This is a genomic window from Azospirillum brasilense (genome assembly GCF_005222205.1).
GTDB classification, from domain to species: Bacteria; Pseudomonadota; Alphaproteobacteria; order Azospirillales; family Azospirillaceae; genus Azospirillum; species Azospirillum brasilense_G.
The window spans coordinates 840,344-952,795 of sequence record NZ_CP032346.1 but is presented as its reverse complement, the minus strand read 5'-3'; the positions used below and the strand labels follow the sequence as shown (position 1 = coordinate 952,795).

Genomic DNA, 112,452 nt, shown 5'->3' with positions numbered 1-112,452 from the left:
AGCCAGCGCCAATCCGGCGCGTAGGGCAGCAGCAGCCACGCCGGCACGCCGAGCGCGCCCGCCAGATGGATGGTCGCCGTGTCGACCGCGATGACGAGGTCCAGGTTCGCCAGGATGGCCGCGCTGTCGGCGAAGTCGCGGATGCCCGCGGTCAGGTCGGGCAGGGCGTCGGGCCGGGCCGCCTTGGCGTCGCCGGTCTGCAGGCTGAACAGACGGGGCCCCGGCGTGTCGAGCAGCGGGGCCAGCCGCTCGACGGGGATGGAGCGGTTGCGGTCGTTGCGGTGATTGGGGTTGCCCGCCCAGACGAGGCCGACGCGTGGTCCGGACCCCGTCCCCGCATCAACTTCGGCGATCCTGCGTCCCCAGCGCGCCACCTCGTCCGCCTCGGCGGCGAGGTAGGCGGGAGGGGCGGGGACGCTTGCCAAGTCGGTGCCGAAGGCGCGCGGCAGGCTCATCAGCGGGCAGTGGAGGTCGTGCGGCGCCGGGGCGGGGCCGCGCACCAGCACCTCGATCTCCGGTCCCAGCGAGCGCAGCAGACGGAATTGCAGCGGGTGCACGTCCAGGATCACCCGCCCCCCGGCGCGCGCCACCAGCGGGGCGTAGCGGGCGAACTGGATGGTGTCGCCGAATCCCTGCTCGGCGTGCAGCAGGATGCGCCGGCCGTCCAGCGGCTCCCCGGCCCAGGGCGGGGCGGGCAGGCGGCGCGGGCGCCACTCGAACTCGTCCCATCCGGCGCGCAGGTCGCCTCGGACCAGCCGGCCGACGGCGCGCGCCAGATGCGCCTCGGCGTGGTCAGGCCGCGCGGCCAGCAGTGCGTCCAGGCAGGCGTCGGACTCCGCGAAGCGTCGCGCGTCGCGCAGCACGACGCCGCGGTTGAGCGCGGTGTCCGGATGGCCGGGCCGCAGCCGCTCCGCGCGTTCCAGCCACACCAGCGCGGCGGATTGGTCGGCCAGCGCGTGGCGCACCGAACCCAAATTCGTCAGGGCATCGGCCAGGGCCGGATCGAGGGCCAGGGCGCGGGCCAGCGCGGTGTCGGCCCGCTCCGCCGCGCCGAGCGCGCGCAGGGCGCCGCCGAGGTTGGCCCAGGGCGACGCCGCGTCGGGGCGAAGCCGCAAGGAGCGGGAGATCAGCGCCGCCGCCCCACCATGGGCGCCGCGCTGGGCCTCTGCCACGCCAAGCAGATGAAGGGCGTCGGGCTGCGCCGGCTCCACCGCCAGCACGACGCGATAATCCTGCGCCGCCTCGGCGAGGCGCCCGGCCATGTGGTGGTTGACGGCGGCGTCGAGAACGTCCAGGAGTGTCGCCATGCCCGTTGTCTACACCGGGACTTTGCCGAAGGCGAGCCCCCGACCCTTCCCGGAGCGAGGATTTCCATGGACGACCGTCTGCCGACTCACCTCTGGGTGATGGCGCATATCCGCGCCGCCGATGCCGAGGGCGTCACCATGATGGTTCTGCGCAAGGGGGACCCCAGCCGCGGCACGGTCATCCTGAAGCTGAACCGGCTGGACCGGACCTTCAGCGTGCTGGTCCAGGTGCGCGATGAGGAGCGGCTGCGCTGGTCGCGCGGCACCGGCGCCGAGCCGGTGGACGAGGCCACCGCCGACGCCTACATCGCCCGCCAGACCCGCTACGACCCTGATGTCTGGGTGATCGAGGTGGAGGACCGCAAGGGCCGCCACTGGTTCGAGGGCGAGGTGCGTTGACCTCCCCTTTCCAGAGCGCCGCCTGATCACACCAGTTCCGCCTTCCCTACGCTTGCCCCCGCCGTCGGCGTGACGCGCGGGAATCGCAGGGTGAAGCGGGTGCCTTCGCCGGGGATGCTCTGCACGGTGATGGTGCCACGCAGCGTGCCGGTGACGAGGTTGTAGACGATGTGCAGCCCCAGCCCGCTGCCCCCGCTGCCGCGGCGGGTGGTGAAGAAGGGATCGAAGATCTTCGGCAGGATGTCCGACGGGATGCCCAGCCCGTTGTCGGCCACCGTCAGTTCCACCTGATCCTGCGGCAGCAGGCGGGCGGCGATGGTCAGCCGGCCCCGATGGTGCGGCGTGAAGGCGTGGGTCAGCGCGTTGAGGACGAGGTTTGTCAGGATCTGCGACAGCGCGCCGGGATAGCCGTCCAGCTCCAGATCGTCGGGGCTGTCCACGCCGATGTCCAGGCCGGCCACGTCCTTGTAGGTCGGGCGCAGGCTGCGCAGCAGTTCGCCGATGTAGGTCTTCAGCTCGAACCGGCGGCGCTCGTCGCTCGACTGGTCCACCGCGACCATCTTGAAGCTCTGCACCAGATCGGCGGCGCGCATGCTGTTGGACAGGATCAGCCGGGCCATCTCCCCGCCGTCGGCCAGGAAGCGCTGGAACTCCGACTTCTTGATGGCCCCGGCGGCGATCTGGCGGGTCAGCTCCTCGAACTGCACGGCGAGCTGCGAGGCGCCGGTGATGGTGATGCCGATGGGCGTGTTGACCTCGTGCGCGACCCCGGCGACGAGCTGGCCGAGCGAGGCCATCTTCTCCGCCTGGATCAGGCTGGCCTGGGTCTCCTTCAGCTCGCGCAGCGCCTGCTCCGCCGCGTCGCGGGACCGGCGCAGCGCCGCCTCAGCCTCGACTTCGCGGGTCACGTCCACGACAATGGACTGGACGGCGGTCTCCCCCTTCCAGTCGATGCGGCGGCTGGTCAGCTCGATCCAGCGCTCCGACCCGTCCAGCCGGCGGGCGCGCAGGCGCCGCCGCTCGCTGGGCAGGCCGGTGGCGACGATGTGGCGGTAGTTGTCCTCGACCAGCGGACGGCTGTCCTCCGCGATGAAGTCGAGCACCGAGCGCACCCGCAGCGCGCGGTCCAGGCTGCTGCCAAGAATCTGCAGGAAGGCGTCGTTAGCGTAGAGCGGGCGGAAATCGCGGTGGATGATGATGCCCTGGATGGAGCCCTCGACCAGGTCGCGGAAGCGTCGCTCGTTGTCGGCCAGATCCATCTGGCGCCGGTCGATCTCGTCGATGAAGTAGCGGACGGAGGCGGCGATGTCGGTGATCTCGTCGTTGCCCTCCACCGGCACCGTCGCGTCGCTCCCCGACAGGCGGGCCAGAACCGCGCCGTTCAGCGCGACCAGCCGCGAGGTGAGGAAGCGCCGGAAGAAGAGATGGACCAGGATGGCCAGCAGGATGGAGGCGCCGCCCAGCACCATCACCATGCGCGAGCGCTCCTGGATCATCGCCGCCAGATCGCCGGTGCGGTCGGTGGACTGGTCGTGGATGGCGTCGAACAGGGCCAGGGTGAAGCGGTCCACCGTCTCCACCAGGACGCGCGACTGGCCGGACAGCGCCTGGGCGCGGTTGCGCGCCTGCAGCCGCTCGGCGGAGCTGTCGAACAGCCCGCCCGGCGCCACCAGGATCGTGGCGAGGTCGGCGCGGATGCGCTCCATCGCGGCCCCCTCCGGCTCGGGCGTGGCGGCGGCCAGCCGGCCCAGCTCGGCCAGCGTGTGCTCCGCGTTGCGCCGCTCCACCCGCAGGCGGTTCAGATGGTCGGTCTGCATCGCCCCGGCGGCCCGCGCCATCAACGCACCCGCCCGCACCGCCCAGGCGCCCAGCATCCCACCGCCGCCGGGCGCCGCCGCGGCCGCGCCGGTTCCGGGCTCCGCCCCCGGCAGCCGCTCCAGCGCGTCGGCGAGCTGGGCCAGCGCGCGGATCGCCTCCGCCTGACGGGCGCCGGCCTCGATCTGCCGGTCGACCTCCGCGTTCAGGTCGGCCACCGTCGCCGCCAGGATCAGCAGCGTGGATTGGGCCTGTTCCAGAAGCCGCAGCTCGTCGCCGTCGCCCGCCGGCTCCCCTTGCTGGTGGAGATCCCGCATGCGCTCGACCAGCTTGCTCAGGAACTCCAGCTCGCTGATGAGCTCGTCGTAGATGGACCGGCGCTGCGGGGTGGTGGCCGACCCGGCCAGGACGGGCAGGCGGGCGACCAGTTTCTGGAGCGAGCCGCGCAGTTCGGCGCTGGTGATGACCTTCGGCAGGGTGGTGGTGGAGAGGACCGACACCTCCCCCCGGAACAGCTGGAAGGAGGACAGCGACACGACGCCGACCAGAAGGACCAGCATGGTCATGATGGTCAGGCCGATGGAGATGCGCAGCACGATGCCGGCGCGCGCCCGTCGCCGCCGGGGCAGGGGCGTGGCAGCGTCGCTGCGGTCGGTGGAGGGGGGCGTGACGGTCGCGTCCATTCCGCGGCTACCGCCGGACCGTCAGGCGGCCGTCGAGCTGCGGCGCGACACCGCCGGTGCGTGCGATCCGTCCGGCGAGGATCGTCGACACGAAATCGGCGTCCCGGTCGTCGACCAGCCGCGGGGCGGTGGACAGCATCGCATAACCGTCCCCGCCATTGGCGAGGTAGCTGCCGGTGGCCAGCCGGAAGCGGGCCGCCGGCTCCACCGGCTTGCCGCCCACCGTCAGCGCCACCACCCGCTGCCCCGGCGGGCGCGACGCGTCGACGGCGACGCGGGCGTTGGACAGGTGGGGGAAACGTCCCTGCAGCTGCTCGATTCCGGAGAAGCCGAACTCCAGCGCGTCGCGCAGCTGCTGACCGGTGACCTCGATCAGCACGGCGGTGTCGTGGAAGGGGAATTCGGTCTGGATGTCCCGGCGCGTCCACACCGTGCCCGCCGGGTAGGCGCGGTCGCCGCGGAAGGAGCCGCCGTTGATCAGCGCCACGTCGGCCTCCATCGCCTCGCGCAGCGAATCGGCAACGGTGTTGGCGAAGGCGTTCTCGCTGGCGCGCACCGCCTCGCGCCGCGTGTCGATGGGGGAGTCCAGACGGCCCACCTGCATGCCCAGCATGCTGTCCAGCCGCGCGCGGTAGGCCTTGGCCTGCGCGTCGAGGGCGGGGGCGGGATCAACGGTGGCGGTGTCGATGGCGCGCACGCCCGTGCTCCACACCGTGCGCGTGGCGCCGCCCTTGGTCACCCTCTCGGCGGTGATGTCCAGGGCCAGCACCCAGGCGGCCTGCGGCTCGACCGTCGCGTTCAGGGTCTTGCCGTCGTATTCCACGGCGACCACGCGTCCGCGGTCCTGGTAGAGCACGATGTCGGCGGCGCCGGAGGCGATCACGTCGCGGTGGGTGCCGCCGGAATCGCCGGTCAGCGCCACCACCATATCGGCCCCGGCGTTGCGCAGCTCCTTCGCCTTGCGTTCCAGGACCGGACCCGGCGGCTGGAAGTCGGTGCGCGGCGAGCGGGTGATCTCCCCCGTCCGCGCCGGCGCCGCGGCCAGAACGCCGACGCGCAGCGGACCGGCGTTGAGCATCACCCGGTCTTCCAGCCCGTCCAGCGGCTTGCCGGTCTGGCGGTCCACCGCGTTGGAGACGACGATGGGGAAGTTCGCCTCGAAGGCACGGGTCATCAGCACGTCGTCGCCGTGGTGGAATTCCCGGTTCAGCGCCGCCATGGCGTCGATGCCGACCCCGTTCAGCAGGTCGATGACGTGCGCCCCCTGGTCGTAGAAGGACAGGACGGAGGGGGCGAGCGCCTGCCCGCCGTGCAGGACCAGCACGGTGCCGCCCGCCGCACGTTCCTGCCGGACCAGCGTGGCGAGCCGGGCGATGCCGCCGCGTCCCTGCACGTCCTCCAGCTCGGTCGTGCTGTGGGCGTAGAGGATGGTGAAGCGGGCGGGGTCCGCCCACGCGGTCCCGCAGGCCGCAATCCCGCCGGCCAGAAGCCCGAGAACCAGCGCGACCACCGGGCGCAGCCAGACGCCCCTGCCGAATCCCATGCCGTCGTTCCCCATCCAGCGCCCGCGCGGCCGTCGCCGCTGCGGGCCGCACCCCCAGTTCCGCGCCGGATTATGCGCGTTCGCGCGTCGGTGGTGAAGCTGTACCGAGGATGACAAATCGCCCCGTTCCGCGCCCGCACCGCTTCCGGCCTCGGGAGACGGCGGAAATGCCAAAAGGCCTTACAATTCACAGGGAATTCTCGGCCTATGCGGATGCTGCACCGCACCCATTCCGCATTGGTAATACCACTTCGAAAGGGGTGCCCCTATTCTCCGCCAGCCCATTCTCGGGGCGTTTCCTCCCTAGACTCAAGGCCGGAGCGGTTGCTCCGGCCTTTTTTTTCGTCCCCAGCGCGCCGGAGTCCGGTGGCACCGGCGTGACGTCGGGAAATCGTGACGTGGATTGCGGAAGGGCACCGTTGCGTTATCCTTCGGCCGATGCCCGCTTTGCCGCCGCCGGAAACACTGGATATCGCCCTCAGCCGAACCGCAAAGGTTCCGCTGTCCGCACAGATCCACGTCGCTTTGCGCGATGCCATCCGCGATGGCCGGTTGCCTGGAGGGGCGCGATTGCCGTCCTGGCGGGACTTGGCCGCGCAACTCGGGGTGTCCCGCGGGACGGTGCGCGACGCCTATGAGCGGCTGATCGACGAACAGCTTGCGGTCGGCTTGGGTGCTGCGGGGACGCGGGTGGTCGAAGGGGCCGTGGCGGGGCCGTCCCCCGATAAGCCGGTCCAGGTCCCGTCCTTCCCGGAGCTGTTTTCCCATGTCGAGCGGCCGCCGCTGCCCTTCCAGATGGGCGTGCCGGCGCAGGACGCCTTTCCCTTTACGCTGTGGTCCCGGATCGTCGGGCGGGCGGCGCGGGCCGCGGCGGCGGCCCCGGTGGGATATCCCGATCCTCGCGGCCACCCGGATCTGCGGCGCGAGATCGCAGCCGTGCTGGCCATCGCCCGCGGCATCCGTTGCGGGCCGGAGCAGATTTTCATCACGGCGGGCTATTCCGGCGCGCTCGGCCTGGTGGTCCGGGCCTTGCGGCTGGACGGCGCCAGCGCCTGGATGGAGGATCCCGGCTTTCCCCTGACCCGGCGCGCCCTTCACCTCGCCGGCATGACCGTGGTGCCGGTGCCGGTGGACGGCAGCGGGATCGACGTGGATGCCGGAATCGCCCGCGCGCCGGCGGCGGGTTTGGCCGTGGTGACGCCCGGCCAGCAGGCGCCGCTTGGCGTGACGATGACGTTGCCGCGCCGCCTCGCCCTGCTGGAATGGGCGTCGCGGACCGGGGCATGGATCGTCGAGGACGACTATCTCAGCGAACTGCAACTGAAGGGCCGGGCCGCCCCGGCGCTGGCCTCCCTCGACCGGGATGGGCGGGTGCTGCACGCCGGCACCTTCAGCAAGACGATCAGCCCGGCGCTGCGGCTCGGTTTCCTGATGGTGCCGCCGGGGCTGGCCGGGCTCTTCGGCGAGGTTGCCGCCTGCCTGTCCCCGGCTCCGGCGGCAGGAATGCAGCGGGCGGTCGGCGACTTCATGGCGAGCGGGCATTATTTCCGGCATCTGCGCCGGATGAAGCGGCTCTACGCCGCCCGCCAGCAGGCGCTTCTGGCGGCGCTGCGCGACGCTGCGGGAGCGGAGACGCCGATGGCGGTGGAGGCGTCGGGAAGCCTGTCGGTCCGGCTTCTCCTGCCACCCGGCAGCCCCGATGTCGGCATCGCCGCGGCGGCGCGGTCGGATGGTCTCGCTCCGGTGCCGCTGTCGCCCTGGTACGCCGATGGCCCGGAGGCCGCTCGCCCCCGGGGGCTACTGCTGGGCATCACCAATTTGCAGGAACGGCGCCTGTCCGACGACTGCCGCCGATTGATCGCCTTGGTGAAAGGGCATGGCTGAGCCGGCGGCCTTCGCTCGGCGGCCTTCGCTCAGCGGCCTTCGCTCAGTGGTCTGGGCTCAGCGGTCTGGGCTCAGCGGGCGGCGGCGGGAACCGTGCGGAAGCTGATGGCGAGGCGGTTGTAGAGGTTCATCAGGCCGATGGCGATCGTCAGGTCGGCCACCTCCTTCTCGGAGAACAGGGCCGACACCGCCTGGAACTCCGCGTCCGGGACGGCGGTCTCGGCCACCCGCGTCACCGTCTCCGCCCAGCGCAGCGCGGCGCGCTCGCGGTCGGTGAACAGCGTTTCGGCCTCATGCCAGACCGGAACCAGCACCAGCTTGTCGATGGTGACGCCGTTCTTCAGAAGATCGCGGCTGTGCAGGTCGATGCAATAGGCGCAACCGTTGATCTGCGAGACCCGCAGATACACGAGATCGATCAGCGTGACCGGCAGCCCGCATTGGCTGACGTAACCGTGCGCGCCGGCGAGCGCCTTCATGCCGGCGGGGGTGGTGGCGTGGTAGTCGAGACGCGGGGACATGGCGGTTGGTCCTCAAGAGGGGAGGCGGGAGGTTCCCGGCTGCCGCTGATCCTGCACCGCCCGCCGGTCAGCCGTAAGGACCAAGACGTGACGGAAATCCTGTACCATCCTCCGCAGGGGGGACCCGTCAGGCGCCCGACAGCTCCCGGCGGAAGGCGCGGTCCATCATGGCGGCCACCCGCTCCAGCCTTTCCCGGTCCGCGCCGTCGCGGGCCGCCGCCGACATTCCCATCATCGCGACCACCACCAGATCGGCCAGCGCGTCGGCGCGGTCGGGCGCTTCGCTGGCGATGAAGTCGCGGACCGCGGCGCGGCCTTCCCGCTTGGCCGCCTCGGCCAGGGCCTGCGCCTCCGGGTCGGCGCTGTTGCGCGCGCCGTCGAGCACGAGGCATCCCGCCGTTCCACCCTGGCCGGGATACAGCTCGGCGGCGAGCGCCAGCGTCCGCCCGATCACCGTCGCCACGTCGCCGCCCTCCGCCAGCGCCCGCGCGAAGACGTTGGCCTCGCCCGCCGCGTAGCGCCGCAGGGTCCGCTCGAACAGCCCGGCCTTGCTGCCGAAGGCGGCGTAGAAGCTTGGTGGTTTGATGCCCAGCTCGGCGCCCAGCTCGGCCACGCCGACCGCGTCGTAGCCGCGGGCGTGGAACAGCCGCATCGCCGTGTCCACCGCCTCGTCCACGTCGAAGGAACGCCGTCGACCGCGCGGCTCCGATTTTTTTGTAGCGACCACTATAAAAAATCCTTGCGCGATGCCTCTCGCTGATTTTATATAGCGATCACTACATTAAATCAAGGAACCGATCATGAGCGACTTCGCGGGCAAGAACATCCTGGTGCTGGGCGGCAGCCGGGGCATCGGCAAGGCCATCGTCCAGCGTTTCGCGGCGGGCGGCGGGCAGGTCGCCTTCACCTACGCCGGTTCGGCGGAGGCCGCCGCGGCGCTGGCAACAGAGACCGGGTCCGAGGCGATCCGCACCGACAGCGCCGACCGCGACGCGGTGATCGCCACGGTGGCCGGGCGGGGCGCGCTGGACGTGCTGGTGGTCAACGCCGGGGTCGCCATGATCGGCGATCCGCTGACCTTCGACCCCGACGAGGTTGACCGCATGATCGACATCAACGTGCGCGGTCCCTACCACGCCGCGGTCGAGGCGGCGCGTCACATGACCGGGCCGGGGCGCATCATCGTCATCGGGTCGGTGAACGGCGACCGCATGCCCTTCGCGGGCGGCGCCGCCTACGCGCTCACCAAGGCGGCGGTCCAGGGCATGGTGCGCGGACTGGCGCGCGACTTCGGGGACCGCGGGATCACCGTGAACGCCATCCAGCCGGGGCCGACCGACAGCGACATGAATCCGGCCGACGGTCCGATGGCCGCGGCCATGCACGGCTTCATGGCGATCAAGCGCCACGCCCACGCCAGCGAGGTCGCCGAGCTGACCGCCTTCGTCGCCGGCCCGTACGGCGCGATGATCACCGGCTCGTTCCAGACCATCGACGGCGGCTTCGGGGCCTGACGGCCGCGGTTCTACTCTTCCCCGCCCCAGCGGTCGCGGAAGACGAGGTCCTCCAGGGGAAGCCGGCTGCGCCAGCCGGCTTTCTCCAGTTCCGGGGTCTCGTGGAAGTGGGAAACGTAGCCGAGGCAGAGGTAGGCCACCGGGACGATCCGCTCCGGGATGCCCAGCGCCTCGCGCAGCTTGTCCTCGTGCAGGATGCTGACCCAGCCGACGCCCAGCCCCTCCGCCCGCGCGGCCAACCAGAGATTCTGCACCGCGCAGACGCAGGAGTAGAGGTCCATGGTCGGGATGTGCGTCCGCCCCAGCACCACCGGGCCGGAGCGTTCCCGGTCGCAGGTGATGCACAGGTTGACCGGCGCCTCGCGGATGCCTTCCAGCTTCAGGCGGCTGTAGAGCGCCTTGCGCTCCCCGGTGAAGAGGGCGGCGGCCTCCTCGTTGGCCTGGGAGAAGTCGGCGTGCACGCGGGCCTTCACCGCCGGGTCCTGGACGACGATGAAGTTCCAGGGCTGCATGAAGCCGACCGACGGCGCGTGATGCGCGGCGGTCAGCACGCGGGTCAGCACGTCATCCGGCACCGGGTCGGGGGCAAACTGCCCGCGCACGTCGCGGCGCGAGAAGATCGCCTTGTAGAGCGCGTCCCGCTCCTCCGGTGCGAAGGCGTGGTCGCTCATCGGTCTGCCGCAATCACATGAAAGAAGGAGGCGAAGACGCTGCCGCGCCGGCCGCCGAGCGGCCCGAGGTCCGAACCGTCCGCCGCCGTGGCGGTGACCAGCGGCTCGTCGGCCCCGCGGTCGAGGATCGAGGCATAGTGGAACTCGTGCCCGCGCAGCGCGGTGCCCGCCCCGCCCAGCGGCGTGTCGCCCAGCAGGACGGCGCGGCGGTATCCCAGATGCAGCTTGCGCTTGGCGAAGGAGGTCCGAACCCCGAGAAGCCCGAGCATCGGGTGGGTGGTGCCCGCCGCGTCCTCCAGCGACTCGCCCAGCGCCATGTAGCCGCCGCACTCGCCATAGACCGGGCGCCCGAGGCCGGCGAAGCGGTGCATGCCCGCGCGGAAACGTCCGGCGGCGGCGAGCCGTCCGGCGTGCAGTTCCGGATAGCCGCCGGGCAGATAGACGGCGTCTGCATCGTCGGGCGGCGCCTCGTCGGCGAGGGGCGAGAAGTGCGTCACCTCGGCGCCCGCCGCGCGCCAGCCCTCCAGCAGGTGCGGGTAGACGAAGGTGAAGGCGGCGTCGCGCGCGATGGCGATGCGCTGGCCCAGCGGCGGCAGGGCGGGCGCGAAGCTCCCCTCCGGCGCGCGGGAGGGGGCGGCGAGCGCCGCCACCCGGTCGAGATCGACATGCTCCGCGATGAAGCGGCCGAGCGCCGCCAGACGCTCTTGAAGGTCCGCCGTCTCCTCCGCCTGGATCAGGCCGAGATGGCGTTCGGGCAGGATCACGTCGGGGGTGCGGGGCAGGGAGCCGAGGACGGGGATGCCCAGCGCCTCGATGGCGCCGCCGGCCAAGGCGAGGTGGCGCGGGCTGGCGATGTTGTTCAGGATCACCCCGCCGATCCGCACATCGTCGCGGTAGGTGGCGAAGCCCTTGACCAGGGCGGCGGCGGACTGCGACTGGCCCTTGGCGTTGACCACCAGGATCACCGGCCAGCCGGTGCGCGCCGCCAGTTCCGACGTGGCGCCGGTGCCGGTCGCCCCGACGCCGGCCACCCCGTCGAACAGGCCCATCAGGGCCTCGCAGATCAGCAGGTCGGTGCCCTCCCCGGCGCGGCGGGCCAGCGAGTCCAGCAGGTCCGGCCCCATCGCCCAGTTGTCGAGGTTGAGGCTGGGCCGCCCGGTCGCCGCCTGATGGAAGGCCGGGTCGATGTAGTCCGGTCCCGCCTTCACCGCGCCGACGCGCAGACCGCGCGCCTTCAGGGCGACCAGCAGCCCCAGCGTGACGGTGGTCTTGCCGGTGCCCGACGCCGGCGCCCCGACGATCAGCCCGCGCGGCGCAGCCTCAGATATGGGGGCCTCAGCCATGGGGACCCTCCTTGGGCAGCCAGTCGAGCACGGGGCGCAGCCGCACCACCTCGCCGATCACGATGATGGCCGGCGGCTCCATCCCGCTCGCCTCCAGATCGGCGACGCAGGTGCCGAGCGAGGTGACCAGCACGCGCTGCCGCTCGGTCGTCGCGTCGGTCACCACGCCGACCGGCGTGTCGGCGGACCGCCCGCCCTCCATCAGCGCCGCGGCGATGCCGGGCAGGCCCTTCCAGGCCATGTAAAGGATCAGCGGCGCGCCCGTCGCGGCCAGCGCCTTCCAGTCCGGCCCGCCCGCGCAGGAATGGCCGGTCGCCAGGATCACCGCCTGGTTGGCCGTGCGGTGGGTGGCCGGGATGCCGGCGTAGGCCGGGCCGGCGATGCCCGCGGTGATGCCGGGGATGATGCGGAAGGGGATGCCCCGCTCGGCCAGCGCCTGTGCCTCCTCCCCGCCGCGCCCGAAGACGAAGGGGTCGCCGCCCTTCAGCCGCAGCACGCGGTGCCCCTCGCGCGCCAGCTCGATCAGGCGGTTGGTGATGTCGTCCTGGTGGGCGGAGGGCTTGCCGCCGCGCTTCCCGGCGAACTCCAGCCTTGCCGAGGGCGCCGCCAGCGCCATGATCCGTTCACCGACCAGCGCGTCATGGACGATCACGTCGGCTTGCCTTAGACCTTGCAGGGCCAGCAGGGTCAGCAGGCCGGGATCGCCGGGACCGGCCCCCGCCAGCCACACGCTGCCGGGCCGGAAGTCGGCCAGTTCCAAAGGAAGAGAAAGGGAGTCGGGCGACGGCTCTGCGGTCATGGACGAGCACTCAGCGACGGAAAACGGTGTGGACGGCGACGGGAAAACGTTGCGGCGGGGCTGGACGACGGGCACCTGCGCCACCGCCGCCACGCGCGCGGCCTGCGGAGCGCTGTTCTCCGGCGACTTTCCCGATCCGGTGACGGTAACCCTGCCCGGCGGCCAAACACCAGCCTTCGCGCTCGCCTGGACGGAGCGCGGCGACGGCTGGGCGGCGGCGGGGGTGGTCAAGGACGCCGGCGACGACCCGGACGTGACCCACGGCGCGCTGATCCGCGCCCGCGTCAGCCGCGCGCAGCTCGGCCAGGGCGTCGTCTTCCGCGCGGGGGAGGGGGTGGGTACGGTGACCCGCCCCGGCCTGCCGGTCCCCGTCGGCGAACCGGCCATCAACCCGGTGCCCCGCGCGATGATCCGCCAAGCGGTCGAGGAGGCCGCCGCGCTGGCCGGCGAGGCTCCCGACATTGTCGTCGAGGTTTCGGTGGAAAATGGGGAGGCACTGGCCCGCCGCACCATGAATCCGCGGCTTGGCATTCTCGGCGGGCTGTCGATCCTGGGAACGACGGGGATCGTCGTGCCCTATTCCTGCGCGGCCTGGATCGCCTCCATCCAGCGCGGCGTCGATGTGGCGCGGGCGGCGGGGCTGGACCACGTTGCGGCCTGCACCGGCGACACCTCGGAAAAGGCGGTCACCGCGCTCTACGGCCTGCCGGAGCACGCGCTGCTCGACATGGGCGATTTCGCGGGCGGTACGCTGAAGTACCTGCGCCGCCATCCGATCCCGCGCCTGACCCTGTGCGGCGGCTTCGCCAAGTTCGGCAAGCTGGCGCGCGGCCTGCTCGATCTGCATTCCAAACGCGGCAGCGTCGACCTCGATTGGCTCGCCGACCGCATGGCCGAACTGGGCGCCGCTCCGGAGGCCGTGGCCGAGGCCCGCTCCGCCAACACCGCCGCGCAGGTCCTGAGCATCGCCAGGGAGGCCGGCCTGCCGCTGGCCGACCGCGTGGCGGCGCTGGCGCAACGCACGGCGCTTGAGACGCTGGGCGGCGCCCCCGTGTCGGTCGAGGTGCTGGTCACCGACCGCCAGGGCAACATCGTCGGCGGTTCCGGCTGGGCGGGACCTTAATCCCCTCTCCCCCCCGGGGAGAGGGTTAGGGTGAGGGGGATGTCGGGGGACAGGAGAGTACGGCAACCGCCGGACCCCCTCACCCCGACCCTCTCCCCGGGGGGGAGAGGGAGAAAAGAGCCTCCTCACTCCCCCAGCCCCCGGTAGCGACGCACGTGCGACCCGTCGTAGAGCGCGCTGCACCGGAAATCCTCCACCCCCAGCGCCGGGCCGACCAGGATCAGGGCGGTGCGCTCCATCGGCGAGTCCGCCACTTGGGCGGCGATGTCGGCCAGCGTGCCGCGCAGCACGCGTTCGTCCGGCCAAGTCGCACGGTAGACCACCGCCGCCGGGCAGTCGGCGCCGTAGAGCGGGGTCAGCCGCTCCACCACCCGGTCGATGACGTGGATCGACAGGTGGATGGCCAGCGTCGCGCCCGACCGCCCCAGCACCTCCAGCGTTTCGTTCGCCGGCATGGCCGAGGCGCGGCCTTCCGTCCGTGTCAAAATCAGCGTCTGGCTGACCTCCGGCAGGGTCAGCTCCCGCCCCAGCGCGGCCGACGCCGCGGCGAAGGCCGGCACGCCGGGCGTGATGTCGTAGGGGATTCCCAGCTCCCGCAGTGCCCGTGTCTGCTCGCCGAGCGCGCTGTAGACCGACAGGTCGCCGGAATGCAGCCGCGCCACGTCCTGCCCGGCCGCGTGCGCCGCCTTGAACTCGGCGACGATCTGGTCGAGCGTCATCGGGGCGGTGTCGACGATCCGGGCGCCCGGCGGGGCGTGGGCGATGATCTCCTTCGGCACCAGCGATCCGGCGTAGAGGCAGACCGGGCAGGACGCGATCAGGTCGCGCCCGCGCAGGGTCAGCAGGTCGGGCGCGCCCGGTCCGGCGCCGATGAAATGCACGGTCATGCGGAAACTTCCCTGGAAATCGCCAGCGCGCAGGTGGCGCGCGGGGTGGAACGGCGCGGCAGCAGCAGGGTGGAGCCCGGCCCGGCGGCGGCCAGCGCCGCGGCCTCCGCGACCGAGGCGACACCCACGGCGGCCTCGACGCGGGCGGAGCGGGTCCGCACCCGGTCCTGAACCGCGGCCAACGCCGAATCGTCAACGAACCGCAGCGGCAGGGCGAGCAGGTGCGCCGCCTCCGCCACGCCGGCTTCGTTGCGCTTGCGCATCGGTGCCGCCAGTTGCACGGCGCGGCGCGCGGTCTCGTCCAGCGCAGCCTCCGCGAAGGCGGCGCGGAGCAGCCCGGCGATCTCGGCGCCGGGGCAGCCCGCCCGGCAACCGATGCCCGCCGCGATGAAGCGATCCGCCGTCACAGCGGCTTCTCCGCCAGCCACAGTGTGACCGGCATCAGCGGGCGCCAGCCGGTGAAGCCGCCGATGGGCGCGGCGCGGCTGACGGCGATCTGCGACAACTGCCCGCCCAGCCGTTTGTGGGTGGCGATCAGCATGGCCTCGCTTTCCAGCGTCACGGCGTTGGCGACGATCCGCCCGCCGGGCTTCAGCGCCGACCAGCAGGCGTCCAGCACCCCGTCGTTGGTCAGCCCGCCGCCGATGAAAACGGCGTCCGGCGCCGGCAGCCCGTCCAGCGCCTCCGGTGCCTTGCCGCGCACCAAGTCCAGCCCCGGCACGCCGAAGGCGGCGGCGTTGGCCGGGATGCGGGCGGCGCGGTCGGCCTTGTGCTCCACGGCGATGGCGCGGTTCGCCGGGTCGCTCAGCATCCATTCGACGCCGATGGAACCGGAGCCGGCGCCGATGTCCCACAGCAGCTCGCCGCGGCGCGGCGCCAGCCAGGACAGGGTGACGGCGCGGATTTCCCGCTTGGTGATCTGGCCGTCATGCTCGAACCAGTCGTCGGGCAGGCCCGGCGTGCGGGGCAAGGCACGGGCGCCGGGGGCGGCGACGCACTCCACCGCCAGCGTGTTCAGGTCGGCCACGCGCTCCACCGACCACTCTTCCGCCGTCGCAACGATGCAGCGCTCGCGCGGTCCGCCCATGGATTCCAGGGCGGTCAGGCGCGACGGTCCGAAGCCGCGCGCCGTCAGCAGCGCCGCCAGCTTGGCCGGGGTCGTTCCGTCCCAGCACAGAACCAGCAGCCGCGCGCCCGGTTGCAGATGCGGAATGACCAGCTCCAGCGGGCGGCCATGCACCGTCAGTGTGCCGCACTCCTGCAGCGGCCAGCCCAGACGGGCGGCGGCGAGGCTGAAGGATGACGGAGCCGGAACGATCGACAGTTCCTCAACCTGAACGAGTTTCGACAGGGTGGCGCCGATGCCGTACCAGGACGGATCGCCGCTTGCCAGCACGCAGACCCGTTGGCCGCGCCGCGCCAGCAGGGCGGGGTAGGCGTCCGACAGGGGGGAGGGCCAGGGTAGGCGCTCCTGTCCGCCCGTTTCCGGCACGAGCGCCAGATGGCGGGCGCCGCCGGCCAGCAGCTCCGCGCCTTCCACCAGCGCGCGGGCGGCGGGCGACAGACCGTCCCACCCGTCCTCGCCGATGCCGACGACGCTCAGCCAACGCCCTGCTGCCGTGCTATTCATGGCGCACCCCAAGGAGGACAAGCATGAAGGCGCTGATTCTGGGCGGCACCACCGAAGCGACGGCTCTGGCCCGCCTGCTCAGCGGCCACCCGCGCATCGACGCGGCGGTGTCGCTGGCCGGGCGCACCAAGCAGCCGGTCCTGCCGCCCCTGCCGACCCGCATCGGCGGCTTCGGCGGGGTGGACGGGCTGGCGACGCATCTCGTGGAGAGCGGCACCCGCGCGGTGGTGGACGCGACACATCCCTTCGCCGACCAGATTTCCGCCAACGCCGCGGCGGCCTGCGCGCGGGTGGGGGTGCCGCTGCTGGTGCTGACCCGCAAGCCGTGGGTGCCGGGCGAGGGCGATCGCTGGATCGGCGTTCCGGACATGGCTGCCGCCGCCGAGGCTCTGCGCCCGCTCGGCGAGAGCGTTTTCCTGACCATCGGCCGGCAGGAGGTCGCGGTTTTCGAGGCGGTGCCGGACAAGCGCTACCTGATCCGCGCCGTCGATCCGCCGGAGCCGGCGCCGACTCTGCCGGATTACCGCCTGATCCTCGACCGAGGACCCTTCACGTTGGAGGGGGAATGCGCCCTGCTGGAGGAGCATCGGGTGGATGTCATCGTCAGCAAGAACAGTGGCGGGAGCGCTACGGAAGCGAAGCTGGAGGCGGCGCGTCTCCGGGGGATACCCGTGGTGATGGTCGAGCGTCCAAAGGGTAATGGCGTGGCTGAAGTGCACGGTGCTGGGGCGGCACTCGGGTGGTTGGAGGAGCTGTAGAGTCGGGCCCACCTCCCGACCTCCCCCCGCTGCGCAGGGGGAGGAGATGATTCCCTCCCCTGCGCAGCGGGGGAGGGTTAGGGTGGGGGCAACGGTCGACGACAACGCCCTCACCCCCGCACCGCATAGCTGCGCGGCGTGTAGACCCACGGCTGCGCACCCTCGCGCGGCACCAGCCGGCTGTGCGAGGCGCCGATGATGACGCAGGTCCGCATGTCGGCCTGCGCCGCGTCCACCGCACCCAGCGTCGTGATCGTCAGCGCCTCGTCGGGGCGGCCGACCGCCCGGGCGAGGATCACCGGCGTCTCCGGCGAGCGGAGGTCGCGCAGCGCGTCGAAGGCGGCGCCGAGCTGCCAGGGGCGGGCGCGGCTGATCGGGTTGTAGAGTGCGATCACGAAATCCGCCTCCGCCGCCAGACGCAGGCGCTTCAGGACCACCTCCCACGGCTTCAGATTGTCGGACAGCGAAATGGCGCAGAAGTCATGGCCGAGCGGCGCGCCGGCCCGTGCCGCCGCCGCCTGCATCGCGGAAATGCCGGGATCGACGGACAGAGCCACGCGGTGCCACGCCGCGGGCGCCCCGGGATCGTCCAGCGCCTCGAACACCGCGGCGGCCATGGCGAAGATTCCCGGGTCGCCGCCCGACACCACCGCCACCCGGCGGCCCTCCGCCGCCAGTTGCAGGGCGTGGCGGGCGCGGTCCAGTTCCACCCGGTTGTCGGAGGCGTGGCGCACCTGCGGCCCCGGCGGCACGCGGTCCACATAGGGGAAGTAGCCGACGAGGTCGGTCGCCTCCGCCAGATCGCGCCGGGCCTCCGGGGTCAGCCAATCCTCGGTGCCGGGGCCGAGCCCGACGACCTTCAGCCATCCTGTCATCGCCGCAGCCCTTCGCCGGGGATGACGATCTGCGAGAAGTAGGGAGCGGTGTCCGGCGCCTCGCGGAAGGGCATGACGCGCTGGTCCGCCATGCTCGCCCGCTCGATGTACCAAGCGCGGTCGGCCAGCCCGGCGGCTTCGACGGCGCGGCGGACCTTCGGCAGGTTCTGGCCCAGCTTCATGATGACCGCGGCGTCGGCGTTGCGCAGCGCGCGCAGCAGCGCCTCCTCCCCCAGCGTGCCGGGGATGACCGACAGCACGTCGTCGCGCAGGGTCAGCGGGCGCGGCAGCAGCGAGGCGCTGCACATCATCGAGGTCACGCCCGGCACCACCTCCGTTGGAAAGCGCGAGGCCAGACGCAGGAACAGATGCATGAAGCTGCCGTAGAAGAAGGCGTCGCCTTCGTTCAGCGCGGCGATGGAACGCCCGGCGGCGAGATGCTCGGCCAGCCGCTCGGCGGATTCGTCGAAGAAGGCTTCGATCTGGCGGCCGTAGTCGGGGTGGCTGGGCGGCAGCTCGACCGTCACCGGATAGACCATCGGCAGCTCGATGTGCTCCGCCGTGATGCAGCCGTCGGCGATGCGCCGCGCCTGCCCGGAGGTGCCGCGCTTGCAGAAATAGGCGACCACCGGGCAGGCGCCGATGGTGCGCATGGCGCGGACGGTCATCAGGTCCGGATCGCCGGGGCCGACACTGACGCCGTAGAGAGTGCCGGTGGGGTTGGTTTCGTTGCTCATTCCACGTCGCTCGCCAGGGCGTTGACCGCCGCCGCCGCCATGGCGCTGCCGCCGCGCCGGCCCTTGATCGCCAGGAAGGGCAGGCCGAAGGGTGCTTCGGCCAGCGCGTCCTTGCTTTCCGCAGCGCCCACGAAGCCGACCGGGAAGCCCAGCACCGCCGCCGGCTTCGGCGCGCCGTCGCGGATCATCTCCAGCAGCTTGAACAGGGCGGTCGGCGCGTTGCCGATGGCGACGACGGAGCCGGCCAGCCAGGGCACCCACAGTTCCAGCGCGGCGGCGGAGCGGGTGTTTTCGACCTGTTTGGCAAGCTCCGGCACCGCCGGGTCGCGCAGCGTGCAGACGACGGCGTTGTCCGCCGGCAGGCGCGCCCGCGTGATGCCGTGGGCGACCATCTCGCTGTCGCAGAGGATCGCCGCGCCACTGCGGAGGGCTGTGCGCGCCGCTGTCCCGAGGTCGGGGGAGAACATCAGGTCCTGCGCCGCGTCCACCATGCCGCAGGCGTGGATGACGCGCACCGCCACCGCCTTCAGGTCGTCGGGGATGGCCGACAGGTCGGCCTCCGCCCGGATGGTGGCGAAGGACTGGCGGTAGATGGCCGCTCCATCGCGGATGTAGTCGTAAAGCGGCTCAGCGGACACGGGACAACTCCTCAACAGACAGATCGGCGCCAGACAAAGAGGCAACGGCGGCGACGGCGGCGTCGGGTGACAGGCCGGACCGCCAGGGCGTGCCGCCGGGGGCGGCGTTCAGCGCGACGTCGTAGACGCCTTCCCGCGCGGTGAGCGTGACATCCGCCGCGCCGGGATGGGCGCAGCCCTTCGCGCAGCCGGAGACATGCACCATCCGCACCGCCTCCAGCAAGCCCGCCGCGCGCTCGGCGATGGCGAGGCCATCCGCGTGGGTGTCGGTGGTGCCGACGTCGCAGCCCGTGACGCCGCTGCAGGCGGTGAGCTTCAGGCGGATGTCGCCATGGTCGAGGATGCCGCCGAGGGCGGTGGCTGTCTCCGCGGCGCCGTCCTGCGGGGCGGCCAGCAGCAGGGCGCGCCAGGGGGTGATGCGGATCTCGTGGGTGAGGGCGGCCAGCGCTTCCAGCTTGTCGCAGTCGAGGCGGCCGAAGGGGAAGGCGACGCCCAGCCAAGTGGGTTGGTGGCCGAGGAAGCGTCGGGTGGGCGACGTTTGCCCCCACCCTGACCCTCCCCCGCTCCGCAGGGGAGGGGATTGAATCTCCCTCTCCTGCGGAGCGGGGGAGGGAAGGGGCCCATGCGCAGCATGGGAAGGGTGGGGGCAAGACAGCAGTCCTTCCACCCGCTCCCGCAACGCCTCGACTCCCAGCGCCTTGACCAGCCCGGCCATGCGCCGCGGCGGCTCGGCCAGGGTCTGGCGAAGCTCCAGGAAGGCCCGCGCCAGCGCCGCCGCAAGCTCCACCAGATCGTCGGGGCGGCAGTGGCCCAGCACCACCGCACCCTCAAAAGTTCCCCCCAGCCCGACGCGGAACAGCGGCCCGTCCCCCGCCCCTGCCACCGCGTCGAAGCGCACGTCGGTGCTGCTGTCGAACAGGGGGGCCTGCCCGCCGCCGTCGACCAGCCAGCCGAACTTCGGCGGCAGCCGGTGGAGGTCGCGGTCGGCCGCCAGCCGCGCGTCGAGCGCCAGGGCGTAGGGGCGCACGTCCAGCACCGCCGTCCCGTCCAGCCCCGCGGTGGGGGAGGTCAGCACGTTGCGCACCGCCTCGCTCTCGGCATCGTCCGAGACGTAGCCGAGCAAGCGAAGCTCCGCGATCAGCGCGTCCATGTCCGCCGCGGCGACGCCGCGCAGTTGCAGGTTGCCGCGGTGGCTGAGGTCGACCAGACCATTGCCGTAACGCCGCCCCAGCGCTGCGATCCGCGTCGCCGAGGCGGCGGGAAGCACCCCGGCGGGGACGCGCACGCGGACCAGGAGCCCGTCGCCGACCTCCATCGGGGCCAGCACGCCGGGGCACATGCCGCGCCGACGGGGTGGATTGCGGAGTTGGGTGATCGCGCTCATGCGGACATCTCCTTGCGGCGGCGCAGATCGTCGCCCGTCGAATTGCGGCGTGGGTGCCAGAGACCGCGCTCCAGGGCTTCGGTCAACCGGTCCAGGATATGCCGGGCGGCGGCCGGATTGGACTGCGCCAGGAAGTCCCACACCCGCTGGTCGTCCACATAGGCGTCGTACAACTGGTCGAAATGATGGGGCCGCACCGCCGTGGTGGTCGCGGCGAAGGCGAACAGCGTGTCCACGCTCGCCGCCAGTTCCCCGGCGCCGCGGTAGCCGTGGCGCATCATGCCGTCGATCCAGCGCGGGTTGGCCGCCCGCCCGCGCAGCACGCGGGCGATCTCCTCGCCCAGCGTGCGGACGGTCAGGCTCTCCGGCTCCGAACTGTCGAGGTGGTAGAGCGCCGGGTCATTGTCGACCAAGGCCGCGGCGGCGGAGAAGCCGCCCTCATACTGCATGAAGCCGTCGGTGGAGAGGACGTCATGCTCCCGCTGGTCCTGGTGGTGGACGAGCGCGTCGGCCCCGCCGATGCGGCGGCGGAACAGGCTGGGCAGCGGAACGCCCTCCAGCCCCTTGCCGTAGGCGTGGCAGCTTCCCTCCAGATAGGCGGCGCCGAAGTCGGCCCGCGCGCTCCAGTCGCCGCGGGCGATCATGCCGGGCAGCGCCGTCCCATAGGCGCCGGGGGCCGCGCCGAAGACCCGCGCGCTGGCCCAGCGCTCGGCCTCCGCCGCCGGGGTGCCGCCGGTTTCCAGTTCGGCGCGGTCGGTGCGGAGCGCGGCGGCGACAGGGTTCACGTCCTCCGGTTCGTCCTCCGCCATCACGGCGCGGACGGCCTGGTCGAACAGGGCGATCTGCTGCGGGAAGACGTCGCGGAACAGGCCGGAGATGCGCAGCGTCACGTCCACCCGCGGCCGGCCGAGGACGGAAGCCGGCATCACCTCGAAACCGGTGACCCGGCCGGACCCGTTCTCCCACAGCGGGCGCACGCCGAGCAGGGCCATGGCCTGGGCCAGCTCGTCACCGCCGGTGCGCATGGCCGGGGTGCCCCAGCAATCGACCACCAGCCGCTTCGGCCAATCGCCGTGGTCCTGAAGATAGCGGGTGATCAGCGCGTCCGCCGCCTGCCAGCCCAGCGTCCAGGCGGTCGGCGTCGGCACGCCGCGCGGGTCGAGCGCGTAGAGGTTCCGCCCGGTGGGCAGGGTGTCGGCCCGCCCCCGCGCCGGGGAGCCGCCGGGGCCGGGCGTCACGAAGCGCCCGTCCAGCCCGGCCAGCAGGGCGGCCATCTCGGCCTCGCCGCAGGCGTCCAGCGCCGGGGCGACGTCCTCCGCCGCGCCGAAGCGCGCGACGGCGGCGAGCAGACGGGCGCGGCGCTCCGGCTCCGGCGTGGTGCCGAAGACGTGCAGCCCGTCGCGGATCTGCATCTCCTTGATGTCGCAGAGATGGGCGTCGAGGCGGCTGAGGATGGCGTCGGGATCGTCGTCGGGCCTCAGGTTGCAGTCGGCGGCGACGCCGGATGTCCAGGCGAGGTCCAGGATGGTCTGCCGCAGCGTGCCCAGCCGCCGCGGGTCCAGCCCGGTCGCCATCGAATACTCGTCGATGGCCGTTTCAAGGTCTGCGAGGTCGCCGTGCAGCCCGGCCTCGACCGGCGGCGGGGTCAGGTGGCCGATCAGGACCGCGCCCAACCGGCGGCGCGCCTGCACGCCCTCGCCGGGGTTGTTGACGATGAAGGGGTAGAGGCAGGGCAGGGGACCGGCGACGATCTCCGGCCAGCACTCGGCGGACAGGGCGACGGCCTTGCCCGGCAGCCATTCCAGCGTCCCGTGCGCCCCCACCTGCACCAGCGCGTGGATGCCCAGGACATGGCGGAGCCAGAGGTGGAAGGCGTAATAGCCGTGGCTGGGCGGCGTCTCCGGGTCGTGGTGCTGGGTGGTGGTCAGCGGGCCGTGGCCGCGGCTCGGCTGCACCGCGACGGCGACGTTGCCGCAGGTCAGCACGGTGAAGCGGAAGGCCGCGCCGTTTTCCAATTGGGCGGACCGCGGGTCGGCCTGCTCGTCGCCCCAGCATGCCGCGATGCGGGCGCGGGCCTCGGCGGGGGCCAGGCGGCGGTAGTCCTCCAGGCTCAGCGCGGCGGTGGCCCCACCGGTCAACGCCTCCATCAGGGCGGCGGGGCCGGCGGGCAGCCCGTCCAGCGCGTAGCCCTCGGCGCGCAGCCGCTCCAGGATGCCGACGACGCTCGCCGGGGTGTCGAGGCCGACCGCGTGGCCGATGCCGCCGCCCGGTCCCGGATAGTCGGACAGCACGAGCGCCAGCTTGCGCTCGGCCCGCGGGGTGGCGCCCAGCCGCACCCAGGCGGCGGCCAGATCGGCGGCGAAGGCCACCCGGTCGGGCACCGGGCGGATCAGCGTCGGGGCGAATTCCAGATCGGGGTCCGGCGCGCCTTCCGCCTTGAAGGCGATGGCGCGGGTCAGGATGCGCCCGTCCATCTCCGGCAGCACGACGTTCATGGCGAGGTCGGACGGCCCTATCCCGCGGGCGGAGCCGCGCCAGCCATCCTCCGGCGTGGTGGACAGCACGGCTTGCAGCACCGGCGTGCCGTTGGCCTCCAGCGGCGACCCCTCCTCGCGCGCCGCCGAGAAGCCGGTCAGGTTCATCACGACGGCGGCGCTGCGGGCGGTCAGGGTGGCGCGCATCCAGGCGGCGCAGTCCGGCTCCTTCAGGCTCGCCACGAACAGCGGCAGCGGGGCGAGGCCGCGCGCGGCCAGCGCGTCGCACAGCGCATGCACCGGCTCCAGATCGCCGGCCAGCAGGTGGGAGCGGTAGAAGACGACCGGCGCGCAGGGGCCGGTGACGTGGCCGGACCAGCCCTCATAGACGCCGAAGCGCGGCAACGGCGCCGGCTCGCGCCAGGGGAGCTCTTGCCCGGCCAGCGTGGCGGCGTAGGCCAGCAGGTTGGCCATGTTGTCCGGCCCGCCTTCGGTGAATCCACGCCACAGCCGCTGCGTGGCCTCGGCCGGAACGGTGCCGTAGCCCTCCAGGGCGGGGTTCGGCTGGGCGCAGCCGGGCAGCACGGCCAGCGCCACCCCGGACTCCCGGCAGGCGGCGGCGACATGGTCCAGCCCATAGCGCCAATAGCCCGCCCCGCCGAGCAGCCGCAGAACGACCAGCTTTGCCTTGCGGATCACGGATTCGACGTAGAGGTCCACCGACAGCGGGTGCCCCAGCCGCGCGAGATTCGCCAGCCGCAGCGTCGGCAACGTGTCGCGGTGGCGCTTCCAGCAGGCGGCGAGCGCCGTCAGGTCGCTGTCGGAGAAGGACAGGACGACGAGGTCCGCCGGGCTCTGCCCCAGATCCACGGCCTGGGGGCCGGCGTCGAGGTCTTCCTGGCGGGCGGCGAGTAGGTGCATGGGCCACAGCTTTGCAAACACTCCCTCTCCCGTCCCGGGAGAGGGTGCCCGCGAAGCGGGCGGGTGAGGGGGCGGGCGAGGGTCGGTGCGGTCTCCGCGTGCGACCCTCACCCTCCCGCTCTGCGAGCGGGTCCCTCCCTCTCCCGGGGCGGGAGAGGGCTTTTTAAGACAGCGCCGCGGTCACGGCGTCGCGGTCCAGGCCCGTCTCGCCGATCACCACCAGACGGCTGCGGCGCGGCTCGTCGGGCTTCCAGAAGCGGTCGAAATGGGTCTGGATGCGCGTTCCCACGCCCTGCACCAGAAGGCGCATCGGCTTGCCCGGTACGTCGATGAAGCCCTTCAGGCGCAGCACGCCATGGGCGGCGGCGACCCGCTCCAGCGTCTTCGCCAGCGCCGCCGGGTCGGGCTGCGGGCCGAGCTCCACGACGAAGCTGGTGAAGTCGTCGTGGTCGTGGCCTTCCTCCTCGTCATGGTGGCTGGGGCGGTTGGCGAGGTCGTCCTCGGCCCCGGCCCCGACGCCCAGCAGAACCACCGGATCGACCTTGCCGTTGCTGGCGCGCAGGATCTTGGCCTCGCGCCCCGTGCCACCTTCGGCCATGGCGGCGCGGATCAGGTCCTCGACCTTCGCCAGAGCGGCGGCCTCGACCAGATCGGTCTTGTTCACCACGATCAGGTCGGCGCAGAGGAGCTGGTCTTCGAACACCTCCTCCACCGGGGTCTCGTGGTCGAGCTGCCCGGCCTCGGCGGCCTGGGCGGCCAGCGCCGCCGGATCGGGGGCGAAGCGGCCTTCCGCGGCGGCGGCGGCGTCGACCACCGCGACCACCCCGTCCACCGTCACCCGCGTCTTGATCGCCGGCCAGTGGAAGGCCTGGACGAGCGGCTTCGGCAGGGCGAGGCCGCTCGTCTCGATGATGATGTGTTCCGGCGGCTGCGGGCGGGACAGCAGCTTCTCGATGGCCGGGACGAAGTCGTCGGCGACGGTGCAGCACAGGCAGCCGTTCGCCAGCTCGATCACGTCGTCCTCGCTGCAAGTGGGATCGCCGCAGGCGCGCAGGATCTCGCCGTCGATGCCGACATCGCCGAATTCGTTGATGATCAGCGCCAGACGGCGCCCGCCGGCCTGCTCCAGCAGGCTGCGGATCAGCGTCGTCTTCCCGGCGCCGAGAAAGCCGGTGATGACGGTGGCCGGGGTCTTCCCGGCGGTCAGCGGGCCGGTGTTCATCGGCCGTCTCCTGAAAATTGAAATAGGGGATGGGGTGGGCCGGTCCGCCGGTCAGCGGAGCGGGCGCCCGGCGGCCGGGGACGGAGCGGCGGCCTGGAGCGGCCATGCGGACGGACTGAGGACGGCGCGAGGCGTCATGATCTGGCTTCCCTGTCTCCGCCACACCCGGCGGATTGGATGAGTGTCGGTCCGGCGGCAGGTTTCCTGGCTCGCGGGTCGTCGCCGCGCCTCCCGCCTTCCCGGCCTGTCGGCCCGTGGCATTTCCGGAGGCGGACTCGCCGCACACAGTTGCGGGGGCAGCCGCGGCCTTGGACCCCATCCGGGTCCGCACCGCATTCCCTATTATCCCCGCGCCTTCACGGCGGACGGGGCACCGTCGGAGGCGCAGAATTGCAGGCGGACCCCCGATTTGCAAGCGGCCATTTGGTGCCCGGAAACCGCGCCGCCGAACCCGGAACGCTCCGTCCATCCCGCCGTTGGTGTGTCGGAAGATCGGTACAGTCTGTCTGGAAAGCTGACACTCCAGACCGCGTGCGATGCCCATCGCCGCCTTTCGCGAATTCAACGATATCAACGGATTAACGAATTTTCCCGCAATTGGCATGTTCTGTGCTTATATCAGCCTAACCAAAAACGCGGACCGGCAGACGACGCGGACGAACAGGGAGGGAAAAGCGGCACCCATGGCCGACGACATCATTCTGGAAGCGCGCGGACTCTCGAAGGAGTTCAAGGGCTTCATCGCGGTGAAGGAGGTGAACCTCCAGGTTCGCCGCGGCACCATCCACGCGCTGATCGGCCCCAACGGCGCCGGCAAGAGCACGGTCTTCAACCTGCTGACCAAGTTCCTGACGCCGACGCGCGGCCAGATCCTCTACAAGGGGCGCGACATCACCGCCATGAAGCCCGCCGACGTGGCGATGCTCGGCATGGTGCGCTCCTTCCAGATCTCCGCCGTCTTCCCGCATCTCAGCGTGCTGGAGAACGTCCGCGTCGCTCTGCAGCGGCCGCGCGGCACCAGCTTCCATTTCTGGAAGCCGGAGGCCAGCCTGTACGACCTGCACGCCCGCGCCGAGGAGCTGATCGAAGCGGTGAACCTGACCCCCTGGGCCGGCCACACCGCCGCCGAGCTGCCCTACGGCCGCAAGCGGGCGCTGGAGATCGCCACCACGCTGGCGCTCGACCCGGAGGTGATGCTGCTCGACGAGCCGCTGGCCGGCATGGGCCACGAGGACATCGAAGGCACCGCCGCGCTGATCAAGCGCGTGTCGGCCGACCGCACCATCCTGATGGTGGAGCACAACCTGTCGGTCGTCGCCCACCTGTCGGACACCATCACCGTGCTCCGCCGCGGCGAGATCCTGGCGGAAGGGCCGTACGACGTCGTATCGCGCAACCCGCAGGTCATGGAAGCCTACATGGGTACGGGTGAGGTGGGCCATGCCTGACGGCGCGACCGTGAAGACCGCGATGCTGGAGATCCGCGACCTCCAGGCCTTCTACGGCGAGAGCCACGTGCTGCACGGCGTCAACATCGACGTGCGGCAGGGCGAGGTGGTGACGCTGCTGGGCCGCAACGGCGCCGGCAAGACGACCACCATGCGCTCGATCATGGGCATCGTCGGCAAGCGCAACGGCTCGATCCGCTTCCAGGGCAAGGAGCTGATCGGCATGGCGCAGCACAAGATCCCCCGCCTCGGCATCGGCTACGTGCCGGAGGAGCGCGGCATCTTCTCCTCGCTCAGCGTGGACGAGAACCTGATGCTGCCGCCGGTGGTGAAGTCCGGCGGCATGACCGTGCCGCAGATCTACGAGCTGTTCCCCAACCTGCAGGGCCGCGGCACCACCCAGGGCACGCGCCTGTCGGGCGGCGAGCAGCAGATGCTGGCCATCGCGCGCATCCTGCGCACCGGCGCCGACCTGATCCTGCTCGACGAACCGACCGAGGGGCTGGCCCCCGTCATCATCGAGCAGATCGGCGTGGCGGTGCGCAAGCTGAAGCAGCGCGGCTTCACCATCGTGCTGGTGGAGCAGAATTTCCGCTTCGCCGCGACCATCGCCGACCGCCATTACGTGATGGAGGAAGGCCATGTCGTGGACATGATCCCCAACGACCAGCTCGCCCAGAACATGGACAAGCTCCACACCTATCTGGGTGTCTGACCAAATCACCCCCTCTGCCGAAAACACTCAAAACAAAGCCAATCGAAGGGAGTTCGAAATGCTCAAGACGTTGCTTTGCGGGACCGCACTGCTGGCGCTGACCGCCGGGGCCGCGCACGCCCAGGTCTCCAACAACGTGATCAAGATCGGCGTGATGAACGACCGGTCCGGCATCTACGCCGACCTCGCCGGCGAGGGCTCGGCCATCGCCGCCCGTCTGGCGGCCGAAGAGTTCGGCGGCAAGATCGCCGGCGCGCCGATCGAGATCGTCGTCGCCGACCACCAGAACAAGGCCGACATCGCCGCCAACACGGCGCGCGAGTGGATCGACGCCGGCAACGTGGACGTCATCGCCGACGTGCCGAACTCCGCCGCGGCGCTGGCCGTCCAGGGCATCACCAAGGACAAGAAGCGCATCTTCCTGATGTCCGGTCCGGGTTCGACCGACCTCAGCGGCAAGTCCTGCAGCCCCTACGGCTTCCAATGGACCTACGACAACTACGCCATGGCCGCCGGCACCGCCCGCGCGCTGGTCGAGCAGGGCAAGAAGAACTGGTACTTCATCACCGCGGACTACGCCTTCGGCCACTCGCTGGAGGATGAGACCTCGAAGATGGTCAAGCAGCTCGACGGCAAGGTCGCGGGCAACGTGCGCCATCCGCTGGGCACCGCCGACTTCTCGTCCTACCTGCTCCAGGCCCAGGCCTCCAAGGCCGACGTGATCGGCCTCGCCAACGCGGGCGGCGACGCCACCAACGCCGTCAAGCAGGCGTCGGAGTTCGGCATCACCCAGTCGGGCCAGAGCCTCGCCGGTCTGCTGCTGTTCATCAGCGACATCCACGCGCTGGGCCTCCAGGCCGCCCAGGGCCTGCTGCTGACCACCGGCTTCTATTGGGACACCGACGAGCAGACCCGCGAGTGGACCAAGAAGTTCGAGGCCAAGGCCGGCCGCAAGCCGACCATGGTCCAGGCCGGCGTCTACTCCGCCGTTCGCCATTACCTGAAGGCGGTCGAGGCGGTCGGTTCGGACGATCCGGACAAGGTCGCCGCCAAGATGCGTGAGACCCCGGTCGCCGACATGTTCACCAAGAATGGCAAGATCGCCGCGAACGGCCGCATGTTCCACGACATGTATCTGGCCCAGGTGAAGGCCCCGGCCGAGTCCAAGGCCCCCTGGGACTACTACAAGATCGTGAAGACGATCCCGGCCGAGCAGGCGTTCCTCGACCCGGCCAAGAGCGGCTGCCCGCTGGTGAAGTAAGGGTCTGAGTTTTTAGACAGGTCCCCCTCCCGGCCTCCCCCCGCTTCGCAGGGGGAGGAGAATAGCCCTCCCCTGCGTCAGCGGGGGAGGGTTGGGAGGGGGACCACCCCAAGCACCCAATCAAAAAATCAAAAGTCCGATACACAGGGAGGGACGGTCATGTTCGACTTGCTGGGGGTGCCGCCCCAGGTCCTGTTCGGCCAGCTTCTGCTCGGCCTCATCAACGGGTCCTTCTACGCGCTGCTCAGCCTTGGGCTGGCGGTCATCTTCGGCATGCTGAACGTCATCAACTTCGCCCACGGCGCGCTCTACATGATCGGCGCCTTCGTGGCGTGGCTGCTGCTGACGAAGCTCGGCCTCGGCTACTGGTGGGCGCTGGGCCTGTCGCCGCTGATCGTCGGGTTGCTGGGTGTGGTCCTGGAAAAGACCATGCTGTCGCGCCTCTACAAGCTCGACCATCTCTACGGGCTGCTGCTGACCTTCGGCCTCGCCCTGATCATGGAAGGCGCCTTCCGCCACTTCTACGGTGTGTCGGGCCAGCCCTATCCGATCCCGGACGCGCTCAAGGGCGGCCAGAACCTCGGCTTCATGTTCCTGCCCAACTACCGCGGCTGGGTCGTCGTCGCCTCCCTGATCGTCTGCTTCGGGACGTGGTTCGCCATTGAGCGGACGCGGCTCGGCGCCTACCTGCGGGCCGCCACCGAGAACCCGGTGCTGGTGCAGGCCTTCGGCATCAACGTGCCGGTGATGATCACCGCCACCTACGGCTTCGGCGTCGCGCTGGCCGGGCTGGCCGGGGTGCTGGCGGCACCCATTTATCAGGTGTCGCCCCTGATGGGCTCCAACCTGATCATCGTCGTCTTCGCGGTGGTGGTGATCGGCGGCATGGGCTCCATCCTCGGCGCCATCGTCACCGGCCTGGGGCTGGGGCTGCTGGAGGGCCTGACCAAGGTCTTCTACCCCGAAGCCTCCAACATCGTGGTGTTCGTCGTGATGGCGATCGTCCTTCTCATCAAGCCCGCGGGCCTCTTCGGACGGGAGCGCTGAGCCATGGCCGCCCAAATCAAGACGACCGACACCCAGACGACCACCATCGCGCTGCGCCGTCCGGGGCAGGACACCGCACGGAACGCCATCATCCTCGGCATCGGCCTGCTGATCGCGCTGGCCGCACCCTTCGTGCTGTACCCCGTCTTCGTGATGAAGGTGCTGTGCTTCGCGCTGTTCGCCTGCGCCTTCAACCTGCTGATCGGCTTCGCCGGGCTGCTGAGCTTCGGCCACGCCGCATTCTTCGGCGGAGCCGCCTACATCACCGCCCATTCCGCCAAGGTCTGGGGGCTGGGGCCGGAGGTCAGCATCCTGCTCGGCATGGGCTTCTCCGCGCTGCTCGGCCTCGCCTTCGGCGCGCTGGCAATCCGGCGGCAGGGCATCTATTTCGCCATGATCACGCTGGCGCTGTCGCAGATGGTCTTCTTCATGGCCCTGCAGCTCAAGTTCACGGGCGGCGAGGACGGCATCCAGGCGGTGCCGCGCGGGCATCTGTTCGGCGTGATCGACCTGAACAACTCGCTGTCCATGTACTACTTCGTGCTGGCGGTGTTCCTGGTCGGCTTCGCGGTGGTCTGGCGCGCGGTGCATTCGCCCTTCGGTCAGGTGCTGAAGGCGATCCGCGAGAACGAGCCGCGCGCCGTGTCGCTCGGCTACCGGACGGAGCGCTACAAGCTGCTGGCCTTCGTGCTGTCGGCGAGCCTCGCCGGTCTGGCCGGCGGGACCAAGGCGCTGGTCTTCCAGCTCGCCTCGCTGACCGACGTGACGTGGCAGATGTCCGGCGAGGTGGTGCTGATGACGCTGCTCGGCGGCATGGGCACGCTGCTCGGCCCGGTGGTGGGGGCGGCCATCGTCGTCACGCTGGAAAGCTATCTGGCGGCCACCAGCATGCCGGTCCCGGTGGTGATCGGTGCCATCTTCGTGGTCTGCGTGCTGGTCTTCCGCCGCGGCATCGTGGGCGAGCTTCAAGCCCGCTTCGGCCGGCGGTAAGATCGACGATACCGAACGACACAAAAAGCCAAAACCAGGATCAGCACGATGGATCAACCTTCAGATCTGCCGCTGTGGACCCCGTCGGAGGCGCGCGTCGCCGCCTCCAACCTGACGGCCTTCCGGCAGGCCGCGAGCGCCCGCTTCGGGCTGCGGCTGGACGATTACGACGCGCTCTACGACTGGTCGGTCGCCGGCAAGGAGGATTTCTGGCGCTTCCTGTGGGAGTGGGCCGGACTCAAGGGCGACCTCGGCGGCGTGGCTCTGGCCGACGGCGACAGGATGCCCGGCGCCCGCTGGTTCCCCGAGGCCAGCCTGAACTACGCCGAGAATCTGCTGGCCAATGCCCCGGAGGGCGAGGCCGTCGTCTTCTGGGCCGAGGACAAGGTCAAGCGCCGCTGGTCCGGTGCCGAGCTGAAGGCCGAGGTCTCCCGCCTCCAGCAGGCGCTGAAGGCCGCCGGCGTCGGCAAGGGCGACCGCGTCGCCGCCGTCGTGCCCAACATGCCCGAGACGCTGGCCGCCATGCTCGCCACGGCGAGCCTGGGGGCCATCTGGTCCTCCTGCTCCCCCGACTTCGGCGCCCAGGGCATCACCGACCGTTTCGGCCAGATCGAGCCGACCGTCCTCTTCGCCCCTGACGGCTACTGGTACAACGGCAAGAGCCACGACGTCCGCACCAAGATCGCCCAGGTGCTGACCGAGCTGCCCACCGTCAAGGCCGCGGTCATCATCCCCTACATCAACGCGGCGCCGGACGTCTCGGCCATCCGCGGCGGCGTCACCTGGGGCGACTTCACCGCGTCCTTCGCGGCGGCGGAACCGAACTTCGAGCGGGTGCCCTTCAACCACCCGCTGTTCATCCTCTATTCGTCGGGCACCACCGGCAAGCCCAAGTGCATCGTCCACGGCACCGGCGGCACGCTGCTCCAGCACGTCAAGGAGCACCGGCTGCACAGCGACGTGAAGCCGGGCGACCGGGTGTTCTACTACACCACCTGCGGCTGGATGATGTGGAACTGGCTGGTCTCCGGGCTGGCCGCCGGGGCGACGCTGCTGCTCTATGACGGCTCGCCCTTCGCGCCGGACGGCAACATCCTGTTCGACTACGCCGATGCCGAGGGCATGACGCTGTTCGGCACCTCGGCCAAGTTCATCCAGCAGGCCGAGAAGTCGGGGCTGGAGCCGATGCGCACGCACCGGCTCGACACGCTGCGGGCGCTCGCCTCGACCGGCTCGCCGCTGATGCCGGAGAACTTCGCGTACGTCTACCGGGCGATCAAGGCGGACATCCATCTGGCCTCGATCAGCGGCGGCACGGACATCGTGTCCTGCTTCGTGCTGGGCAACCCGACGGCCCCGGTGTGGGCGGGCGAGTTGCAGACGGCGGGGCTCGGCATGGCGGTGGCGGCCTTCGACGACGCCGGCCACGCGGTCAGCGGCGAGAAGGGCGAGCTGGTCTGCACACGGCCTTTCCCCTGCATGCCGGTGGGCTTCTGGGCGGACCCGGACGGGGCGAAATACCGGGCAGCCTATTTCGAGCGCTTCCCCAACGTGTGGACGCACGGCGACTTCATCGAGCGCACGGCGCATGGCGGCTGGGTGATCTACGGGCGCTCGGACGCGGTGCTGAACCCCGGGGGCGTGCGCATCGGCACGGCGGAGATCTACCGCCAGGTCGAGCAGCTTCCGGAAATCCTGGAGGCGGTGTGCATCGGTCAGGAGTGGGACGGCGACGTGCGCGTCATCCTGTTCGTGGTGCTGCGCGAGGGGCTGACCCTCGACAAGGCGCTTGAGGACACGATCCGCAAGCGGATCAAGGAGAACTGCTCGCCGCGGCACGTCCCGGCGCGCATCGTGGCGGTCAAGGACATCCCGCGCACGCGTTCGGGCAAGATCACCGAACTGGCGGTGCGCGACGCGGTGCACGGCCGCCCGATCAAGAACACCGAGGCGCTGGCCAACCCGATGGCGCTCGACGAGTTCCGCGAGCGCCCGGAACTGGAAGGCTGACCGCCGTTCCGCCCTCTCCCCGGACGGGGGGAGGGCACCCAAACCATCAAGACAGCAGAGGATAAGCCATGACCTTGACTCAGAAGGTCGCGGTGGTCACCGGCTCGACCAGCGGGATCGGCTTGGGCATTGCGCGGGCACTGGCCGGAGCCGGGGCGGACGTGGTGCTGAACGGCTTCGGCGAGGCGGCCGCCATCGAGGAGCTGCGCGCCGGTCTGGCGGCGGAGTTCGGCGTGCGCGTCGGCTATCACGGCGCCGACCTGTCCAAGCCGGCGGAGATCGCCGCGCTGATCGGCCACGCGGAGGAGACCTTCGGCTCCGTTGACGTGCTGGTGAACAACGCCGGCATCCAGCACGTCGCCCCGGTGGAGGACTTCCCGGCCGACCGCTGGGACGCGGTGATCGCGCTCAACCTGTCCGCCGTCTTCCACGGCACACACCACGCCCTGCCGGGCATGAAGCGGCGCGGCTGGGGGCGCATTCTCAACATCGCCTCCGTGCACGGCCATGTCGCGTCGGTCAATAAGGCCGCCTACGTCGCGGCCAAGCACGGTGTGGTCGGGCTGACCAAGACGGTGGCGCTGGAGACGGCGGGCACCGGCGTCACCTGCAACGCCATCTGCCCGGGCTGGGTGCTGACCCCGCTGGTGCAGAAGCAGATCGACGCCATCGCCTCGACCAAGAACATCCCGGAGCCGCAGGCGAAGGCGGAGTTGCTCGGCGCCAAGCAGCCGTCCGGTGCCTTCGTGACGCCGGACGAGCTGGGCGGACTGGCGGTCTTCCTGTGCTCCGACTCAGCGGCGCAGATGACCGGCGCCAGCCTGCTGATGGACGGCGGCTGGACCGCGCAGTAGGAGACGCTTGACCGCAACGATCTCTGGGGGGCGCCTTCGGGCGCCCTTCGCATGCCCGGGTCCCGTCATGCCCGGGTCCCGTCATGTTCGGGGCCGTTACTCGGCCGCTATGGCCATCTCGCAGCGAGCTTCTTCCCGCCTTGGCGTGGCCGCCCTGAAATACTCCAGCACATAGACCCGCACGGCGCTGGACAGATTGGTGGCATCCACGGACTCCAACCGCTCGGCAAGATGGTTGCACAACTCACCTAAGGTCAGGTTCTCCCTCCGCGCGATGTCTTCCAAACCTTCCCAGAAGGCGGCCTCCAGCCGCATGCTGGTGCGCTTTCCGGCGACGTAGACGTTTCTGAGCTTCTTCGATGACATGGTATGCCCGCTGCGCGACACGTTGCACTCTTATGTGTGGAGCGTCGCGGAGTTCGAGCCGAAAAACATGTGATGAACTTCACATAAAACGCAGGACTTCACGCTGTAAGGCTGGAGATCACAGGAGGGCTGCGCCGTTCCGTGGCGTCAAATTGGATCATGACCGCGCCGGGTGAGGCAACTCGACCTTTTCATGCATCACGCCGAAGCAGCCGGAGCGTGAGGTTCTGGCCCAGAGCAAGTTGATCGCCACGGTCACGCTGTTCAATTCGGAAAGCTGGATCGCGACGCCAAGTGCGACCCCAAACATTGGGGTGTCGCCTTGCGCCATCCTGATTACAAGAAATTCATGGGCAGGGTTGCTAATGCAACGAACCCCGTTGAATCACCTTCATAGCCCCCGCAACACAAAACCCCGCCGTTGGGCGGGGCTATGTCGGGAACAGCTGTAGATGCGAGGGGTCGAGGGGCGTTGGGGCAATTTGATTGGTTTAAATGCGATTAAGTAACGGCTTTTTATGAGAGCAAGCAGCTTAATGACAGAAATAAATGCGGATCACTTCGGACACGATCGAACTTGGCATTCATGCCGGACATTGCCAGTAATCCCGCTGGTTGGAAGCCTTCATCAGCCGTTGGTATCAGCCGCCCGGCGCATCGCATTGATGTGTGACCTTGCAACGCCGAGGATGCATACGGGCAGCCCCGTTAACCCTTGCGCCTGCCCAGGCGGTCACGAGAGGGCCTCCCAGGCGGCATTCATTATGGCGGAGCTGAGGTCGTCAACGACCTTGCATTTGTCCCACCGGAAGCTGGGAGCCCTGTCCGGCGCGGTCAGTACTACCATCGGCTTGTTGAGCGTAGCCGCGACGCCGGCCTCGAACTCCGTGGCCGAGCCTCCGTCGTCGGCTAGGACTAGGACGGCTGCAGAGGCTTTCATCGCCTCGATCATGTAGTCCGCCCGCCCCTCCTTGCCTAATGGAAGGTGGAGGAAGGGGGAGAACACGGTCACCCCGAGATTCGAAAGTGCCTGCCTGCACTCTTCCACCAGCCAACGCTGGCCGGTGCCCATGGTACCTGCGGCAAGATAGACGTCGCCCAGGCCGCGGTCAGTCTCAAGAATCGGCAGGCTCCTCCCGTCCAGTGAAGGGTCCACTGGGAGGGACCGTGTGGACGAGTACTCCGAGGCGGCCAGAGAGGCCAAGGCCGCCGCATCCTCCGGGCTGGCCTCTCGCTCCGCCCAATGCAAGGCGAATAGGGCAGTGAACACGTCGCCGACACCGATCCTGAAGACCTTCTCCGACCGGTATGCCGGGATGACGAAATCTTGGCCGTCCCGCAGGTGGACAGTGCCGCCCCCGATCCCCGATCTGACCACGACCACGGCGGCGTCGTCCCTGTCCATGAGGACCTGCACCGCCTCTTTCAGGTTGCCTGCCGTGCCGCTGTTCGCGAAGAGCTCCGGTTCGTTGACGACGATGGCAAGCTCGTCGGCGTGCGAGCCATTCGCCCGGAACGGCTCCGTGGCCCGTTGGGGGTCGTACACCGCCCGCTTGGCGACGACAACCGCCCCTGTCGCCAGGTCATCACGCCTCCAGGAACGGCACTCCCGGAAGCCGAAACGCACAACGGCTTCCCCACGGACGTGGAACGCGCCAGGGACGGCCTGTTCCCCGGGCAGGCAGACATCCTCCGCACCATCTGCGCCACCGTCGGCCTCCACCGTCACCGATGGTTCCGAGAATGGGTGGAACCAGTCGAACGTGATCGCCTGCGCCGATGCCTGCGGCTCAAAATGCACCTGGAAGGACCCCGCGGATGTCTGGACGTCAGGTTTCCACGCGGAGGGGCAGTAAGCGAACAGCTTTGTTCCTGGAGAGAGGCGCCCCACGGCGGCGGCCGCTCGGAGGCCGGAGCCGAACAACTGGTCCCAATGGGGCAGGACGCATCGTTCCCGGTAAATTCCGCCTGCCACGATCATGGGGACACCTTATGGAGGAAGACTTCGCAGTGGCCGCCCTGGATCAGGACCACGTCGACGGCGTAACTCTCACCGTTCTCAATGCACTTTATCAGCCGGCCGATTCCTGGGATGCCTGCAAGGGATCCCACCACCTTACCCGTCACAGGGTGCACACACGCGACCACGCGGTATCCCCCATCGTCGACTAGGAAAACCGGCAGACTTTCGCCGGGGTTGATTGTGGCAAGCTCGCTCGCCCTCGTGCTCTGAAGAGTCGTAACGACCTTAAAATCGCAATCGGCATTCGTGTCGCCGGGAGGCCTCGGGCGGCGGGGGGTGGGCAATTTGATGCCGCTCACGTACCATCTCCTCATATTGCCCGACCAGGATAAGCAAATTGTCGGAGCCGATCAAACATGGATGGTCGAGGGGCGTGCGCCTGCTGGCCAGCCGGGGTAATGATCGGACAGTGGTGGTCAGTAAAAACTTCAGGCGTGATGGGACGTTAGCATGGTTTTCCCGAAAATTTTGACACGGCACGCTGTCCCAGACCTAGCATTGGAGGCACTTAGACGCGCTCACCCGGATGCGCAATTGTTGGTTCCCGACACCAACATTTTCCTAGAATGCAGGCCCCTCGCCAGCCTCCCTTGGCATGACCTTGGTTCCCGTGAAATCTTGCTTGTCCTGACTAGGCCCGTGCAGAAGGAGCTGGACAAGCACAAGAATTCCCACAGGGCCGACAGGGTAAGGGAGCTCAACCGCATGCTGCTCGAGCTGTGGCACAACCCCGGAAAGCCACTCCCTGTTCCGAACATCCCGTCGGGTCCCACTGTCTCGCTCGCGTGCGGGCCAAGGCCATGGGGAGCTTCGCCGACCCCAGGCCTGGATCCGTCCCACCCGGATGACATGATCGCGCAATGGGTTCTCTGGCTGCGCGCCAAGCTCGGCGGGCGGGAGGTCACTCTTCTGACAGGGGATGTCGGTCTCTATGCCACTGCCGTCCATTTTGCCATCCCGCGGAAGTTTGTGGAGCAGCACTGGCTAGACCCGAAGGGTATAGAGCAGAAAAACGAGAATGGAAAGATGCGCAAAGAAATTGAGAGACTGAAGAAGCAGTCTCCCTTCATATCCGTAAAGATCGAATACCCCGAGCCCACCGGAGTAGGTGTTGTCGCCCGCGAAGTGGCTGTTTACCAACCACTCTCCCAGGAGGACATGGAGCGCTCGCTCGCAAACATCAAAGAGCGCATGCTTTCAAGGATCGGCGGGCATAGGGCGCGCAAGCCCGAGGTCCCTGGGCATGCTGGCCTCCCTTCCGCAAACCCCGAGTCGCCGAGGCCAAGCTCCGCCGCCTCTGCCGCCGTGGAGCGTGCCGTTGTCGAAGACTATATCGGCGAGCTTCGCAGGTACCTTTCCGGTCTCCACCTTGCCCTCTCAAAGGTCGGGAGGGTCATCGAACTCCGGTTTGCCGTCTCGAACAGCGGGGAGAAGCCCGCCAATGACGCATTTGTGGTCTTCGAGGCCGAGGGTACCCTGTCGCTGGACCAGGGGCGCGAGGTCATCGCCGAACCACAGCACCCGAAACCGCCGCGTCCGGGGCCGGGGCCGTTCACCGGCAGCCCGCCGCTCCGCGCGGTTCCGCCACGGCGAGCGGCGGGGGACCCAGGCGGCGTGCCGACGCAATTGGACAAGAGGCGAGCCCTGGTGTTCCTGGAAGGCTCCAGACCGCAGCTCATCGAGGGGCAGTATGCGGTCCTGCCGGCGAAGGAGCAGGTGGTGAAAGGCCGGGTCCTGGTCATGCTGCCCGAACCCGAGGGCGGCGTACCGAAGCCAGGGGGTGGGCGGGTTCAGGTGACAGTCAGGGGCGATGATTTTGTCGAGGCGTCGGCGAGCTTGGCGGTGAAATACAGCTATTTTGAAGGCAGCATAGTCGGGCGCCTGCAGGAGATCGAGGCCAGGGTCTTGGTGGAGATCGACGATCAGGGCGCATAGATGCAGTGCTGGCCACAACCGTCGCGCCACACGGCCACCTTCGAGAGACCCGGAAGGGCCAGCGAGAGCCTGTCCCAAAGCCAGACGGCGATGTTCTCCAGGGTGAGCACGGACAGGCCCTCCACCTCGTTGAGGAACCGGTGGCTTATCGCCGCGCGGGCTTTCGCGATGGTCGCATCCAGTTCCAGTCTGGGTATGCCGATGAGCTTGTGCGTTTGTAAGTTGAGCCGCCAGCGGGGGTCCCGGAGGCAGTACTCGACGTACAGCCTGACCTTCTCCCGGAGCCTGTTCCCGTCGAGCGGCTGGAGGAAGAAATGCTCGAAGTCCAACCCCAGGTACCGCTCCGAGTCCTGGCCCTTCTGAGGGTGCACGACCTACAGTTCGGAGCCGCGCCTGACGGCCAGATCGGCCCCGGCCTTCGGGCTGACGCAGACCTAGTCGATACCGTCCGGGACGGGGAGGGTCCCGTTCGTCTCTACCGCCAGGGTGAACCCGAGTTCCCGCACCGCCGCGACCGGCGGCGGGTCGAGTTGGAGGAGCGGCTAACCCCCAGTGAAACCAGCTTGCCGACTTGCTGCCCCGCCTGCCAGAACGAGTCGATATGTGCGGCGAGTTCCTCGGGATCAGGGAATCGGCCGCCACCTGGGCCATCCGTGCCGACGAAGTCCGTGTCGCAGAACCGGCACATGGCGCCAGCCCTGTCGGCTTCCGGTCCTGACCAGGGATTGCAGCCGGCGCATCTGCAGAAAACGGCTGGTCGGCCGGTGTTTGCCCCCTCGCCCTGGAGTGTGTAGAAGGCCTCTTTCGCGGCGTAAGTCATGTCGTGTTCGCCGTTGCAGGCGAGGTGGAGTGGTGCACAAAGTTATGCATTTTTATGCACCAACTTGAGCGCCGCCTGTACCATGTCGCGGAAATCCTGAGACTTGTCCAGCGCGTCCAGGACCTCAGCGGCCGTTGGCCCACTTGGCCCTGGCATGGTGGGGCGATCTGCCGTCAAGGATGCCAGCCTCGGACGCAGAAAGCGGGATAGCCGCACCTTTCCTGCCAATACCTTGGACAAGTGGCCTTGGTTGCAGCCGATCCGCCCGGCGATCGCCTGTTGCGACAATCCATGTTCCGTCCGGTAGCGCTCGACAGCTTTGATAAGTTCTGCATCGGTTGCGTTCTGCATAAAAATGCATATAATCGCATCGAATGGTTCGGTCAATGCCGGAGGCGAGGCAATGGATGGCGGTTTGATGGCGTGTCTGCGGGAGCCGGACTCCGAAGTCGTGCCGGGGGTCAGGTGGGGGAGGCCCGAGCAGGTCCCCAGTCCCGCGTTCTGGGCCGCCCTGGCCCGCGACGCGGACGAGGCCAGCCATGGCTACGTTGACAGGGACTCGACGCTCGAGGAGTCCGTGGGGTTCTGCCTCCTGGGCGGCTATGGGATCACTGCGGAGCTGAACCACGCCGCATTCGTCCGCCTGCGCGACGTCGGCGCCTTCCACCCGCCGGGTTTGGACGAGGACCAAATCCTCGGGCACCTGCGGGCGCCGCTTGATGTGGGGAGGCGCAGAGTCCGATACCGTTTTCCGGCGCAGCGCGCGCATCGACTGGCCGTCGCAATGGACATGCTTGGCGACATCGAACTGGATACCCAGTCGCCGCTGGAGGTGAGGCGTAGCCTAATGACCATCCCGGGCATCGGCCCAAAGACGGCCTCCTGGATCGTCCGCAACTGGCTCGGCAGCGACGACGTCGCGATCCTTGACATCCACATCGTTAGGGCCTGCCAAGTCATGAGGCTCTTCGGCGACAAGGTGAGCCTCCCCCGCGACTACGAGGTCCTGGAGCGCAGGTTCCTGGATTTCGCGCATGGCCTCGGCGTCAGGGCCTCACTGCTGGATGCTCTGATGTGGCGCGAGATGCGCGAGCTCAGGCCTCGCGACCTTGGCCTAGTCAACGCTTTTAGTGTATCATAGGTGGAGAGAGCCTGCGCAGATTGAGGTTACGAAATTGTCGAAGATCCGGCCGGATGTTCCATTACCAGACCCACCCCTTCCGCCTGACACCGGCAGTTGCGACTTCAGCGAGGAGATCAGCCTTTCGGGGGTTAGGAACCCGCCGTTGGCGTCCGTCCGCACGGGCGACACCCTTGATGTGGGATTGGTTGATTCGGCGGGGGTCTACTCGTCCGTCGTCTGCCGGACGGTACCGAGCCACCAGGTGCTTGGCAGCATCACCGCCTTTCCCGGGTTGACCAGGCTCATCCGTTGCCTCAAGGACGGTGTCTCCTACAAGGGACTGGTTAAGTCGGTCAGGGGCAGCGAGGTCATCGTCCTGCTGAGGAGGGTCGGGCTGTGATCGTCGCGGGCGGGTCTTACCGGGAAATCTGCCTCAGGCCAAACTGGCACAGGATTTTCGGCTCGGGAGGTAGAGCCGCAGCGGCGGTGGGCCGCCTCTCGCCCGGGAGCAGTCTCCACACCTACGCCCATGCCGGGTGGGCTGAGGACGTGCGTGCCACGGCGGCAAGTTTCGGTGTCACGGCCGACGTGACTGAGATCGCCGAGGAGATCGTTTTCGAGTATCTCCACCCGATGTCCGCCGCAAGGCAGTTTCCTGCTCAACCCACGCAGAATGCAACACTAAGCGTCTCCGGGAAGGTCGTGCTGCGATTCGGTTTCGTGGAGGGCGAGGCGGTCGTCGACGGCGAAAGGGTCGTCTTCGACCCCCAGGGTGCTGGGCGAGACGCGAGTTATCGGGCCAACGGGTCCACCGCCGGCCACCTAGCCGTCGTGCTGAACGAGCAGGAACTGCTCGCCGCGACTGGCCCAGCGGACGTGGCCGCGGCCGCGGCCACCTTCGCCGCCCGAGAGGGGGCGGAGGTGGTGGTGGTCAAGCGGGGGGGCCGCGGCGCCCTGGTGCACCACACGGGGACCGGCAACGCGGAGGTTCCTGCCTACCGCTCCGAACGGGTGTTCAAGATCGGCTCGGGTGACGTGTTCAGCGCCGCGTTCGCCCATTATTGGGCGGAACTGGGCTTGGCGCCGGCCGAGGCTGCCGACATGGCGTCCAGGTCGGTTTGCGCGTATGTCGACGACATGCACCTGCCGCTGCCAGACCGGTCGGGGCTCGCGGCGCTGGTCCCCGTGCCCATTGGGATGGGGCCTGGCCAAGTCTACTTGGCTGGGCCGTTCTTCACTACGGGGCAGCGATGGTTGGTGGAGGAGACTCGGGCGGCGCTCATGGGCTTGGGGGCCGGGGTCTTCTCGCCGCTGCACGAGGTTGGCACGAACCTTCCGGCATCGGTCGTCGCCCCCGCCGACCTTGCCGGCCTCGATCGGTGTTCCGCTGTCCTCGCCCTTGTTGACGGCCGGGATCCCGGGACGATCTTTGAGGTCGGCTATGCCAGGGCACGCGGGATTCCCGTCGTCGCACTGGCGGAGAACGTGGCGGACGGCGATCTGGCCATGTTGGAGGGAACTGGTTGCGAGGTCGTCGGGGACGTCTCCACGGCACTCTACCGTGCGGTCTGGGCGACCATGTCATGAGGGCATTGCTGCTTTCGGGCGGCGTCGAGTCGTCGTCGCTCGCCTACTGGCTGCGCCCGGACGTGTGCGTGACCGTCGACTACGGGCAGCGGCCGGCCGAGGGCGAGGTCGCGGCCGCCTCCGCCATAGCGGGCGCGCTCGGCCTTCGCCACGAGGTGGTGAGGGCGGACCTCTCCTCCCTCGGGATGGGCGAACTGGCCGGCGCGGCGGCCTCCGGCCTCGGTCAGGCGGCGGAGTTTTGGGCATACAGGAACCAGATGCTCATCACCCTCGCCGGCATGCGCCTCCTCAACGAGGGGCTCCGCGAGGTCATGCTGGGGGCCGTCTCCACGGACATGCACGCTGACGGGAAGCCTCCGTTCGTCGCTGCGATGGACCGCCTCATGACCCTCCAGGAAGGAGGCGTCCGCGTCACCGCTCCGGCGATCCACATGACCACGCAGGAACTGCTGGCTGTAAGCGCCTTCCCACGGGAACTGTTTGGCTACACCTTCTCCTGCCACGTCGCCCGCTTCGCCTGCGGCCAGTGCGGCGGGTGCGAAAAGCACCAGGTCGCCGCGGCAAGCCTCAGGAACGCACCGTAGGACTCGTCCCTAACCCGGATCATTCATCAGCGCTCTGGAAGGGCTTCGTGGGGTCCATCCGCATTCCCGGTGCAGCGGCATGGCTGGAGCGCCGCCGTTCAGGCGGCTTCCAGAACACGATGGCGCAGCAGATCGAAGCCGCCGCGCCCGTTCATGGTGCGCTTGGTCGTCTTCAGCTTGCTGATCTGTCCCTCCACCGGTCCGGTAGCTCCACGGCAAGGTCAACGCCGCGCGTACCGCGGCCAAATCGCGCTTGAGGCCCGCGGCGAAGCCGGCCAGGGCTGTTTCGTCGGTGGCCGCAAGCCAACCGTCCAAGTCGCCGGCCCGCTTTCCGCGCACCATGACTCGAAAAGCCCGCGCCGCCTCAATGGTCCCCGTCAGCTTGGGCGCGCCGGCGATCAGGGCCGCGGCGAAGGCGCGTTCGGTCGCATCGATCTCGTTGTCCTCAGCCACGACCAGCCACGGTGCCAGACGCCGTGAAGGCGTCCGCCAAGAGGCCGCTCCTCCGGATGGAGCCGTGGGGAGAGCTTGGCGCCGTGGCCGTGCCCAGTCCCGAACGACGCTTCGCTGTCCGGTGAGGCTCAGGGTGCGGATCTCCCGCCACAGCCCGGCGGCGTTGTGGCAGCCCTCGTCCCAACGCCGCGACAAGTGGCCGGTGAACGGATCGAGCACGCTGCCTGTCGCTGGTTGATCCCAGGACGGCGGTTGTCCGGCACGCAGCCAGCCCCGCACCGCCTTGCGGTCGAGTTCGAGCGTTTGGGCGACGCGCGTCTGTGACCAGCCGCGCGCGTTCAGCGCGGCGACCTCATTGTATTGGGCGAGCCGTGCGGCCCGGGTTGCCGCCCGCCGTTGCTCGCCGCGGGTTGCTGGTCGAGATGGTCGAACCGGCGGCTTCGATGCCTCGGTGGCGGCCGGAGCAACGGCTCGTTGGGCGGCGGTCCGAAAGTCCCGCTGCTGAGCGGTGAACACCTCGCCCAGCGCATCGCCGAGATTGCGCAGAAGATGCCAGCGGTCGGCCACCTGAATCGCTTTCGGCGCACCCTGGCGAATGCCATCAGCGTAGGCGCCGGCCCGGTCACGGGCGACGATCTCCACGCCGGGGTGCGCTTTGAGCCACGCTGCCACGGTGCCGGCCTGGCGGTCGGGCAGCAGATCAATGGGGCGGTTGCGCTCAAGATCGACGACGATGGTGCCGTAGCGTTTGCCCCGGCGCCACGCCCTGTCATTGATCCCGATGATTTGGGGCGTCGGGGCCGGCACCACGGGCGCCGCGCGGATCAAGCGCAGCAGCGTGTCGCCGCTGACCGGCATGGCGAGCCGGGTGGACAGCCGGGCGCCAGGATTTCCGCCGGCACTCAGTGCAATGGCGCGCTGCGCCTCGGCGAGCCGGCGGGTGCGCCGGACCCGGGGCGCCGCCACGGCGGGCAGGCATTCGGCGAAGATGCGGCGGGGACAGCCCGCCGTTGCACACCGGAAGCGGCGGACCTGCCGGTGCAGTTCACCGACCCGGCCCTGCCACGGCAGGTCGCCCAGATATCGGGAGTACCGCCTGTGGACGTGCACGGAGGAGCGATGGCATAGCGGACAGACCGCCCTTGCGGCCCGCACGTGGGCCGTGACGGCGACGCGATCCGCCTCAACGGAAACCCGGTCGACGACAAGGCCGGCCGGGAGCAACGAAAGCAGTGATTTGGACAAGGAAGCTGGTGCACTGGAGGGATAACCGTTCCCTCTATGTGCTCATCTTCGCTTCGATCCGCATCGGGGATGCAGCGAGTTTGACACTGCTGGCGAAATCAGGTGGCGCCTGCAAGCCCGACGAGTTGACCGAAGTGCGACCGCCGGGTTGGCGCGATCGGGACGCCGGCCAGCCAGTCGCCGATCCTGACCAGGTTCATGGCGGCGGCAATGGCAACGTGCTGGAGACGGGTCTTCGCGAGACCGATGTACCGAGCCCGGCGCATGCCGAAGCTGCGCACCCCTTGGGACAGAGTCGCCTCCACTCCGGCCCGCAGCGCATGCACGGCCCGGAACTCCGGGGTCCGTTCGCGCTTGCGCGCGGCCTGAAGCGCTTCGAACTCCCGTCGGTCGCGCAACGTCATCACCCGGCGCGACGCCGTCGGACCGGCACAGTCCGCGCGGTTCGGACACGGCTTGCAGTCAGCCTGGGAGAACTTCACTTTCACCGTTTCCCAGCCGAACTCGGTGCTCGCCGTCCAACCCGAGCTTTTGGCCCCTCTGGGACACGTCACGTGCTGGGCGTCCCAATCGACCTGGAAGGCGGCGGCGGCAAAGCCCGTTCCCCGGCGTGCCTGCCATTGCAGGTCGGGGCGGGTTGGCCCGACCAGGTCAACGCCGAAGTCCCGTGTGGCCTCGATCAGAAGAGCGGCGTCGAGGTAGCCGGTGTCCACCAGATGCTCGGCCGGCAGCAGCCCCTTGGCGGCCAGAGCCCGATGGGCCGGTGTCGTCACCTCGCCATCGGCGGTGGGCGCGGTTTCGGTCTGCACGTGGGTGATGATCCGCGGCCGTCCTTCGTCGCAGGCCTCGGTCAGGTGAGCCTTGTAGCCGACCCAGGTCATGGTTCGCTTGCGCCCGTAGCGGGCATCCGCATCGTACGGCGAGCTGATGAAGCGTGACGACGGCGCATAGCCTTCGCCGGGACCGCGCCAACGGATGCCGTCGTCGCACAGGTAGAACTGTTGGACCCAGATGCGGCGTAGGATCTCCACCGCGGGCAGCCGGCGCAGCCAGTCCGGAGCCTCGTCCGCCCAAATCGCTGCCAACAGATGATGGCCATCCTCGCCCAGTTCCCGAACATGGCCGTCACGGCCGGCCCGCGCTTTGGCGGCGTGCCCCCAATCACCATGCCCGCTGTAGCGATCGGCCCAGTGCGGCCGCGTCTGGCCAAGCAGCCAAGCCGGCGCGGCGACGGCGAGCACGTTCAACGCCTGCCGGAACGCTTCGGTAGCGGCGTCGATACGGCTGCGCATCTTAACGGCGGCCAGAACGTGGGTGGAGTCGGTGCGTTGGCGGCCTCGCGGGCGAACCAGGCGGCGGGCGACAGCCACGGCGAGCACCGCGTCCAGCAACTCGTGCTCGGCATGCCCGTCCACGAGCCTGGCCCGGAACTCACAGAGGACGGTGCTGTCGAAGCCCGGGTCGTCGAGCGGCAAGGCCAGCAGGTACTTCCAATCCAGGCGGGCTCGCACCGCATCGGCGGCGTCGCGATCCGACAGGTTCTCGGCGAACTGGAGCAGGGTGACCAGCGCCAGTGGCCACGGGACTTCGGCCGGGCGGCCGCGCGTCGAGAACAGCCGAGCAAAACGGGTGTCGTCGAAGACGGGCCCAAGGCTGTCGCGCACATCCATCAGCAGGCAGCCGCGGGGAAACGCCGCCCGGGCAACCTTGGCCGTTTCCTCGGGCACGGCAGTGGCCAAGCTGAGGCGAAGGGACATGGCTGGCGTCCTTCTGGAGGGGGCAAAACCCCTTCAACCCGAGCAGCGCGCCACCATCGCAAACCCCGGAGCATTTCGCCAGCAGTGTCGAGTTTGCGGATGGACCAATTTTCATCCGGCCTTTACACACCGGCGAAAGCCGCCTCTATAAGGACGTTGGGCAGGAGTTCACCAAACGCGACACCGTGAACTACTCCGCCAAGAAGCACATGCGCGATGATACGTATACGAATACTGTTGAAGGCTATTTCAGCATCTGAAAGCGCGGGATGAAGGGCGTATATCAGCACTGCGCTGAAAAGCACCTGCATCGTTACCTCGCGGTGTTTGACTTCCGATATGATGCACGGGCAATGTGCGATGCGGATCGTACTGGTAAGGCGTTTTCGGGAGCAGTTGGAAAGCGGCTGAAAGACTGCCACTCATTCGGCGCGGCGACGAAGGCGATGGATAACTAGCTGTTTTTTCTGTGTTTTCTCTTGTCTCGAGTGCACTCGAGTGATCGGAGTTGGAGGGAATTGTGGCTGAGCAGCTTTGTTTGGATTTCGACCGGATATCTCCGCCACGGATGGATCTGCTCGAGCTATGGACGCCAGATGACATCTTCGCTGCGGCAATTAGGCAAGGCGGCGAAGCACTTGTCCGCTTCGCCGAAGATAGTCGAATTGAATGGAAATCGGCAAAGTACGAGCCGAAAGACCTCGGCGACTATTTTTCGATGTGGGCCAACACTCAACCAAGCGGCGGCCTTGTTGTCGTCGGCATTGAAAAGAATGGCAAGGTTGGCGGCTGCCTCAGCGTTGGAATCGAGAGAGTCGCAGAGTTCGAAAGGACTGGCCCTGATTACTGCCCGGATGCACAGTATGACATTCGCCGCATTCCCGTAACGCGGGATGACGGAACACCTGATTTTCTTCTCGCCATCCGCGTGTATTACCGTCATGACCGATTGGTTGAAACCGTTCGCGGGGACGCTTTTGCTCGCGCCGGAAACAGGAAGCGCCGTCTCTCCGAAGAAGAGAAGCGCGAAGTTAGAATTAACAAAGGCCAAATTGAGTACGAGAAAGAAGAAGTATCTTTGTCGTATCCGGCGGAATTTGACGATTTATTAGTTGATGAGTTCTGTAAGGAATACAAAATTAAGAGGGGGCTGGTGCAGCACCACACCAAAGAGCAAATCCTATGCTTAAACCATCTCGGGCGAATGTCTGATGGGAAATTCAGGCCGAACCTTGCCTGCGCACTCTTGTTTGCGCTTGACCCTCGGACGGTTATCCCCGGAGCGCGCATCAGATTTATGCGGTTTGAGGGAACTGAGGAGAAGACCGGCCAGCAGTTCAATGCGGTAAAAGATGTCCCTGTCGACGGCCCTCTTCCGCGAATGATTCAAGAAGCTGAAGAGGTGATTACCAGCCAGATAAGGAATTTTACCAGACTTGGCCGCGATGGAAAGTTTGAGACAAAGCCTGAATATCCATACGACGTGTGGCTAGAGGCTATTGTTAATGCGTGTGTGCATAGATCTTACAACTTTCGCAATATGAACATTTACGTTAAGATGTTTGACAACAGGCTTGTTGTCGAGAGTCCAGGTGGTTTCCCTCCGCCCGTAACTCCGGACAACATCTACGAAACACACAATCCTCGTAATCCTCATTTAATGAACGCTCTATTCTATCTCGATTATGTAAAGTGCGCTCATGAGGGCACTCGTCGCATGCGAGATATGATGAAGGATGCAAATTTGCCAGCCCCAGAATTTTCTCAAAAAGAAGTTGGAACCCATCAAGTTCATGTAATCCTCAGAAACAATATCGAAGCGCGCAAAGAGTTTGTCGATGCTGGCGCTCTCAAGTTGATCGGCGAGACGGTATACGAGACGCTAGCTCAGGAGGAAAAGCAGGTCATTAATTATGTTGCTGAAAAAGGGACAATCAACGTAAGCGAAGCAAGTCGCCTGCTTCATCGCGACTGGTCAGCGGCGAAGAATTGCCTCGAGGGATTGGCGAATAAGCAAATTTTGATGCGAAAAACGAAGACCAATAAACAACGTGATCCATCTGCTCACTTTGTTTTAAGGAGGCGACCGACATGACCGCCAACCGTTCTGGTGAACAGCAAAAGCGTTTTCTTGAGACCACTCGAGCACTCCACTGCGACAAGGGCGAAGCTGCTTTTGAGGACAAGCTTCGGCGGATGGCGAAGGTCAAGTAGAAGCCTGAGGCCGGGCTAGAGAAAACACCTGAGGACGGACGCATGGGTAACGAGCGCTGGGACCTGGACGCCCTAACAGGGTGCGGAAAAAGGGCTGTGCACGGGCGGTTGGTCGTGATTCTTTTCGGTTGAGAAGAACGCGACCGACGAGGGGACGATGCGGGGTTCGGACGAACGCAGCGAGGGTCTGTTCAGCTACGTGAGCTGCGAGGCGCGGGTTCCAGCCAACCACCCGCTGCGAGCGATCCGGGCCATCGTGGACGAGGCGCTGGAGGTGATGTCGCCGGCGTTCGAGGGGCTGTACTCCAAGATCGGGCGCCCCTCGATCCCGCCGGAGAAGCTGCTGCGGGCGCTGCTGCTCCAGGCCTTCTACTCGGTGCGCTCGGAACGCCAGTTGATGGAGCAGCTCGATTACAACCTGCTGTTCCGCTGGTTCGTCGGCCTGTCCATGGACGCCCCGGTGTGGGACGTCACCGTGTTCACCAAGAACCGCGAGCGTCTTCTGGCCGGCGATGTGGCGGCCAAGTTCCTGGCGACCGTGCTGGGTCAGCCGAAGGTCAAGGCGCTGCTGTCGGACGAGCATTTCTCGGTGGACGGCACGCTGATCGAAGCCTGGGCGTCGGTGAAGAGCTTCCGGCCCAAAGACGGCAGCGGCGAGCCGCCGGGGCCGGGGCGCAACGGCGAGCGCGACTTCCATGGCGAGAAGCGGTCCAACGAGACGCATGCCTCGACCAGCGATCCCGAGGCGCGGCTCTATCGCAAGGGCAACGGCCAGCCGGCGAAGCTGGCCTTCATGGGCCACGCGCTGATGGAGAACCGCCACGCCCTGGTGGTGGACGTGCGGCTCACCGCGGCCAGCGGCCTGGCCGAACGTGCGGCGGCGGTGGCCATGATCGAGGCCATCCCCGGCCGCCACCGCATCACGGTCGGCGCTGACAAGGCCTACGACACCAAGGATTTCGTGGCGGACATGCGCGACTTGGGCGTGGCTCCGCATGTTGCCCGAAATACCAGCAACCGCCGCTCGGCGATCGACGGCCGGACCACCCGCCATCCCGGCTACGCCGTCAGCCTGCGGGTCCGCAAGCGGATCGAAGAGGTCTTTGGCTGGATCAAGGGAGCCGGCTTGCGCAAGACGCGCCATTGCGGAGCAGCCCGTGTCGGTTGGATGTTCACCCTAACCGCCACCGCTTACAACCTGATCCGCCTGCCCAAGCTGCTGGCTGCGGCATAATCACGCCCGCAATCCGCCTGAACGGCGGTTCTGGGAGCCTCGGAGCGAGGAAAAACGCTCCGTCCCGACCAAATCGCCCGCTGAAACCCGCATTCTCAGCCTCAGCGGAGGAAAAAGGCCGGAATATGTTCGTTTTTCCGCACCCTGCTAAACAAATCGTTTCATAAGCGTTTTCTCGATCTCTGGGGCTATCTCGACACCATTCCCGCCAAGAAGGAAAATGGAAAGACAGGTTACAAGACAATCGGCGACATGACATTAGCCGAAGCCAGTGTATACTCCGCACTAATCGACCGAGATGTTCTCGAGAAAAAGGATCGGTTTATCGCGGAGTTGCGCAGGATGCTGGATGGCGGCGATAGTCCTGAAGATTACATACAAGACCCAATAGACATAGAACGAGCTAGGATATATTGGCGCAAAACCGTGGAAAATCTTATCAACGAGTACAGATAATCGAGCGCCTCATCGGTGCCCGGCGAGTCGTATCGCCAGCTTTGGGTTTGGGAAGTATATAAACGCTTTTTTATAGCGGCATGCTCTCCTCATCCAAGTCTCCCTGCACGCCTCCTTTCACTCGGTGCAACCCAAGGCAACTCTTCCAGGAGTGTCGCATCAACCATCTCCCGGCCGCTGGCGATCGCGGTCTCAGCCGCCGCGGTCATCAGTTTCCAAGTCTCACCGTAAGCATCCGGTGAGCGCCGCGGTCAGGCTGGCTTCCAGTTCCAGGGCAGCAGTTCGGGCAGGCGGTTTTGCGGGAGGTCTGCGATGCGGGCCAGCACATTGGCCAGCCACGCCTGCGGGTCAACGTCGTTCAGCTTGGCTGTGGTGATCAGGCCGTACATGATGGCGGCCCGGTGGCCGCCGCGATCGGAGCCGCAGAACAGCCACGCCTTTCTGCCCAAGGCAATCCCGCGCAGGCCGCGTTCGGCGGCGTTGTTCGTCAGGCACAGCCGGCCATCGCCGAGGAAGCGGGTGAAGCCGTCCCAACGGGTCAGCATGTAGTCCATCGCCTTGGCCACGGGGGCATGGCGGGAGAGCCGGGCACGCTCCATCCGCATCCAGCCCTCCAGCGCGGCTACCAGGGCGATGCCGTGCTCCTGGCGGGCCGCCCGCCGCTCGGCCGCCGGCTTGCCGTTCAAGGCGCGCTCGAGATCGAAGAGGGCGTCGATGCGCCTCACGGCCTCCAGCGCCAGCGGTGAGATCGGCGGGGCGTCCTTGCCGCGTCTGGTGTTCGCGGCGATGTCGGCCAACTTGAAGAAGCCGCGCCGGGCATGCGCCCAGCACAGCGCGGCATGGATCGGCCCCGGCCGACGGTCGGGCTCGTACAGCCGGTTGTAGCCGGCGAACGCATCGGCCTGCAGCCAGCCGGTGAAGCCGGCCAAGTGCTGTTCGGGATGCTCGCCCTTACGGTCGCGCGAATAGTGAAACAGCGCCGCCGGTGGGGCTTGGCCGGCGAACGGCCGGTCATCGCGCACATACACCCACAGCCGCCCGGTGTCGGTCTTGCCCTTGGCCAGCACGGGCACCGGCGTGTCGTCTCCATGCAGCCGCCCGGCCGCCATCACATGCGCCGCGATCAGGTCGTGCAGCGGCTTCAGCACCGCGGCGGCGGTGCCCACCTGGTCGGCCAGGGTGGACAGGCTGAGCGGCACGCCCTCGCGCGCGAAGCGTTCGGCTTGCCGGTTCAGCGGCTGATGCTGGCCGAACTTCTCGAACAGAACGGTGGCCAGCAGGTTGGGGCCGGCCCAGCCCCGCGGGGTGGCGTGGAACGGCGCCGGCGGCTGGCTGATCGTCTCGCAGGCCCGGCAGGAGAACCGCTCCCGCACTGTCTGGATCACCTTCCACTGGCGCGGGATCACCTCCAGCGTCTCGGTGATCGTCTCGCCCAGCTTGCACAGCTTGTCCGAGCCGCAGCACGGGCAACTCGCCGGGGCCGGCACAACGACGCGCTCACGCGGCAGGTGGTCGGGAAAGGGCTGGCGCGATGGCCGTTTGCGGGTGAAGGCCGTCACCGCGGTGGTTTTGGCGGCGGCCTGCTCGGCCGCCAGTTCGTCCTCGCTGGCCGTTGCTTCCAGCTCTTCGAGCTGGAACTCCAACTGGTCCAGCAGGCGCGCCTTGCGCTCGGAGCGCGTGCCGTAGAGTTCGCGCCGGAGCTTCTCGATTTCCAGCTTCAGGCTGGCGATCAGCGCCTCGGTGTTCGACGCCATCGCCCTGGCCCGGGCCGCTTCGGCTTCCGCCGCGTCCGCCCGTGCCTCGGCCTGCGCCAAGGCGGCGCGCAAGCGGGCGATGTCGTCGGGCAGGGTGGCGGTCATGGAGCCAGTTTACCTGGGATCGCGCCGTCGAACCGCCGCAATCCCCCCTGAACCGGTCCGTCGATTCACCGTGTCGCAGTCACCCCGCGGTCTCGGGGCGCCAAGTCTTCTGCGGATTGCGCCAGTCGATGCCTTCGAGCAGATAGCCCATCTGCCCGACCGAGATCGATACCGCGCCGTCCGCCGGCGTGGGCCAGATGAAACGGCCCCGCTCCAGCCTCTTCATGAACAGGCAACTGCCCTGGCCGTCATGCCAGATGATCTTCACCAGATCGCCGCGGCGTCCGCGGAAGATGAAGAGATGGCCGCTGTGCGGGTCTTGGGCGAAGCGTTCCTGCACCAGCAACGCCAAGCTCGCCCAGCCCTTGCGCATGTCGGTGTGCCCGGTGGCCAGCCAGACCCGCACCCCGCTCGGCACCGGGATCATGCCAGGGCACCGATGACAGCCGCCGCCAAAGCCGGGTCGACCGGCCCTTCCAGACGCAGGCGTGCCCCGCTGGGCAAGATGACCTCGAGGACCGCCGGGCGCGTGGCCGGCGCGGCCGGAAGCGGCAATGGCCCAGGGGGCTCCACGACCGGCGGTTCGGTTAGGGTCGGCTCCGGCGTGATGGTCACCGCGACGAAGCTGGACGGTTCGGCCACGGCGCTCCCTGTGGCCTTCATCAGCCCCCGCCAGCGGTACAGCAGGCTTTCGTGCACGCCCAGCCGGCGGGCCGCCTCCGTCACCACCACGCCGGGGCGGAACGCCTCCTCGACCATCCGCACCTTCTCCGCCGGCGTGTAATTCCGCCGCCGCTCCGTTCCCGTCAGAACCTCGACCCGCTGATAAGCCATGACGTTTGCAACTCGTTTGCGTCCGCGCGATGACGCGCCACACAAACCTCAGACGCCACCCCCTACTTTGCCAAGGCGGCGCTCACCGGAGGCGTACGTCTCACCGGTCAGGCCTTCGCTCAAAGTGTGGAAGCGACTCACCAACTGGCGGGAGTGGAAGTTGCTTTCCTTTTGTAGCCCCATGGCATCGCACAGGCGCGCGAGGAAAAGGGCGTAGTCCTTGCCGACGGTCCAGCGGGGAATGTGGAAGGGCTCGAAGCGGTTGCCGAGTTGCTGGTCGGTCTGAAAGGTTCGCAGGGCGTCCTGAGTGCCTACGGCTACGATGGGAATGGGCAACTCGTTGCTCAGGGCCTTCACCGAGTTCAGAAAGATGCTGCGCTGGTCGACTTTGCCGGCCAGAACGTGGTGGATTTCGTCGATCACGATCATGCGCACCCCGACCTGCGGCAGCAGGCGCAGTACCTGATCGCACTTCCGGTCGGTGCGTGCCGTGGCAAGGTAGGGTGCATTCAGGCGACGTAGAAACGCGTCATAGAGGCCGCCGATGTCGGGATGTGCCGGCGCTTGAACCATTAGCACTGGAACCTCGGTACGTTCGCCGGCATCGCTTTCGGCCGTGCCGTTTATGTCGCGAGCGAACTTCAGGCAAACGGTTGTCTTACCGTTGTTGGTGTCGCTGTAGATCAGGCAGCACGGTGGCCGGTGGGTCTGGGGTCCATCGATCAGCTTGGTCAACCGCTCGACCGCCGCTGTCGCCACCGGGTAGTCAATCCAGCGGACTTTCCGGATGGAGCGTAGACGCTCATGCAGCTCCCAACTGGGATCATCCGGAGGGGGCGCCGGGACAGCGCCGTTGGGGTGGGGCTGGGGAACGCTTACCATTCTTCCACCCCTGTCTTCACGTCGTGCTCATTGAAATCAAAGTCGAAATCCGAATCGCCGCCCCGCGATTTTCCCCGGCCAGGCTTTGCGGCCGGAGTTGTGTTGTCTACGACGAGCGACAGGTGGCCGTCGTTACGACGGTCGTCTAGCGCTGGATCGGGAGAGGGCGCGGGAGGCAGGGTGATTTCGGCATGGTGCTTCTTGCGTTCACGGTTCCGCCGCTTGCGCTTGGTTTCCTTCTGGGCCTCCTCCTCGATTCGCAGCATCTCCTGGCGGGCCTCGAAGATTTCGTCCTCGTTGGCGCCCTTGATGCCGCGGTCGCTCAGGAACTTTTCAGCCGCCCGATATTCCCAGATCGAGATCGACGGCTTGGTCAGGTCGCGGTAGGGCACTTCGAAGTACTCGTTCTGGTCGGGGTCGAGCACGTAGACGCGACTGATGTCGGTGGGGTCGCGCCGCACCACGAACTTGCGCTTCTGCCGACCGTGGGAAACGTTGATCCATGGGCGGATCACGTCGCCGTAGTAGGCCACCTTGTCCCAGACGATGCCGTCGCGCTGGACGGTGCGCTCCTCGAAGGGGAGGAAGTCGATCCGCAGACGTCGCGGATCGGACACTGGCTCCGGCAGGCCGATTCCCTTTTGCCTCCCGTTGCCGAGGATGCCCTCGCGCCACCTCTCGATGGGCGGCATGCCGATGCCGCGGTGCTCGCGTTTGTGGTAGACGCCGACGATGAACTGGACCAGCCACCGCCGGATTTCCGGCAGGGTCATGATTGACCGAGCGTCCGAGTCGTACTCGCCGCGTTGCTTTGGGTTCGCAAAGGTGGTGCCGGGCAGGGCGTGAATTTCCTTCGCCACAGTACCCATCAACCGCTCGATGTGACCGCCGAAATGCGGGGTGCGCACCGGCCGCCACTGGATGTCGATACCATACTCTTCGCATGACCGCTTCAGCGTGGCGCTTCGGAAGTCCTTTCCGTTGTCGGCGTGGATCTTCGTCATGATGCCCCAGACCGGCCATTCGCCCTTGATACCGAGCCGGTCGAGTTCCGCTTCCTTGGGCAGGAAGGCGTGGCACAGGCACAAGCCGACGCCGAACGCGCTCGGAGCGTCCAACGAGATGTGATAGCCGACAACCATGCGGCTGAAGACGTCGATCGCCAGGGTTAGCCAGGGCCGGCCAATAGGCTGCCGAAACTCCTCGTCCACCAGGATCAGGTCCAGGAGGGTGTGGTCGATCTGGACAACGTCGAGTGGCCAGCGTCCCTCCGGGAACTCACCTTTCACCTCTCCGTGCTTGTCACGCGCTTCCTTGCGTCCGCGACGCTTGGCTAGGGCATCACGTGGATGGACGGCACGGAGCCGCTTTCGGATCGAGTTGGCGTGTGGTGGCTTGAGACCGGCAGTACGACAGCGGCGCTCCACCTCTTCGATCGCCTTCGTCCCACTGCGCTGCTGACGGGTCAGGTAATACTCGTCGATCACGCTCTGAATGATCGTCTCCACCTTCGCGTCGAGTCGGGACGGCATCGCCCGGCCACGACGCAGCGGCGCGAGGTAGGAGAGCTGACCGCCGTCACGGTAGAGCTTGATCCAGCGGAAGAGGGTGGCCGTGCTGATACCGGCGGACTTTGCTGCGGCCTCAACGGCCTCCGTACGGCCTTCGGGCAGGTCGAGCAGGGGCTTGATAATCTCCATCCGTCTTTTGGCTTCGGCCAGGCTTTGCTCATCCTTGGGCCTTGGTGAAGACCGCCGTGCTGCCTCGACCTTCTTCGGTTCCGGCGATTGGAGGTCGGTCACATTGACGACATCGGTCTCGCCGGTGGTAGTGTCCTCGATCAGCACCGAGGTCGGCGTGACGGCCCGCACGATGGTCCAGACGCGGTCGCGGTGGAGCACCTTCGACTTCGGGCGGTAACTGAGCTTGGCGGCCATGCGCACCCCCCTCACGCCATCTGCAGCACGGTGTTCATGGTGAGCGGACAATCGAGGTCCGCGGTGATCCTGCCCGTTGCGACCAGATGCCAGAGGCATGGCAGGCCGAGCTGCTGCTCGCTCAACGTCGTGAACGCCGACCGGAGCAGATCACCAGCCGCCGCCGTCGTGATCGCGTTCAGCGCGTCCAGCAGCCGCCGGCATCGGCCGGGATCGGCAGGCCGATGCCGGTACTGCAGGAGGAAGCGAGCGTTCTCCAGCCACGGCGTCCGGATCGCCGTCTCCGTCACCACCTCGAAGGTCCATCCCCGAGCGGCGGCATACTGACGGGCAGCCTCGAAACGCGCAGCGTAGCGCAGAGCCTTGCGGTCAAGTTCGGCTTTGTACTTCACTTCGACGAGGCGGGCGGATGGACCGCCTGATCGGTAAACCACCAGGAAATCGGGGGTGTAGTGGGTTTTGCGACCGGTCGGTGCCGTGTAGTCAATACGCACCGGCTGTTCCTCGACGCTCTCGACCGTCGGGTCGAAGAGATGGAGGATGGCGAAATCACGCTCCAGTGACGATTCGAAGGCAAGGGCCGGCTGATTCGGTCGGGACGCCAGACGCCCGGTGACGCTGCTGTGGCTCAGGGGTATAGAGCGGACAGGCATTGGACCGCGCTCCATTAACCAAATGGAATATTCTGATATGAATCACGGCTTCGGCCGTCGGTCAAGCAGCGGTTGTATTCCCGTGCGGTGATTCAAGTGCGCTCCGCAGGGCCTTTTCGACCCAGGCGGCGACACTCTCGCCGGAACGGATGGCCGCTTCGCGCGCCGCGATACGGATGTCACTCGATACCCCATCCAGCTTCCAGTAGCGGCCCTGGCCGTAAGGCGTGCGGACCGATGCGGGTTCGGCAAGCGAGCGGTGGGCTGTCGGCTTAACGCCAAAGAGGTCGACGAGCGCGCTGAATGTCGGTTGTTGGTCTTTCCCGCGCAGATAGGCCATCCCGGAGCGCACCTCATCCGCAGTGACTGCCCGCACGGTCTCGCTCAGGTTCCATTCCACAGCGTGCGCGAAGGCGAAGGGGTAATGCCGATCTCCTTTGATGACGTGACGGTTGGTGACACCAACATCCCGACAGGCATCGACGAACCGATGTGGCCATTCCTCCAGCAGTTCGGCCGTCATGTTGAGCAGCTCGTGCCGGCACCGCGTGTTCAGCAGTTCTACCTGCTTGATCCGGGGCACGTTCGGCGGAGAATCACCACGCCGAGCTGCGATCCAGTTTCGGAGCGGGTCGGCGTGGCGGCCGGTAGCGAGCAGCCGGAACACCAGCATCAGCACTCGAAAGTAGACGAACGAGTAGACCGGTCCGTATGCGCCAAGGCTCGTCCAGCCAGCTGCAGTGATGTCGAGGAGTTGCTGCTGGCGCTCCGGGTCCGAGGTGTCGGGCAAAGCATCCTGGGGCGCTCGCGCGAAATCGGCGCCGCATTTCCAGCAGCGGACGCCCTTGTCGGGGATGGTGCGAAGGATTTGCACCGGTTCGCCGCAGCCTGGGCAACGGTCAATCAGGAGCTTGCGGTGTCGGGGGCAGGCCGTCACGAAACCGAGACGCCAGGAGAGCCGAAGATAGGGGACGGTGTCTTCACTCAAGCACGCCGGGCAGACCTGTTGACCAAAGGATCGCTTGGAATCCTCGGTGCCGGCCAGCGGTAGCCAAGCCAACTTGTTGCGGCCGTCATCCTCCTCGAAGACGAGGCCAGCCCAGCGGGTGAAGGCGGCTTGCCGCAACGCTTCGGCATCAACTCCAGTACGCTCGGCCAAGGTGGTCTGGAGGTCCGGCTCCACATGGCGGTCGAGATCGCGGGGCCGTGGATGGGCGCCGGGCTTGACCAGCCGGTAAAGCTCGTCCGGGTACAAGCCGTTGCCGGCGGCGAGCCGGGCAAACCAGGAGGAGAAGGTCTCGTCCGGCAACAGCGCCGGGCGCCAAGGCCACAAACCGCTCGTCGTCCACACCATGTCCGGGCGTCTCCGTCGTCCGTCGATGCCTTACATCGGTATGCGACGGCGCGGGCTTTTGCCACGGAGCGGGAGGTCAACCGGAATGCGCGATGGAACGAGCCCTGGTCGGGTCGGCGCAGAGTGCGCGCGGTAACATCAATAGATGCGAGTATCCAGCACGCGTCTCCGAAGTGGCTGGCGACGGGACACTCGGGACGATGCTCGACCGCAAGGCGCTAAGCTATTGTTGTCGTTTTGTCTTTTGCTTTACCGAGCGAGCGCAGCTCGCACCCAACGCTGTCAACTTCTCACCTATAGCTGTTAACTCGCATCTATAGGAGGAACTGACATAGGTGCCTGAGTCTTCAGGAAATTCGGTGGCTGGGGCGCCAGGAGCCCAAGCCAAAACGCTCGAAAGCCGTTATATTCATTGAATTTACTGGTGTTCTATGGCTATCTGTACCGTAAACGTGTACCATTGCCGTGTACCACAGAGGCTATTTATGGCAGACCTTCGTTACCTAAAGCAGCGCCGGCAAGCGTGGTATTTCCGTATCGCCGTTCCTGCCGATTTGCGGGCCAAGGTTGGGAAGGTAGACATAGTTGAAAGCCTTCAAACCCGTGATCTGTCAGTTGCGCAGTTGCGCCGTTGGGAACGCGCTGCGCATTGGACCCGCACTTTCGAGGAGATGCGAGGAAATGCTGAAAGCGTGCCTTGGAAGGTTTACAGAGAGACGTTAGATCAAGCGCGAGCGGGGGTGTTTGGGGATGCCGTAAGAGCCGTATACCGAGATGAGGTTTCGTCCAGCGGCATAGACTTTGCCCTGGAGGCGATAGAAGCGGAACGGCTTAAAGCTAATCCAGACGAAGACGCGCCTTTGCCTGCGGCCATTCAGGCAAAAGTTGATGCGCTTAACGATTATGCTAAGGAAAAAAATGGAAAAACACTTAAGGTAAAGCCAGAATATGGCATGCCTTTTAGTGAATGCTGTAAAAAATATTTGGCCGAGGTAAAGGCAGAGCTAACAAATCAAACATACGGGCAGTATCAAGCTGTTTTTCGGCTGTTTGGTGATTTTGTAAAGGATAAGCCAATGCGCCTCATTGGCCCTAAGGATGCAATAAGTTTCTTAGATATTATTTCGACATTCGATCCTAACTGGGGGCGAAGCCCTAAAACCAAGAGCCGGTCGTTTCAGGAGCTTCGGGAGCTTTATAGCGGCTCTGAAGAGGGGTTGGCTGTTAGAACGCTCAACAGGTACGTCACTTCACTCAGTTGTGCGTGGAAATGGTCTAAGAAGCGCCAGGAGGCTGGAGGAGAAAACCCGTTTGATGGCCTTTTCCGTGCTGTCAATGGGAAGAACTCTGAGACGTATGTTCCTTATGAGATTGGTGATCTTAACAAGTTGTTTGATCCACTACCGAAGAATCCTGCCTTGTGGGAGGTTCCTCTAGTCGCTCTTTATACTGGGATGCGACTTAACGAAATATGTTCCCTTGCATGGGAGAATGTGCGACAGCAAGAGGGAGTCTGGTACTTCGATATTGTTGCGGCCAAGTCGGAAGCCGGTGTTCGGCCTGTACCCATTCACAGCAAACTGATGTGGCTATTAGAGAGGCGAGGGAAGAACCCGAAGGAGCTACTTTGGCCCCAATTGAAGCCTGGGGGGCCCGATCAGAAGCTTTCTTGGTACCTATCGGGAGATTTTAGCGAGTACAGGCGAAAGCGCGGAGTTGTTGGGGCAGGAAAAGCTTTCCATTCCTTCCGCAAGAACGCAACCCGCTGTTTAGAAAGGGCCAGGGTACCCCAGAACGAGGCTGCCGAAATCATAGGGCATGAAAAGGCCGGGATCACTTATCGCGTTTATAATCCTGATGGCATGACAATGCTTCAGCGTCGAGATACTATCGAAAAGATTGTTTACGAGGGTTTTGAAATGCCGGAGTTGGGTAGACAGGGATAAAGGCCGAACAACAAATATCAACGCAACCTTTAGCCATTGTTGTTAAGCGGCTTTCTCGGAACCGTGGGAGGGGGCTTGGAGTCCTAAGGGGTGTCAAGGGACTCCTATAGCCATCTCCGCTTGGCTTAGGGATGTGCTTCGATAATCCGGTAAACGCTGGCCCGACCGATCCCGAGGCGTTTAGCAATCTCCGACGCACCGATACCCTGGGCCTTCAGGGCCATTACGTCCTCAGATTTGGCCTGTGCCGTGGGCTTGCGTCCCTTGTACTTGCCTTCGGCCTTGGCCTTGGCGATGCCTTCGCGCTGGCGCTCCAACATGATGTCCCGTTCGAACTCGGCCACACCCGCGAGCATGGTCAGCATCAGCTTGCCGGTGGGGGTGGCGGTATCGATCCCCATATTGAGGATACGCAGAGACGCACCCTTGGCCTTTAGCGCGTCGAGGATCGTCATGAGGTGAGCGACGGAGCGGGCCAAGCGGTCCAGCTTCGTCACCACCAAGGCATCCCCTTCCCGGATGAAGTCGAGGGCTTGGGCAAGCTGATCCCGGTTCGCCACGTCCACTGAGGACACCTGTTCCTGAAACAGCCTCTCACACCCTGCGGCCTGTAGGTCGCGGGCCTGGGCCTCAATGCTGGCCTTCTGGTCCAGGGTGGAGGTGCGAGCGTATCCGATCAACATGGCGAGTCGTCCCAAGCGTCTCAATGAACCCTTAGACGTTATCGCCCAATCGTCCCAAAACTGTCAACTGGATTTCAGTGAGACGGCTTGGGCTTGGCGTTGGGACGACTCACAGGGGCAAGGGCTATTGAGATAGGCGCACTTTTACGAGGCAATCATGTGACGCAGTCAGATGAGCGGATTTCCTATACACAACCAAGACACTGCCCCTTGCCATAGCGGTCATCTTTTAGGAGAATGGATTACCCACAATGTGTGCGCGGTGATTGAAAATGCCATATTTGGAAGAAGTTTTTTGCTTATCTGGTGTTCCGACTCACACGTTTGTTCAGCCGGTTGAGTATGGGCAGCTAAAGGTCGCTATCCGAACGCCCGGGAGGTGCGTTGTCGTCGAAGGGCCTTCCGGTATCGGAAAAACGACAAGCGTGACGCGCATTCTTGAAGAGTTGGGTGTCGCTGATGCATCGCTCATGTTGAGTGCCAGAAAACCTAATGACGTAGAATTTATATCTGAACTCCCCAACATGAGGGACATAGGTACAGTCATAGTTGATGATTTTCATCGGCTCCCGGATGAGGTAAAGCAACGGCTTTCGGATTATATGAAGACGCTGGCAGACGCTGCCAGCCCAAGTAATAAGCTTATTCTTGTCGGCATCAACAAGGCAGGAGAGCGCCTTGTAAGGTTTGCTCATGACCTTGGCATGAGAATGGACGTCTTTCGACTGGAGGCCAATCCAGAAGACAAAATTTTAGAACTCATCGGGCTCGGAGAACAGGCGCTTAATATATCATTAAGGCACAAGGACAGCGTGATCGCCAAGGCACAAGGTAGCTTCCACATAACACAAATACTATGCCACAATATTTGCGTAAAATCAGATATTACCGAGTCGTCACATCAACATTGCGAGGTGCCAACGAGCGTAGAGGTCATTACCGAAAGTGTTATGGAAAGTTTCTCAAGAGTATTCTTCGAGCCAGCTATCTTGTTCGCTCGTGGATTCAAGCCAAGAAGAGGTGGAAGGGCGCCCTACCTTCATATACTCCGCTGGTTATCTGAAGCAAATGAATGGTCAATCGATCTAAGGTCTGAAATTACTCAGCGCCCACTTCACCGTGGTAGTGTTGGGCAGGTAGTAGAGAAGGGACACCTTCAGAATTTTCTAATTGAAAAAAGGGATAAGCTTGAGGCGTACTTCCACTATGAGCCAGAAAGCTCGGTTCTTAGCATTGAAGATCCCAAATTCGTCTTTTTCATAAAAAATCTCGTCTGGAGAAATTTCACAAAGCAGGCCGGGTTCGTCAATGACCACTTTCCATCTCGCTACGATTTTGCATTGTCCTTTGCGGGGGCGGACCGCTCCGTCGCGGAAGCTTTGTTTAAAGCGCTTGAGGATAGGGAAATACATGTATTTTATGATTTTAACGAGCAGCATTTAATAATTGGGGCGGATGTCGAGGAATACCTCGCTCCAATCTACCGGTCTGAGGCCAAATACATTGTCCCATTTCTGAGCCCACAATACCCGACACGCCTATGGACAAAGATTGAAAGCGAAAACTTCAAGCACAGATTTGGCAATCAGAGTGTTCTTCCCATTCGGTTTACCACTGTGCAAGAGGGGTTTTTCTCCGACATTCAAAAGTATGGGGGACTGGTCTATGACCCCACAGGCAACTTAGACCAACAAGTAGAGACTATAGCCAATACACTTGAGAAAAGGCTTTCATCAGATAAGCAAGAAGCTGCGGTTGCGCAAGCGCAGGCGAGAATTGAAGAAATGGAAACGGAAGAAAGCAAGGAGGGCGCCGTCGCGGCTGTGTAGGTAATGAAATAGCATGGGGAGGGCAGAAGTCCCCTCCCCTTTGTCATTTTCACGATATTCTGGAAGGAATTGATATTCGGTATCTCATATAATCACGAATGATGTTTTCCGAATTCTCCCCCCTCCTTCAATAATATGAGTCTCTAGAATAAATTCTCTGAAGTCAGGGTGATTCCGTACGTCCTTATTGAAACTATCCGGTTTCATGCCAATAGCGCGGGCTACATCTTTGAACTTAATTGTAGCGCCTGCGCTGGCGGTTTTCGCCCAATTCGTAAGGTACTCTACAGCCTTGCTTACCAAGCCAGTCAAACCCCACCCCTCTTCACGCCAAGACCGGGCCTTTACACCGGGGAAAGCCTCAGCCAGCGCCTTTTGGACACCATGGCGGCTTTCAGCGATGATATAGGCGTTACACGGGGCACAGCCTCCATCCACACACCGCCGGACGGATGCACGGCACAGGGCTTGGAGAATGTGGTGCAGGAATTCTCCTCGGCGTACCCGTACGATGGCTTCCTCAGTGATCTGCCCATCAGGTGCTCGGATTTCGGCTGCCGCTCGCTTCAGGGCCTCATACTGAGCGATGCTGTAGAAAAGCGTTCCGGCGAGGATCACATTTGGGCGGTCTACATGAGCATTGGTCGCCATGTGGTTTCCCCAAGTCAAGAAGGCTATATCCACGTCGGCCCCCTGTAGATGCTGGCGAACTAACCGCTCATAATCTCCGCCAGTGGGATGAGGTTTGTGGACGATCACCAACCACGGTTGCTTCGGTCTAGTCAGAACCATGCGAGCAACCTCCTTGCACATCGCCTCGCTGTTGTTGGCAAAGGAAGACTTGCCCCCGCCTTTGTTCCACAGATGGACGGTGAGGTTATCGTACCGCTTCACTGCCGATTTGAGCCTCACCAGTAGGCCACGGGCTTCCATGTCGTCATAGGTGGCACGGACACGCCCAGACGCATCCAGAATGAGCATGGGGGCCAGATCGGGCGGGAGGCTGTCCCGGTAATCCACCAAGGCCCAACCGTCCCTATTGCCGCACCTGACGCTCACGGTCCGCCCCGAGAGGTGCCAGAGGTCGGCTGCCGCATCCTTCAGCCTCGTGGATGCATTCCGGCCCAAGGCACGGACCACTTTCGGAAGCCTGATCCTGTAATCCGTCACGAAGTCAGGCACGGTGTAGGTGCTGTTATCGGACAGCCCTTCAATCTCATTCACCATCGCCATGATCCGGTTGCGTAGGTCGTGGTTGATGGTGGACAGAGTTTCCAGAAGGCTCGCGATAGCATCGGTGTTCAGGACCACAGCACGGGCAGGAAGGAACGACTCGTCCCAGACCCTTACCGCCCTGGGCTTTCCCTGGAAGGAGAAGGCTGCGGCCTCGGACAGCCTTCGGCCTCGCATCTGCTCCAAACGCTGGTGGGTGGTAACCAACACCTGGGCCTCTTGGGGCACGAGATGACCGAGGGCATTCCGTTTGGGATCGCTGGTCATAACGGCAACGGCTGTCGGCGGAAGTGTTCCGAAGGCGTTCATACCCTTCACAAAGCTACTGACTTCATCCAGACGACCAAGACAGATCAACACACCAACACCAGCATGGGCGGGGGAGCGGACAAGGTTGCGGACAAAGGCGTAGAGGGCCTGAGTCTTGCCTACCCCTGGGTCCAGCGATGACAAGTAGAGGCTGGGCAGGGCTGTACCGTTTGCCATGGCCTCCATAGCCCCAACCTGATCGGACAAAGCGTCCCACATGGAGGGGCTTGGACTATGGCCGACTGAGGTGAAATACCTCATCAAACAATCAATCGTGATAGTGGAAAGAGAACTATGGTAATGGGCCGTAGGGTATGACGGTGCATTGTCCGCAGCCTCAGTGGATGGGATAGTGGTCAGATTCATAGTTTTCCTATGTTGGTTGTTTGATGTAATTAAGAGGGGAGGTTCTATTCTGTCTAATAGACTTATCCCCCTTATTTGTAGGGAGGAGTTTTCAGACTGTCTTCGCTATACAGCCTTTCTCCATTGCTAAACGCCTTTGATCCGAAGATCGCGAGGATATGGAGAATGTCTTACTTGGGGGTGCTGAAGAAACTCTCTTCTAGATCGCGGTAGATGGATGCTCTTTTCTGGAAAGAAGAAGCTTCTATCTTCAGACGTTCTTCACTGCCATGAACCTTCCTTCCATGATCGGTAAGGTCGTTGCCCGGCCACAGTTCGTTTGTTCGCTTAACCACGGCTTCCGCGGTCATTCCAAACGCTTCGGCTACTTCGGTTAGATTGTTCGCCGCTACATCCCGTTCGTGTTCCATCCCGCGTTCGGAAAGGGCATGGATACGGAGAGCATGTTCGGCGTCACGATGGGCCTGAGCGTGGGCGTCGTTCACTTCATGGGCCAAGGGACGTCAGGTCCGCGGCGATGGTTGACAGCATATTCGATCCCCTGAGTTGGCGATTTTCCCTCAGGGTGGTGGAATTGGCTAGCACGGACGGTGATGGCGCATCGCACACCCAACCCTTAGTATTCTGTGGGCTTATTGTGCGCTATAGGTGGTGTTGCCATCAAAAAAGGTAGGCTGAAATCCCAATCATCGTTGCATGGCGTCCTAACGGACAGCTTCCGGTGATTCCTGCCATACGAGTGCGGTCGGGATTGAGGGGATTGCTGAAGCCACACCAACCACAACACAGCCCAAAAGTCGGTATTTTCGAAGTGACTATTGAGGAAGGGCGGGAGGGCTTTGGTTCCATGTAGGGAAGTTTGGGACTCCTACGGCAAGCGTGCCGCTCTGCATCTGCGGTTGTCTCCGCTTCCGATGAGGGCGAGGTGCTTGGCGTCTCGGCCAGCGCATGGCCCTAAGGAGGCCCATTGCGGGGCGGCTGGGCTTAGTCTGAGGATAGGGACGCTACTCGACTACCTAACGATCCGAGGGGCTATCCAGCGAGTCTACAAGGAGCAAGGTCTGCCGGGCATTGGAGTGCCAGTTCCGATAGGCAACGTGCCACAGCGGTATGTACCATCGCCGTGTACCATTGCTTACCAAAAAATCCCAGTAAAGCATTGATTTAGTTAGGAAATAGGAAGATGGCTGGGGCGCCAGGATTCGAACCTGGGAATGGCGGTACCAAAAACCGCTGCCTTACCGCTTGGCGACGCCCCAACCGAACGGCGCGATCAGCGCCGGAAGGGTCGGGACCATAAGCGGAAACCCGACCCGAATGCAACAGCTTCGTTGACCCTTACCGGCCCTCGCGACGCCACGCCATCAGCAGAGCGCCCAGCGCCAGCGCCAGCACCGCGCCCACCGGCAGCAACGGCACTTCCGACACCCCCGTCACCGTGAAATCGCCGTTGGCGCGCAGGCCGATCCAGTCGTTTCCGGTCTGCGTCCGGTCGGGGCGGGTGCGGCGCACGTCGATGCCGGGACGCACGCCGCCCTCCGTGTCGGAAATCCAATGCACGCCGCCGCCGGTCTCGTCGGCGACGCCCGACAAGCGGTCGCCGGTGGAGCGCACGTCGGCCAGCTCCGGCGGGTTGACGGCGCCCACCACGGCCAGCGCCGTGCGCTCGCCGTCGGTGATGCGGTAGATGCCCGGTTCGCCGGCGACCACGGTGGCGCTGGCGCGGCCGGTGCGGTCCTCGGTCATTTCCAGCGTTCGGGTCTCGTCGGACGGGGTGGTGAGGGTGATGCTGCGCGGGTCGGGCTCCAGGGAGCGGCGCTCCACCGTGATGCGGTTGCCGTCCACATGGGCGCGCAGGTCGTTTTCCTCCAGCTCCGGCTCCTTCATCAGCCAGTGGGCGAGGCGGCGCAGAAGCTCGGCCTGCGGGCCGCCGCCCTCGAAGCCGCGGCTCCACAGCCACATTTGGTCGGACGCCAGCTGCGCCACCCGGCCCTTGCCGACGCGGTCGAGGATCAGCAGCGGCCGGTCGTCGGCGCCGTTCATCACCACCGCGCCGTTGCCCGGCACCACCTCCACCTGATGGAACCAGCGGCCCCAACTCGGCTCGCCGTCCGGGCGGTCGCCGGGCAGGCCGGCGGTCACCGGATGGCGGCGGCCAACCTCCGTCACGGTCGGCTTGAAGGGGCGGTCGATGGCCTGACCGGTCGGCTCCGCCGGCATCACTTGGCCCAGCGGCGTGCGGAACAGCGACAGCGGCGTGGCGTAGCCCTGACCGGAGGCCTCCAGCAGGGCGCCGCCCTTTTGCACGTACTCGGCGATGTTCTCCAGATACATCTGCGGCAGCACGCCGCGCCGGCGGTAGCGGTCGAAGATGATCAGGTCGAACTCGTCCAGCTTGATTTCGAACAGCTCGCGGATCGGGAAAGCGATCAGCGACAGCTCGCGGATCGGCGTGCCGTCCTGCTTCTCCGGCGGGCGCAGGATGGTGAAGTGGACGAGATCGACCGACGGGTCGGCCTTCAGCAGGTTGCGCCACGTCCGCTCGCCGGCGTGCGGCTCGCCGGAGACCAGCAGGACACGCAGGCGGTCGCGCACCCCGTTCACCACCACGGCGGTGCGGTTGTTGGCGAGCGTCAACTCCTGCCGCGCCGCCTCGACCTCCATCTCCAAAACGTTCTGGCCGCCGTGGTTGACCGGCAGCTCCATGTGGAAGTCCTGGCCCACGGGCACGCGGATGGTGCGCGGCGGCCCGCCGTCCTGGCGCAGGGTCACCGCCGCGTCGGCCGACTGGCGGCGCGGCATGTCGTCCACCCGGATGGTCAGCTCCACCGGCTTGCCGACGAGGCCGTAGGCCGGGGCCTGGACGATGGCCAGACGGCGGTCGCCCTCGTCGCGGTTGCCGGTCAGCAGCGTGTGCACCGGGCCGATCTCGGCCAGCCGGGCGAGGTTTTCCGGAACGTCGTGGACCTGCCCGTCGGTGATCAGCACAGCCCCGGCCATGCGGCGGCGCGGCACGTCGGCCATGGCGCGGTTCAGCGCGTCGAACAGGTGCGTCTCGTTGATGGCGGAGGCGCCGGATTCCGCGTCGCCGGCGCGGACCACCCGCAGCTCCAGATCGTCGAAGGCCTTCAGCCGCTCGGTCAGCCGCTCCAGCTCGGCCTCGGCGCGGGCGCGGCGGTCGCCGATGTTCTGGCTGGGCGAGGCGTCGAGCACGACGACGGCCACGTCCTTGATCGGCTCCCGCTTCTCCTGCACCAGCGACGGGTTGATCAGCGCCAGCGCCAGCACCGCCACCGCCAGGGCGCGCAGCCAGACGCCGCGCGCCCGGCGGAAGACGGCCAGCGCCAGGATCGCCAGCGCCACCACGAACAGCGGCACCAGGAAGACCCAGGGGAGCAGCGGCGCCAGGGCGATGGAGGTTCCGTCAAGCAGGGTCACTGGCCGAGCCTCTCAAGGATCGCGGGCACATGGACCTGATCGGCCTTGTAGTTGCCGGTCAGCGCGTACATGACGAGGTTGACGCCGAAGCGGTAGGCCATCTCGCGCTGCCGCTCCCCGCCGGGGACGACGGCGTACAGAGGCTGGCCGTTGCGGTTCGCCGCCCAGGCGGCGGCCCAGTCGTTGCCGCCGATCAGCACCGGGGACACGCCGTCGTTGGCGCGACCCTCGCGCGCCTCGATCCACAGATTGCCGCCGTTGTAGCGGCCTGGGAAATCGTTCAGCAGATAGAAGGACTTGGTCAGCACATGGTCGGGCGGCACCAGGGCCAGCGGCGGGATGTCCAGCCCCTCCACCATCCCCTGGAGCGCCTGGTTGCCGCCGACGGCACCCGCCGACTGGTCGCGCGTGTCGAACAGGATGGTGCCGCCGTTGCGCATGTACTCGTTCAGCCGGGCGCGGGCGTGGTCGCTCAACGCGCGCTGGCCGCCCGACACCGGCCAGTAGAGCAGGGGGTAGAAGGCCAGCTCGTCGGTTTCCGGATCGACGCCCACCGCCCCGGCCGCCTCCACCGCGGTGCGGCGGGTCAGCACGTCCACGAGGCTTTCCAACCCGGCGCGCGAGGTGTCGTCCACCGCGCCGTTGCCGGTGCGCACATAGGCGAGGTAGGTCTCCGCCGTCACCTTGGTCGACTGCGCGTCGTCGGCGCGGGCGGAGGACCAGGGCACCGCGGCCATGGGCAGCGCCGCGCCCAGCGTCAGCAGGACCGCGGCGGCGGCCCCGGCCCGGCGACGCTTGCCACCGCCTCCCTTGCCGCCGAAGCGCCAGCCGCCGAGCAGGCCGCGCAGCATGAGGGCGATCAGCAGATCGATCATGGCGAGCGATAGCGCGATGCCGAGCAGCGCCGGCTTCAGCGCCACCTCGCCCCGCGTGCCGTAGGGGCCGCGGGCGACGCCGCCGGGCATGGCGCCCAGCGGCTCGATCCGCGTCAGCGTGGCGGTCAGGTTCAGGGCGCGGCGGGCTTCCTCAGTGCCGTAGAAGCCCGGCGGGTGGCGCGGGCCGAGCACGTCGGCCCCGGCGTCCCCGGCGATGGGGAAGGCGGCGGCCGGCGGCGGCACCAGCCGGCCGAAGCCGTCCAGCACCTCCAGCGGCTCCAGCGTGCCGCCATGGGCGCCCCCGGCGACGCCGCCGCTCAGCGTCACCAGACGGCGCAGCATGTCGACGAACAGGCCGGACATCGGCAGGTTCGACCATTCCGGGCTGGCGGTGGTGTGGACGAGCACGATGTAGCCGTCTCCGCGCTTCTCCGAGGTGACCAGGGGCGTGCCGTCCTGGAGCCGCGCCCAGGTGCGGTCGGCGAGGTCCAGCGCCGGTTCGGCCAGCACCTGCCGCGAGACGGCGACGTCGTCGGGGATGTGCAGGCCGGCGAAGGGGCTGCGGCCGTCGAAGGGCTGGAGCTTCGCCGGCTCCGACCAGGACAGGGCGCCGCCCAGCGCCCGGTCGCCCAGACGCAGGCGCACCGGCACCAGACGGTCGGGGTTCTGGGCCAGCCGCGGCCCGGCGAAGCGCAGCAGGACGCCGCCCTTGCGCACCCAGTCCTCGATGGTCTGGGCTTCCTGCCCGGTCAGGGCGCCGATGTCCGACAGCACCAGTACGGCGAGGTCGCGCTTGAGAAGCTCGTCCGGCTCGCCGCGCCGCACCTCGTTGTAGGGGGCCAGCGCCCGTTCCAGATAGTGCAGGTCGGACAGCAGCGGCTGGTTCTCGCCGCTGGCGCGGCCCGAGGCCAGCCCGACCGGGCGGCGGCGCCAGCGCTCATCAAGGAGGACGGTGGCCCCGGCGGTGGTGTCGTTCTCCACGCGCAGGCTGGCGGCGTCGTTGCGCAGCTCCGCCGGCACCTCGAAACGCACCTCGCGGGTGAGCTGCCCGGCGTCGAAGGCGACGGGCTGGCGGGTCAGCAGGCGGCCGTCGGCGCCGGACAGGCGCACGGTGACGCTTTCCGGGCGCGAGGCGTCGGCGCGCACCACGCGGGCCGACAGGCCGGCGCCCTCCGACGATGGCGGGAGCAGCAGGTGGGGCGGCTTCTCCGCGGAATCGTCGAGGATCTCCAGGGAGCCCATGCGCTGCAGCGTCTCGGCGAGGCCGCGGGCGGTGCGGTCGCCGATGCCGTCCGACAGCCAGACGGTGTGGGCGGAGCCGCGCGCGGCAAGCCCGCGCACCGCCTCGAGCGCGCCGGCGCGGTCGGTCGGCCAGGGATGTGGCTCCAGCGCCTGGATCAGGCGGCGGGCTTCCGAGGCGGGCAGGGGCGGGCTGGCCTTCACCGCCTCGCCCCCGGCGGGCCGGGCGGTCGGCAGCAGGACGACCGGGCGGTTCTGCCGCTCCGCCTGCGACACCAGCTCCTCCATGGCGGCGCGGCGGCTCGTCCAGTCGCGGCCCGACGCCCAGCCGTTGTCGACCAGAAGCAGAAGCGGCCCGCTGCCCGGCAGGGCGGCGCGCGGATTCAGCAGCGGCCCGGCCAGCGCCAGGATCAGCAGCGCGGCGACGATCAGGCGCAGGATCAGCAGCCACAGCGGGGTGCGGGCGGGAGTCTCCTCCCGCGCCGTCAGGTCGCGCAGCAGCCGGATGGCGGGGAAGCGCACCACCCGCGGGGCCGGCGGTGTGACGCGCAGCAGCCACCACAGCACCGGCAGGACGGCCAGGGCGGCCAGCACCCACGGAACGGCAAAGGCGATCGGTCCGAAACCCAGCATCGGCGTCTACGCTGTTGGAGGATGAGGAATGGAGGGCGAAGCGATTGCCCCCTCCCTAACCCTCCCCCGCTTCGCAGGGGAGGGGATTTTGCGTACTGGCCCTCCCCTGCGAAGCGGGGGAGGGAGGGACCCGCGAAGCGGGAGGGTGGGGGCAATGCGCGGCCCCACCTAAACCGCCTCCCGCGCCAGGGCGCCCCACAGCCCGAGCAGGGCCGTCTGTGGCGGCCGGTCGGTGCGGTGGACGGCGTAGGTCCAGCCGGCGGTGCGGGCGAGCGCGTCCAGACCGTCCTGATGGGCGCGCAGCCGCTCCAGGTAGGTCTCGCGCACTGCCTCGACCCGCGGGACCAGCAGTTCCTCTTCGCCTTCGAAGCCTTCGAACTCGACGCGGCCCTCGTAGGGCAGGGTCTCCTCCGCCGGGTCGAGGATCTGCAGCAGGTGGCCGCGCACGCCGCGTCCGGTGAGCGCCGCCACGGTGGCGTGGATCTCCGGCAGCGGCGACAGCAGGTCGCCGACCAGGACCACCTGGGCGTGGCGGGGCAGCGGCTCGGGCTGCGGCAGCGCGTCGGGGGAATGGGCGTTGCGCGGGTCGGTCATCTGACCGGCCATGCGGTTCAGGGCGAACTTGCCATGGTCCGGGCGCTGGCCGGAGTTCAGCAGGCCGACCCGCTCGCCGCCGCGCACCAGAAGCACCGCGGTGGCGAGGGTCAGCAGGTCGGCGCGCTCCCGCTTCGTCGGCAGGCCGTTGACCGAGCGGTAGTCCATGGAGGGCGAGCGGTCGCGCCACAGCCAGACGGTCTGGGCAGCCTCCCACTCGTTCTCGCGCACATAGACGGGCTGGGTCTTGCCGGACTGCCGCCAGTCGATCATCTGCGGCGAATCGCCGGGCTGGTAGCGGCGGAACTGCCAGAAGGTCTCGCCCAGCCCGACGCGGCGCCGCCCGTGCACGCCCTGCGCCACCGTGGAGGCGACGCGCTCCGCCGCGACCAGAAGCGGCGGCAGGGTGGCGGCCAGCCCCTCCGCGCGCTGCTGCGCCCGCAGGGTGGTGGCGCCGAGAGTGGGGCTGGCCATCGGCGGGTCCTTACGACAGCGGGGCGCAGAGGCGGTTGATGATGTCGTCCAGCGTGATCCCGTCCGCCCGAGCTGCGAAGTTCAGCGCCATGCGGTGGCGCAGCACGGGCTTCGCCAGGGCCACCACGTCGTCCAGCGACGGCGCCAGCCGCCCGTCCAGCACCGCGCGGGCGCGGGCGGCGAGCATCAGCGCCTGGCTGGCGCGCGGGCCGGGGCCCCAGGCGACGTGGCGCTGCACCTCCGGCAGGTCGGTCGCCTCCGGGCGGCCCCGCCGCACGAGGTCGAGGATGCCGTCCACCACCCCCTCGCTGACCGGCACGCGGCGGACCAGCCGTTGCGCCACCTGGAGGTCGGCGGGCGAGAGCACCGTCACCGCCTGCTCGTCCAGCGAACCGGTGGTGGCGATCATCATCCGCCGCTCGGCGTCGCGGTCCGGGTAATCGACGTCGATCTGCATCAGGAAGCGGTCGAGCTGGGCTTCCGGAAGCGGGTATGTACCCTCCTGCTCCAGCGGGTTCTGGGTGGCCAGCACGTGGAAGGGCTGGGGCAGGGCGTGGTACTGGCCGGCGACCGACACGCGCCGCTCCTGCATCGCCTGGAGCAGGGCGGACTGGGTGCGCGGGCTGGCGCGGTTGATCTCGTCCGCCATCAGGAGCTGGCTGAACACCGGCCCGGGAATGAAGCGGAAGGAGCGGCGGCCCTGCTCGTTTTCCTCCAGCACCTCCGACCCCAGGATGTCGGCGGGCATCAGGTCGGGCGTGCACTGGATGCGCTTCTCGGCGAGGCCCAGCACCGTGCCCAGCGTCTCGACCAGCCGCGTCTTGGCGAGGCCCGGCACGCCGATCAGCAGCACGTGGCCGCCGGCCAGAAGCGTGATGAGCGTGAGGTCGATGACCTCCTGCTGGCCGAAGATGATCCGGCCGATGCGGTCGCGGACATGGGTCAGCCGGCCGCCCAGCGCCTCGATCTCCGCCATGAGCTGGTGCGGGTTCTCGCCGGCGGGAAAGCTCTGGCTCGGATTAGCGGCGTCGGTTGCGCTCACGTCTCTGCTCCCGTTTAAGACCATGCACTCGGTGGGCAATCATGACCGCTCAATCATGACCGCTGGTGTCGAAACGGCCATCGTGGCAAATCCGCCAGTCCGGACCTATGTGACGAGTATGGCGAAATTACGTTGCGCGGCCAGTTCCCTCTGTGCCCCTCAGGCTCGAAAAAGACGAGAAGGCTAGCGATGAAGGTCGGCAATGACGGGGCGAATGACAAGCGCCCAAATGAAACGCGCCCCGGTGGGATGACAGGTGAGGAAAACGTCGATAGCCTGCCCCTGACCGCAAGGGAGCAGCGGTTCGACATCCGCATCGCCCGCGACGGCACCTGGTTCCACGAGGGCGACCCGATCCGGCGGATCGAGCTGGTCAAGCTGTTCGCCACCGTCCTGCGGCGCGACGAGGCCGGCGACTTCTGGCTGGTCACCCCGGTCGAGCGCGGGCGGATCGTGGTCGAGGACACGCCCTTCGTCGCCGTGGAAATGACTGCAAGCGGAGGTGGAGACGAACAGGTCCTGTCATTCCGTACAAATTTAGACGAATGGGTTGAATGCGGGCCGGATCATCCGATCAGGGTCGTCCACAATGCTGAAAATGGCGAGCCGACGCCCTATATCCTCATAAGAAACGGGCTCGAAGCGCGAATTCTCCGGCCGGTCTACTACGAATTGGTGGACCGGGCCGACACGCGCGGCCATGATGGTGAGGCTGAGGTGGGGGTATGGAGCAAGAAGGTCTTCTTCGCGCTGGGCAGGCTGCCTGGCGGGTGAGTCTCGATGAGGTCCGCAAGCGCTTTCCGGGAAGCGCCGCCGCCGGCCTGCGCCCGGCCAAGGTGCGCGGCGACCATGATCTGAATCCCGGTTTCGAGCCGTCGCAGGGCAAGCTGCGGGAGGCCGCCGTTCTGGTGCCGCTGGTCGACCGTCCGGAGGAGCTGACGGTCATTTTCACCCAGCGCACCGCCAACCTGACCGCCCACGCCGGGCAGATCAGCTTCCCCGGCGGGCGGATGGAGAGCGACGACCGCGACCCGGAGGACACCGCCCTGCGCGAGACCGAGGAGGAGATCGGGCTGGCGCGTGACCATATCGAGGTGCTGGGGCGGCTCGACACCTATGTGACGCGCACCGGCTTCCGGGTGACTCCGGTGGTCGGGCTGGTGCGCCCGCCCTTCCAGGTGACTCCCGACCCGACCGAGGTGGCGGAAGTGTTCGAGGTGCCGCTGGCCGCCATCCTCGACCCGACCAACCCGCAGCGCCACAGCCGCGAGTTCCAGGGCGCCCAGCGTTTTTTCTACGCCTTCCCGTACCAGCAGCGCTTCATCTGGGGAGCGACGGCGGGGATGCTGGTCAACCTCTGCGACGTCCTGCGCGCTGAAGGGCTGGGCTGCGACGGCCTGGGAACCGATCGCCTGGGCGACCAGCCCGCCGGCGGTCCATCGTAAGGCGGGCGGCGCGGTGCTGCGGATCTTCCTGACGGTCATCCTGCCGCTGTTCCTGCCCACGGTCGGCTATGCCCTCTATGTGCTGGTCGTCGAGCGCCGCCGCCGCGAGGCGGAGGAGGCGCACACCCCGGCCCCCTGGTGGGCGACGGCGCCCTGGCCTTGGCTGGTCTTCGCCGGGGTGGCGGCGATGGCGGTGACCTTGGGCTCCGTCGCCCTGACCAGCGGGGTGGCGCCGCACACGCCCTACACCCCGGCCCATGTCGAAGACGGGCGGGTGGTCGGCGGCGGGCCTTCCGGCAATTGAGCGTCTCTGGCAATTGAATGCCTTGCGGGCTAGCCTGCCGCCATGACCGTCAACGCCCGCATCGCTCCCCAGCCCTGGATGACCGCGCCCGAGACGCGCGCCGTGTTCGACGCCCTGGCCGCCGGAGGGGCGGACGCCCGCTTCGTCGGCGGCTGCGTGCGCGACGCGTGGCTGGGCCGCAAGGTCAAGGACATCGACATCGCCACCCACGCCCCGCCGGAGCGGGTGATGGACTTGCTGAAGGCCGCGGGCATCGGCGCCATCCCCACCGGGATCGAGCACGGCACCATCACCGCCGTGGTCGGGAAGGCCCATTACGAGATCACCACGCTGCGCCGCGACGTCGAGACCTTCGGGCGCCACGCCCGCGTCGAGTTCACCGACGACTGGCGGGAGGACGCGGCCCGGCGCGACCTGACCATGAACGCGCTGAGCTGCACGCTGGACGGCTGCGTCTATGACCCCTTCGGGGGATTGGCGGACATGGCCGCCGGGCGGGTGCGTTTCGTCGGCGACCCGCGCCAGCGCATCGAGGAGGACGTGCTGCGCCTGCTGCGCTTCTTCCGCTTCCACGCCCATTACGGGCGCGGCGCCCCGGACGCGGCGGCGCTGGCCGCCTGCGCGGAGATGGCCCCCCGCCTGCCCACCCTGTCCGGCGAGCGGGTTCGGGGCGAGCTGTCCCGCCTGTTGGCGGCGCCCGATCCGGCGTCGGCCTGGGAGTTGATGATCCGGCTCGGCGTGATGGCCCATCTGTTGCCGGAGGCGGTGCGCACCGCACGGTTGGACGGGCTGGTCCGGTTGGAGCACGATCTGGACGAGCCGCCCGACGCGGTGCGCCGCTTCGCCGCCGTGCTGGACACCGACCGGGCGGGGGCGCTGGCCGTGGCCCAGACTCTGCGCCTGTCCAACGCCGACCGCGACCGCCTCGCCGCCCTGACCGAGCCGCCGATGGCCGTGGCGCCCTCCGACGGTTGTGTGAAGCGGCGGCAGGCGCTCTACCGGCTGGGCGACGCCGAACTGTACCGCGACCTCGTGCTGGTGGCGGCGCTGGACGCCCCCGGACCGGTGGCGCTCGACGCGGTGAAGGCGGCGCTGGCGACCGCCGAGGATCTGCCGGCCCTGGTCCTTCCCATTGCCGGGCGCGACCTGCTGGCCATGGGGATGCCGCGCGGCCCGGCGGTGGGCGCGCTGCTGAAGCAGGTCGAGGCGTGGTGGATCGCCGAGGACTTCCGTCCGGGACGAGAGGCGTGTCTGGCGGAGGCGAGGCGGCGTCTCGGGTGAAGCGCCGTCGTTACGGCCACTTCACCTCGGGCGGCATGCTCATCAATATGGCCTCGGTGTTGCCGCCGGTCTTCAGGCCGAAGGTCGTCCCGCGGTCGTAGAGCAGGTTGAACTCGACGTAGCGGCCGCGGCGGATCAGCTGGTGCTCGCGCTGCTCGGGGGTCCAAGGGCGGTTCATGTGGCGGCGGACCAGGGCGGGGAAGACCTCCAGGAAGGCCAAGCCCACGTCGCGGGTGAAAGCGAAGTCGGCCTCCCAGTTCCCGGAATCCAGGTTGTCGTAGAAGATGCCGCCGACGCCGCGCGCCTCGCCCCGGTGCGGCAGGAAGAAGTAGCGGTCGCACCACTCCTTGTAACGCGCGTAGCAGGTCGGGTCGTGGCGGTCGCAGGCGCCGCGGAAGGCGGCGTGGAAGTCGGCGGTGTCCTGCTCGTCGGGCACCATCGGGGTCAGGTCGGCGCCGCCGCCGAACCAGCCGAGGCTGGTCACGATGTGGCGCGTGTTCATGTGGGTGGCCGGCACCAGGGGCGAGCGCATGTGCGCGACGAGGCTGATCCCCGATGCCCAGAACCGCCCGTCCTCCGCGGCGCCGGGGATGTTGGCGCGGAACTCCGGGCTGAAGGTGCCGTGCACCGTGGAGACGTTGACCCCCACCTTCTCGAACACGCGGCCGCGCATCACCGACATCACGCCGCCGCCGCCCTCGCCGCCGCCATGGTCGGGGCGCTGCCAGCCCTTGCGCTCGAAGCGGCCCGGCGGCAGGTCGGAATGGGTGCCGGTCAGCTCGTCCTCGATCCGTTCGAACTCGGCGCAGATGCGGTCGCGCAGCTCGGCGAACCAGGCGCTGGCCTGGGCCTGACGGGCGGCTCTGATGTCCATGGCGTCGGCGGGGGAGGTGGTCATGGGCGGGCGTCCGGCATCGGTCAGGGCGAGGGGAGGGGCGGGGGGCTCGGCAATGCGGCCGTCTGCCGCAGCGCCTCACCCAACACCATCGCGGCACTCAGCGCAACATTCAGCGACCGGGCGGGCGGCTTCAACGGAATGACCAGACGGGCGTCGGCGGCCTCGTGCACCTCGTCGGGCACCCCGGCGCTCTCGCGCCCGACCATGATCCGGTCGTCGGGCGCGAAAGCGAAATCGGTGTAGGGAACGGCGCCGCGGGTGGTCAGCAGGACCAGCCGCCCGGCCTGCGGCAACGCCCGGTAGGCGCCCCAGGAGCTGTGCCGGACCAGGGCAAGCTGGTCGATGTAGTCCATGCCGGCCCGCCGCAGCTTGCGGTCGTCCAGAACGAAGCCGCAGGGCTCGATCAGGTCCAGCGCTACCCCGAGTCCCGCCGCCAGACGCATCAGAGTCCCGGCGTTCTGGGGAATGTCCGGTTCGAAGAGAACGAGGCGCATGAAATTCCCTTTTGGTTCAGCGAAGTCTAATGGTGCACCGCAAAGCGCGACAAGTTGTCCCGATGACAAAACCTTTTCAAGGCGTTGCCGCGACTGTATACCGCACCCCGGATACCCGGGACATACAACCCCGGTCGACGCGGCGCGCACCCACCCACCCAGTGAGCGGACATGCCCGTCAAGTCGTGATAAACACTGGTCCACGTGTCATAGGGCGCTTCGGCGCGCCGCGTATGCCTTGAGGAGATTAACGCTTATGGCTCAGACCACGCATCCGCCCGGGACGGGTGGCCACGCGGCCTCCGGCGGCGAGGGGGCTTCCCGCCGTGATTTTCTCTACCTCGCCACCGGTGCCGTGGGTGCCATTGGTGTCGCGTCGGCCGTCTGGCCGTTCATCGACAGCATGAACCCGGCCGCCGACACCCTCGCGCTGGCTTCGATCGACGTGGATCTGGCCCCGGTCCAGGAAGGCCAGGCGATCACCGTCACCTGGCGCGGCAAGCCGGTCTTCGTCCGCCACCGCACGGCGAAGGAGATCGAGGAAGCCCGCACCGTCAACCTCGGCGAGTTGCGCGACCCGGCCGCCGACGACGCCCGCGTCAAGAAGCCGGAATGGCTGATCGTCGTCGGCATCTGTACGCACTTGGGCTGCGTGCCGCTGGGCCAGAAGCCGACCGATCCGCGCGGCGACTATGACGGCTGGTTCTGCCCGTGCCACGGCTCGCACTACGACACCGCAGGGCGCATCCGCAAGGGTCCCGCCCCGGCCAACCTCGTCGTTCCGCAGTACGCTTTCACGAGCGACACCGCGGTCCGGCTCGGCTAAGCGGCCCTTAAGGTTCTGGAGACCCCAAGATGGCTCAGGCTCACGCCCCCCAGTTCAAGAATCCCGTCGTGAAGTGGATCGACAGCCGCCTGCCGATCTTCACGATGCTGGACCATGAGTACAACCAGTATCCGATGCCCCGGAACGTCAACTATCTGTGGGCGTTCGGTGCCATCGCCGGCATCATGCTGGTCATCATGATCGCCACCGGCCTCGTGCTGGCGATGCAGTATGCGGCCAACACGCACATCGCCTTCGAGTCGGTGGAGCGCATCATGCGCGACGTCAACTACGGCTGGCTGCTGCGCTACGTCCACGCCAACGGCGCGTCGATGTTCTTCATCGCCGTCTACATCCACATGTTCCGCGGTCTCTACTACGGCTCCTACAAGGCGCCGCGCGAGATCCTGTGGATCCTCGGCGTGCTGATCCTGCTGGCCATGATGGCGACCGCCTTCATGGGCTACGTGCTGCCGTGGGGCCAGATGAGCTTCTGGGGCGCCACCGTCATCACGAACCTGTTCTCGGCCTTCCCGCTGGTCGGCGACCCGATCGTGACCTGGCTGTGGGGCGGCTTCTCGGTCGACAACCCGACGCTGAACCGCTTCTTCGCGCTGCACTTCCTGCTGCCGTTCGTGCTGCTGGGCCTGGTGATCCTCCACACCGCCGCCCTGCACGTCTCCGGCTCCAACAACCCGCTGGGCATCGACGCCAAGGGCCCGCAGGACACCGTGCCGTTCAACCCGTACGTCACGATCAAGGACGGCTTCGCGGTCGTCGTGTTCCTGATCTTCTACGCGGCCTTCGTCTTCTTCGCCCCGAACTACCTCGGCCACCCGGACAACTACATCCCGGCCAACCCGCTGGTCACCCCGGCGCACATCGTTCCGGAATGGTACTTCCTGCCGTTCTACGCGATCCTGCGCGCGATCCCGGACAAGCTGGGCGGCGTGCTCGCCATGTTCGGCGCCATCGCGGTGCTGGCGGCCCTGCCGTGGCTCGACACCTCCAAGGTGCGCAGCTGCAAGTTCCGTCCGATCTACCGCCAGTTCTTCTGGATCCTGGCCATCGACGCCCTGGTCCTGGGCTACGCCGGCGCGATGCCCGCGGAAGGCGTGTGGCTGCTGGTCGCCCGCATCGGCACGGCCTACTACTTCTTCCACTTCCTGATCCTGCTGCCGCTGCTGGGCAAGCTGGAGCGTCCGCTGCCGCTTCCCGCCAGCATCTGCGAACCGGTTCTGAAGGGCGGTGGCCGTGTTGCCGCCGGCGCCCACGCCAAGCCCATGGAGAAGGCATAATGCGCTCTCTGAAGTCTGCCATCCTCTCCGCGGCCGTCGCCCTGGGTCTGGCCGGCGCCGCGCAGGCGTCGGAAGCGGTGCACATTCCCAAGCAGGAGTGGTCGCACAGCGGCGTGTTCGGCACCATCGACAAGGCCTCGGCGCAGCGCGGCTTCCAGATCTACAAGGAAGTCTGCTCGACCTGCCACTCGGCCAAGCTGGTCCCGATCCGCACCCTCGCCGGCATCGGCTTCAGCGAGGACGAGCTGAAGGCGATCGCCGCCGGCTATGAGGTCCAGGCCGGTCCGAACGACGCGGGCGAGATGTTCATGCGTCCGGGCATCCCGGCCGACCGCTTCCCGTCGCCGTTCCCCAACGACAACGCCGCCCGCGCCGCCAACAACGGCGCCCTGCCGCCGGACCTGTCGCTGATGGCGAAGGCCCGCGTCGGCGGCGAGGACTATCTCTACGCCTTCCTGACCGGCTTCGAGGAGAACCCGCCGGAAGGCGTGACCCTGATGCCGGGCATGAACTACAACAAGTACTTCCCGGGCCATCAGGTGGGCATGCCCAACATCCTGATGCCGGACGGGGTGACCTACGCCGACGGCACCCCGGCGACGGTGCAGCAGCAGGCCCACGACATCAGCACCTTCCTGACCTTCATCGCCGAGCCGCACATGGACGCGCGCAAGCAGATGGGCGTGAAGGTGATCCTGTTCCTGATCGTGCTGGCCGGCCTGATGTACGCCACCAAGCGCAAGCTGTGGAGCACCCTGCACTGAGCCGCGTCCCGGCCCGGTGTGGATGATTAAGACTGGACAGGGCGCCTTCGGGCGCCCTGTTCTTTTTTTGGCCGAGGTTCTTTTAACGACGACCCATGTCCAGGCGAAGGTGGTGCAGATGACCGACAGGCTGATCGACGAGATCGTGGATTTCTGGTTCGACGAGGCGATGAAGCCCTACTGGTTCCGCCAGTCCGACAGTTTCGACCGGACGGTGCGCGACACGCTGCTTCCCCATCACGAAGCGGCGGCGGCGGGCCTCTACGATCACTGGCTGGAGGATGTGGACGGCTGCCTGGCGCTCTGCGTCCTGCTGGACCAGGTGCCGCGCAACGTCTTCCGCGGTTCGCCGCGGGCCTTCGCGACCGACGGCAAGGCGCTGGCGGTGGCCCGCCATGTGGTGGAGCAGGGCTACGACCTGGAATGCACCGAGGATGAGCGGATCTTCCTCTATCTGCCGTTCGAGCATCAGGAGGACATGGACTGCCAGGAGCTGTCCTGCACCCTGTTCCGGGAACGGGTCAGCGATCCGGAAGTCGTGGATTACGCGGAGCGCCACCGCGCGGTCATCGCGCGCTTCGGCCGCTTCCCCCACCGCAACGCCGTCCTCGGCCGCGAGACGACGCCGGAGGAGGCGGAGTTCCTCAAGGAGCCGGGCTCGTCCTTCTGACGGTCTCACCCTCCGAAGACCCGGGTTCCAGCCAGCGCCTCAGGGCCGCCAGAAGCTCGGGGCGGCGGACCGGCTTGGGCACGTAATCGTTCATCCCGGCGAACACGCAGCGGTCGCGGTCCTCGGCGAAGCCGTGGGCGGTGACCGCGATGATCGGAACCGCGGCGCGCGGGCCGGTCATCGCCCGGATCGCCAGGGTCGCGGCGATCCCGTCCACCTCGGGCATGGCGACGTCCATCAGCACGGCGTCGTAGGGAGCCTCCGCCGTGGCGACGGAGGCGACGGCCTCCGCTCCGCCGTCCGCGGTGTCGACCGTGAAGCCGACCTTGCGCATCAGCGCCGCGGTCAGCAGACGGTTGGTCGGGCTGTCGTCCACCACCAGCAGACGCCCGCCGCGGGCCATCGCCCAGGCGATCAGCCGGTCCTCCTCGCGCGACAGCGGTGTGCTCACGCCCTCCGGCCCGGCGCGTGGCACGGGCTCGGCCTGGGACGTGTCTTGCGGCTGTCGGTGCAGAATGATGTGGTTCACGACGAGCCTTTGGCATTTTGCAAATCAATTTGCGCCGAACCGCCGCAGACTCCCGGTTTCCCGAGGGGGTAGGATGGCTGGCCTGCCCGTGCTAAGCAAAGGATGGGCCAGTTGGTTTCGAGATCGAACTTTTCCCGTCCCCCACAATGGGAGTGCGGCGGGAATGCCAGCGTGGAAAGGCCAGCGTGGAGGGGAACGATGGGACTGGTTGATCGGCTGTGGGTCGCCTTCGCGGCCCTGAACGGCGCCGTCGCGGTGGGAGCCGGGGCCTATGCCAGCCACGGGTTGGCCGGCGATCCGCGCGGGCAGGAGCTGTTCCGGCTGGCCGGGCAATACCAGATGTGGCACGCGCTGGCCCTGGTCGCCCTGGTCGCGCTGCTGCGCACCGCCGACGGCCCTGCGCGTCTGGCGCTGCGCCTGTCAGGGTGGCTGTTCGTGGCGGGAATCCTGCTTTTCAGCGGCACGCTCTACGCGACCGCGACCAGCGGCCCGCTGCCCTTCGCCATGACGGCCCCCACGGGCGGCAGCGCCTTCATCCTGGGCTGGCTGGTCCTGGCCCTGGCGGTTCTTCTGTTCGGGCGGCGCTTCTTCGGACGGGCCTGAAACCGGACAGGACCGCGTCAGGCCGGGGCGCTGCTGGTTTCCTCGGCGGAGGTGGGGGACCCCTCGTCCTTCTTGCGGGCGACGGGCGCGCAGAACAGCTCATGGAGAGTCGCCATGATGGTTTGCGCCTCGTGCCCGTTCAGCGAGTAATAAATGTTCTGGGCGGCGCGCCGCGTCCGCACCAGCTTGTCGCGGCGCAGGCGGGCCAGATGCTGGGACAGCGCCGACTGGCTGAGGTCGACCAACTCCTCCAGTTCGCCGACCGATTTCTCGCCCTCGGTCAGGTAGCACAGGATGAGCAGGCGGCGCTCGTTGCTCATGGCCTTGAGCAGCGTGCTGGCCCGCCGTGCGTTGCTCTGCAAATCGGCAATGTTCATGAAACGACCGTTTCTGTCGGCGCCAAGCAACAGCGAACCGTTGCGCCCAATCCCTGCGCCGCAGCACCGCCGTTTATCGTTCGTGTTCAATCATATGGAAGAGTGTACTGCGCTGTCTACCCGTGGATGTCCCGTAGTCGAAAGAATGTTCCCCGTTTCGCGAAAGCACCGTTCAATGGGGCAGCACCGTTCAACGGGTTGATGGCGCGCGGGCCGCCGTTCTAGACTCGCCGCCTCGAATCGTTGCGGCGGTGACCGAAGGAGTTCAAGGAACGATGGCCGACCAGACGCTCGACGCCAAGGGGCTGCAATGCCCGCTGCCGGTGCTGCGCGCGCGCAAGGTGCTGAAGACGGTGCCGCCCGGATCGACGCTGACCGTCGAGGCGACCGACCCCGGCGCGCCCAAGGATTTCGCCGCCTTCTGCGAGGCCACCGGCAACCGGCTGGCCTCCAGCGTCGAGGAGGGCGGCGTCTACCGCTTCGTGATCGAGCGTTGCGCCTGACCGCGCCGAAGGGCGGGATGGCTTGCACGTCCTCCGCGCAAAAGGGGTGCCGGCGGCGGTTGGGGGATGTGACGATAAGCCCCGCAATCATCCTGTACTTTCATTAGCGATCCAGGAAGAATGGACGCAGGGAAATGCCTCGAACACGAACGAAAAAGACAGAAAAGCATGTTCACCACCCTGTTCACCCACGCCGCCTGCCTGGACCACGACACAGGGCTGGGCCATCCGGAGTGCGCCGACCGGCTTCGTGCGGTGCTGGCGTCGCTTGAGACCGAAGAATTCTATATGCTCGAACGGCAGGAGGCGCCGCTCGCCACCCTCGAACAGCTCTCCCGCGCGCACCCGCGGGAGCATGTCGAGCGCATCCTGGCCCTGGTGCCGGAGCAGGAGCACGCGGGCATCGACGCCGACACGGTGATGTCCCCCGGTTCAGGCGAGGCCGCGCTGCGCGCCGCCGGCGCGGTGGTCGCGGCGGTGGACGCGGTGGCGTCGGGCCATTCGCGCAACGCCTTCTGCGCCGTGCGCCCGCCGGGGCACCATGCCGAGCATGACAAGGCCATGGGCTTCTGCCTGTTCAACAACGCCGCGGTCGGCGCCTACCACGCGCGGGCGGCGCATGGGCTGCAGCGGGTTGCCGTGATGGATTTCGACGTGCACCACGGCAACGGAACGCAGGACATCTTCCAGCGCGACCCCGACATGCTCTATTGCTCGACCCACCAGTCGCCGCTCTATCCCGGCACGGGCGACGCGGGTGAGAAGGGCGAGTACGGCAACTGCGTCAACGCGCCGCTCGCCGCCATGTCCGGCTCGCCGGAATTCCGCCACGCGATGACCCACATCATCCTGCCGGCCATCGACCATTTCAAACCGGACCTGCTGATCATCTCCGCCGGGTTCGACGCCCATTCGCGCGACCCGCTGGCCGGGCTTCACCTGACCGACGACGACTTCGCCTGGGCCACCCGCAAGCTGGGCGATCTGGCCCGCACCCATTGCGGCGCCCGCATCGTGTCGGTGCTGGAAGGCGGATACAATCTGCGCGCCCTCGCCTCCGCCACCGCGGCGCATGTGCGCGAATTGATGTACTGCTGAGCTTTCCGAATTCTTCCGGCCGATTCTTCCGGCTAGGCCCGTGGTGGGAGCGTGATACGCCCGCCGCGGGCCTTGCGCATTTGGGGGCTGAGCCATAATTTCGGTTTTCGGTCCCATCGCGGGCACCCCATCGTATGGATCATTGGCCGGATGGATCATGGCTGACCTCGCTAACATTCCCCCCGACATCGCCGCCCTCAGCTTCGAGGACGCGCTGGCCGAGCTTGAGCGCATCGTGCGCCAGCTCGAGGACGGGCGCGGCAAGCTCGACGACGCAATCTCCTCCTACGAGCGCGGCACCGCGCTGAAGCGGCATTGCGAGGCGAAGCTGCGCGAGGCCCAGGCCAAGATCGACCGCATCACCGTTGCCGCCGACGGCACCCTCGGCACCGAACCCGCCCGGATCGACTGACGTGCAGACCGACCTCAAGACAGCCATGGCCGACATGGCCGCCGATGTGGAGCGTGCGATCCTGCACCTCCTGCCGACCACCGATCTCCCCGAATCGCGTGTGCTGGAGGCGATGCGCTACGGCTGCCTGAACGGCGGTAAGCGGCTGCGTCCCTTCCTGGTTTGCCAGTCGGCGGCGCTGTTCGGCGTCAATCCGGACTGCGCGCTGCGGGTGGCCGTGGCGGTGGAGTTCGTCCACAGCTACTCGCTGGTCCACGATGACCTGCCGGCGATGGACGACAGCGACCTGCGCCGCGGCAAGCCGACCGTGCACCACAAGTTCGACGAGGCGACCGCGATCCTGGCCGGCGACGGGCTGCTGACCTACGCCTTCGAGGTGCTGGCCGACCCGGCGACCCACGAGGACCCCAACGTGCGCTGCCAGCTCGTGGCGGCGCTCGCCAAGGCGGCCGGACCGCACGGCATGGTCGGCGGCCAGATGCTCGACCTGATCGCCGAGCATGAGAGCTTCGACCTCGGCACCACGACGCGGCTCCAGCGCATGAAGACCGGCGACATGATCGCCTTCTCCTGCGAGGCCGGCGGCATCCTGGGCAAGGCCCCGCCGCCGCAGCGCCTCGCGCTGCGCGCCTACGCCCACGACCTCGGGCTGGCCTTCCAGATCGTCGACGACCTGCTGGATGTGGAGGGCACGGAGGCGGAGACCGGCAAGTCGGTCGGGCGCGACGCCGAGGCCGGAAAGGCGACCTTCGTGTCCATCCTCGGGCGGGACCGCGCCCGCTCGCAGGCCGCCATGCTGGCCGTCCAGGCCAAGGCGCACCTGGAGATCTTCGACGGGCGCGCCGATATCCTCAAAGCGGTCGCCGACTTCGTCGTCGCGCGGCGGACCTGAACGGAGGACGTTTCCAACGTGACCCCCAACGACAAGACGCCGCTTCTCGACCTCGTCCGCACCCCCGCCGACCTGCGCGCGCTCAAGCCCGAGCAGCTCAGGCAGGTGGCCGACGAGCTGCGGACGGAGACCATCAGCGCGGTGTCGGTGACCGGCGGTCATCTGGGCGCCGGGCTGGGGGTGGTCGAACTGACCGTCGCCCTGCATTACGTGTTCCAGACCCCGGCCGACCGGCTGATCTGGGACGTCGGGCACCAGTGCTACCCGCACAAGATCCTGACCGGGCGCCGCGACCGCATCCGCACGCTGCGCACCGGCGGCGGCCTGTCGGGTTTCACCAACCGGTCGGAGAGCGAATACGACCCGTTCGGCGCCGGTCACAGCTCCACCTCGATCTCCGCCGGGCTGGGCATGGCGGTGGCGCGTGACCAGCTGGGCCGCGACAACCATGTGGTCGCCGTGATCGGCGACGGCGCGATGAGCGCCGGCATGGCCTATGAGGCGATGAACAACGCCGGCTCGGCGAACAGCAAGCTGATCGTCATCCTCAACGACAACGACATGTCCATCGCCCCGCCGGTCGGCGCGATGAGCGCGTACCTGTCGCGGCTGATTTCCTCCAAGCCCTACCTCAGCCTGCGCCATCTGGCCAAGGACATCGCGGAGCAGTTGCCGCGGCCGCTGCGCACGGCGGCGCGGCGGGCGGAGGAGTACGCCCGCGGCATGGTCACCGGCGGCACGCTGTTCGAGGAGATGGGCTTCTACTACATCGGCCCGATCGACGGGCACAATCTGGACCACCTGCTGCCGGTCCTGCAGAACGTCCGCGACGCCGAGGACGACAAGCCCGTCCTGATCCACGTCGTCACCAAGAAGGGCAAGGGCTACGGCCCCGCCGAGGCGTCGGCCGACAAGCTGCACGCGGTCGCCAAGTTCGACGTCGTCACCGGCGCCCAGTCCAAGCCCAAGTCCAACGCCCCGACCTACACCCGCGTCTTCGCCAACGCCCTGATCGCCGAGGCCGAGCGCGACTCCCGCGTTCTCGGCATCACCGCGGCCATGCCCTCGGGCACCGGGCTCGACCTGTTCGGCCAGCGCTTCCCCGACCGCTGCTTCGACGTCGGCATCGCCGAGCAGCACGCCGTGACCTTCGCCGCCGGGTTGGCGACGGAGGGCTTCAAGCCCTTCTGCGCGATCTATTCGACCTTCCTGCAGCGCGCCTATGACCAGGTGGTGCATGACGTGGTGCTGCAGCGCCTGCCGGTGCGTTTCGCGCTCGACCGCGCCGGTCTGGTCGGGGCGGACGGGGCGACCCACGCCGGGGCCTTCGACGTCGCCTATCTCGGCTGTCTGCCCGACATCGTGCTGATGGCGGCGGCGGACGAGCTGGAGCTGATGCACATGGTGGCGACCAGCGCTGCCATCGACGACCGCGCCTCGGCGCTGCGCTACCCGCGCGGCGAGGGGGTGGGGCTGGAGCTGCCGGAGCGCGGCGAGGTGCTGCCCATCGGCAAGGGCCGCATCCTTCAGGAAGGCACCAAGGTGGCGATCCTCAGCTACGGCACGCGTCTGGCCGAGGCGCGCAAGGCGGCGGCGGAGCTGGGCGCGCGCGGGCTGTCGACGACGGTGGCCGACGCGCGCTTCGCCAAGCCTCTGGACGAGGAGCTGGTGCGCCGTCTGGCGCTGGAGCATGAGGTGCTGATCACCATCGAGGAGGGTTCGGTCGGCGGCTTCGGCAGCTTCGTGCTGCAGCATCTGGCGATGGCCGGGCTGTTGGACGGCGGGTTGAAGATCCGTCCGATGGTCCTGCCCGACCGCTTCCTCGACCATGACAGCCCGGCCAAGCAGTATGAGGAGGCCGGTCTCGCCGCCCGCCACATCGTCGCCACCGCCTTGCAGGCGCTGGGGATCGAGGCGGCGGCGGTGCGGGCCTGACGGCGGAAGAAAGCGTCGCCGTCCGGTGTTGTCTCCGGCCCTGGACGAAGGAGCTAATGCCATTAGCCTAAGGTCAGGCAGGGCGCTTTCGCTGGTGCGGCTGGGACTGCTGTCTTACAATTCGCAAACAATAGATAATTAACGTATCCGGCGGGACTGGGTGTTGTCGAACATGCCTCAGGTGTTTGCAGCGGATGCTGGGCGCGCATCCGACGAAAACGGTGCTTCGGCTCAGGACGGTCCGGGGATGTTCCGGTCCATCGTTGAGTCGTCATCGATGCCCACCGCCGTGATCGACGGTGCGTCCTTTCGTTGTCTTTACGCCAACGCCACCATGCGCGCCCTCGGTCTGGAATCGGGGCATTTGCTGGCGGACCGGTTCCCGGAAGCCACCGCCGAGCGCATCGCCGGGGTGCTGGGCAGCGGCGAGGGTGTCCGTCTGCGGATCACCGGGCCGGACGAGGTGTCCTGGAGCCTGGATCTGTCCGCCCTGGACGGCGGGCCGTCGCTGCTGGTCACCCTGCGCCCCGCCGAATCCGAGTCGACCGAGACCGCCCATCACCACGCGCGGGAGGTCAGCCACAGGGTCAAGAACACCCTTCAGCTGGTCTCCAGCCTGCTCACGCTCCAGACCCTGTCGGCCAAGGACCCGGACATGCGCCGCGCCTTCCAGGAGGCGTGCAGCCGCATCGGCACGGTGACCCAGGCCCACCAGCGCGTCCACGCCGCCACCCGCGGCAGCCTTGTCGATTTCGGGGCTTATCTGAGCGACGCCTGCCGGGAGATGGAAAGCCACTTCGCGGTGGGCGGGCCGGAACGGCGCATCGCCGTGACGGTGGAACAGGCGATGCTGCCGGTGGATTCGGTGATTCCTCTGGCCCTCATCGTCAACGAACTGGTCGGCAACGCCACCAGATACGCCTACGTGGCGGGCAGCCCGGGGGACATCGAGGTCAGCCTCCTTCCGCGCGAGGAGGGTGGGCGGCGCCTGACCGTCGCCGATCATGGGCGCGGCCTGCCGCCGGGGTTCGAGGTCGCTCGGGCCGACTCGCTGGGCATGAAGGTGGCGCGGGCCTTCGCCGGTCAATTGAAGGGAAAGCTGCGCGCAGAGGTGAACAGTCCCGGCACGCGCTTCGTTCTCGACCTTCCTTTCTGATGTTCCGTCGCCGGTGACGCGTCATCGCCCCTTGCCGAACGCGGCGTCCTGGGCCATGCATCCACCCTCGTCGATGGGGGAGGTTTGAGATGGCGCGGGTGCGTGCGGATGTGGCGCTGGTGGAGCGCGGGCTGGCCGAAAGCCGGGCCAAGGCGCAGGCGCTGATCCTGGCCGGGCTGGTCTATTCCGACACCAAGCGCATCGACAAGGCCGGCGATGCGATCGCCGAGGACGCTCCCTTGTCGGTGAAGGGGCAGGACCATCCCTGGGTGTCGCGCGGCGGGCTGAAGCTGGTGAAGGGGCTCGACGTCTTCGGCGTCGATCCCACCGGCCTGACCGCCGTCGATGTCGGCGCTTCGACCGGCGGATTCACCGACGTGCTGCTGACCCGCGGCGCCGCCAAGGTCTACGCGGTGGACGTCGGACACGGCCAACTGGCTTGGAAGCTGCGCAACGACCCGCGCGTCGTGGTTCTGGAAAAAACCAACGCCCGTCATCTGACCAGCGCCGAGATTGCCGATCCCGTGGACCTCGTGGTGTGCGACGCCAGCTTCATCGGGCTGGAGGTCGTGCTTCCCGCCGCCCTCGCCCTGACCGTGCCGGGCGGGCGGCTCGTCGCCCTCATCAAGCCGCAGTTCGAGGTTGGCAAGGGCCGCGTCGGCAAGGGCGGGGTGGTGCGTGAGCCGGAGCTGCACCAAGAGGTTTGCGACCGCATCCGCGGGTGGCTCGATGCCCTGCCGGGATGGCGTGTGCTGGACATCACCGAAAGCCCGATCACCGGCCCCGAAGGGAACAAGGAGTTTCTGATCGGCGCGGTAAAGGACCTTTCGATGGAACCATAATCCGTTACGAGAGCACGCATAAGCAGCCTTCCGCGGAACCATGAAATGGTCCGCTGCAACCGCGCGCTAAGATCGGCGGTCAAGATGCCGGGCGGCTGTAAAACAGCATCCGATGGACAATTTCCCTTGTGAAACATGATGCGCTTTCTGCGTGTTGTGGCCGCTTGGCCAACGCTCGCTTTTGGATGGCTTTCATGGTTAGGAAGGGTAGGTTTCGCGATGTTTGAGAAATAATATCTATTCCTCCGATCTATAAGTAAAAAAAGGCATCGGGGCGAATATGAATTGGATCAATGTCTTCTGATGAACCCAATGGAGAGCCAAAGTAGTCAGTATTGAATGGGTTGAAATTCGATATATCAGTGAATTTTTTATATATTTCATTTATGAGTACCCGATTTTAGGGAGATGGAATTTGACTATCCTGCTGGGGAACGCTCATCGCAGGAGATTCTCCATGCTGCACGGCGTCACATTGCGCGTCTCGGGGGCCCGAGCTTGCTTTTCTCGCGCGGAGTTCAAAACCGAACGCGTTTCCTACGATGTCATTACTCCGTCCGCCGCTCGCGGCATCTTCGACAGCGTGTATTGGCGCCCCGGGCTGCGCTGGATCATCGACCGCATCCATGTCCTCAAGCCAATCCGCTTCCAGTCGCTGAGCCGCAACGAGATCGGTGACCGCATCCCGGTTGCCTCGGTGCGCCATGCCATGCGGAACGGTGCCTTTCAGGCCCTGCCGCGAATCGCCGCCGACAACCGGCAACGACGCGCCGCCACCATCCTGGTCGAGGTCGCTGGTCGAGGTCGATTATCTCATCACCGCCCGCCTCACCCTCACCGATGACGCCCCGGCTGGGGACCGGCTGGACATCCCCCTTGGTATCTTCACCCGCCGCCCCCGGCGCGGCCAATGGCCCGCGGCAAACGCCCAGGTCGGTACTCCGTCGATATGGATAAGGTCAAAGCAGCATTAAAGCGGATTTCGGCTCAGTTTAGATTCGGGTAGCCGCATAGCTTGAACCACGCTTTGGCGTCGGTGGCGGTGATTGCATTGAGGGCTGGGCCGAGTTCCTCGTTGAGGGCCTCGACGGTGCGGGCTTCCTTGGCGCGCAGGATTCCTTTGAGCTTGGCCCAGCCGGGCTCGATGGGCGAGAGGTCGGGCGAGTAGCGCGGGAGGAAGCGGACACGGATCCCTGCGGTCTCAAAGGCGGCGAGGATATCGGCCCGCTTGTGAGCGGAAAGGTTGTCCATCACGACCACGGCGCCGGGTTTGTCGCGCCGGAGCACGGGCAAGAGCACCTGCTCGACAAAGGCGAGAAACACGGCCGAGGAGGTAGACGCCTCGATGCTCATGGCGGCCAGCATGCCTTCGGCGCTCAACGCCCCGAGCACCGTGACGCGGTGCCACGACCCACAGGGCACGGACCCGAGCGCCCGCTGGCCGCGCGGCGCCCGGGCCTGGGTGGGCGTCATCTGGGTGTTGATGCCGGTTTCATCGAGGAAAACCAAACGCGCCGGTTCGTGGACCACCGCATCGTCCCGGTAGGCCGCGCGTTCCGCGGCGATATCCATGCGCTCTTGCTCGCTGGCCCTCAGCGTCTTTTTTTGCGCGCCAACCCCAGCCGCTTCAAGGTGCGGCACACCACCGCCGGGCTCAGCGCGATGCCGGTGCGTGCGGCCAACCGGTCGCGGTACTGTGCCAGTGTCGCGTCATTATCCTCCCGCACCAAGGCCCGCAGCACGCTCACGCCCTCCGCGTCCAGTTTGGCTGGTACGCCGCCGGCATGGGGCTTGGCGACCCGCCGCCCCTCAAGGCGCGCGGCCCGCACCCAGTTGTACGCGCAGGCTCGGCTGATCTGGAAGCGCCGCGCCAGCAACTCGGGGCCGCCCTCGTGGCGCTCATAAGCCAGCAGAACCCGTTCGCGCAGATCGGCGGAATATGGCTGGCCCATGGCGCGCGGTCCTTCAGCGGTGTCTTCCTCCAACCGCTCAGGCCAGCCAAAATTCCGTCTATACTCAGCGACAATCCGCTTTAAAGCTGACGGAGGCTGGCCTATCGCCAACCAAGGCTGCCAAGCAACCAAGGTTGGGGCGGTCTCCCGTTTATTGCGAAATGAATTCTGTGAGCATTCGCAGGCCGCCGCATTCCACCTGACCAGCATCAGGCTTGGTCGCCATTCATCTCTGCCCTCTCATCCTGATGAGCTCGGCCTCAAGCTGATCTCTGTTCGGCTCGGTAATCGGCCCACCGCGGCACCCGATGCCTTGGAACGGATGTCCTTCACGGAAACCCGTTGCAAACGTAATAGAACGTCGTTGCAAAAATTCAGATTGCTGATGATTCGGCTTGATGCGTCGCCTGATCGCTGATAATAGAACGGCGTTGCGAAATTAGAAGCCAAGAGGCGCTCGCGTGCCGAGCCGCATCGGCCCGCACCGTGCCCGGCCCGGCTCAGGGGAGAAAACACAATGCCGTCAGGATTCCGTGTTCTGTCGCGTCAGCGCGCCGTCAGCCGCGAAGTGGTGGAGCGGTTCGCCCAACTGCCGGTCGCCAACGTCAGTGACAGCATGGCACGCATGGTGGCCGGCGGAGCGCGCTTGCGCCCCATGCACGCTGGCGGTGGCTTGGCCGGCCCGGCGCTGACCGTGAAGACCCCCCGGGCGACAATCTGATGATGCACAAGGCCATTGCCATGGCCCAGCCGGGCGACGTCATCGTCGTGGACGCGGGGGGCGAGCTGACCAACGCGCTTATGGGAGAGATGATGCTGATGCAGATGGTCAGGCGCGGCGTGGCCGGCGTGATCATCAACGGCGCCATCCGCGACGCCGCCTACATCCGGAGCCAGGGGGTTCCGGTCTTCGCAGCCGGCGTCACCCATCGCGGCCCCTACAAGAACGGCCCGGGAGAGGTCAATGTGCCGGTTGCCATCGATGGCATGGTCATCGCGCCGGGCGATTTGATTCTTGGCGACGACGACGGCGTGCTCTGCGTGCCGTACGACGACGTTGACCCCGTCTTCGCGGCGGCGACGGCGAAGTATGAGGCGGAGCAGCGTCAGATCGCGAACATCCAGGCGGGCACGCACAGCGCGGCGTGGGTGGATGAGACCCTGCGCAGGCTGAATTGCGAAGGGGTGGAATAGGCTCCCATCCGGCTCATCCCTTGCTTGAAAGGACATCCGCTATGAACGCTTCCCCGACTGGCCGCGAAGGCCGGCCCGCCGTTCTGGTCAGCGCCGCAGCGCTCGCGCCCGAAGCCGTCGCCCTGCTGCAGCAGGCCGGTTACGCCGTGATCACCACCTCCGCCTATCCGTCCGAGAGCGAGCTTCTTGACGCGGTGCGGGAGCACCGTCCGGTCGCGCTGCTGCATCGCCAGGGCCACATCAACGGTGCCGTCCTCGACGCCGCGGGGCCGGGTCTGCGGGTCGTCGCCCGTCATGGCGCCGGCATCGACGGAATCGACGTCGCGGCCGCCAAGGCGCGCGGTGTGACCGTCACCCGGGCGGCCGGCGCCAACTCCCGCGCGGTCGCGGAGCACAGCTGGGCGCTGCTGCTGGCCGTTTTGAAGGATTTGCCATCGATCGGCGCCGGCATGGCGGGCGGTCTTTGGGAGAAGACCTCGCGTCACACGCGCGACGCCGAGGGGCGGACCATCGGCATCGTCGGCTACGGCGCGATCGGCTCCAAGGTTGCCCGCTACGCCGAGGCCTTCGGCATGCCGGTCCTGGCCTATGACCCCTATCTGCCGGGCGATGGCCTGCCGGGGCCCGGCGAGCGCGTCGGATCGCTCACGGATCTCTTGGCCCGCTCCGACGTCCTGTCGCTGCACTGCCCGCTGAGCGCGGAGACCCGTGGCATGATCGGCGCGGCAGAACTCGCCCGGCTGCCGAAAGGCGCGCTGCTGGTCAACGCCGCCCGTGGCGGCATCGTGAACGAGGCGGCGTTGCTGGAGGCCTTGGACTCGGGTCACATCGCCGGCGCCGGCATCGACGTGTTCGAGACGGAACCGTTGCCGCAAGAGAGTGCGCTGCGGCGGCACCCCAAGGTCGTCGCGACGCCGCACATCGCGGCCAACACCCCGCGCGGGGCCGTGGGCATGGCCGCCGGCGCCGCCGATTGCATCATCCAGGTGCTGGCCGGCCGCGAACCCGCGTTGAAGGGCGCGATCGTCACCCTGGGCGAGAAGACTCCGCTCGCCATCGGCCACGCCGCTTAGCCCAGGCGAGAACCGTCCAATGCTGCCCCGCCTGTCGCACACCCCCGACCCCGCGCCGCTGTATCTGGAGTTCATGACCGAACTCCGGGTGCGCGGCTTCGAGGGCGATCTGTCGCCGGACTATGCCGCGCGCACCGTGCTGGCGACCGACAACTCCATCTATCAGGTTGCGCCACAGGTGGCCGCCTTTCCACGGAGCACGGAGGATCTGGTCCGCATCGCCCGCGTTGCAGCGGAGCCGCGCTTCGCGGACGTGCGGATCGCGCCGAGGGGTGGCGGTACGGGGACGAACGGCCAATCGCTCACGGATGGGCTGGTCGTGGACGTCTCGCGGCACATGAATGCGGTTCTGGAAATCAACGTCGCCGAACGCTGGGTCCGCGTGCAGGCGGGCGTGGTCAAGGACCAGCTGAACGCCGCCCTGGAACCGCACGGCCTGTTTTTCGCGCCCGAGCTGTCCACGTCGAACCGGGCGACCATCGGCGGGATGGTCAGCACCGACGCTTGCGGCCAGGGCTCGTGCCTCTACGGCAAGACCCGCGACCATGTGCTGGAGCTGACGACCGTGCTCCTCGACGGCACGGTCTGGACCTCGCGCGCCCTGGAGCCCGCGGACCTGGCTCTGGTCCAGCGCCGCCCGGACCGCGTCGGCGCGGTGCATCGGGCGGTGGATGCCATCCAGCGCGAGCGGGCCGACCTCATCGCGCGGCATTTCCCGCCGCTCAACCGATGCCTGACCGGTTACGACCTGGCGCACATCCGGGACGAGCGCGGGCGCTTCCACCTGAACTCGGTGCTGTGCGGCTCCGAAGGCACGCTCGCTCTCCTCGCCGAAGCCAAGCTGAATGTGTTGCCGATCCCGCGCCACACCGCCCTTGTCAACCTGCGCTACGGCAGCTTCGACGCGGCGCTGCGGGACGCGCAGACGCTGATCGGCTTCAAGCCGGCGTCGATCGAGACGGTGGACTCCAAGGTCCTCGGGCTCGCCCAGGACGACATCATTTGGGACAGTGTGCGGGCCTTCTTTCCCGATGACGACGGGCAGAGGGCCAGTGGCGTGAACCTGATCGAGTTCGTGGGCGACACCGCGGACGAGGTCGAGGCCGCGCTGGAGCGCATGATCACCGCGTTGGCGGATGATGGCCAGTCCGGGGGCCAGTCCGGGGGCCGCGCCTCGGACCGACGCGGCTTTACGGTTGCCCGGGGCGAGCGGGACGTGACCGCGATCTGGGCGATGCGCAAGAAGGCGGTCGGGCTGCTTGGCAACATGCGGGGCGACAAGCGGCCGGTCCCCTTCGTGGAGGACACGGCCGTGCCGCCGGAGAGTCTGGCCGACTACATCGCGGAGTTCCGCGCCGCTCTCGACGCGCGCCATCTGGACTACGGCATGTTTGGTCACGTCGATGCCGGCGTCCTGCACGTCCGGCCCGCCATCGATTTGAAGGACCCGGAGCAGCAAGCCCTGATCCGCGAAGTGACCGAGGACGTCGTCCGCCTCACGCGCAAGTACAACGGCCTGCTCTGGGGCGAGCACGGCAAGGGCGTGCGCTCGGAGTTCTCGCCGCGCTTCTTCGGCCCGCTCTACCCCGCGCTGCAGGAGATCAAGGCCGCGTTCGATCCGCGCAACCAGCTCAATCCGGGCAAGATCGCCACTCCCGGGTCGGGCGAGTTGCTGACCATCGACGGTGTGCCCTTGCGCGGCGCCCATGACCGCGAAATTCCGCCCGACGTGCGCGCCGCGTACGACGAGTCCATGCATTGCAACGGAAACGGGGCCTGCTTCAACTGGGACCCGGATGACGCGATGTGCCCGTCTTACAAGGCGACGCGCGACCGCCGGCATTCACCGAAGGGCCGCGCCTCGCTGATGCGGGAATGGCTCCGGCAGTTGGCGGTCCTCGGTGTCGATCCGGCGGCGGAAGCGCGCCGGCTGCGTCGGGAGTCACCCTGGCGGTCGTTTCCCGAACGGCTGCGCAACACTCTGGCGCGCCGCCGCGGCGCACCGGACTTCTCCCACGCGGTCAAGGACGCCATGGATGGCTGTCTCGCCTGCAAGTCCTGCGTCGGCCAATGCCCGATCAAGGTGGACATCCCGACCACCCGCGCCAAGTTCCTTGAGCTCTACCACAGCCGCTATCTGCGCCCTTTGCGGGACCATGTCGTCGGCTCGATCGAGCATCTGACACCGCTGCTGATGCGGATGCCGCGCCTTTACAACGCCGTGGTAGGCAGCGCCATGGGGCGGGGCGGGCTGCGGGCGATCGGGCTCGCGGCGACGCCGACGCTGTCCGGGCTGGACCTGCGGCGCGAGTTGGCGTCCCGTGGCGTGCGGGTGGCGACGCCGGCCGCCCTGCGGGCCCTCGACGAGCCGGAGCGGGCGCGCAGCGTGGTTGTCGTGCAGGATGCCTTCACCAGCGCTTACGAGACCCGCCTCGTCCTCGACCTGCTCGACCTCGTTGCCGCGCTCGGCTTCCGCCCGTGGCTGGCGCCCTTCCGCCCGAACGGCAAGCCGCTGCATGTCCATGGCTTCCTCGGCCGGTTCGAGCGCGTTGCCCGCGCCAACGCGGCCATGCTGCGGACCTTGTCCGGCACGGGGGCAACCTTGGTCGGCCTCGATCCCTCGATGACGCTGACTTACCGCGCGGAATACGCGGGTGTCCTGAACCCGAGCGAGCGGCCCAGCGTGCTCCTCGTCCAGGAATGGCTTGCCCGAAATCTTGATGCTCTTCCGCGGGTGGCCGAGCGCATCGAATACCAGCTTCTTCCGCACTGCACGGAGCGTACGACGGCGGCCGCCAGTTTGCCGGCGTGGAAGGCGGCGTTCGCGCAGTGCGGCCTCGATCTGCGGATCCTGCCGTCTGGGTGCTGCGGCATGGCCGGCACCTATGGACACGAGGCGGAGCACCGCTCGACCTCCGAACGGATCTACGACCAGAGCTGGGCGAGGCACGTCGCCGACGCCGGCCCGACCGGACGGTTGCTGGCGACCGGCTATTCCTGCCGCTCTCAGGCGATGCTGATCAGTGGGGTTCGGCTGCCGCACCCCGTGCAGGCTCTGCTGCGTCACCTCGGTTCACGACGCTGAGCAGGTCTTGCCAGGGTCCAGCTCATCAGAGTTTCGCAGCGCTATTTTATTTTGCTGACAACGCCGCCTCCGCCTGCACATCCAAATGGGCGAGCTTCTGGGTGCCGGACGGCGAAGCATACCGAAAACAGCCATGGAGGAACGCACAATGCAAGGCAACCATGTCGGGCAAGACGGTCTGGAACGGGCAACGATGCGGAAGGTGATTTTTCGCCTCGTGCCGTTCCTGATGCTCTGCTATTTCTTCAATCTGCTCGATCGCTCGAACATTGGCGTGGCTTCGCTGCAGATGCGTCCGCAACTTGGCCTTTCCGCGTTCGCGTACGGCCTCGGTGGCAGCCTGTTCTTCATCGGCTACTTCCTGTTCGAGGTGCCCAGCAACCTGATGCTGCAGCGGTACGGCGCCCGGCGCTGGATTGCGCGCATCATGATCTCCTGGGGCGCCATGTGCGTCCTGATGGCCCTGACGCAAGGACCTCTCTCCTTCTACGTGCTGCGATTCCTTTTGGGCGTCGCCGAGGCGGGCTTCTACCCCGGCATCATCCTGTTCGCGACCTATTGGTTCCCAGCCCGCTACCGCGCACGGATTGTCGCCGCCTTCTCGATGTCCATCCCGCTCGCCAGCTTCATCGGTTCGCCGGTCTCGGCGGGCCTGTTGCAGGCGGACGGAGTGTTGGGGCTGCACGGCTGGCAATGGGTGTTCGTCGCGGAAGGCATTCCGACGGTGCTGCTCGGCATCACCTGCCTGTTCGTCCTCAAGGATCGGCCCCAGGATGCGCACTGGCTGTCGGCCGAGCAGCAAGGCTGGCTGACCCGGACGCTGGACGCGGAGAAGGCAACCAAGCACGCCGTCGGTCACCTCTCGCTTGCCCAGCTTGCCCGCAACCCCTACGTCTGGGGCCTGGCCCTTGCCTGCTCCGCCAGCTCGGCGGCGAGCTCCAGCCTGTCGGTCTGGCAGCCCCAGCTCATCAAGAGCTTCGGCCTGACCAACTTCCAGACCGGGCTGGTCAACTCGATCCCCTACGGCATCGCCGCGGCGCTCATGATGTTCTGGGGCATGCACTCCGACCGCACGGGGGAACGGCGGTGGCACACGGCATTGCCTCTGATGGTCATTTCCGCCGGGGTGATCGGTGTGTTCTTCGCACGCGATTCGCTGGCGCTGACGGTGGTGTTGCTGAGCTGCGTGCTGGCGAGCTACTCCTCCTTCAAGGGGCCGTTCTGGGCGTTCACCTCGACCACGCTGTCGCCCACGACGGCCGCCGCCGGCATCGCGGGCATCAACGCGGTGTCCAACCTCGTCGGCGGCGGGATGGTGTCTCTGGTGGGGGCGATCCAGGATGCGACCGGCAGCTTTGGCGCGGCCCTGCTGCCCATCGCAGTCCTGGCGATGACCGGCGCCCTGATCGTGCTGGTGATGGGCGTTCGGAAGACGCGTGCCGTCGGCGAGACCCCCGCAGCGGCTGAATAGCCGTCCAGGCGTCGCGCTGGACCACAATGGCGCGCAGCACGCGCGCCAAGGGAGCGAGACCAAGGGCGTCAACGACCTCGTGTTTGCGCCGTCGGGCAACCTCCATTTCACAGGCCAGGGCCAGACCGGAATGCACGATCCGACGGGTCGGGTCTGGCGCCTGACACCGGACGGCAGGCTGACTTGCCTCGTCAACACGGTTCCAAGCCCAAATGGAATCGTTGTGGACCCAGAGGAGGCATTCCTCCTCGTTGCCGTCACGCGGTCCAACCAGATCTGGCGGGTGCCGTTGCCTGCCAGCGGGCTGGTCACCAAGCTCGGTGTATTCGCTTATCCGCATGGTGGTCCCGGAGGCCCGGGCGGGCTCGCGCTTGATGCGGGAGGCAACCTGCTCATCTGCCATACCGGATTCGGTTCGGTGTGGCGGCTTTCGCCGGTGGCGGAGCCATTGGACCGCATTGTGTCCTGTGCCGGTGTCGGCACCACCACCCTCGCCGTCGGCGGTCCGGACCGGCGCAGCCTGTTCATCACGGCGAGTAGGACGGGCACACCGCTGCGCGCGGAACTGGATGTGTCAGGGCTCCCCATGTTCTCGCACGCCTCATAGGAGGAGGCGCTTCGCACGATTTGGAGCATTACGAACTGGAGGCTCCGTCACAAATCCTTGCGACGTTTCGGCCCAAGAGGTTTTCGACGAAGCGTAAATTTCTTGGTCGGGGGGGCGATCGGCGTCCCTCCGCACGCCAGGGTCAGCGTGGCGGCTTCATCGAGCAGCCTGCCTCGGATCTGCTGGGCGCGCTCCGCTGTCAATCGGCTCACCGGCCCCGACACAATGAGCGCGCCCATGAGCGCTTGGCCGACACCGAACACGGGGGTCGCAAGCGAGGCGGCGTGGGGGTCAGTGGCGCCCGAGGTGAACAACGGCAGCTTTGCATCGACATCCGTTCCCGTCGGACCGTTGGCGAACAACTGCAAAACCTGGGCAGAGGCCGAGCGGTCCATTGGCCGCGTGTCGCCGGGTTGCACGTGCAGGCGGATGCGGTTCGAACTCTCCACTCGGAACAGGCAAAGCCGTTCCTCCCCATGATGCACGTAAAAAGCCGCGGTCTCGCCCGTCTCGGAGGCGAGACGCTCCAGTGTGGGCATGACGTGGTCTGCAAGGTTGAAGGCCTGTTGGTAAGCTGTGCCGAGCCTCAGCGTCTCTGCATCCAATCGGTAGCTGCCGTCCGGGAGGCGTGCGATCAAGCGATAGCGTTGCAAAGAGACCGCCAACCGCATGATCGTACTCTTGACCAGACCGGTGCGTTCGGCCAGCTCGGCCAGGGTTAAAGCGCCGTCGCCGCGCCGAAACGCTGTCAGAACAGCGAGCGCTCGCTCCACCGCGGAAACACCAGCCACGGATTCCGGTTCTGTGTCCTTCGTCTTCGCCATCTGCCAGCCCTCAACGTGAGCATTCAATGCCTGAAGATGGATAGGTATGCAACGCCATTTCACTTTGAGCCAGCGGACGATGGTGACGGTGTCGGTGGGGTCCGAGTGGTCCGATTGCAGATCCGGTTTTTCCATAAATCCAATCGGCGACAGGTTTGTGGGGCAACTTGGCCCACTCTGGTACTGTCGCGAAAGGGCGGAATGTTGACCAGGGAAAGCCGTCCACCGGGCAGCAGATCACCGGAGCGACGATCCTGTGGACTCCTCAGTCGGGAGGGCTGGAATGCAACTGGACGATCCCTTCAATCTCCAACGGTTCGTGACCGCACAGGAGCCGGTGTTCGCGACGGTGCTCGACGAACTGCGGGACGGGCGCAAGCGGAGCCATTGGATGTGGTTCATTTTTCCGCAACTGCGCGGCCTCGGCCGCTCGACAACCGCTGAGTTCTACGGCATCGCTTCCCTCGACGAGGCGCACGCCTATCTGGAGCATCCGACGCTCGGCCCACGATTGAAAGCCGCGACGCGGGCCGTTCTGGCGATCCGGGGGCGATCGCTCCATGAGATCTTCGGCTCCCCGGACGACTTGAAGTTCCACTCCTGCATGACCCTGTTCGCCTTGGCTGCGAAGGAGTCCGTTCCCCTTTACCAAGAGGCGCTTGCGCTCTGCTTTGATGGCCGAATGGACAAGGCGACGCTGACTGCATTGGAACACCTCGATTAGACCGCCCCTGAGCGCGGGTTGATGCCGATGAGGGGCCACGCGGGTGGAAGAGCGGCGTTCTTCAGGGGCTGAACTCTCGGTTTTGGCCTTAATAGGGGCGCAGTTCGCCCCTCAAGCCAGATCAGCCGTCTAAAATTGTGGACGAGGTTGGCGTAGCCGATCTTCACCGTCGCGCGACCCAGGCCGATGGTGCGGATGAACAGCCCATACCCGCCTTCTGGTTGCCGCTCCTGCTCAGTTCCGCGTAGCGGTCCTGTAGATCGAACAGCCCAGCTTGACCGGCCATGTTCCGTCCTCCTTCGCCCTCAAGCAAAGGGAATCACCAGAACGTCGACAGCGCTACGGCTTTTTGAGGCGTCCAACTGCTAGGCCATCCGGATCGGCGACCTCTGCCGGTCCAGCGATGACGGCGAACCGGGGGGAACGGCGGGACGCCTGATTCTTCAGGCCATGGACGGCCAGACGCTGGATCGGGTGGCGCTGGTGGTCAGCCGCTGGTTCGGTGGCGTTCTTCCCGGTGCGTGCCTACGGTGGCACCGCAGCGGCGTGTCCTCATGCCGCTGAACGTCAGCCGATCATCCGCTTTGCAGCCTTGACCGTCACGTGCGCCTTCGCCGACGAGGCCAGGATCAGGTCGGGGTTTGGCGCCTTCCCGGCGGCCTCTTCCGAGGCCAACAGCTTCACGCCCCAAGGCGTGCAACTCCAGATCAAGGTTCCTTGCGGGCAACTGGACGATGTCGTTTGCAGGATCACGGATGCTTCTCGCGGTCAAGCCAAGGTCCAAAAGTCGCCCGGACAGCGAATGAGGATCCTTCCGGCGAGCGCCACTCCCATCATCGCGCTCCGTTGGGCAACCGGGCCGTTAAGGCTCGGATGGGCGGCAAGCCGCCTCCAGGGCCGCCTCATCGTCGCAACGCTCCTCGAAGCGGCGGATTCGGCCGTCCTGCAGCACCCACCGGTGTTCGGTCGTCACCGCCACCGGTTTCCCGGTGACTTTGCTGACGGCCTCAACGAGGTTGCGCGTGACGACTTGGTCTCCATCCCTTGCGATGTCCCGCATCTCGTGCTTGGTGATCGTCCATTCCTGGGTCAAACCCTGGAAATAGCGCTGGACACCGTCCAGGCCGTTGAAGATGCCGGAAAAGGCCGCAAGGGCCGGGGACCGGCCGCAGGATATCCACTCGACGTCGGGGGCGAGATGCTCGAACAACGGCGCCACATCGCCCACGGCGTAGCGGTCGTACAGGTTGCGAAGCAACTCGATGTCGGTCTGCGCCATGCCGCATCTCCGCCCATCATGGGATGGTCCGCCATGATAGGGCCGGGTCCCGTGCGCCATGCCGGCGCAAGGGTGGTGCCTCTGTCGGGCTGGGCTGCTCCTCACAACCGGGCGAGGGCCTGCCGCATGAACTCCGCTGTGGCGAGGTCGGCCTGGAAGAAAGCCTCGATGGCCAGCTCGGACAAGGTGACGTCCACCGCCGTTCCAAACACCGTCGTGGTGCTGAAGAAGCTGAGCGTCCCGCTTTCCGTCCTGAGCCGCAAAGGAACCACCACGCCATCATGCGACGACAGCGGCTCGCTCCGGCTGTGCGAAGGCTGCCCATCGGGCACCGGGTAGCCCTTCAACTCGCCGAACAGCGCGGCCAGCACAGGATCGGCGCTGACGTCAATCTGGCGAATCAGCCGGTGCAGGACGTGCGCCCGCCACTGAGCGAGGTTTTCGATCCGCGGCGCCAGCCCGGAGGGGTGGAGGCTGAGGCGCAGCACGTTCACCGGAGGCTGGAGAAGGTCCGGCGCGGCTCCGGTGAGCAGCGGTGCGACCGCCCGGTTGGCCGCGACCAGCGTCCAATGCCGGTCCACAGCCAGCGCCGGGTGAGGCTCGTGCCCGGTCAGCACGAGATCGACGGCCTGACGGGCGGCCTGCATCTCCGGATCGTCCAACCGGTGTTCGGAAAAGACCGGTGCGAAGCCCGCCGCGGCGAGCAGCGCGTTGCGGTCGCGCAGCGGAATGTCCATCCGTTCCGCCAGATGAAGCAGCATGGTCCGGCTGGGCTGCGAGCGTCCCGTTTCCAGGAAGCTGACATGGCGGGTCGAAACGTCGGCCTCGCAGGCAAGGTCGAGTTGGCTGAAGCCGCGCCGCTTGCGCCAGATGCGCAGCAATTCCCCGACCGGCTGGCGCGGCACGGTCCTGGGGGGCGGTTGGTGACGGGCGGCTGTTTGCGGCATCGTTCCGGCCTCCCGTCCGGCGTCTTCGGTGTTCTGCGTTCCATGATACCAGCGCCGCCGCTCATCCATCCAGAAAGGTCAGCAGGTCCCGGTTGAAGCGGTCCATATGCGTCAGGAACAGACCGTGCGGCGCCCCCTCGTAGACGATCAGCGTCGCGTTCGACATCAGTTCGGCGGTTGTCATCCCGGTGGTGCCAAGCGGGCTGGACACATCCAAATCGCCGTGGATCAGCAAGGTCGGCACGGTGATGTCCTGAAGCTCCCGCCGGAAATCCGTGGACGTCGTCGCCCGATGGCAGTCCAGAAGCGCTTTCAACGAGGCTTGCAAGGCCATCGATTTCACCCAGGCCATCATGCCGGGTGAACTGTCCGCCGTCATAAAGGGGCGGATGTTGTCCTCGAGCCATTTCGGAAAGTCCCGCAGCAGGCAATCCGAGCGGAAGGCTTCGAAGACGGTGGGATCGATTCCGTCGGGGTTGTCATCGGTGCGGGAAAGCGTTGGGGTCACCGTGCCAACCAGAACCGTACGGGAAACGCGGCGGTCGCCGTGCCGGCTCAGATAGCGGACGATTTCCCCGCAGGACATGGAATGGCCGACCAACGTGACGCCATTCAGGTCGAGCGTGTCGAGCAGGGTGGCGAGGTCGTCGGCCAGCCGGTCGAAGTCGAAGCCGGTTCCCGGGTCGCTCGACCGGCCATGGCCACGGCGATCGTAAGCGATGCAGCGGTAGCCGCGCTCGGCCAGCGCCAGCATCTGGTAGGCCCAGGAATCGGAATTCAGCGACCAGCTGGACAGGAAGACGACGGGCTTCCCCAGTCCCCAATCCCGGTAGAAGAGGGCCACACCGTCTTCGGTGCGGATGAAGCCGGGCTGATCCGATGCGGCGGGAATTGTCGAAGCCATGCTCATGGCCGGTGCTCCTGGGTTCGGGACGTTGCGGGACGGGATGGCCGGTGCGCTATGCGCCTTCCGGAACCCGGTCCAGAAAGCCGCTCACCGAGCGGATGCGTCCATCGGCGGCCAACCAGATGAAGTCGGTGCCGCCGGCAATGGGCTCTGCCCCCGCCGGAACGAGGCACCAGGAGAAGCGCACGCGGCCGTTGTGGCCGTCGGGCGTGCCCTGCAGGATGAAACGACAGTTCGGGAACCGCTGCTGCATGGCGCCGATCAGGGCGTTGACGCCGGCGTGGCCGTTCGCCTGAACCATCGGGTCAAGGTAATGCGCATCATCGCTCCAATGTTCGACGAGCAGGGCCAGCCGGCGGTCGGGGTCGGTCTCGTTCCAGACGGCGATGTAGCGCTGAGCGACGTGGGCTGCGTTCGTCATGGCGGAACTCCTTCGTGGGGTTGTCCGGATCGACCGGATCTCCACAGCAGCATCGTCGTTCCGTGATCCTCCTGCGATTACGTGGGAGGTAACGGTAAAGCCATCGATCGCGTTGGCGATCGGCGGCTGCCGATACGCCTCCGGTATGGGAAAGGGTCCATTCAGCCCCTTCCGGTCCACCCGCCGGATTTTCAGCTTATGGGGATGTTTGTGGGATCACGCATAAACTAATACCGGCGAGCGGAGGCGCTGACTCACGGATAGGGATTCCTAAAGCGGATTGTCGCTGAGTATAGACGGAATTTTGGCTGGCCTGAGCGGTTGGAGGAAGACACCGCTGAAGGACCGCGCGCCATGGGCCAGCCATATTCCGCCGATCTGCGCGAACGGGTTCTGCTGGCTTATGAGCGCCACGAGGGCGGCCCCGAGTTGCTGGCGCGGCGCTTCCAGATCAGCCGAGCCTGCGCGTACAACTGGGTGCGGGCCGCGCGCCTTGAGGGGCGGCGGGTCGCCAAGCCCCATGCCGGCGGCGTACCAGCCAAACTGGACGCGGAGGGCGTGAGCGTGCTGCGGGCCTTGGTGCGGGAGGATAATGACGCGACACTGGCACAGTACCGCGACCGGTTGGCCGCACGCACCGGCATCGCGCTGAGCCCGGCGGTGGTGTGCCGCACCTTGAAGCGGCTGGGGTTGGCGCGCAAAAAAAGACGCTGAGGGCCAGCGAGCAAGAGCGCATGGATATCGCCGCGGAACGCGCGGCCTACCGGGACGATGCGGTGGTCCACGAACCGGCGCGTTTGGTTTTCCTCGATGAAACCGGCATCAACACCCAGATGACGCCCACCCAGGCCCGGGCGCCGCGCGGCCAGCGGGCGCTCGGGTCCGTGCCCTGTGGGTCGTGGCACCGCGTCACGGTGCTCGGGGCGTTGAGCGCCGAAGGCATGCTGGCCGCCATGAGCATCGAGGCGTCTACCTCCTCGGCCGTGTTTCTCGCCTTTGTCGAGCAGGTGCTCTTGCCCGTGCTCCGGCGCGACAAACCCGGCGCCGTGGTCGTGATGGACAACCTTTCCGCTCACAAGCGGGCCGATATCCTCGCCGCCTTTGAGACCGCAGGGATCCGTGTCCGCTTCCTCCCGCGCTACTCGCCCGACCTCTCGCCCATCGAGCCCGGCTGGGCCAAGCTCAAAGGAATCCTGCGCGCCAAGGAAGCCCGCACCGTCGAGGCCCTCAACGAGGAACTCGGCCCAGCCCTCAATGCAATCACCGCCACCGACGCCAAAGCGTGGTTCAAGCTATGCGGCTACCCGAATCTAAACTGAGCCGAAATCCGCTTTAAGGCCGGCAACCCGTGATTCGGGTTTACGTGACGATACCCGTTGATATGCGGGCATCAAATTTGCGTTGACGGGCTCCCTACTAGTTGGTAGGTAAAGATATGGGGAACACATCGACCAGAGCCGACGACATCCTAAGCTGTGCGCGCTCCCTGATCGCCAGGGGCGGCTACAACAGCTTCAGCTACGCCGACATCTCCAAGGTCGTCGGCATCCGCACCGCGAGCATCCACCACCATTTCCCCGGCAAGGCGGATCTGGTCCGCGTGCTGGTTGCGCAATACCGGCAGGAGGTTGAGGCCGGGCTTGCCGAGCTGGAGCGGAACGTCGCCGATCCGCTCGAACAGCTTCGCGCCTATCTCGGCTACTGGGAGGGTTGCTTCGCCGACACGACCGACCCGTTCTGCGTTTGCGCGCTCCTGGCGGGCGAGAGTCCGGTGCTTCCCGAAGCGGTCGCTCTCGAAGTGCGGGCGCATTTCCGCAAGCTCGCAGACTGGCTCACCTCCGTCTTTGAGCGAGGCGCGGCACAAGGCCGTCTCCGGCTGGTCGGAACCGCCAGGAGCGATGCCGAACTGTTCATGGCCGGCGTGCATGGCGCGATGCTATCCGCTCGCGCCTATGGCGACGCCGCGACCTTCGGAGCGATCGCCCGTCCTTTGCTGCAGCGGATCATCGCTTGAAGCCGGCACTTCGCCGGGAGAATGAACGCATGCCGGTTTCGCCTATCGACTGATAGGTAGATATGGCGGCCTAAGACGGCGTTGCCGAATTGCCTGCTTTGCCCCCACTGGATAAGGAAGGAAATCCCTCATGTTCGGAATCTCTCCGCTTGGCTGGGCCCATACGCTCGGCAGCCTGCCGGCCATTCCCGTAGCCTTCTATATGTTTGCCCGCCATGGCCGGATCGTCCCCCGGTCCAAGGCGGGAGCCGTCTATCTCGTTTCCATGCTGATCGGCGCTTCGACGGTCTTCCTCGTGGCGCATCAGCCGGTCAGCAACGTCATCGGCGCCGTGACGATCCTCCTCCTGCTTGCGGGCTATGGGGTCAAGGGAGTTCTCGGGGCGGGGCGCTCGGCCGAATACATCGAGATCGTTTGTCTGAGCGTGAGCGCGTTTCTTCTGATGGTGCCGACCGTCAGCGAAATCCTGCGCCGTGTTCCGGACGGCCACCCTTTGGTGACCGACCTGAAGTCGCCGCTGCTCCTTGGCGCCCAGGGTGGCTTGGCGGTTATCCTGGTGGTCGGGCTGACCGCCCAGCTCCTCCACTTGGCAAGGCAGGGTAGGGCGGCCGCGAAGTAGGAAGCCGACGGAATGTCCTGCCGAGATTGTTGCGATGACGGGGCGGGGACGGGACGGGGCGGGGACGGGGCGGGTGGCGAGGCGCCGGCCGGATGTCTGTTCGGTCATGCGGGAAACCCCTGTTCGTCGTCTTGCTTGTTGTCCGTCCGCCATTGTCAGCGGTGCGTGTTTCACCTTTTGATGCTCGCATCAGGCGTGACCGAGGACCCGAGCGCGCAGCAGATCGAAGCCTGCCCGGCCACACATCGTGCGCTTGCTCGCCTTCAGCCGGTTGACCTGACTCTCGACCTGCCCGCTGCTCCACGGCTCGCTCAGGGCGGCGCGCGGGTCGGGCAACTCGGCGCCGAATTCCCTGATCCCGCACGACGCTGTACTGTCCGATCGTGCCCCGCTCAGTCCTCGTCCTGCCACCGGCGCAGATCAGTCTGGTCATGATAGGGCATACGGTCCGGCGTGGTGATGAATTCCATCGTCGTGCCCCAGGGCATGCGGCAGTAGCAGACCTTGTTTCCAGCGCCTTTCTCGGTCGCATAGGGAATAGCGCGCGGCGCGGTGAGGGGGGTGCCTCCGGCCTTCTCGAAGCGCTCGACCGATGCGTCGATGTCGTCGGTGTAGAGAGCGAAGTGCGTGATGCCGAAGTCGCTCGCCCGGATCGGCTGGGCTTGCTCGGGGCCGTGCATTTCGAAAAGCTCGATATCGGGTCCGGTTCCGATCTTGACCATCGCCTGCGCACGCACGACCGTTCCGGGGAAAGCGCCGACGGCCCGCTCGAATTCGGGTCCCTGCCGCGGTGGATCCTGCGGTCCGAAGGATTGGTAGATCACCTGGCCGCCAAAGGCTTCCACCAGGAACGCTTTTGCCGCTTCGATGTCGGGCACCGTGATGCCGATGTGATTGACGCCGCGAATGACGGGTGCGGTCATGACAGTCTCCTTGATTTTGTCGATCCATCGCGACCGCTTCGGGCGCAGTTCGCCCGCAGCGTCGCGATCCGTCCGGCCCGCGACGGCGCGGGCGCAGAGTTTCAGCTGGTCTTGTTTCAGCTGGTCTTGGTTTCAGGGTGCCTTGAGGAAATCGATCAGGGCGGCCGCGACTTCATTGGGCCGCTCATCCGCGACATAGTGGCTGCACCGCGCGATCGAGCCACCTGTCACGTTCCTGGCAAACTCTTTGAGCATCGGCACCATCTGCGCACCGAACCGCTGGTCGCCACCCAGACCGAGCACCGGTATCCCGAGGGGGTGCTTCTTGTACTCGAGAGCCGCCGCATGATCGGCGGCGAGGGTGCGATACCATTCCATGCCGCCGCGCGTGCGGCCGGGAAGAGCCATCGCCTTCGCGTAGATCTCGATGTCCGCCGGATTGAAGGTGCTGTGATCGTAGAAACGCTCCGCCATGAAGGTCGAAACATAGTCGTATTCGCGGCCATGGATCAGGCGCTCGGGCAGATCCCGGTTCATATGGAAGCTGAAGTGCCAGAGCCCCGCGGTCGTCGCCTCCCATCCGGTCCAGCCGGGAAGCGGAACGTCGAGGACCGCCAGGTGGGTGACAGCCTCCCGGTGGATGGCGGCCTGCGGCAAGGCGACCATTCCACCGATGTCATGTCCGCACACGGCGTAGCGTTCATGCCCAAGGGCAATCATGACCTCGTGCGCGTCGCGCGCCATCGTCGCCTTGTCATAGCCGTCGAGCGGGCAGTCGGAAAAGCCCGCGCCGCGCAGATCGATGGCCACCACGCTGAAATGCTCGGCCAGCAGCGGCATCACACTGTGCCATTCCCACCATGTTTCCGGCCAGCCGTGAAGCAGAAGGATCGGCGGGCCCGAGCCTCCCGTGACAGCGTTGATCTTGATGCCATTCACCGGCACCAGCTGCTGGGTAAACCCCTTCAACGTTGCGATCATGCTCGCTTCCCAGTCGATGTTGACGCTTGAACAAAGCTCGCGGCCAGCGCTCAGGGCTGATCGAAATCGGTGGCGATCGAGACGTCGCGCCAAGCGTCGATATCGCGGCGGAACGCAGCCAGCTTTCGCTCGGCGATCGCGTGCGCGATGGGGCCGAGCGGCAGATGAAGCGGGGCGTCATCGGCGTCGACCGCCTGCAGGATCACCGTGATCGCCTTGTCGGGATCGCCCGCCTGATTGCCGTTGTTGGTTTCGCGATAGTGCTTGCGGGAGCTCGCGGCGTATTCCGGCATCTCGTTGGCCGCCATCCGGATCGAACGGCCAAGGAAATCGGTGCGAAACGGCCCAGGCTCGACGATCAGCACGCGGATGCCGAACGGCTCCAGCTCGCCGGCGAGCGCTTCGGAAATCCCTTCCACGGCGAACTTGGCGGCGTTGTAATAACCTCCGCCGCCGCTGCCCGCGATGCCGGCGCCGGACGACATGGTGACGATCGTTCCGCCCGAACGTCGCAGGACGGGCAGGGCGGCTCTGGTGGTTTCGATCAGACCGAAGACGTTCACCTCGAACATCGGCCGATAGTCTTCGGGCGTGCCTTCCTCGATCGCGCCGAACAGTCCGTAGCCGGCGTTGTTCACGAGCACGTCAAACCCGCCGAATGTCTCGACCGCCTTCGCGACCGCTGTCTTGGCGGCCGCCGCATCCGTCACGTCCAGCGGCAAGGCGATCATGCGGCCGCCGAATGGCGCCGCCATGTCTTCGATCGTTTTGACATCGCGGGCCGTCGCGATGACCTGATCGCCTCGTTGTGCCGCGGCGAGCGCGAGGCGCCGTCCGAAGCCACTCGAGCAGCCGGTGATGAGCCAAGTCTTCATTGTTTCGTCTCCGCGTTGGTTTCAGACGACAGCTTGGCTGTCGCCGCCGCGAACCGTCATGTCGGCCATGATCGACCAATCCTTCTTCCCGAAGCCCGCCGAGACAGCTTTGCCGAGCCCCTCGCGGACCGCGTCGAGCATCGGGAGCGTGCGCCCGATCTCGTTGCTGGCCTCAGTCGCGAGACGCATGTCCTTGAGCGCGAGTTCGGCTTTGAAGCCCGGCTCGAATGACCGTTCCGTGATTTGCGCGCTGTAGCTCTCATAGGCGCGACCCGAGAAAAGGGTGCCCAGGATGAGTTCGAAGAAATCCGCACGGTCGAGGCCGACGCTCTCGGTCAGCACGACACCCTCGGCCATCGCCTCGATAGCCATGGCGATCATCATATTGCAGGCGAGCTTCGCCGTATTCGCCCGAGCGGGGCTCTCCCCCAACCTCCAGACCTTTTTGCTGAGTGAAGCGAGCAGCGGTTCGACCGCGGCAACGGCATCGGCCTTCCCGGCCGCCAGGATGTTGAGCTGGCCACTCGCCGCTGCGTTCGGTCGCCCGAGGACCGGTGCGGACACATAGCCAAGGCCTGCCTCTTCGTGCAGCCGCTCCAGTTCCCGCGCGAAGGCGACCGAGATCGTCGATGTGACAACATGGGTCAGCCCTGGTTGCGCGCTTGCCAGCAGGCCGGCATCGAAGATCACCTCCCGGATGGCAGGGTCGTCGGACAGCATCGTGAAGACGGCGTCAGCCTGGAATGCATCCGCCGCGCGCCTGACCAGCGTTACCCCGGGAACGCTGTCCTGAGCGACCTTGCTGCGGTTCCAGGCCCGCACGTCATGGCCCGCCTTTACGAGGTTCAGGGCCATTGCCGAGCCCATATTGCCGAGACCGACAAACCCGATCTGCATGTTCTTTCTCCTGTCGTGCGGATGAGGGCTGTGTGCATGGACGAGGGCACCGCCGATCGCTGCGACGCGCCGGGGCGCAGACCTGGAGAGATCAGCGGCCCCGGCAATCGACAGGCGCCGCTGTGCCGCTCAGAGTGGCTTCACGATGCTGCGCTGCGGTTTGACGGCGGTGACGATGTCGACGTCAGCCATGACCTGGGCGGTCTCCGGCGCATCGAGCGCCGCTTCCATGGCGGCCTCGTCGCGGAAGTTGACGACCCCAACCGCGATCAGCCCGGCACCATCACCTTGCGGGAAGAACCCACCGGCGCTGACCAGCCCATAACGTCCCCAGCTTTCCCGCACGAGCGGGAAGTGCACGTTGATCCAATGGTCGCGGTCGAACGGCGTTTCCTCATCGCCCGCATAGGTCACCAGCATCGTGATCATCGTCGAGGTCCTCATTTGCGAGTATCGAGGCAGGCCGCCGCGTTCCGCGACCCCTCAGGAAAATCCTCTCTGTTCCGTCCGGACGAGCTTTCCTTGGGTCCCACAGCCAGGGTCACGATTTCCTCACCCAAGCGACGGCCCGCATGGATCCAGCGGATCCACAGAAGGACGCGCTCCCCCAGACCATGATGGCAATCTAGGCATTTAGTTTTGTTCGGTAAGTGACATAACTGTACTCTTGGCGTTCAGTTTTGTGTGGGTGGTTGTGATGGAATGGAGCGACGTCAGAGTCTTTCTCGCGATTGCGCGATCCGGCACGCTCGGCGCCGCCGCGCGTTCTCTTCAGACAAGCCACCCGACCGTCGGCCGGCGTCTCCGCGCGCTTGAGCAGGCGATCGGTCACACGCTCTTCCAGCGCACCGCGGACGGTCTTGTTCTGACCGAAGAGGGCCACGGGATCATCGCGCTGGCGGAGCAGATGGAGGAAAGCGCGCTGGCGATGGAGCGCCGGCTTGCGGGGCAGGAGCAGAACCTCAAAGGCAGTCTGCGCATTTCATCCGCGGACTGGTTCGGGGCCTATGTCTTGCCTCCCATCCTGGCGGATTTCTGGAAAGCCTATCCCAATGTCGACGTCGAGATCCTGACCGGCACGCGCCTGTTCAATCTCGCCCAGCGGGAGGCCGACGTCGCTTTCCGTATCGTTCCGTTCGACACCGCTGACGTTGTTCAGCGACGGCTCTTCCGCCTTGAGTACGGCGTTTACATCGCGGAAGAGGCGCAGGAGCCGAAATATGGCGATGGGACCGGTTTCCGGCTGATCACCCACGACACGTCCACCGGCCATTTCCCTGACATCGCGTGGCTCATCGAGAGTTTCCCCAACGCGAGGCCGGTCCTGCGATCGAACAACCGGAACGTCCAGGGGCGCATGTGCAGGCAAGGCGTCGGAATCGCCGTCCTGCCCCGCGTGGTCGGCAATCAGATCCCGGGTATCCGCAGACTGGACCTGCCGACGCCGCCGCCGGCGCGAGACATCTGGATGGGATATCACCGGGACCTACGGCGTCTTCAGCGTCTTCGTGCGTTCATCTCGACCGTATCGGGCCATCTCGTGAATGCGACCGCATGATGTGCGGTCCGGAGATGATTCAAGGTTGCCCAAGAAACTCCACGATCGGTGCGGTCGTCTCGGTTCCGTCCGGTGTCGCGCCATACCTGGGTCGACGATGCCGAAGGTCTGGCGGCTGGCGCCGTGAACCGCGAGGCCGATCATATCGCGCAGAGCAGCGACTCTCTGGACATGGATCGCCCGTCGCTGCGCCGCAGAGACGGGCTGGCTGCGGCGTAATCACCCCCGGAATCCGTCTGAACAGCGGCTCCAGGAGCCTCGGAACGAGCAAAACCGTTCCATTCTGACCAAAACGGGTATCGGCTCCGCCATTTTCAAGCTTCAGTAGAGGAGGCGGCGCTCTGCAGGACTGTTTTTCCGCGTCCTGTTGGGGTTGGCCAGGGAACCATTTGCCCCGATCGCGGGTTGGCGAGATTGATGGCTCGTTCCGTCGGCGCTGACGGGAGTTGCCGATGTCCCCCGTTGTCCATGCGCGCGGCTGTCCAAGCTGCCTTCGTCGCGTCCAGTCACCCGGCGAGCCGGACGACGGTGGCGTGTCCGGTGTGCCGGTTTGGCTCCTCGCCCAAGGTCAACGCCCGGCGCACGCAAGCCCGCAGTTCGCCTTCCGACTGCGATGCGCAGTTCCAAGCCGCTGACGAGCCCGTCATCACGGCCGAAGTGAGAACCTTAAGTTGATCGGCAATTAGAAAAAACACCGGTCGTGCTTGGTGCCGGACGGCCGGAGACGTGCTGGTGCAAGAGTGGCCGCGGGATGCCATCGGTCCGGCGGTCCCCTATGGAACCGGCGCTCTGACGACCAATCGCGGCTTCGTGATTGGCGTCCCCCGTCCGCCCGGCGTGGAGCGACACCCGATCGCCACGAACCAACCGGGAAGATGCATGAGCAGACAGTTCCTTGAGACGCCCAGACGCTTCCACAGAGGAAATGACGCGAGCGCGGCGGACGGTTTTCACGGTGGCGGCATCATGGGCGAATGCGTGCGAACCCACGACTGGACGGCCACGCCGCTCGGGCCGGCAGAGACTTGGCCACAGTCGCTCCGCACCGCCTTGAGCATCATGCTGAACTCCGCTTTCCCCACCTACCTGGCCTGGGGGCCGGAACTGACGAGCTTCTACAACGACGCCTACATTCCGATCATGGGTGACAAACCGAACGGCCTCGGGCGGCCGTTCCCCAAGGTCTGGCCGGAGGTGTGGGACACCATCGGTCCGATCACCGAACGGGCCATGCACGGCGAGGCCAGCTACTTTGAGGACCTGCCGCTGACGCTCGTGCGCCGCGGCCATCCCGAGGCAACTTGGTTCTCGTTCTCCTACAGCCCCATTCGTGATGAGACGGGCGGGGTCGGCGGGATCCTGTGCACTGTTCTTGAAACCACGCAGCGTGTCCACGCCGAGACGGCCCTGCGCCGGAGCGAGGCGCGGCTCCAGGCCGCCATCGATCTCGTCGATGTCTCACCCTATACGTGGGATCCGGCAACCGGTGCGCTGGATTGGGATGCTCGCCTGAGGTCCATGTGGGGCCTGTCCCCGGGTACGCCGGTCTCGTTGGATGTCTGGATGTTCGGCATTCATCCTGATGACCGGGCCCAGGTCGAGGCCGCGCTGGCCCATTGTATCGATCCCGCAGGCGATGGTGTCTACCACATCGACTATCGCGTCATCGGGATCGAGGACGGGGTCGAGCGTTGGGTCTCCACCCATGGCCGGACCACCTTCGAAAATGGCCAGCCGGTGGACTTCACCGGGGCTGCGCTTGAGATCACGGAACGCAAGCGGGCCGAAGCGGCCTTGCGCGAGAGCGAGGCCCGGCTCTCGGCGATCCTGGATCAGTTGCCGGTCGGTGTGGGTCTCGCCGACCAGGAGGGCAACATCACGCTGGGGAACCGGATGCTTCAGCAGTATACCCCCCTCAACATTTCCTCCCGAACCTCGAAGCAAGCCGGGCATTGGCGAGCCTACACCCCCGATGGCCAGCCTCTCAGCCCCTCGGATTATCCAGGCGCGCGGGCGCTGCGGGGCGAAACGGTCGTTCCCGGAATCGACTTCATCTTCACCTTGCCGGACGGACGGGAGGCGTGGACGCGGGTGAGCGCCGCGCCCTTCCACAACGCCGCCCGGGAGAGGCTGGGCGCGGTCTTCGTGGTGCAGGACATCGACCGTGAGAAGCGTGCCGAAGAGCGCTTCCGCGAGTTCGCGGCGCATTCCACGAACGCGTTCTGGATCGCCAACGCGGGAGACCGAACGGTTGAATATCTCAACCCGGTCTTCGAGACGGTGTTCGGGACAGCGCACAACGGCGTTTGTCAGGACATGGGCCGGTGGATCGAGGTCGTTCATC

At 66.8% G+C, this 112,452-nt stretch carries 105 protein-coding genes, 1 tRNA gene, 5 pseudogenes and 1 riboswitch (2 of these 112 only partly in view); of the genes and pseudogenes, 54 read left to right on the top strand and 57 right to left on the bottom strand.

Translation table 11 applies throughout. The features are described from left to right. Positions 1-1,307, bottom strand: the 5' portion of a protein-coding gene (locus D3869_RS18410) for a tetratricopeptide repeat protein (protein WP_137141345.1). Its footprint begins 148 nt before the window's first position; 1,307 of the gene's 1,455 nt are visible here — the first part of the coding sequence; the start codon lies at positions 1,305-1,307; its stop codon lies beyond the left edge, outside the window. A 66-nt stretch (positions 1,308-1,373) separates the two neighbouring features. Between D3869_RS18410 and D3869_RS18405 the strand changes: the two genes are divergently transcribed. Beyond that, on the top strand, positions 1,374-1,706 hold the full coding sequence (locus D3869_RS18405) for a DUF1491 family protein (RefSeq protein WP_014197577.1): 333 nt from the start codon (positions 1,374-1,376) through the stop codon (positions 1,704-1,706). A 26-nt stretch (positions 1,707-1,732) separates the two neighbouring features. Here the strand turns inward: D3869_RS18405 and D3869_RS18400 are convergent, their stop codons facing one another. Together D3869_RS18400 and D3869_RS18395 are read right to left on the bottom strand one after the other, a co-directional pair. Further along, entirely contained in the window at positions 1,733-4,204 is a 2,472-nt protein-coding gene (locus tag D3869_RS18400; RefSeq protein WP_137141344.1) for an ATP-binding protein, read from the bottom strand. Positions 4,205-4,211: 7 nt separating this feature from the next. Then, a complete protein-coding gene (locus D3869_RS18395; RefSeq protein ID WP_137141343.1) occupies positions 4,212-5,747 on the bottom strand; it encodes a bifunctional metallophosphatase/5'-nucleotidase in 1,536 nt (511 codons plus the stop codon). A 438-nt stretch (positions 5,748-6,185) separates the two neighbouring features. Between D3869_RS18395 and D3869_RS18390 the strand changes: the two genes are divergently transcribed. After that, a complete protein-coding gene (locus D3869_RS18390) occupies positions 6,186-7,631 on the top strand; it encodes a PLP-dependent aminotransferase family protein (RefSeq protein ID WP_137141342.1) in 1,446 nt (481 codons plus the stop codon). 71 nt (positions 7,632-7,702) lie between these two features. On the opposite strand, the gene D3869_RS18385 is transcribed toward D3869_RS18390, so the two are convergent. Both D3869_RS18385 and D3869_RS18380 read right to left on the bottom strand, forming a co-directional pair. Beyond that, a complete protein-coding gene (locus tag D3869_RS18385; protein ID WP_137141341.1) occupies positions 7,703-8,152 on the bottom strand; it encodes a carboxymuconolactone decarboxylase family protein in 450 nt (149 codons plus the stop codon). 127 nt (positions 8,153-8,279) lie between these two features. Continuing rightward, positions 8,280-8,828 (bottom strand): TetR/AcrR family transcriptional regulator, encoded by a 549-nt coding sequence (locus D3869_RS18380; protein WP_137141340.1) that lies wholly within the window; start codon positions 8,826-8,828, stop codon positions 8,280-8,282. Positions 8,829-8,952: 124 nt separating this feature from the next. On the opposite strand from D3869_RS18380, the gene bdcA reads away from it, so the two are divergent. Continuing rightward, the gene (gene bdcA / locus D3869_RS18375; protein WP_137141339.1) at positions 8,953-9,666 is read left to right on the top strand and encodes an SDR family oxidoreductase; all 714 of its coding nucleotides are present in this window, start codon (positions 8,953-8,955) and stop codon (positions 9,664-9,666) included. Between the two features lie 11 nt (positions 9,667-9,677). Here bdcA and bluB read toward each other — a convergent pair whose 3' ends face one another. The 3 genes from bluB to cobA are packed head-to-tail and all read right to left on the bottom strand — an operon-like array spanning position 9,678 to position 12,479. Then, positions 9,678-10,337 carry a 5,6-dimethylbenzimidazole synthase gene (bluB, locus tag D3869_RS18370; RefSeq protein ID WP_137141338.1) on the bottom strand — a complete coding sequence of 220 codons (660 nt, stop codon included), beginning with the start codon at positions 10,335-10,337 and terminating at the stop codon, positions 9,678-9,680. Further along, complete coding sequence (locus tag D3869_RS18365) at positions 10,334-11,680, bottom strand: cobyrinate a,c-diamide synthase (protein ID WP_137141337.1); 1,347 nt, start codon at positions 11,678-11,680, stop codon at positions 10,334-10,336. The genes bluB and D3869_RS18365 overlap by 4 nt, the downstream gene beginning before the upstream one ends. Beyond that, on the bottom strand, positions 11,673-12,479 hold the full coding sequence (cobA, locus tag D3869_RS18360; RefSeq protein ID WP_137141336.1) for a uroporphyrinogen-III C-methyltransferase: 807 nt from the start codon (positions 12,477-12,479) through the stop codon (positions 11,673-11,675). The genes D3869_RS18365 and cobA overlap by 8 nt, the downstream gene beginning before the upstream one ends. Here cobA and D3869_RS18355 point away from each other — a divergent pair. Further along, entirely contained in the window at positions 12,478-13,602 is a 1,125-nt protein-coding gene (locus tag D3869_RS18355) for a cobalt-precorrin-5B (C(1))-methyltransferase (protein ID WP_137141335.1), read from the top strand. The two genes, cobA and D3869_RS18355, sit on opposite strands and share 2 nt — an antisense overlap. A 125-nt stretch (positions 13,603-13,727) precedes the next feature. Here the strand turns inward: D3869_RS18355 and cobM are convergent, their stop codons facing one another. From cobM to cbiE, 3 genes are read right to left on the bottom strand one after another with little or no spacing between them, the layout of a single operon-like run. Further along, a complete protein-coding gene (gene cobM, locus D3869_RS18350) occupies positions 13,728-14,489 on the bottom strand; it encodes a precorrin-4 C(11)-methyltransferase (RefSeq protein ID WP_137141334.1) in 762 nt (253 codons plus the stop codon). Continuing rightward, complete coding sequence (locus D3869_RS18345) at positions 14,486-14,896, bottom strand: cobalamin biosynthesis protein (RefSeq protein ID WP_137141333.1); 411 nt, start codon at positions 14,894-14,896, stop codon at positions 14,486-14,488. The genes cobM and D3869_RS18345 overlap by 4 nt, the downstream gene beginning before the upstream one ends. After that, entirely contained in the window at positions 14,893-16,119 is a 1,227-nt protein-coding gene (gene cbiE, locus D3869_RS18340) for a precorrin-6y C5,15-methyltransferase (decarboxylating) subunit CbiE (protein WP_137141332.1), read from the bottom strand. Before cbiE ends, D3869_RS18345 begins: the two co-directional genes overlap by 4 nt. Before the next feature lie 23 nt (positions 16,120-16,142). Between cbiE and D3869_RS18335 the strand changes: the two genes are divergently transcribed. Then, a complete protein-coding gene (locus D3869_RS18335) occupies positions 16,143-16,877 on the top strand; it encodes a cobalt-precorrin-6A reductase (protein WP_137141331.1) in 735 nt (244 codons plus the stop codon). A gap of 110 nt (positions 16,878-16,987) precedes the next feature. On the opposite strand, the gene cobJ is transcribed toward D3869_RS18335, so the two are convergent. The 6 genes from cobJ to cobW all read right to left on the bottom strand — a co-directional run bounded on the left by cobJ (position 16,988) and on the right by cobW (position 25,128). Then, positions 16,988-17,752, bottom strand: coding sequence for a precorrin-3B C(17)-methyltransferase (cobJ, locus tag D3869_RS18330; RefSeq protein ID WP_137141330.1), 765 nt, complete (start codon positions 17,750-17,752; stop codon positions 16,988-16,990). Then, the gene (locus D3869_RS18325) at positions 17,749-18,489 is read right to left on the bottom strand and encodes a precorrin-2 C(20)-methyltransferase (RefSeq protein WP_137141329.1); all 741 of its coding nucleotides are present in this window, start codon (positions 18,487-18,489) and stop codon (positions 17,749-17,751) included. Before D3869_RS18325 ends, cobJ begins: the two co-directional genes overlap by 4 nt. Further along, positions 18,486-19,127 (bottom strand): precorrin-8X methylmutase, encoded by a 642-nt coding sequence (locus D3869_RS18320; protein WP_137141328.1) that lies wholly within the window; start codon positions 19,125-19,127, stop codon positions 18,486-18,488. Before D3869_RS18320 ends, D3869_RS18325 begins: the two co-directional genes overlap by 4 nt. Further along, positions 19,117-20,511 (bottom strand): precorrin-3B synthase, encoded by a 1,395-nt coding sequence (cobG, locus tag D3869_RS18315; RefSeq protein ID WP_137141327.1) that lies wholly within the window; start codon positions 20,509-20,511, stop codon positions 19,117-19,119. Before cobG ends, D3869_RS18320 begins: the two co-directional genes overlap by 11 nt. Then, positions 20,508-23,906, bottom strand: a complete 3,399-nt coding sequence (gene cobN, locus D3869_RS18310) for a cobaltochelatase subunit CobN (protein WP_137141326.1) — start codon at positions 23,904-23,906, stop codon at positions 20,508-20,510. The genes cobG and cobN overlap by 4 nt, the downstream gene beginning before the upstream one ends. A gap of 163 nt (positions 23,907-24,069) precedes the next feature. Then, the gene (gene cobW, locus D3869_RS18305) at positions 24,070-25,128 is read right to left on the bottom strand and encodes a cobalamin biosynthesis protein CobW (protein ID WP_137141325.1); all 1,059 of its coding nucleotides are present in this window, start codon (positions 25,126-25,128) and stop codon (positions 24,070-24,072) included. A 177-nt stretch (positions 25,129-25,305) separates the two neighbouring features. After that, positions 25,306-25,521: riboswitch (cobalamin riboswitch) on the bottom strand. A gap of 290 nt (positions 25,522-25,811) precedes the next feature. Here cobW and D3869_RS18300 point away from each other — a divergent pair. The 7 genes from D3869_RS18300 to D3869_RS18270 all read left to right on the top strand — a co-directional run bounded on the left by D3869_RS18300 (position 25,812) and on the right by D3869_RS18270 (position 33,453). After that, positions 25,812-26,576 carry an ABC transporter ATP-binding protein gene (locus tag D3869_RS18300; protein WP_137141324.1) on the top strand — a complete coding sequence of 255 codons (765 nt, stop codon included), beginning with the start codon at positions 25,812-25,814 and terminating at the stop codon, positions 26,574-26,576. Next, complete coding sequence (locus D3869_RS18295) at positions 26,569-27,291, top strand: ABC transporter ATP-binding protein (RefSeq protein ID WP_035681427.1); 723 nt, start codon at positions 26,569-26,571, stop codon at positions 27,289-27,291. Before D3869_RS18300 ends, D3869_RS18295 begins: the two co-directional genes overlap by 8 nt. A 58-nt stretch (positions 27,292-27,349) precedes the next feature. Beyond that, positions 27,350-28,552: an ABC transporter substrate-binding protein gene (locus D3869_RS18290; protein ID WP_137141323.1), complete on the top strand. Its 1,203-nt coding sequence runs from the start codon at positions 27,350-27,352 to the stop codon at positions 28,550-28,552. A 159-nt stretch (positions 28,553-28,711) separates the two neighbouring features. Then, positions 28,712-29,599, top strand: coding sequence for a branched-chain amino acid ABC transporter permease (locus D3869_RS18285; RefSeq protein ID WP_014197554.1), 888 nt, complete (start codon positions 28,712-28,714; stop codon positions 29,597-29,599). Positions 29,600-29,602: 3 nt separating this feature from the next. Further along, positions 29,603-30,589 carry a branched-chain amino acid ABC transporter permease gene (locus D3869_RS18280; protein WP_014197553.1) on the top strand — a complete coding sequence of 329 codons (987 nt, stop codon included), beginning with the start codon at positions 29,603-29,605 and terminating at the stop codon, positions 30,587-30,589. Between the two features lie 48 nt (positions 30,590-30,637). Further along, complete coding sequence (locus D3869_RS18275) at positions 30,638-32,599, top strand: acetoacetate--CoA ligase (RefSeq protein WP_137141322.1); 1,962 nt, start codon at positions 30,638-30,640, stop codon at positions 32,597-32,599. A 68-nt stretch (positions 32,600-32,667) separates the two neighbouring features. Next, positions 32,668-33,453 carry a 3-hydroxybutyrate dehydrogenase gene (locus D3869_RS18270; RefSeq protein WP_137141321.1) on the top strand — a complete coding sequence of 262 codons (786 nt, stop codon included), beginning with the start codon at positions 32,668-32,670 and terminating at the stop codon, positions 33,451-33,453. A gap of 96 nt (positions 33,454-33,549) precedes the next feature. Here the strand turns inward: D3869_RS18270 and D3869_RS18265 are convergent, their stop codons facing one another. The 3 genes from D3869_RS18265 to D3869_RS18255 all read right to left on the bottom strand — a co-directional run bounded on the left by D3869_RS18265 (position 33,550) and on the right by D3869_RS18255 (position 36,141). After that, positions 33,550-33,819: a ribbon-helix-helix domain-containing protein gene (locus D3869_RS18265; RefSeq protein WP_137141320.1), complete on the bottom strand. Its 270-nt coding sequence runs from the start codon at positions 33,817-33,819 to the stop codon at positions 33,550-33,552. 733 nt (positions 33,820-34,552) lie between these two features. Beyond that, the gene (locus D3869_RS18260) at positions 34,553-35,548 is read right to left on the bottom strand and encodes a nucleoside 2-deoxyribosyltransferase (RefSeq protein WP_175426524.1); all 996 of its coding nucleotides are present in this window, start codon (positions 35,546-35,548) and stop codon (positions 34,553-34,555) included. A 248-nt stretch (positions 35,549-35,796) separates the two neighbouring features. Further along, positions 35,797-36,141 (bottom strand): hypothetical protein, encoded by a 345-nt coding sequence (locus D3869_RS18255; RefSeq protein WP_137141318.1) that lies wholly within the window; start codon positions 36,139-36,141, stop codon positions 35,797-35,799. 151 nt (positions 36,142-36,292) lie between these two features. Between D3869_RS18255 and D3869_RS18250 the strand changes: the two genes are divergently transcribed. Then, positions 36,293-37,777, top strand: coding sequence for a PIN domain-containing protein (locus tag D3869_RS18250; protein WP_137141317.1), 1,485 nt, complete (start codon positions 36,293-36,295; stop codon positions 37,775-37,777). Here D3869_RS18250 and D3869_RS33880 read toward each other — a convergent pair. The 3 genes and pseudogenes from D3869_RS33880 to D3869_RS18240 form a co-directional block, all read right to left on the bottom strand. Beyond that, entirely contained in the window at positions 37,765-37,902 is a 138-nt protein-coding gene (locus D3869_RS33880) for a 6-carboxytetrahydropterin synthase (protein WP_247895925.1), read from the bottom strand. The genes D3869_RS18250 and D3869_RS33880 overlap by 13 nt on opposite strands. Positions 37,903-37,968: 66 nt before the next feature. Continuing rightward, a pseudogene (gene queE, locus D3869_RS18245) lies at positions 37,969-38,597 on the bottom strand (7-carboxy-7-deazaguanine synthase); the annotation flags it as partial. Between the two features lie 42 nt (positions 38,598-38,639). Then, positions 38,640-38,948, bottom strand: a complete 309-nt coding sequence (locus D3869_RS18240) for a helix-turn-helix domain-containing protein (RefSeq protein ID WP_137141316.1) — start codon at positions 38,946-38,948, stop codon at positions 38,640-38,642. A 52-nt stretch (positions 38,949-39,000) separates the two neighbouring features. On the opposite strand from D3869_RS18240, the gene D3869_RS18235 reads away from it, so the two are divergent. Genes D3869_RS18235 through D3869_RS18220 form a run of 4 tightly spaced genes read left to right on the top strand, consistent with a single transcriptional unit; the run spans position 39,001 to position 41,891 of the window. After that, positions 39,001-39,738 carry a hypothetical protein gene (locus D3869_RS18235; RefSeq protein WP_137141315.1) on the top strand — a complete coding sequence of 246 codons (738 nt, stop codon included), beginning with the start codon at positions 39,001-39,003 and terminating at the stop codon, positions 39,736-39,738. Between the two features lie 34 nt (positions 39,739-39,772). Beyond that, entirely contained in the window at positions 39,773-40,120 is a 348-nt protein-coding gene (locus D3869_RS18230; RefSeq protein WP_137141314.1) for a hypothetical protein, read from the top strand. Then, on the top strand, positions 40,117-41,307 hold the full coding sequence (locus D3869_RS18225; RefSeq protein ID WP_137141313.1) for a PfkB family carbohydrate kinase: 1,191 nt from the start codon (positions 40,117-40,119) through the stop codon (positions 41,305-41,307). The genes D3869_RS18230 and D3869_RS18225 overlap by 4 nt, the downstream gene beginning before the upstream one ends. Further along, on the top strand, positions 41,304-41,891 hold the full coding sequence (locus D3869_RS18220; protein ID WP_137141312.1) for a 7-cyano-7-deazaguanine synthase: 588 nt from the start codon (positions 41,304-41,306) through the stop codon (positions 41,889-41,891). The genes D3869_RS18225 and D3869_RS18220 overlap by 4 nt, the downstream gene beginning before the upstream one ends. A gap of 98 nt (positions 41,892-41,989) precedes the next feature. Here D3869_RS18220 and D3869_RS18215 read toward each other — a convergent pair. Together D3869_RS18215 and D3869_RS18210 are read right to left on the bottom strand one after the other, a co-directional pair. Further along, positions 41,990-43,589 (bottom strand): annotated as a pseudogene (locus D3869_RS18215) (ISL3 family transposase). Positions 43,590-43,687: 98 nt separating this feature from the next. Further along, positions 43,688-45,346 (bottom strand): IS1182 family transposase, encoded by a 1,659-nt coding sequence (locus D3869_RS18210; protein ID WP_137141311.1) that lies wholly within the window; start codon positions 45,344-45,346, stop codon positions 43,688-43,690. A 122-nt stretch (positions 45,347-45,468) separates the two neighbouring features. Here D3869_RS18210 and D3869_RS18205 point away from each other — a divergent pair. The 4 genes and pseudogenes from D3869_RS18205 to D3869_RS18195 all read left to right on the top strand — a co-directional run. Next, positions 45,469-45,804, top strand: a pseudogene (locus D3869_RS18205) (transposase); the annotation flags it as partial. A gap of 62 nt (positions 45,805-45,866) precedes the next feature. Beyond that, positions 45,867-47,441 (top strand): ATP-binding protein, encoded by a 1,575-nt coding sequence (locus D3869_RS18200; protein ID WP_137141310.1) that lies wholly within the window; start codon positions 45,867-45,869, stop codon positions 47,439-47,441. Further along, a complete protein-coding gene (locus D3869_RS34485) occupies positions 47,438-47,560 on the top strand; it encodes a hypothetical protein (protein ID WP_282190181.1) in 123 nt (40 codons plus the stop codon). The genes D3869_RS18200 and D3869_RS34485 overlap by 4 nt, the downstream gene beginning before the upstream one ends. A 157-nt stretch (positions 47,561-47,717) precedes the next feature. Further along, positions 47,718-48,794, top strand: coding sequence for an IS5 family transposase (locus tag D3869_RS18195; protein ID WP_137141134.1), 1,077 nt, complete (start codon positions 47,718-47,720; stop codon positions 48,792-48,794). A 707-nt stretch (positions 48,795-49,501) separates the two neighbouring features. Here the strand turns inward: D3869_RS18195 and tnpC are convergent. The 7 genes from tnpC to D3869_RS18160 all read right to left on the bottom strand — a co-directional run bounded on the left by tnpC (position 49,502) and on the right by D3869_RS18160 (position 56,769). Next, entirely contained in the window at positions 49,502-51,109 is a 1,608-nt protein-coding gene (tnpC, locus tag D3869_RS18190; protein ID WP_137138614.1) for an IS66 family transposase, read from the bottom strand. Positions 51,110-51,188: 79 nt separating this feature from the next. Next, positions 51,189-51,536, bottom strand: coding sequence for an IS66 family insertion sequence element accessory protein TnpB (tnpB, locus tag D3869_RS18185; RefSeq protein WP_137138615.1), 348 nt, complete (start codon positions 51,534-51,536; stop codon positions 51,189-51,191). Further along, positions 51,533-51,943, bottom strand: coding sequence for an IS66-like element accessory protein TnpA (tnpA, locus tag D3869_RS18180; RefSeq protein ID WP_137138616.1), 411 nt, complete (start codon positions 51,941-51,943; stop codon positions 51,533-51,535). The genes tnpB and tnpA overlap by 4 nt, the downstream gene beginning before the upstream one ends. A gap of 48 nt (positions 51,944-51,991) precedes the next feature. Then, entirely contained in the window at positions 51,992-52,825 is an 834-nt protein-coding gene (locus tag D3869_RS18175) for a TniB family NTP-binding protein (protein WP_137141309.1), read from the bottom strand. Beyond that, complete coding sequence (locus tag D3869_RS18170; RefSeq protein WP_175426522.1) at positions 52,819-54,762, bottom strand: Mu transposase C-terminal domain-containing protein; 1,944 nt, start codon at positions 54,760-54,762, stop codon at positions 52,819-52,821. Before D3869_RS18170 ends, D3869_RS18175 begins: the two co-directional genes overlap by 7 nt. Positions 54,763-54,773: 11 nt before the next feature. Further along, complete coding sequence (locus D3869_RS18165; protein WP_175426521.1) at positions 54,774-55,415, bottom strand: TnsA endonuclease N-terminal domain-containing protein; 642 nt, start codon at positions 55,413-55,415, stop codon at positions 54,774-54,776. 61 nt (positions 55,416-55,476) lie between these two features. Then, entirely contained in the window at positions 55,477-56,769 is a 1,293-nt protein-coding gene (locus D3869_RS18160) for a TniQ family protein (RefSeq protein ID WP_137141306.1), read from the bottom strand. A 485-nt stretch (positions 56,770-57,254) separates the two neighbouring features. Here D3869_RS18160 and D3869_RS18155 point away from each other — a divergent pair, with 485 nt between their 5' ends. After that, positions 57,255-58,715: a site-specific integrase gene (locus tag D3869_RS18155; protein WP_175426520.1), complete on the top strand. Its 1,461-nt coding sequence runs from the start codon at positions 57,255-57,257 to the stop codon at positions 58,713-58,715. A gap of 125 nt (positions 58,716-58,840) precedes the next feature. Here D3869_RS18155 and D3869_RS18150 read toward each other — a convergent pair whose 3' ends face one another. Continuing rightward, positions 58,841-59,398 (bottom strand): recombinase family protein, encoded by a 558-nt coding sequence (locus tag D3869_RS18150; RefSeq protein WP_137141304.1) that lies wholly within the window; start codon positions 59,396-59,398, stop codon positions 58,841-58,843. A gap of 425 nt (positions 59,399-59,823) precedes the next feature. Here D3869_RS18150 and D3869_RS18145 point away from each other — a divergent pair, with 425 nt between their 5' ends. After that, a complete protein-coding gene (locus D3869_RS18145; protein WP_247895920.1) occupies positions 59,824-61,227 on the top strand; it encodes a TIR domain-containing protein in 1,404 nt (467 codons plus the stop codon). Between the two features lie 84 nt (positions 61,228-61,311). Here D3869_RS18145 and D3869_RS18140 read toward each other — a convergent pair whose 3' ends face one another. The 7 genes from D3869_RS18140 to D3869_RS18110 form a co-directional block, all read right to left on the bottom strand. Beyond that, complete coding sequence (locus D3869_RS18140; RefSeq protein ID WP_137141302.1) at positions 61,312-62,955, bottom strand: hypothetical protein; 1,644 nt, start codon at positions 62,953-62,955, stop codon at positions 61,312-61,314. Positions 62,956-63,305: 350 nt separating this feature from the next. Then, the gene (locus tag D3869_RS18135) at positions 63,306-63,632 is read right to left on the bottom strand and encodes a hypothetical protein (RefSeq protein ID WP_137141301.1); all 327 of its coding nucleotides are present in this window, start codon (positions 63,630-63,632) and stop codon (positions 63,306-63,308) included. A gap of 687 nt (positions 63,633-64,319) precedes the next feature. Further along, positions 64,320-64,394 (bottom strand) — tRNA-Gln (locus D3869_RS18130). Between the two features lie 79 nt (positions 64,395-64,473). Next, positions 64,474-66,573: a glutamine amidotransferase gene (locus tag D3869_RS18125; RefSeq protein ID WP_137141300.1), complete on the bottom strand. Its 2,100-nt coding sequence runs from the start codon at positions 66,571-66,573 to the stop codon at positions 64,474-64,476. Beyond that, positions 66,570-69,320: a DUF4159 domain-containing protein gene (locus D3869_RS18120; RefSeq protein WP_137141299.1), complete on the bottom strand. Its 2,751-nt coding sequence runs from the start codon at positions 69,318-69,320 to the stop codon at positions 66,570-66,572. The genes D3869_RS18125 and D3869_RS18120 overlap by 4 nt, the downstream gene beginning before the upstream one ends. A gap of 168 nt (positions 69,321-69,488) precedes the next feature. Continuing rightward, positions 69,489-70,388, bottom strand: coding sequence for a DUF58 domain-containing protein (locus D3869_RS18115; RefSeq protein ID WP_137141298.1), 900 nt, complete (start codon positions 70,386-70,388; stop codon positions 69,489-69,491). Between the two features lie 10 nt (positions 70,389-70,398). After that, positions 70,399-71,430 carry an AAA family ATPase gene (locus tag D3869_RS18110; RefSeq protein WP_432613423.1) on the bottom strand — a complete coding sequence of 344 codons (1,032 nt, stop codon included), beginning with the start codon at positions 71,428-71,430 and terminating at the stop codon, positions 70,399-70,401. 189 nt (positions 71,431-71,619) lie between these two features. Here D3869_RS18110 and D3869_RS18105 point away from each other — a divergent pair, with 189 nt between their 5' ends. The 4 genes from D3869_RS18105 to D3869_RS18090 are packed head-to-tail and all read left to right on the top strand — an operon-like array spanning position 71,620 to position 74,460. Then, positions 71,620-72,204 carry a DUF1285 domain-containing protein gene (locus D3869_RS18105; RefSeq protein ID WP_137141297.1) on the top strand — a complete coding sequence of 195 codons (585 nt, stop codon included), beginning with the start codon at positions 71,620-71,622 and terminating at the stop codon, positions 72,202-72,204. Continuing rightward, a complete protein-coding gene (locus D3869_RS18100; RefSeq protein WP_247895919.1) occupies positions 72,201-72,875 on the top strand; it encodes a CoA pyrophosphatase in 675 nt (224 codons plus the stop codon). Before D3869_RS18105 ends, D3869_RS18100 begins: the two co-directional genes overlap by 4 nt. Before the next feature lie 13 nt (positions 72,876-72,888). Then, complete coding sequence (locus D3869_RS18095) at positions 72,889-73,179, top strand: DUF6111 family protein (RefSeq protein ID WP_137141295.1); 291 nt, start codon at positions 72,889-72,891, stop codon at positions 73,177-73,179. A gap of 42 nt (positions 73,180-73,221) precedes the next feature. Beyond that, complete coding sequence (locus D3869_RS18090) at positions 73,222-74,460, top strand: CCA tRNA nucleotidyltransferase (RefSeq protein ID WP_137141294.1); 1,239 nt, start codon at positions 73,222-73,224, stop codon at positions 74,458-74,460. 10 nt (positions 74,461-74,470) lie between these two features. On the opposite strand, the gene hemF is transcribed toward D3869_RS18090, so the two are convergent. Beyond that, positions 74,471-75,358 carry an oxygen-dependent coproporphyrinogen oxidase gene (gene hemF, locus D3869_RS18085; protein WP_247895918.1) on the bottom strand — a complete coding sequence of 296 codons (888 nt, stop codon included), beginning with the start codon at positions 75,356-75,358 and terminating at the stop codon, positions 74,471-74,473. 20 nt (positions 75,359-75,378) lie between these two features. After that, entirely contained in the window at positions 75,379-75,852 is a 474-nt protein-coding gene (locus D3869_RS18080) for a tRNA (cytidine(34)-2'-O)-methyltransferase (RefSeq protein ID WP_137141293.1), read from the bottom strand. A 256-nt stretch (positions 75,853-76,108) separates the two neighbouring features. Between D3869_RS18080 and petA the strand changes: the two genes are divergently transcribed. The 4 genes from petA to D3869_RS18060 all read left to right on the top strand — a co-directional run bounded on the left by petA (position 76,109) and on the right by D3869_RS18060 (position 79,410). Next, complete coding sequence (petA, locus tag D3869_RS18075) at positions 76,109-76,678, top strand: ubiquinol-cytochrome c reductase iron-sulfur subunit (RefSeq protein ID WP_137141292.1); 570 nt, start codon at positions 76,109-76,111, stop codon at positions 76,676-76,678. 29 nt (positions 76,679-76,707) lie between these two features. Continuing rightward, on the top strand, positions 76,708-77,976 hold the full coding sequence (locus D3869_RS18070; RefSeq protein WP_137141291.1) for a cytochrome b: 1,269 nt from the start codon (positions 76,708-76,710) through the stop codon (positions 77,974-77,976). Next, a complete protein-coding gene (locus D3869_RS18065; RefSeq protein ID WP_040134285.1) occupies positions 77,976-78,740 on the top strand; it encodes a cytochrome c1 in 765 nt (254 codons plus the stop codon). Before D3869_RS18070 ends, D3869_RS18065 begins: the two co-directional genes overlap by 1 nt. A 118-nt stretch (positions 78,741-78,858) precedes the next feature. Further along, positions 78,859-79,410 (top strand): DUF924 family protein, encoded by a 552-nt coding sequence (locus tag D3869_RS18060; RefSeq protein WP_137141290.1) that lies wholly within the window; start codon positions 78,859-78,861, stop codon positions 79,408-79,410. On the opposite strand, the gene D3869_RS18055 is transcribed toward D3869_RS18060, so the two are convergent. Continuing rightward, positions 79,385-79,861, bottom strand: a complete 477-nt coding sequence (locus D3869_RS18055; protein WP_137141289.1) for a response regulator — start codon at positions 79,859-79,861, stop codon at positions 79,385-79,387. The two genes, D3869_RS18060 and D3869_RS18055, sit on opposite strands and share 26 nt — an antisense overlap. Before the next feature lie 276 nt (positions 79,862-80,137). On the opposite strand from D3869_RS18055, the gene D3869_RS18050 reads away from it, so the two are divergent. Then, positions 80,138-80,542 (top strand): DUF423 domain-containing protein, encoded by a 405-nt coding sequence (locus tag D3869_RS18050; RefSeq protein WP_137141288.1) that lies wholly within the window; start codon positions 80,138-80,140, stop codon positions 80,540-80,542. A gap of 17 nt (positions 80,543-80,559) precedes the next feature. Here D3869_RS18050 and D3869_RS18045 read toward each other — a convergent pair whose 3' ends face one another. After that, positions 80,560-80,919 carry an ArsR/SmtB family transcription factor gene (locus D3869_RS18045; protein WP_137141287.1) on the bottom strand — a complete coding sequence of 120 codons (360 nt, stop codon included), beginning with the start codon at positions 80,917-80,919 and terminating at the stop codon, positions 80,560-80,562. Positions 80,920-81,194: 275 nt separating this feature from the next. Between D3869_RS18045 and D3869_RS18035 the strand changes: the two genes are divergently transcribed. The 8 genes from D3869_RS18035 to cas5c all read left to right on the top strand — a co-directional run bounded on the left by D3869_RS18035 (position 81,195) and on the right by cas5c (position 88,601). After that, positions 81,195-81,422: a sulfurtransferase TusA family protein gene (locus D3869_RS18035; protein WP_137141285.1), complete on the top strand. Its 228-nt coding sequence runs from the start codon at positions 81,195-81,197 to the stop codon at positions 81,420-81,422. A gap of 168 nt (positions 81,423-81,590) precedes the next feature. Next, on the top strand, positions 81,591-82,520 hold the full coding sequence (locus D3869_RS18030) for a histone deacetylase family protein (protein WP_137116180.1): 930 nt from the start codon (positions 81,591-81,593) through the stop codon (positions 82,518-82,520). A 157-nt stretch (positions 82,521-82,677) separates the two neighbouring features. Further along, positions 82,678-82,932, top strand: coding sequence for an exodeoxyribonuclease VII small subunit (locus D3869_RS18025; protein ID WP_035676881.1), 255 nt, complete (start codon positions 82,678-82,680; stop codon positions 82,930-82,932). Positions 82,933-82,957: 25 nt separating this feature from the next. After that, a complete protein-coding gene (locus tag D3869_RS18020) occupies positions 82,958-83,824 on the top strand; it encodes a polyprenyl synthetase family protein (RefSeq protein ID WP_137141998.1) in 867 nt (288 codons plus the stop codon). Positions 83,825-83,842: 18 nt separating this feature from the next. Then, complete coding sequence (gene dxs, locus D3869_RS18015; RefSeq protein ID WP_137141284.1) at positions 83,843-85,759, top strand: 1-deoxy-D-xylulose-5-phosphate synthase; 1,917 nt, start codon at positions 83,843-83,845, stop codon at positions 85,757-85,759. Between the two features lie 277 nt (positions 85,760-86,036). Further along, positions 86,037-86,915, top strand: a complete 879-nt coding sequence (locus tag D3869_RS18010; protein WP_247895917.1) for a sensor histidine kinase — start codon at positions 86,037-86,039, stop codon at positions 86,913-86,915. Between the two features lie 89 nt (positions 86,916-87,004). Further along, complete coding sequence (locus D3869_RS18005; RefSeq protein ID WP_137141282.1) at positions 87,005-87,757, top strand: TlyA family RNA methyltransferase; 753 nt, start codon at positions 87,005-87,007, stop codon at positions 87,755-87,757. A gap of 457 nt (positions 87,758-88,214) precedes the next feature. Then, a complete protein-coding gene (gene cas5c / locus D3869_RS18000) occupies positions 88,215-88,601 on the top strand; it encodes a type I-C CRISPR-associated protein Cas5c (protein ID WP_137141281.1) in 387 nt (128 codons plus the stop codon). Positions 88,602-88,744: 143 nt separating this feature from the next. Here the strand turns inward: cas5c and D3869_RS17995 are convergent, their stop codons facing one another. After that, entirely contained in the window at positions 88,745-89,329 is a 585-nt protein-coding gene (locus tag D3869_RS17995) for an IS630 family transposase (protein WP_247895652.1), read from the bottom strand. Between the two features lie 20 nt (positions 89,330-89,349). Beyond that, positions 89,350-89,709, bottom strand: coding sequence for an IS630 transposase-related protein (locus D3869_RS17990; RefSeq protein ID WP_137140950.1), 360 nt, complete (start codon positions 89,707-89,709; stop codon positions 89,350-89,352). Here D3869_RS17990 and D3869_RS17985 point away from each other — a divergent pair. The 6 genes and pseudogenes from D3869_RS17985 to D3869_RS17960 all read left to right on the top strand — a co-directional run. Then, positions 89,708-90,127, top strand: a complete 420-nt coding sequence (locus D3869_RS17985) for a hypothetical protein (protein ID WP_137141280.1) — start codon at positions 89,708-89,710, stop codon at positions 90,125-90,127. The two genes, D3869_RS17990 and D3869_RS17985, sit on opposite strands and share 2 nt — an antisense overlap. Before the next feature lie 99 nt (positions 90,128-90,226). Then, positions 90,227-90,903, top strand: a pseudogene (locus tag D3869_RS17980) (RraA family protein). Positions 90,904-90,944: 41 nt separating this feature from the next. Beyond that, positions 90,945-91,976, top strand: a complete 1,032-nt coding sequence (locus tag D3869_RS17975; RefSeq protein ID WP_137141279.1) for an NAD(P)-dependent oxidoreductase — start codon at positions 90,945-90,947, stop codon at positions 91,974-91,976. Positions 91,977-91,995: 19 nt separating this feature from the next. Then, the gene (gene ydiJ, locus D3869_RS17970) at positions 91,996-95,061 is read left to right on the top strand and encodes a D-2-hydroxyglutarate dehydrogenase YdiJ (protein ID WP_137141278.1); all 3,066 of its coding nucleotides are present in this window, start codon (positions 91,996-91,998) and stop codon (positions 95,059-95,061) included. Positions 95,062-95,146: 85 nt separating this feature from the next. Then, positions 95,147-96,532: an MFS transporter gene (locus tag D3869_RS17965; protein ID WP_349017888.1), complete on the top strand. Its 1,386-nt coding sequence runs from the start codon at positions 95,147-95,149 to the stop codon at positions 96,530-96,532. Between the two features lie 49 nt (positions 96,533-96,581). Beyond that, positions 96,582-97,139, top strand: a pseudogene (locus D3869_RS17960) (SMP-30/gluconolactonase/LRE family protein); the annotation flags it as partial. Positions 97,140-97,186: 47 nt separating this feature from the next. Here D3869_RS17960 and D3869_RS17955 read toward each other — a convergent pair. Next, positions 97,187-97,963 carry an IclR family transcriptional regulator gene (locus D3869_RS17955; protein WP_137141996.1) on the bottom strand — a complete coding sequence of 259 codons (777 nt, stop codon included), beginning with the start codon at positions 97,961-97,963 and terminating at the stop codon, positions 97,187-97,189. Between the two features lie 283 nt (positions 97,964-98,246). Between D3869_RS17955 and D3869_RS17950 the strand changes: the two genes are divergently transcribed. Both D3869_RS17950 and D3869_RS34640 read left to right on the top strand, forming a co-directional pair. Further along, a complete protein-coding gene (locus D3869_RS17950; RefSeq protein ID WP_137141277.1) occupies positions 98,247-98,687 on the top strand; it encodes a DUF1810 domain-containing protein in 441 nt (146 codons plus the stop codon). 372 nt (positions 98,688-99,059) lie between these two features. Further along, complete coding sequence (locus D3869_RS34640) at positions 99,060-99,251, top strand: YigZ family protein (protein ID WP_349017889.1); 192 nt, start codon at positions 99,060-99,062, stop codon at positions 99,249-99,251. 3 nt (positions 99,252-99,254) lie between these two features. On the opposite strand, the gene D3869_RS33865 is transcribed toward D3869_RS34640, so the two are convergent. From D3869_RS33865 to D3869_RS17915, 5 genes are all read right to left on the bottom strand, one after another. Then, the gene (locus D3869_RS33865) at positions 99,255-99,440 is read right to left on the bottom strand and encodes a hypothetical protein (protein WP_137141276.1); all 186 of its coding nucleotides are present in this window, start codon (positions 99,438-99,440) and stop codon (positions 99,255-99,257) included. Positions 99,441-99,549: 109 nt separating this feature from the next. Next, the gene (locus tag D3869_RS17930; protein ID WP_175426519.1) at positions 99,550-99,966 is read right to left on the bottom strand and encodes a nuclear transport factor 2 family protein; all 417 of its coding nucleotides are present in this window, start codon (positions 99,964-99,966) and stop codon (positions 99,550-99,552) included. A 101-nt stretch (positions 99,967-100,067) separates the two neighbouring features. Further along, complete coding sequence (locus tag D3869_RS17925) at positions 100,068-100,913, bottom strand: helix-turn-helix domain-containing protein (RefSeq protein WP_137141274.1); 846 nt, start codon at positions 100,911-100,913, stop codon at positions 100,068-100,070. 61 nt (positions 100,914-100,974) lie between these two features. Beyond that, complete coding sequence (locus D3869_RS17920; protein ID WP_137141273.1) at positions 100,975-101,823, bottom strand: alpha/beta fold hydrolase; 849 nt, start codon at positions 101,821-101,823, stop codon at positions 100,975-100,977. A gap of 49 nt (positions 101,824-101,872) precedes the next feature. Then, positions 101,873-102,241, bottom strand: a complete 369-nt coding sequence (locus D3869_RS17915) for a nuclear transport factor 2 family protein (protein ID WP_137141272.1) — start codon at positions 102,239-102,241, stop codon at positions 101,873-101,875. Positions 102,242-102,595: 354 nt separating this feature from the next. Here D3869_RS17915 and D3869_RS17910 point away from each other — a divergent pair, with 354 nt between their 5' ends. The 4 genes from D3869_RS17910 to D3869_RS17895 all read left to right on the top strand — a co-directional run bounded on the left by D3869_RS17910 (position 102,596) and on the right by D3869_RS17895 (position 104,874). Continuing rightward, positions 102,596-102,955 carry an IS630 transposase-related protein gene (locus D3869_RS17910; RefSeq protein WP_137140950.1) on the top strand — a complete coding sequence of 120 codons (360 nt, stop codon included), beginning with the start codon at positions 102,596-102,598 and terminating at the stop codon, positions 102,953-102,955. Positions 102,956-102,975: 20 nt separating this feature from the next. Continuing rightward, positions 102,976-103,560: an IS630 family transposase gene (locus D3869_RS17905; RefSeq protein ID WP_247895652.1), complete on the top strand. Its 585-nt coding sequence runs from the start codon at positions 102,976-102,978 to the stop codon at positions 103,558-103,560. Between the two features lie 116 nt (positions 103,561-103,676). Further along, positions 103,677-104,255: a TetR/AcrR family transcriptional regulator gene (locus tag D3869_RS17900; protein WP_137141271.1), complete on the top strand. Its 579-nt coding sequence runs from the start codon at positions 103,677-103,679 to the stop codon at positions 104,253-104,255. Positions 104,256-104,385: 130 nt separating this feature from the next. Then, complete coding sequence (locus D3869_RS17895; protein WP_137141270.1) at positions 104,386-104,874, top strand: hypothetical protein; 489 nt, start codon at positions 104,386-104,388, stop codon at positions 104,872-104,874. A gap of 392 nt (positions 104,875-105,266) precedes the next feature. Here D3869_RS17895 and D3869_RS17885 read toward each other — a convergent pair whose 3' ends face one another. The 5 genes from D3869_RS17885 to D3869_RS17865 form a co-directional block, all read right to left on the bottom strand. Next, entirely contained in the window at positions 105,267-105,797 is a 531-nt protein-coding gene (locus D3869_RS17885) for a VOC family protein (RefSeq protein ID WP_137141269.1), read from the bottom strand. 132 nt (positions 105,798-105,929) lie between these two features. Continuing rightward, positions 105,930-106,778 (bottom strand): alpha/beta fold hydrolase, encoded by an 849-nt coding sequence (locus D3869_RS17880; protein WP_137141268.1) that lies wholly within the window; start codon positions 106,776-106,778, stop codon positions 105,930-105,932. 50 nt (positions 106,779-106,828) lie between these two features. Next, entirely contained in the window at positions 106,829-107,653 is an 825-nt protein-coding gene (locus tag D3869_RS17875; RefSeq protein ID WP_137141267.1) for an oxidoreductase, read from the bottom strand. Between the two features lie 21 nt (positions 107,654-107,674). Beyond that, entirely contained in the window at positions 107,675-108,550 is an 876-nt protein-coding gene (locus D3869_RS17870; protein WP_137141266.1) for an NAD(P)-dependent oxidoreductase, read from the bottom strand. Positions 108,551-108,679: 129 nt separating this feature from the next. After that, positions 108,680-108,979, bottom strand: a complete 300-nt coding sequence (locus D3869_RS17865; RefSeq protein ID WP_137141265.1) for an EthD family reductase — start codon at positions 108,977-108,979, stop codon at positions 108,680-108,682. 268 nt (positions 108,980-109,247) lie between these two features. On the opposite strand from D3869_RS17865, the gene D3869_RS17860 reads away from it, so the two are divergent. Next, positions 109,248-110,108, top strand: coding sequence for a LysR family transcriptional regulator (locus D3869_RS17860; protein WP_137141264.1), 861 nt, complete (start codon positions 109,248-109,250; stop codon positions 110,106-110,108). Between the two features lie 879 nt (positions 110,109-110,987). After that, positions 110,988-112,452: the 5' portion of a PAS domain S-box protein gene (locus D3869_RS17855; RefSeq protein WP_137141263.1), read on the top strand. 890 nt of this gene lie beyond the right edge of the window; only the first 1,465 of its 2,355 coding nucleotides appear in the window; it begins with the start codon at positions 110,988-110,990; its stop codon lies beyond the right edge, outside the window.

Bases quoted from the DNA above. Each gene is read 5' to 3' on its own strand.
- D3869_RS17895 (WP_137141270.1), top strand. From the start codon at position 104,386: ATGTTCGGAATCTCTCCGCTTGGCTGGGCCCATACGCTCGGCAGCCTG.
- D3869_RS18165 (WP_175426521.1), bottom strand. From the start codon at position 55,415: ATGCCTGTCCGCTCTATACCCCTGAGCCACAGCAGCGTCACCGGGCGT.
- D3869_RS17950 (WP_137141277.1), top strand. From the start codon at position 98,247: ATGCAACTGGACGATCCCTTCAATCTCCAACGGTTCGTGACCGCACAG.
- D3869_RS17900 (WP_137141271.1), top strand. From the start codon at position 103,677: ATGGGGAACACATCGACCAGAGCCGACGACATCCTAAGCTGTGCGCGC.
- D3869_RS18325 (WP_137141329.1), bottom strand. From the start codon at position 18,489: ATGAGCAACGAAACCAACCCCACCGGCACTCTCTACGGCGTCAGTGTC.
- D3869_RS18400 (WP_137141344.1), bottom strand. From the start codon at position 4,204: ATGGACGCGACCGTCACGCCCCCCTCCACCGACCGCAGCGACGCTGCC.
- D3869_RS18220 (WP_137141312.1), top strand. From the start codon at position 41,304: ATGAGGGCATTGCTGCTTTCGGGCGGCGTCGAGTCGTCGTCGCTCGCC.
- bdcA (WP_137141339.1), top strand. From the start codon at position 8,953: ATGAGCGACTTCGCGGGCAAGAACATCCTGGTGCTGGGCGGCAGCCGG.
- D3869_RS17905 (WP_247895652.1), top strand. From the start codon at position 102,976: ATGGATATCGCCGCGGAACGCGCGGCCTACCGGGACGATGCGGTGGTC.
- D3869_RS18210 (WP_137141311.1), bottom strand. From the start codon at position 45,346: ATGTCCCTTCGCCTCAGCTTGGCCACTGCCGTGCCCGAGGAAACGGCC.
- D3869_RS18140 (WP_137141302.1), bottom strand. From the start codon at position 62,955: ATGGAGGCCATGGCAAACGGTACAGCCCTGCCCAGCCTCTACTTGTCA.
- D3869_RS18285 (WP_014197554.1), top strand. From the start codon at position 28,712: ATGTTCGACTTGCTGGGGGTGCCGCCCCAGGTCCTGTTCGGCCAGCTT.
- D3869_RS17925 (WP_137141274.1), bottom strand. From the start codon at position 100,913: ATGCCGCAAACAGCCGCCCGTCACCAACCGCCCCCCAGGACCGTGCCG.
- D3869_RS18010 (WP_247895917.1), top strand. From the start codon at position 86,037: ATGCCCACCGCCGTGATCGACGGTGCGTCCTTTCGTTGTCTTTACGCC.
- D3869_RS34485 (WP_282190181.1), top strand. From the start codon at position 47,438: ATGACCGCCAACCGTTCTGGTGAACAGCAAAAGCGTTTTCTTGAGACC.
- D3869_RS18120 (WP_137141299.1), bottom strand. From the start codon at position 69,320: ATGCTGGGTTTCGGACCGATCGCCTTTGCCGTTCCGTGGGTGCTGGCC.
- D3869_RS18175 (WP_137141309.1), bottom strand. From the start codon at position 52,825: ATGGTAAGCGTTCCCCAGCCCCACCCCAACGGCGCTGTCCCGGCGCCC.
- D3869_RS18290 (WP_137141323.1), top strand. From the start codon at position 27,350: ATGCTCAAGACGTTGCTTTGCGGGACCGCACTGCTGGCGCTGACCGCC.
- D3869_RS18045 (WP_137141287.1), bottom strand. From the start codon at position 80,919: ATGAACATTGCCGATTTGCAGAGCAACGCACGGCGGGCCAGCACGCTG.
- D3869_RS18240 (WP_137141316.1), bottom strand. From the start codon at position 38,948: ATGCAGAACGCAACCGATGCAGAACTTATCAAAGCTGTCGAGCGCTAC.
- D3869_RS17990 (WP_137140950.1), bottom strand. From the start codon at position 89,709: ATGGGCCAGCCATATTCCGCCGATCTGCGCGAACGGGTTCTGCTGGCT.
- tnpC (WP_137138614.1), bottom strand. From the start codon at position 51,109: ATGACCGCCACCCTGCCCGACGACATCGCCCGCTTGCGCGCCGCCTTG.
- D3869_RS18035 (WP_137141285.1), top strand. From the start codon at position 81,195: ATGGCCGACCAGACGCTCGACGCCAAGGGGCTGCAATGCCCGCTGCCG.
- D3869_RS18250 (WP_137141317.1), top strand. From the start codon at position 36,293: ATGGTTTTCCCGAAAATTTTGACACGGCACGCTGTCCCAGACCTAGCA.
- D3869_RS18365 (WP_137141337.1), bottom strand. From the start codon at position 11,680: ATGGCTGAGGCCCCCATATCTGAGGCTGCGCCGCGCGGGCTGATCGTC.
- tnpA (WP_137138616.1), bottom strand. From the start codon at position 51,943: ATGGCTTATCAGCGGGTCGAGGTTCTGACGGGAACGGAGCGGCGGCGG.
- cas5c (WP_137141281.1), top strand. From the start codon at position 88,215: ATGCTGCACGGCGTCACATTGCGCGTCTCGGGGGCCCGAGCTTGCTTT.
- D3869_RS18150 (WP_137141304.1), bottom strand. From the start codon at position 59,398: ATGTTGATCGGATACGCTCGCACCTCCACCCTGGACCAGAAGGCCAGC.
- petA (WP_137141292.1), top strand. From the start codon at position 76,109: ATGGCTCAGACCACGCATCCGCCCGGGACGGGTGGCCACGCGGCCTCC.
- D3869_RS18405 (WP_014197577.1), top strand. From the start codon at position 1,374: ATGGACGACCGTCTGCCGACTCACCTCTGGGTGATGGCGCATATCCGC.
- D3869_RS17860 (WP_137141264.1), top strand. From the start codon at position 109,248: ATGGAATGGAGCGACGTCAGAGTCTTTCTCGCGATTGCGCGATCCGGC.
- D3869_RS18020 (WP_137141998.1), top strand. From the start codon at position 82,958: ATGGCCGACATGGCCGCCGATGTGGAGCGTGCGATCCTGCACCTCCTG.
- cobJ (WP_137141330.1), bottom strand. From the start codon at position 17,752: ATGACAGGATGGCTGAAGGTCGTCGGGCTCGGCCCCGGCACCGAGGAT.
- cobN (WP_137141326.1), bottom strand. From the start codon at position 23,906: ATGCACCTACTCGCCGCCCGCCAGGAAGACCTCGACGCCGGCCCCCAG.
- D3869_RS17875 (WP_137141267.1), bottom strand. From the start codon at position 107,653: ATGAAGACTTGGCTCATCACCGGCTGCTCGAGTGGCTTCGGACGGCGC.
- D3869_RS18115 (WP_137141298.1), bottom strand. From the start codon at position 70,388: ATGGCCAGCCCCACTCTCGGCGCCACCACCCTGCGGGCGCAGCAGCGC.
- cobG (WP_137141327.1), bottom strand. From the start codon at position 20,511: ATGAGCGCGATCACCCAACTCCGCAATCCACCCCGTCGGCGCGGCATG.
- D3869_RS18090 (WP_137141294.1), top strand. From the start codon at position 73,222: ATGACCGTCAACGCCCGCATCGCTCCCCAGCCCTGGATGACCGCGCCC.
- D3869_RS17955 (WP_137141996.1), bottom strand. From the start codon at position 97,963: ATGGCGAAGACGAAGGACACAGAACCGGAATCCGTGGCTGGTGTTTCC.
- D3869_RS18395 (WP_137141343.1), bottom strand. From the start codon at position 5,747: ATGGGATTCGGCAGGGGCGTCTGGCTGCGCCCGGTGGTCGCGCTGGTT.
- D3869_RS18355 (WP_137141335.1), top strand. From the start codon at position 12,478: ATGGACGAGCACTCAGCGACGGAAAACGGTGTGGACGGCGACGGGAAA.
- D3869_RS18265 (WP_137141320.1), bottom strand. From the start codon at position 33,819: ATGTCATCGAAGAAGCTCAGAAACGTCTACGTCGCCGGAAAGCGCACC.
- D3869_RS18335 (WP_137141331.1), top strand. From the start codon at position 16,143: ATGAAGGCGCTGATTCTGGGCGGCACCACCGAAGCGACGGCTCTGGCC.
- D3869_RS17880 (WP_137141268.1), bottom strand. From the start codon at position 106,778: ATGATCGCAACGTTGAAGGGGTTTACCCAGCAGCTGGTGCCGGTGAAT.
- D3869_RS18280 (WP_014197553.1), top strand. From the start codon at position 29,603: ATGGCCGCCCAAATCAAGACGACCGACACCCAGACGACCACCATCGCG.
- D3869_RS18105 (WP_137141297.1), top strand. From the start codon at position 71,620: ATGAAGGTCGGCAATGACGGGGCGAATGACAAGCGCCCAAATGAAACG.
- D3869_RS18270 (WP_137141321.1), top strand. From the start codon at position 32,668: ATGACCTTGACTCAGAAGGTCGCGGTGGTCACCGGCTCGACCAGCGGG.
- D3869_RS17920 (WP_137141273.1), bottom strand. From the start codon at position 101,823: ATGAGCATGGCTTCGACAATTCCCGCCGCATCGGATCAGCCCGGCTTC.
- D3869_RS18235 (WP_137141315.1), top strand. From the start codon at position 39,001: ATGGATGGCGGTTTGATGGCGTGTCTGCGGGAGCCGGACTCCGAAGTC.
- D3869_RS17865 (WP_137141265.1), bottom strand. From the start codon at position 108,979: ATGATCACGATGCTGGTGACCTATGCGGGCGATGAGGAAACGCCGTTC.
- D3869_RS17995 (WP_247895652.1), bottom strand. From the start codon at position 89,329: ATGGATATCGCCGCGGAACGCGCGGCCTACCGGGACGATGCGGTGGTC.
- D3869_RS18300 (WP_137141324.1), top strand. From the start codon at position 25,812: ATGGCCGACGACATCATTCTGGAAGCGCGCGGACTCTCGAAGGAGTTC.
- D3869_RS18295 (WP_035681427.1), top strand. From the start codon at position 26,569: ATGCCTGACGGCGCGACCGTGAAGACCGCGATGCTGGAGATCCGCGAC.
- D3869_RS17915 (WP_137141272.1), bottom strand. From the start codon at position 102,241: ATGACGAACGCAGCCCACGTCGCTCAGCGCTACATCGCCGTCTGGAAC.
- D3869_RS18275 (WP_137141322.1), top strand. From the start codon at position 30,638: ATGGATCAACCTTCAGATCTGCCGCTGTGGACCCCGTCGGAGGCGCGC.
- D3869_RS17965 (WP_349017888.1), top strand. From the start codon at position 95,147: ATGGGCGAGCTTCTGGGTGCCGGACGGCGAAGCATACCGAAAACAGCC.
- D3869_RS17930 (WP_175426519.1), bottom strand. From the start codon at position 99,966: ATGGCGCAGACCGACATCGAGTTGCTTCGCAACCTGTACGACCGCTAC.
- D3869_RS18050 (WP_137141288.1), top strand. From the start codon at position 80,138: ATGGGACTGGTTGATCGGCTGTGGGTCGCCTTCGCGGCCCTGAACGGC.
- hemF (WP_247895918.1), bottom strand. From the start codon at position 75,358: ATGACCACCTCCCCCGCCGACGCCATGGACATCAGAGCCGCCCGTCAG.
- D3869_RS18170 (WP_175426522.1), bottom strand. From the start codon at position 54,762: ATGGCCGCCAAGCTCAGTTACCGCCCGAAGTCGAAGGTGCTCCACCGC.
- D3869_RS18385 (WP_137141341.1), bottom strand. From the start codon at position 8,152: ATGTCCCCGCGTCTCGACTACCACGCCACCACCCCCGCCGGCATGAAG.
- cobM (WP_137141334.1), bottom strand. From the start codon at position 14,489: ATGACCGTGCATTTCATCGGCGCCGGACCGGGCGCGCCCGACCTGCTG.
- ydiJ (WP_137141278.1), top strand. From the start codon at position 91,996: ATGCTGCCCCGCCTGTCGCACACCCCCGACCCCGCGCCGCTGTATCTG.
- bluB (WP_137141338.1), bottom strand. From the start codon at position 10,337: ATGAGCGACCACGCCTTCGCACCGGAGGAGCGGGACGCGCTCTACAAG.
- D3869_RS18025 (WP_035676881.1), top strand. From the start codon at position 82,678: ATGGCTGACCTCGCTAACATTCCCCCCGACATCGCCGCCCTCAGCTTC.
- D3869_RS17985 (WP_137141280.1), top strand. From the start codon at position 89,708: ATGGCGCGCGGTCCTTCAGCGGTGTCTTCCTCCAACCGCTCAGGCCAG.
- D3869_RS18070 (WP_137141291.1), top strand. From the start codon at position 76,708: ATGGCTCAGGCTCACGCCCCCCAGTTCAAGAATCCCGTCGTGAAGTGG.
- D3869_RS18065 (WP_040134285.1), top strand. From the start codon at position 77,976: ATGCGCTCTCTGAAGTCTGCCATCCTCTCCGCGGCCGTCGCCCTGGGT.
- cobW (WP_137141325.1), bottom strand. From the start codon at position 25,128: ATGAACACCGGCCCGCTGACCGCCGGGAAGACCCCGGCCACCGTCATC.
- cobA (WP_137141336.1), bottom strand. From the start codon at position 12,479: ATGACCGCAGAGCCGTCGCCCGACTCCCTTTCTCTTCCTTTGGAACTG.
- D3869_RS18155 (WP_175426520.1), top strand. From the start codon at position 57,255: ATGGCAGACCTTCGTTACCTAAAGCAGCGCCGGCAAGCGTGGTATTTC.
- D3869_RS17910 (WP_137140950.1), top strand. From the start codon at position 102,596: ATGGGCCAGCCATATTCCGCCGATCTGCGCGAACGGGTTCTGCTGGCT.
- D3869_RS18030 (WP_137116180.1), top strand. From the start codon at position 81,591: ATGTTCACCACCCTGTTCACCCACGCCGCCTGCCTGGACCACGACACA.
- D3869_RS18005 (WP_137141282.1), top strand. From the start codon at position 87,005: ATGGCGCGGGTGCGTGCGGATGTGGCGCTGGTGGAGCGCGGGCTGGCC.
- D3869_RS18390 (WP_137141342.1), top strand. From the start codon at position 6,186: ATGCCCGCTTTGCCGCCGCCGGAAACACTGGATATCGCCCTCAGCCGA.
- D3869_RS18160 (WP_137141306.1), bottom strand. From the start codon at position 56,769: ATGGTGTGGACGACGAGCGGTTTGTGGCCTTGGCGCCCGGCGCTGTTG.
- D3869_RS18080 (WP_137141293.1), bottom strand. From the start codon at position 75,852: ATGCGCCTCGTTCTCTTCGAACCGGACATTCCCCAGAACGCCGGGACT.
- D3869_RS18195 (WP_137141134.1), top strand. From the start codon at position 47,718: ATGCGGGGTTCGGACGAACGCAGCGAGGGTCTGTTCAGCTACGTGAGC.
- D3869_RS18060 (WP_137141290.1), top strand. From the start codon at position 78,859: ATGACCGACAGGCTGATCGACGAGATCGTGGATTTCTGGTTCGACGAG.
- cbiE (WP_137141332.1), bottom strand. From the start codon at position 16,119: ATGAATAGCACGGCAGCAGGGCGTTGGCTGAGCGTCGTCGGCATCGGC.
- D3869_RS17975 (WP_137141279.1), top strand. From the start codon at position 90,945: ATGAACGCTTCCCCGACTGGCCGCGAAGGCCGGCCCGCCGTTCTGGTC.
- D3869_RS17870 (WP_137141266.1), bottom strand. From the start codon at position 108,550: ATGCAGATCGGGTTTGTCGGTCTCGGCAATATGGGCTCGGCAATGGCC.
- D3869_RS17885 (WP_137141269.1), bottom strand. From the start codon at position 105,797: ATGACCGCACCCGTCATTCGCGGCGTCAATCACATCGGCATCACGGTG.
- tnpB (WP_137138615.1), bottom strand. From the start codon at position 51,536: ATGATCCCGGTGCCGAGCGGGGTGCGGGTCTGGCTGGCCACCGGGCAC.